This is a genomic window from Mycolicibacterium doricum, assembly GCF_010728155.1.
Taxonomy (GTDB): domain Bacteria; phylum Actinomycetota; class Actinomycetes; order Mycobacteriales; family Mycobacteriaceae; genus Mycobacterium; species Mycobacterium doricum.
In genome coordinates this window covers 343,289-454,506 of the sequence record NZ_AP022605.1, presented here as the reverse complement: position 1 = coordinate 454,506, position 111,218 = coordinate 343,289, and the positions used below count along the sequence as shown (strand labels likewise).

124 protein-coding genes, 1 tRNA gene and 2 pseudogenes (2 of these 127 running past the window's edge) are annotated in these 111,218 nt (G+C 67.8%); 48 read left to right on the top strand and 79 right to left on the bottom strand.

Annotation, left to right across the window (positions count from 1 at the left end; translation table 11 throughout):
* The 6 genes from G6N07_RS02265 to G6N07_RS02245 form a co-directional block, all read left to right on the top strand.
* Window positions 1–589, top strand: the 3' portion of a protein-coding gene (locus tag G6N07_RS02265; protein ID WP_179959938.1) for a WXG100-like domain-containing protein. 362 nt of this gene lie to the left of the window's left edge; 589 of the gene's 951 nt are visible here — the last part of the coding sequence; its start codon lies beyond the left edge, outside the window; the stop codon is at window positions 587–589.
* 48 nt (window positions 590–637) lie between these two features.
* Window positions 638–1,090, top strand: a complete 453-nt coding sequence (locus G6N07_RS20070; protein WP_244949035.1) for a transposase — start codon at window positions 638–640, stop codon at window positions 1,088–1,090.
* A gap of 370 nt (window positions 1,091–1,460) precedes the next feature.
* The gene (locus G6N07_RS20065; protein WP_244949034.1) at window positions 1,461–2,036 is read left to right on the top strand and encodes a transposase; all 576 of its coding nucleotides are present in this window, start codon (window positions 1,461–1,463) and stop codon (window positions 2,034–2,036) included.
* Between the two features lie 562 nt (window positions 2,037–2,598).
* Window positions 2,599–2,997 carry a DUF6188 family protein gene (locus G6N07_RS02255; RefSeq protein WP_220096634.1) on the top strand — a complete coding sequence of 133 codons (399 nt, stop codon included), beginning with the start codon at window positions 2,599–2,601 and terminating at the stop codon, window positions 2,995–2,997.
* Window positions 2,998–3,407: 410 nt separating this feature from the next.
* Window positions 3,408–3,668: an HU family DNA-binding protein gene (locus G6N07_RS02250; protein WP_085192552.1), complete on the top strand. Its 261-nt coding sequence runs from the start codon at window positions 3,408–3,410 to the stop codon at window positions 3,666–3,668.
* Window positions 3,669–3,881: 213 nt separating this feature from the next.
* Window positions 3,882–4,727: a hypothetical protein gene (locus G6N07_RS02245; protein WP_163784050.1), complete on the top strand. Its 846-nt coding sequence runs from the start codon at window positions 3,882–3,884 to the stop codon at window positions 4,725–4,727.
* 2 nt (window positions 4,728–4,729) lie between these two features.
* Here the strand turns inward: G6N07_RS02245 and G6N07_RS02240 are convergent, their stop codons facing one another.
* From G6N07_RS02240 to G6N07_RS02225, 4 genes are all read right to left on the bottom strand, one after another.
* Window positions 4,730–5,053 carry a hypothetical protein gene (locus tag G6N07_RS02240; RefSeq protein WP_133055576.1) on the bottom strand — a complete coding sequence of 108 codons (324 nt, stop codon included), beginning with the start codon at window positions 5,051–5,053 and terminating at the stop codon, window positions 4,730–4,732.
* 13 nt (window positions 5,054–5,066) lie between these two features.
* On the bottom strand, window positions 5,067–6,527 hold the full coding sequence (locus tag G6N07_RS02235; protein ID WP_163784048.1) for an EspA/EspE family type VII secretion system effector: 1,461 nt from the start codon (window positions 6,525–6,527) through the stop codon (window positions 5,067–5,069).
* A 72-nt stretch (window positions 6,528–6,599) separates the two neighbouring features.
* A complete protein-coding gene (locus tag G6N07_RS02230; protein WP_133055563.1) occupies window positions 6,600–6,839 on the bottom strand; it encodes a hypothetical protein in 240 nt (79 codons plus the stop codon).
* Window positions 6,840–6,995: 156 nt separating this feature from the next.
* A complete protein-coding gene (locus tag G6N07_RS02225) occupies window positions 6,996–8,090 on the bottom strand; it encodes a GlxA family transcriptional regulator (RefSeq protein WP_085192117.1) in 1,095 nt (364 codons plus the stop codon).
* Window positions 8,091–8,302: 212 nt separating this feature from the next.
* On the opposite strand from G6N07_RS02225, the gene G6N07_RS02220 reads away from it, so the two are divergent.
* Genes G6N07_RS02220 through G6N07_RS02195 form a run of 6 tightly spaced genes read left to right on the top strand, consistent with a single transcriptional unit; the run spans window position 8,303 to window position 11,545 of the window.
* Window positions 8,303–8,833 (top strand): DUF1097 domain-containing protein, encoded by a 531-nt coding sequence (locus tag G6N07_RS02220; RefSeq protein WP_085192118.1) that lies wholly within the window; start codon window positions 8,303–8,305, stop codon window positions 8,831–8,833.
* Entirely contained in the window at window positions 8,833–9,570 is a 738-nt protein-coding gene (gene nthB / locus G6N07_RS02215) for a nitrile hydratase subunit beta (protein ID WP_085192119.1), read from the top strand. The genes G6N07_RS02220 and nthB overlap by 1 nt, the downstream gene beginning before the upstream one ends.
* Complete coding sequence (gene nthA / locus G6N07_RS02210) at window positions 9,567–10,187, top strand: nitrile hydratase subunit alpha (RefSeq protein ID WP_085192120.1); 621 nt, start codon at window positions 9,567–9,569, stop codon at window positions 10,185–10,187. Before nthB ends, nthA begins: the two co-directional genes overlap by 4 nt.
* Entirely contained in the window at window positions 10,184–10,525 is a 342-nt protein-coding gene (locus tag G6N07_RS02205; RefSeq protein WP_085192121.1) for a nitrile hydratase accessory protein, read from the top strand. The genes nthA and G6N07_RS02205 overlap by 4 nt, the downstream gene beginning before the upstream one ends.
* 10 nt (window positions 10,526–10,535) lie before the next feature.
* The gene (locus G6N07_RS02200) at window positions 10,536–10,760 is read left to right on the top strand and encodes a CbtB domain-containing protein (protein ID WP_085192208.1); all 225 of its coding nucleotides are present in this window, start codon (window positions 10,536–10,538) and stop codon (window positions 10,758–10,760) included.
* Complete coding sequence (locus G6N07_RS02195) at window positions 10,751–11,545, top strand: CbtA family protein (protein WP_085192122.1); 795 nt, start codon at window positions 10,751–10,753, stop codon at window positions 11,543–11,545. Before G6N07_RS02200 ends, G6N07_RS02195 begins: the two co-directional genes overlap by 10 nt.
* 507 nt (window positions 11,546–12,052) lie before the next feature.
* On the opposite strand, the gene G6N07_RS02190 is transcribed toward G6N07_RS02195, so the two are convergent.
* Together G6N07_RS02190 and G6N07_RS02185 are read right to left on the bottom strand one after the other, a co-directional pair.
* Window positions 12,053–12,841, bottom strand: coding sequence for a maleylpyruvate isomerase family mycothiol-dependent enzyme (locus G6N07_RS02190; protein WP_085192124.1), 789 nt, complete (start codon window positions 12,839–12,841; stop codon window positions 12,053–12,055).
* Window positions 12,842–12,850: 9 nt separating this feature from the next.
* A complete protein-coding gene (locus G6N07_RS02185) occupies window positions 12,851–13,165 on the bottom strand; it encodes a hypothetical protein (protein WP_235849865.1) in 315 nt (104 codons plus the stop codon).
* A 199-nt stretch (window positions 13,166–13,364) separates the two neighbouring features.
* Between G6N07_RS02185 and G6N07_RS02180 the strand changes: the two genes are divergently transcribed.
* The 3 genes from G6N07_RS02180 to G6N07_RS02170 all read left to right on the top strand — a co-directional run bounded on the left by G6N07_RS02180 (window position 13,365) and on the right by G6N07_RS02170 (window position 15,720).
* Window positions 13,365–13,571, top strand: a complete 207-nt coding sequence (locus G6N07_RS02180) for a hypothetical protein (RefSeq protein ID WP_235849867.1) — start codon at window positions 13,365–13,367, stop codon at window positions 13,569–13,571.
* 338 nt (window positions 13,572–13,909) lie between these two features.
* On the top strand, window positions 13,910–14,794 hold the full coding sequence (gene ppk2 / locus G6N07_RS02175) for a polyphosphate kinase 2 (RefSeq protein WP_085192209.1): 885 nt from the start codon (window positions 13,910–13,912) through the stop codon (window positions 14,792–14,794).
* A gap of 107 nt (window positions 14,795–14,901) precedes the next feature.
* Window positions 14,902–15,720, top strand: coding sequence for a hypothetical protein (locus G6N07_RS02170; RefSeq protein ID WP_085192125.1), 819 nt, complete (start codon window positions 14,902–14,904; stop codon window positions 15,718–15,720).
* A gap of 1 nt (window position 15,721) precedes the next feature.
* Here G6N07_RS02170 and G6N07_RS02165 read toward each other — a convergent pair whose 3' ends face one another.
* On the bottom strand, window positions 15,722–16,741 hold the full coding sequence (locus G6N07_RS02165; protein WP_235849869.1) for a PQQ-dependent sugar dehydrogenase: 1,020 nt from the start codon (window positions 16,739–16,741) through the stop codon (window positions 15,722–15,724).
* Between the two features lie 166 nt (window positions 16,742–16,907).
* Complete coding sequence (locus G6N07_RS02160) at window positions 16,908–18,059, bottom strand: glycosyltransferase (protein ID WP_085192126.1); 1,152 nt, start codon at window positions 18,057–18,059, stop codon at window positions 16,908–16,910.
* A 346-nt stretch (window positions 18,060–18,405) separates the two neighbouring features.
* Between G6N07_RS02160 and G6N07_RS02155 the strand changes: the two genes are divergently transcribed.
* The 3 genes from G6N07_RS02155 to G6N07_RS02145 all read left to right on the top strand — a co-directional run bounded on the left by G6N07_RS02155 (window position 18,406) and on the right by G6N07_RS02145 (window position 21,736).
* Window positions 18,406–19,578 (top strand): N(5)-(carboxyethyl)ornithine synthase, encoded by a 1,173-nt coding sequence (locus G6N07_RS02155; protein WP_085192127.1) that lies wholly within the window; start codon window positions 18,406–18,408, stop codon window positions 19,576–19,578.
* 233 nt (window positions 19,579–19,811) lie between these two features.
* Window positions 19,812–20,774, top strand: coding sequence for a cyclopropane mycolic acid synthase family methyltransferase (locus tag G6N07_RS02150; protein WP_085192128.1), 963 nt, complete (start codon window positions 19,812–19,814; stop codon window positions 20,772–20,774).
* Between the two features lie 62 nt (window positions 20,775–20,836).
* Window positions 20,837–21,736 (top strand): cyclopropane mycolic acid synthase family methyltransferase, encoded by a 900-nt coding sequence (locus G6N07_RS02145; RefSeq protein ID WP_085192129.1) that lies wholly within the window; start codon window positions 20,837–20,839, stop codon window positions 21,734–21,736.
* A gap of 127 nt (window positions 21,737–21,863) precedes the next feature.
* On the opposite strand, the gene G6N07_RS02140 is transcribed toward G6N07_RS02145, so the two are convergent.
* On the bottom strand, window positions 21,864–23,114 hold the full coding sequence (locus G6N07_RS02140) for a KasA/KasB family beta-ketoacyl-ACP synthase (RefSeq protein WP_085192130.1): 1,251 nt from the start codon (window positions 23,112–23,114) through the stop codon (window positions 21,864–21,866).
* Between the two features lie 314 nt (window positions 23,115–23,428).
* Here G6N07_RS02140 and G6N07_RS02135 point away from each other — a divergent pair, with 314 nt between their 5' ends.
* Window positions 23,429–24,013 (top strand): MarR family winged helix-turn-helix transcriptional regulator, encoded by a 585-nt coding sequence (locus tag G6N07_RS02135; protein WP_085192131.1) that lies wholly within the window; start codon window positions 23,429–23,431, stop codon window positions 24,011–24,013.
* Window positions 24,014–24,173: 160 nt separating this feature from the next.
* Window positions 24,174–26,942, top strand: coding sequence for a helix-turn-helix transcriptional regulator (locus tag G6N07_RS02130; protein WP_085192132.1), 2,769 nt, complete (start codon window positions 24,174–24,176; stop codon window positions 26,940–26,942).
* A gap of 1,169 nt (window positions 26,943–28,111) precedes the next feature.
* On the opposite strand, the gene G6N07_RS02125 is transcribed toward G6N07_RS02130, so the two are convergent.
* Together G6N07_RS02125 and G6N07_RS02120 are read right to left on the bottom strand one after the other, a co-directional pair.
* Window positions 28,112–29,362: an RNA polymerase sigma factor gene (locus G6N07_RS02125; RefSeq protein ID WP_099050267.1), complete on the bottom strand. Its 1,251-nt coding sequence runs from the start codon at window positions 29,360–29,362 to the stop codon at window positions 28,112–28,114.
* 120 nt (window positions 29,363–29,482) lie between these two features.
* Window positions 29,483–29,947 (bottom strand): YciI family protein, encoded by a 465-nt coding sequence (locus tag G6N07_RS02120; protein WP_085192133.1) that lies wholly within the window; start codon window positions 29,945–29,947, stop codon window positions 29,483–29,485.
* 768 nt (window positions 29,948–30,715) lie between these two features.
* On the opposite strand from G6N07_RS02120, the gene arr reads away from it, so the two are divergent.
* Window positions 30,716–31,138 (top strand): NAD(+)--rifampin ADP-ribosyltransferase, encoded by a 423-nt coding sequence (gene arr / locus G6N07_RS02110; protein ID WP_085192134.1) that lies wholly within the window; start codon window positions 30,716–30,718, stop codon window positions 31,136–31,138.
* Window positions 31,139–31,316: 178 nt separating this feature from the next.
* Here arr and G6N07_RS02105 read toward each other — a convergent pair whose 3' ends face one another.
* Window positions 31,317–31,919 carry a TetR/AcrR family transcriptional regulator gene (locus G6N07_RS02105; RefSeq protein ID WP_235849871.1) on the bottom strand — a complete coding sequence of 201 codons (603 nt, stop codon included), beginning with the start codon at window positions 31,917–31,919 and terminating at the stop codon, window positions 31,317–31,319.
* An 81-nt stretch (window positions 31,920–32,000) separates the two neighbouring features.
* Here G6N07_RS02105 and G6N07_RS02100 point away from each other — a divergent pair, with 81 nt between their 5' ends.
* Window positions 32,001–32,519, top strand: coding sequence for a DUF4188 domain-containing protein (locus tag G6N07_RS02100; protein ID WP_197913003.1), 519 nt, complete (start codon window positions 32,001–32,003; stop codon window positions 32,517–32,519).
* A 1-nt stretch (window position 32,520) separates the two neighbouring features.
* Here G6N07_RS02100 and G6N07_RS02095 read toward each other — a convergent pair whose 3' ends face one another.
* From G6N07_RS02095 to G6N07_RS02085, 3 genes are all read right to left on the bottom strand, one after another.
* The gene (locus tag G6N07_RS02095) at window positions 32,521–32,736 is read right to left on the bottom strand and encodes a hypothetical protein (RefSeq protein ID WP_085192136.1); all 216 of its coding nucleotides are present in this window, start codon (window positions 32,734–32,736) and stop codon (window positions 32,521–32,523) included.
* Between the two features lie 365 nt (window positions 32,737–33,101).
* On the bottom strand, window positions 33,102–33,494 hold the full coding sequence (locus G6N07_RS02090; RefSeq protein WP_085192137.1) for a hypothetical protein: 393 nt from the start codon (window positions 33,492–33,494) through the stop codon (window positions 33,102–33,104).
* 43 nt (window positions 33,495–33,537) lie between these two features.
* Window positions 33,538–34,092 carry a dihydrofolate reductase family protein gene (locus tag G6N07_RS02085; RefSeq protein WP_085192138.1) on the bottom strand — a complete coding sequence of 185 codons (555 nt, stop codon included), beginning with the start codon at window positions 34,090–34,092 and terminating at the stop codon, window positions 33,538–33,540.
* 91 nt (window positions 34,093–34,183) lie between these two features.
* Between G6N07_RS02085 and G6N07_RS02080 the strand changes: the two genes are divergently transcribed.
* Window positions 34,184–34,768, top strand: a complete 585-nt coding sequence (locus G6N07_RS02080; RefSeq protein WP_085192139.1) for a TetR/AcrR family transcriptional regulator — start codon at window positions 34,184–34,186, stop codon at window positions 34,766–34,768.
* Between the two features lie 366 nt (window positions 34,769–35,134).
* Here G6N07_RS02080 and G6N07_RS02075 read toward each other — a convergent pair whose 3' ends face one another.
* The gene (locus tag G6N07_RS02075; RefSeq protein WP_109749321.1) at window positions 35,135–35,389 is read right to left on the bottom strand and encodes a hypothetical protein; all 255 of its coding nucleotides are present in this window, start codon (window positions 35,387–35,389) and stop codon (window positions 35,135–35,137) included.
* A 140-nt stretch (window positions 35,390–35,529) separates the two neighbouring features.
* Window positions 35,530–35,925: a hypothetical protein gene (locus tag G6N07_RS20060; RefSeq protein ID WP_235849873.1), complete on the bottom strand. Its 396-nt coding sequence runs from the start codon at window positions 35,923–35,925 to the stop codon at window positions 35,530–35,532.
* A gap of 259 nt (window positions 35,926–36,184) precedes the next feature.
* Between G6N07_RS20060 and G6N07_RS20055 the strand changes: the two genes are divergently transcribed.
* Window positions 36,185–36,448 carry a hypothetical protein gene (locus G6N07_RS20055; protein WP_235849875.1) on the top strand — a complete coding sequence of 88 codons (264 nt, stop codon included), beginning with the start codon at window positions 36,185–36,187 and terminating at the stop codon, window positions 36,446–36,448.
* A gap of 156 nt (window positions 36,449–36,604) precedes the next feature.
* Here G6N07_RS20055 and G6N07_RS20050 read toward each other — a convergent pair whose 3' ends face one another.
* Both G6N07_RS20050 and G6N07_RS02065 read right to left on the bottom strand, forming a co-directional pair.
* Window positions 36,605–36,781: a hypothetical protein gene (locus G6N07_RS20050; RefSeq protein ID WP_235849877.1), complete on the bottom strand. Its 177-nt coding sequence runs from the start codon at window positions 36,779–36,781 to the stop codon at window positions 36,605–36,607.
* Window positions 36,778–37,170, bottom strand: coding sequence for a Fis family transcriptional regulator (locus tag G6N07_RS02065; protein WP_085192141.1), 393 nt, complete (start codon window positions 37,168–37,170; stop codon window positions 36,778–36,780). Before G6N07_RS02065 ends, G6N07_RS20050 begins: the two co-directional genes overlap by 4 nt.
* 424 nt (window positions 37,171–37,594) lie before the next feature.
* Here G6N07_RS02065 and G6N07_RS20045 point away from each other — a divergent pair, with 424 nt between their 5' ends.
* Together G6N07_RS20045 and G6N07_RS02055 are read left to right on the top strand one after the other, a co-directional pair.
* The gene (locus G6N07_RS20045; RefSeq protein WP_235849879.1) at window positions 37,595–37,759 is read left to right on the top strand and encodes a hypothetical protein; all 165 of its coding nucleotides are present in this window, start codon (window positions 37,595–37,597) and stop codon (window positions 37,757–37,759) included.
* Between the two features lie 240 nt (window positions 37,760–37,999).
* Window positions 38,000–38,683: a GAF and ANTAR domain-containing protein gene (locus tag G6N07_RS02055; protein WP_163784047.1), complete on the top strand. Its 684-nt coding sequence runs from the start codon at window positions 38,000–38,002 to the stop codon at window positions 38,681–38,683.
* Window positions 38,684–38,728: 45 nt separating this feature from the next.
* Here G6N07_RS02055 and G6N07_RS02050 read toward each other — a convergent pair.
* Window positions 38,729–38,811: transfer RNA gene (locus tag G6N07_RS02050), tRNA-Tyr, on the bottom strand.
* A 101-nt stretch (window positions 38,812–38,912) separates the two neighbouring features.
* Here G6N07_RS02050 and G6N07_RS02045 point away from each other — a divergent pair.
* Both G6N07_RS02045 and G6N07_RS02040 read left to right on the top strand, forming a co-directional pair.
* A complete protein-coding gene (locus G6N07_RS02045; protein ID WP_085192143.1) occupies window positions 38,913–39,404 on the top strand; it encodes a YajQ family cyclic di-GMP-binding protein in 492 nt (163 codons plus the stop codon).
* Between the two features lie 201 nt (window positions 39,405–39,605).
* Window positions 39,606–40,631, top strand: a complete 1,026-nt coding sequence (locus G6N07_RS02040) for an NAD(P)H-dependent glycerol-3-phosphate dehydrogenase (protein WP_085192144.1) — start codon at window positions 39,606–39,608, stop codon at window positions 40,629–40,631.
* A gap of 3 nt (window positions 40,632–40,634) precedes the next feature.
* Here the strand turns inward: G6N07_RS02040 and G6N07_RS02035 are convergent, their stop codons facing one another.
* From G6N07_RS02035 to grcC1, 3 genes are all read right to left on the bottom strand, one after another.
* Complete coding sequence (locus G6N07_RS02035; protein WP_085192145.1) at window positions 40,635–41,222, bottom strand: hypothetical protein; 588 nt, start codon at window positions 41,220–41,222, stop codon at window positions 40,635–40,637.
* Between the two features lie 103 nt (window positions 41,223–41,325).
* Window positions 41,326–42,201: a zinc metalloprotease HtpX gene (gene htpX / locus G6N07_RS02030; RefSeq protein ID WP_085192146.1), complete on the bottom strand. Its 876-nt coding sequence runs from the start codon at window positions 42,199–42,201 to the stop codon at window positions 41,326–41,328.
* Between the two features lie 80 nt (window positions 42,202–42,281).
* A complete protein-coding gene (gene grcC1 / locus G6N07_RS02025) occupies window positions 42,282–43,289 on the bottom strand; it encodes a nonaprenyl/(2E,6E)-farnesyl/geranylgeranyl diphosphat synthase (protein WP_179959937.1) in 1,008 nt (335 codons plus the stop codon).
* A 20-nt stretch (window positions 43,290–43,309) separates the two neighbouring features.
* Here grcC1 and menJ point away from each other — a divergent pair, with 20 nt between their 5' ends.
* Together menJ and G6N07_RS02015 are read left to right on the top strand one after the other, a co-directional pair.
* Window positions 43,310–44,530: a menaquinone reductase MenJ gene (menJ, locus tag G6N07_RS02020; RefSeq protein WP_085192148.1), complete on the top strand. Its 1,221-nt coding sequence runs from the start codon at window positions 43,310–43,312 to the stop codon at window positions 44,528–44,530.
* A gap of 180 nt (window positions 44,531–44,710) precedes the next feature.
* Window positions 44,711–46,903, top strand: a complete 2,193-nt coding sequence (locus tag G6N07_RS02015; protein ID WP_179959936.1) for a phosphatase domain-containing protein — start codon at window positions 44,711–44,713, stop codon at window positions 46,901–46,903.
* 94 nt (window positions 46,904–46,997) lie between these two features.
* Here the strand turns inward: G6N07_RS02015 and G6N07_RS02010 are convergent, their stop codons facing one another.
* The 10 genes from G6N07_RS02010 to G6N07_RS01965 form a co-directional block, all read right to left on the bottom strand.
* A complete protein-coding gene (locus G6N07_RS02010) occupies window positions 46,998–47,705 on the bottom strand; it encodes a demethylmenaquinone methyltransferase (RefSeq protein ID WP_085192214.1) in 708 nt (235 codons plus the stop codon).
* A 67-nt stretch (window positions 47,706–47,772) separates the two neighbouring features.
* Window positions 47,773–48,900: a glycosyltransferase family 4 protein gene (locus tag G6N07_RS02005; protein ID WP_085192215.1), complete on the bottom strand. Its 1,128-nt coding sequence runs from the start codon at window positions 48,898–48,900 to the stop codon at window positions 47,773–47,775.
* A gap of 143 nt (window positions 48,901–49,043) precedes the next feature.
* Window positions 49,044–50,210, bottom strand: coding sequence for a zinc-dependent alcohol dehydrogenase (locus tag G6N07_RS02000; RefSeq protein WP_085192149.1), 1,167 nt, complete (start codon window positions 50,208–50,210; stop codon window positions 49,044–49,046).
* Window positions 50,211–50,222: 12 nt separating this feature from the next.
* Window positions 50,223–50,732 carry an SRPBCC family protein gene (locus G6N07_RS01995; protein ID WP_085192150.1) on the bottom strand — a complete coding sequence of 170 codons (510 nt, stop codon included), beginning with the start codon at window positions 50,730–50,732 and terminating at the stop codon, window positions 50,223–50,225.
* Window positions 50,733–50,787: 55 nt separating this feature from the next.
* Window positions 50,788–51,264: a DUF3592 domain-containing protein gene (locus G6N07_RS01990; protein ID WP_099050271.1), complete on the bottom strand. Its 477-nt coding sequence runs from the start codon at window positions 51,262–51,264 to the stop codon at window positions 50,788–50,790.
* Between the two features lie 32 nt (window positions 51,265–51,296).
* Window positions 51,297–52,940, bottom strand: coding sequence for a 2-succinyl-5-enolpyruvyl-6-hydroxy-3-cyclohexene-1-carboxylic-acid synthase (gene menD / locus G6N07_RS01985; RefSeq protein ID WP_085192152.1), 1,644 nt, complete (start codon window positions 52,938–52,940; stop codon window positions 51,297–51,299).
* Between the two features lie 2 nt (window positions 52,941–52,942).
* Window positions 52,943–53,725, bottom strand: coding sequence for an alpha/beta fold hydrolase (locus tag G6N07_RS01980; protein WP_085192153.1), 783 nt, complete (start codon window positions 53,723–53,725; stop codon window positions 52,943–52,945).
* A gap of 10 nt (window positions 53,726–53,735) precedes the next feature.
* The gene (locus G6N07_RS01975; RefSeq protein ID WP_235849880.1) at window positions 53,736–54,125 is read right to left on the bottom strand and encodes a nitroreductase/quinone reductase family protein; all 390 of its coding nucleotides are present in this window, start codon (window positions 54,123–54,125) and stop codon (window positions 53,736–53,738) included.
* A gap of 14 nt (window positions 54,126–54,139) precedes the next feature.
* Window positions 54,140–55,102 carry an o-succinylbenzoate synthase gene (locus tag G6N07_RS01970; protein WP_085192216.1) on the bottom strand — a complete coding sequence of 321 codons (963 nt, stop codon included), beginning with the start codon at window positions 55,100–55,102 and terminating at the stop codon, window positions 54,140–54,142.
* 39 nt (window positions 55,103–55,141) lie between these two features.
* On the bottom strand, window positions 55,142–56,752 hold the full coding sequence (locus G6N07_RS01965) for an amidohydrolase (protein WP_085192154.1): 1,611 nt from the start codon (window positions 56,750–56,752) through the stop codon (window positions 55,142–55,144).
* 118 nt (window positions 56,753–56,870) lie between these two features.
* Here G6N07_RS01965 and G6N07_RS01960 point away from each other — a divergent pair, with 118 nt between their 5' ends.
* Both G6N07_RS01960 and G6N07_RS01955 read left to right on the top strand, forming a co-directional pair.
* The gene (locus tag G6N07_RS01960; RefSeq protein WP_085192155.1) at window positions 56,871–57,782 is read left to right on the top strand and encodes a 1,4-dihydroxy-2-naphthoyl-CoA synthase; all 912 of its coding nucleotides are present in this window, start codon (window positions 56,871–56,873) and stop codon (window positions 57,780–57,782) included.
* A 218-nt stretch (window positions 57,783–58,000) separates the two neighbouring features.
* On the top strand, window positions 58,001–58,375 hold the full coding sequence (locus tag G6N07_RS01955; RefSeq protein ID WP_235849882.1) for a hypothetical protein: 375 nt from the start codon (window positions 58,001–58,003) through the stop codon (window positions 58,373–58,375).
* 29 nt (window positions 58,376–58,404) lie between these two features.
* Here G6N07_RS01955 and G6N07_RS01950 read toward each other — a convergent pair whose 3' ends face one another.
* On the bottom strand, window positions 58,405–58,617 hold the full coding sequence (locus G6N07_RS01950; RefSeq protein ID WP_133055564.1) for a hypothetical protein: 213 nt from the start codon (window positions 58,615–58,617) through the stop codon (window positions 58,405–58,407).
* 161 nt (window positions 58,618–58,778) lie between these two features.
* Complete coding sequence (locus G6N07_RS01945) at window positions 58,779–59,225, bottom strand: hemophore-related protein (protein WP_235849884.1); 447 nt, start codon at window positions 59,223–59,225, stop codon at window positions 58,779–58,781.
* Between the two features lie 754 nt (window positions 59,226–59,979).
* Here G6N07_RS01945 and G6N07_RS01940 point away from each other — a divergent pair.
* The 6 genes from G6N07_RS01940 (at window position 59,980) to menE (ending at window position 64,721) form a co-directional block, all read left to right on the top strand.
* The gene (locus G6N07_RS01940) at window positions 59,980–60,636 is read left to right on the top strand and encodes a response regulator transcription factor (RefSeq protein ID WP_085192160.1); all 657 of its coding nucleotides are present in this window, start codon (window positions 59,980–59,982) and stop codon (window positions 60,634–60,636) included.
* 137 nt (window positions 60,637–60,773) lie between these two features.
* A complete protein-coding gene (locus G6N07_RS01935; RefSeq protein WP_244949033.1) occupies window positions 60,774–61,820 on the top strand; it encodes a sensor histidine kinase in 1,047 nt (348 codons plus the stop codon).
* 184 nt (window positions 61,821–62,004) lie between these two features.
* Window positions 62,005–62,880 (top strand): SDR family oxidoreductase, encoded by an 876-nt coding sequence (locus tag G6N07_RS01930; RefSeq protein ID WP_085192162.1) that lies wholly within the window; start codon window positions 62,005–62,007, stop codon window positions 62,878–62,880.
* A gap of 35 nt (window positions 62,881–62,915) precedes the next feature.
* A complete protein-coding gene (locus G6N07_RS01925) occupies window positions 62,916–63,287 on the top strand; it encodes a VOC family protein (protein ID WP_085192163.1) in 372 nt (123 codons plus the stop codon).
* Window positions 63,288–63,426: 139 nt separating this feature from the next.
* Window positions 63,427–63,585: a hypothetical protein gene (locus G6N07_RS01920; RefSeq protein ID WP_163784045.1), complete on the top strand. Its 159-nt coding sequence runs from the start codon at window positions 63,427–63,429 to the stop codon at window positions 63,583–63,585.
* Window positions 63,586–63,632: 47 nt separating this feature from the next.
* A complete protein-coding gene (menE, locus tag G6N07_RS01915) occupies window positions 63,633–64,721 on the top strand; it encodes an o-succinylbenzoate--CoA ligase (protein WP_235849892.1) in 1,089 nt (362 codons plus the stop codon).
* A gap of 37 nt (window positions 64,722–64,758) precedes the next feature.
* Here menE and G6N07_RS01910 read toward each other — a convergent pair whose 3' ends face one another.
* From G6N07_RS01910 to G6N07_RS01900, 3 genes are all read right to left on the bottom strand, one after another.
* Entirely contained in the window at window positions 64,759–65,643 is an 885-nt protein-coding gene (locus G6N07_RS01910) for a universal stress protein (RefSeq protein WP_085192165.1), read from the bottom strand.
* A 112-nt stretch (window positions 65,644–65,755) separates the two neighbouring features.
* The gene (gene cynS / locus G6N07_RS01905) at window positions 65,756–66,211 is read right to left on the bottom strand and encodes a cyanase (RefSeq protein ID WP_085192166.1); all 456 of its coding nucleotides are present in this window, start codon (window positions 66,209–66,211) and stop codon (window positions 65,756–65,758) included.
* A complete protein-coding gene (locus G6N07_RS01900; RefSeq protein WP_085192167.1) occupies window positions 66,208–67,062 on the bottom strand; it encodes a formate/nitrite transporter family protein in 855 nt (284 codons plus the stop codon). Before G6N07_RS01900 ends, cynS begins: the two co-directional genes overlap by 4 nt.
* Before the next feature lie 209 nt (window positions 67,063–67,271).
* Here G6N07_RS01900 and G6N07_RS01895 point away from each other — a divergent pair, with 209 nt between their 5' ends.
* On the top strand, window positions 67,272–68,627 hold the full coding sequence (locus G6N07_RS01895; RefSeq protein WP_085192168.1) for a hypothetical protein: 1,356 nt from the start codon (window positions 67,272–67,274) through the stop codon (window positions 68,625–68,627).
* A gap of 94 nt (window positions 68,628–68,721) precedes the next feature.
* Here the strand turns inward: G6N07_RS01895 and G6N07_RS01890 are convergent, their stop codons facing one another.
* The 3 genes from G6N07_RS01890 to G6N07_RS01880 are packed head-to-tail and all read right to left on the bottom strand — an operon-like array spanning window position 68,722 to window position 70,682.
* The gene (locus G6N07_RS01890) at window positions 68,722–69,351 is read right to left on the bottom strand and encodes a methyltransferase domain-containing protein (RefSeq protein ID WP_085192169.1); all 630 of its coding nucleotides are present in this window, start codon (window positions 69,349–69,351) and stop codon (window positions 68,722–68,724) included.
* A gap of 3 nt (window positions 69,352–69,354) precedes the next feature.
* Window positions 69,355–70,029, bottom strand: coding sequence for a TIGR04282 family arsenosugar biosynthesis glycosyltransferase (locus G6N07_RS01885; RefSeq protein WP_085192170.1), 675 nt, complete (start codon window positions 70,027–70,029; stop codon window positions 69,355–69,357).
* On the bottom strand, window positions 70,026–70,682 hold the full coding sequence (locus G6N07_RS01880) for a glycosyltransferase family 2 protein (protein ID WP_170301068.1): 657 nt from the start codon (window positions 70,680–70,682) through the stop codon (window positions 70,026–70,028). The genes G6N07_RS01885 and G6N07_RS01880 overlap by 4 nt, the downstream gene beginning before the upstream one ends.
* Before the next feature lie 101 nt (window positions 70,683–70,783).
* Between G6N07_RS01880 and G6N07_RS01875 the strand changes: the two genes are divergently transcribed.
* Together G6N07_RS01875 and G6N07_RS01870 are read left to right on the top strand one after the other, a co-directional pair.
* Entirely contained in the window at window positions 70,784–71,497 is a 714-nt protein-coding gene (locus G6N07_RS01875) for a response regulator transcription factor (RefSeq protein WP_085192172.1), read from the top strand.
* The gene (locus G6N07_RS01870; protein WP_085192173.1) at window positions 71,484–72,518 is read left to right on the top strand and encodes a sensor histidine kinase; all 1,035 of its coding nucleotides are present in this window, start codon (window positions 71,484–71,486) and stop codon (window positions 72,516–72,518) included. The genes G6N07_RS01875 and G6N07_RS01870 overlap by 14 nt, the downstream gene beginning before the upstream one ends.
* Before the next feature lie 9 nt (window positions 72,519–72,527).
* On the opposite strand, the gene G6N07_RS01865 is transcribed toward G6N07_RS01870, so the two are convergent.
* The 3 genes from G6N07_RS01865 to G6N07_RS01855 all read right to left on the bottom strand — a co-directional run bounded on the left by G6N07_RS01865 (window position 72,528) and on the right by G6N07_RS01855 (window position 75,578).
* Entirely contained in the window at window positions 72,528–73,652 is a 1,125-nt protein-coding gene (locus G6N07_RS01865) for an NAD(P)H-dependent flavin oxidoreductase (protein ID WP_085192174.1), read from the bottom strand.
* 121 nt (window positions 73,653–73,773) lie between these two features.
* Entirely contained in the window at window positions 73,774–74,805 is a 1,032-nt protein-coding gene (locus G6N07_RS01860) for an NAD-dependent epimerase/dehydratase family protein (protein ID WP_085192175.1), read from the bottom strand.
* On the bottom strand, window positions 74,802–75,578 hold the full coding sequence (locus G6N07_RS01855) for an S-methyl-5'-thioadenosine phosphorylase (protein WP_085192217.1): 777 nt from the start codon (window positions 75,576–75,578) through the stop codon (window positions 74,802–74,804). Before G6N07_RS01855 ends, G6N07_RS01860 begins: the two co-directional genes overlap by 4 nt.
* A gap of 78 nt (window positions 75,579–75,656) precedes the next feature.
* On the opposite strand from G6N07_RS01855, the gene G6N07_RS01850 reads away from it, so the two are divergent.
* Entirely contained in the window at window positions 75,657–76,526 is an 870-nt protein-coding gene (locus G6N07_RS01850) for a 1,4-dihydroxy-2-naphthoate polyprenyltransferase (RefSeq protein WP_085192176.1), read from the top strand.
* A gap of 66 nt (window positions 76,527–76,592) precedes the next feature.
* Here the strand turns inward: G6N07_RS01850 and G6N07_RS20040 are convergent.
* From G6N07_RS20040 to G6N07_RS01835, 3 genes and pseudogenes are all read right to left on the bottom strand, one after another.
* A pseudogene (locus G6N07_RS20040) lies at window positions 76,593–76,802 on the bottom strand (nuclear transport factor 2 family protein); the annotation flags it as partial.
* Window positions 76,803–76,928: 126 nt separating this feature from the next.
* Window positions 76,929–77,108 (bottom strand): hypothetical protein, encoded by a 180-nt coding sequence (locus G6N07_RS01840; protein ID WP_085192177.1) that lies wholly within the window; start codon window positions 77,106–77,108, stop codon window positions 76,929–76,931.
* Window positions 77,105–77,422, bottom strand: coding sequence for a DUF4229 domain-containing protein (locus tag G6N07_RS01835; protein ID WP_085192178.1), 318 nt, complete (start codon window positions 77,420–77,422; stop codon window positions 77,105–77,107). Before G6N07_RS01835 ends, G6N07_RS01840 begins: the two co-directional genes overlap by 4 nt.
* Window positions 77,423–77,469: 47 nt before the next feature.
* Between G6N07_RS01835 and G6N07_RS19670 the strand changes: the two genes are divergently transcribed.
* Entirely contained in the window at window positions 77,470–77,634 is a 165-nt protein-coding gene (locus tag G6N07_RS19670; protein WP_099050269.1) for a hypothetical protein, read from the top strand.
* Between the two features lie 17 nt (window positions 77,635–77,651).
* Here G6N07_RS19670 and G6N07_RS01830 read toward each other — a convergent pair whose 3' ends face one another.
* The 16 genes from G6N07_RS01830 to G6N07_RS01755 all read right to left on the bottom strand — a co-directional run bounded on the left by G6N07_RS01830 (window position 77,652) and on the right by G6N07_RS01755 (window position 92,103).
* On the bottom strand, window positions 77,652–78,809 hold the full coding sequence (locus tag G6N07_RS01830; protein ID WP_085192179.1) for a MinD/ParA family ATP-binding protein: 1,158 nt from the start codon (window positions 78,807–78,809) through the stop codon (window positions 77,652–77,654).
* Window positions 78,809–79,840, bottom strand: coding sequence for a c-type cytochrome biogenesis protein CcsB (ccsB, locus tag G6N07_RS01825; RefSeq protein ID WP_085192180.1), 1,032 nt, complete (start codon window positions 79,838–79,840; stop codon window positions 78,809–78,811). The genes G6N07_RS01830 and ccsB overlap by 1 nt, the downstream gene beginning before the upstream one ends.
* On the bottom strand, window positions 79,837–81,453 hold the full coding sequence (gene resB, locus G6N07_RS01820) for a cytochrome c biogenesis protein ResB (RefSeq protein WP_085192181.1): 1,617 nt from the start codon (window positions 81,451–81,453) through the stop codon (window positions 79,837–79,839). The genes ccsB and resB overlap by 4 nt, the downstream gene beginning before the upstream one ends.
* Window positions 81,453–82,274, bottom strand: a complete 822-nt coding sequence (locus tag G6N07_RS01815; RefSeq protein ID WP_085192182.1) for a cytochrome c biogenesis CcdA family protein — start codon at window positions 82,272–82,274, stop codon at window positions 81,453–81,455. Before G6N07_RS01815 ends, resB begins: the two co-directional genes overlap by 1 nt.
* Window positions 82,271–82,882: a TlpA disulfide reductase family protein gene (locus G6N07_RS01810; RefSeq protein ID WP_085192183.1), complete on the bottom strand. Its 612-nt coding sequence runs from the start codon at window positions 82,880–82,882 to the stop codon at window positions 82,271–82,273. Before G6N07_RS01810 ends, G6N07_RS01815 begins: the two co-directional genes overlap by 4 nt.
* The gene (locus G6N07_RS01805) at window positions 82,879–83,517 is read right to left on the bottom strand and encodes a histidine phosphatase family protein (protein WP_085192184.1); all 639 of its coding nucleotides are present in this window, start codon (window positions 83,515–83,517) and stop codon (window positions 82,879–82,881) included. Before G6N07_RS01805 ends, G6N07_RS01810 begins: the two co-directional genes overlap by 4 nt.
* Window positions 83,514–84,830 (bottom strand): glutamate-1-semialdehyde 2,1-aminomutase, encoded by a 1,317-nt coding sequence (gene hemL, locus G6N07_RS01800; RefSeq protein ID WP_085192218.1) that lies wholly within the window; start codon window positions 84,828–84,830, stop codon window positions 83,514–83,516. Before hemL ends, G6N07_RS01805 begins: the two co-directional genes overlap by 4 nt.
* 301 nt (window positions 84,831–85,131) lie before the next feature.
* Window positions 85,132–85,383: a hypothetical protein gene (locus G6N07_RS01795; protein WP_085192185.1), complete on the bottom strand. Its 252-nt coding sequence runs from the start codon at window positions 85,381–85,383 to the stop codon at window positions 85,132–85,134.
* Window positions 85,380–85,850 (bottom strand): transport-regulating membrane protein Mce1N, encoded by a 471-nt coding sequence (locus G6N07_RS01790; RefSeq protein WP_085192186.1) that lies wholly within the window; start codon window positions 85,848–85,850, stop codon window positions 85,380–85,382. Before G6N07_RS01790 ends, G6N07_RS01795 begins: the two co-directional genes overlap by 4 nt.
* On the bottom strand, window positions 85,847–86,293 hold the full coding sequence (locus G6N07_RS01785) for a hypothetical protein (RefSeq protein WP_085192187.1): 447 nt from the start codon (window positions 86,291–86,293) through the stop codon (window positions 85,847–85,849). The genes G6N07_RS01790 and G6N07_RS01785 overlap by 4 nt, the downstream gene beginning before the upstream one ends.
* 21 nt (window positions 86,294–86,314) lie before the next feature.
* Entirely contained in the window at window positions 86,315–86,749 is a 435-nt protein-coding gene (locus tag G6N07_RS01780; RefSeq protein ID WP_085192188.1) for a hypothetical protein, read from the bottom strand.
* Entirely contained in the window at window positions 86,746–87,726 is a 981-nt protein-coding gene (gene hemB, locus G6N07_RS01775) for a porphobilinogen synthase (protein WP_085192189.1), read from the bottom strand. Before hemB ends, G6N07_RS01780 begins: the two co-directional genes overlap by 4 nt.
* 18 nt (window positions 87,727–87,744) lie before the next feature.
* Complete coding sequence (locus G6N07_RS01770; protein WP_085192190.1) at window positions 87,745–89,406, bottom strand: bifunctional uroporphyrinogen-III C-methyltransferase/uroporphyrinogen-III synthase; 1,662 nt, start codon at window positions 89,404–89,406, stop codon at window positions 87,745–87,747.
* Between the two features lie 25 nt (window positions 89,407–89,431).
* On the bottom strand, window positions 89,432–90,376 hold the full coding sequence (hemC, locus tag G6N07_RS01765; RefSeq protein ID WP_085192191.1) for a hydroxymethylbilane synthase: 945 nt from the start codon (window positions 90,374–90,376) through the stop codon (window positions 89,432–89,434).
* Window positions 90,377–90,379: 3 nt separating this feature from the next.
* A complete protein-coding gene (locus tag G6N07_RS01760; protein WP_085192192.1) occupies window positions 90,380–91,723 on the bottom strand; it encodes a glutamyl-tRNA reductase in 1,344 nt (447 codons plus the stop codon).
* Between the two features lie 98 nt (window positions 91,724–91,821).
* The gene (locus G6N07_RS01755) at window positions 91,822–92,103 is read right to left on the bottom strand and encodes a glutaredoxin family protein (RefSeq protein WP_085192219.1); all 282 of its coding nucleotides are present in this window, start codon (window positions 92,101–92,103) and stop codon (window positions 91,822–91,824) included.
* A gap of 38 nt (window positions 92,104–92,141) precedes the next feature.
* On the opposite strand from G6N07_RS01755, the gene G6N07_RS01750 reads away from it, so the two are divergent.
* Both G6N07_RS01750 and G6N07_RS01745 read left to right on the top strand, forming a co-directional pair.
* Entirely contained in the window at window positions 92,142–93,044 is a 903-nt protein-coding gene (locus tag G6N07_RS01750; protein ID WP_085192193.1) for an HAD family hydrolase, read from the top strand.
* Between the two features lie 45 nt (window positions 93,045–93,089).
* A complete protein-coding gene (locus G6N07_RS01745) occupies window positions 93,090–93,623 on the top strand; it encodes an FAS1-like dehydratase domain-containing protein (RefSeq protein ID WP_085192194.1) in 534 nt (177 codons plus the stop codon).
* 13 nt (window positions 93,624–93,636) lie between these two features.
* Here the strand turns inward: G6N07_RS01745 and G6N07_RS01740 are convergent, their stop codons facing one another.
* The 9 genes and pseudogenes from G6N07_RS01740 to G6N07_RS01700 all read right to left on the bottom strand — a co-directional run bounded on the left by G6N07_RS01740 (window position 93,637) and on the right by G6N07_RS01700 (window position 101,139).
* Window positions 93,637–94,701 carry a lysophospholipid acyltransferase family protein gene (locus G6N07_RS01740; RefSeq protein WP_085192195.1) on the bottom strand — a complete coding sequence of 355 codons (1,065 nt, stop codon included), beginning with the start codon at window positions 94,699–94,701 and terminating at the stop codon, window positions 93,637–93,639.
* Window positions 94,702–94,733: 32 nt separating this feature from the next.
* Window positions 94,734–95,807 (bottom strand): SDR family oxidoreductase, encoded by a 1,074-nt coding sequence (locus tag G6N07_RS01735; RefSeq protein ID WP_099050270.1) that lies wholly within the window; start codon window positions 95,805–95,807, stop codon window positions 94,734–94,736.
* Window positions 95,808–95,856: 49 nt separating this feature from the next.
* Window positions 95,857–95,958, bottom strand: coding sequence for a 30S ribosomal protein bS22 (locus G6N07_RS01730; RefSeq protein WP_003402602.1), 102 nt, complete (start codon window positions 95,956–95,958; stop codon window positions 95,857–95,859).
* A 149-nt stretch (window positions 95,959–96,107) separates the two neighbouring features.
* Window positions 96,108–96,362 (bottom strand): helix-turn-helix domain-containing protein, encoded by a 255-nt coding sequence (locus G6N07_RS01725; RefSeq protein ID WP_059158250.1) that lies wholly within the window; start codon window positions 96,360–96,362, stop codon window positions 96,108–96,110.
* A gap of 143 nt (window positions 96,363–96,505) precedes the next feature.
* Window positions 96,506–97,387, bottom strand: a pseudogene (proC, locus tag G6N07_RS01720) (pyrroline-5-carboxylate reductase); the annotation flags it as partial.
* A gap of 30 nt (window positions 97,388–97,417) precedes the next feature.
* Entirely contained in the window at window positions 97,418–98,224 is an 807-nt protein-coding gene (locus tag G6N07_RS01715; RefSeq protein ID WP_085192197.1) for a thioesterase family protein, read from the bottom strand.
* Window positions 98,225–98,253: 29 nt separating this feature from the next.
* On the bottom strand, window positions 98,254–99,099 hold the full coding sequence (locus G6N07_RS01710) for a sugar phosphate isomerase/epimerase family protein (RefSeq protein ID WP_085192198.1): 846 nt from the start codon (window positions 99,097–99,099) through the stop codon (window positions 98,254–98,256).
* A 7-nt stretch (window positions 99,100–99,106) separates the two neighbouring features.
* Window positions 99,107–100,093 (bottom strand): Rv0497 family membrane protein, encoded by a 987-nt coding sequence (locus tag G6N07_RS01705; protein WP_085192199.1) that lies wholly within the window; start codon window positions 100,091–100,093, stop codon window positions 99,107–99,109.
* On the bottom strand, window positions 100,090–101,139 hold the full coding sequence (locus G6N07_RS01700) for a Ppx/GppA family phosphatase (RefSeq protein WP_085192200.1): 1,050 nt from the start codon (window positions 101,137–101,139) through the stop codon (window positions 100,090–100,092). The genes G6N07_RS01705 and G6N07_RS01700 overlap by 4 nt, the downstream gene beginning before the upstream one ends.
* Window positions 101,140–101,234: 95 nt before the next feature.
* Here G6N07_RS01700 and G6N07_RS01695 point away from each other — a divergent pair, with 95 nt between their 5' ends.
* Window positions 101,235–102,056 carry a DUF3109 family protein gene (locus G6N07_RS01695; RefSeq protein WP_085192201.1) on the top strand — a complete coding sequence of 274 codons (822 nt, stop codon included), beginning with the start codon at window positions 101,235–101,237 and terminating at the stop codon, window positions 102,054–102,056.
* A gap of 118 nt (window positions 102,057–102,174) precedes the next feature.
* Here G6N07_RS01695 and G6N07_RS01690 read toward each other — a convergent pair whose 3' ends face one another.
* The 5 genes from G6N07_RS01690 to mshA all read right to left on the bottom strand — a co-directional run bounded on the left by G6N07_RS01690 (window position 102,175) and on the right by mshA (window position 106,880).
* Window positions 102,175–102,861: a winged helix-turn-helix domain-containing protein gene (locus tag G6N07_RS01690; protein WP_085192202.1), complete on the bottom strand. Its 687-nt coding sequence runs from the start codon at window positions 102,859–102,861 to the stop codon at window positions 102,175–102,177.
* A gap of 15 nt (window positions 102,862–102,876) precedes the next feature.
* Window positions 102,877–104,055 carry a sensor histidine kinase gene (locus tag G6N07_RS01685; protein ID WP_085192203.1) on the bottom strand — a complete coding sequence of 393 codons (1,179 nt, stop codon included), beginning with the start codon at window positions 104,053–104,055 and terminating at the stop codon, window positions 102,877–102,879.
* 132 nt (window positions 104,056–104,187) lie between these two features.
* Complete coding sequence (locus G6N07_RS01680; RefSeq protein ID WP_085192204.1) at window positions 104,188–104,934, bottom strand: phosphoglyceromutase; 747 nt, start codon at window positions 104,932–104,934, stop codon at window positions 104,188–104,190.
* Between the two features lie 42 nt (window positions 104,935–104,976).
* Window positions 104,977–105,468 carry a type III secretion system chaperone family protein gene (locus G6N07_RS01675; RefSeq protein ID WP_372507555.1) on the bottom strand — a complete coding sequence of 164 codons (492 nt, stop codon included), beginning with the start codon at window positions 105,466–105,468 and terminating at the stop codon, window positions 104,977–104,979.
* 65 nt (window positions 105,469–105,533) lie between these two features.
* On the bottom strand, window positions 105,534–106,880 hold the full coding sequence (gene mshA, locus G6N07_RS01670; RefSeq protein ID WP_085192205.1) for a D-inositol-3-phosphate glycosyltransferase: 1,347 nt from the start codon (window positions 106,878–106,880) through the stop codon (window positions 105,534–105,536).
* Between the two features lie 194 nt (window positions 106,881–107,074).
* Between mshA and G6N07_RS01665 the strand changes: the two genes are divergently transcribed.
* Window positions 107,075–107,830 carry an SDR family oxidoreductase gene (locus G6N07_RS01665; RefSeq protein ID WP_085192206.1) on the top strand — a complete coding sequence of 252 codons (756 nt, stop codon included), beginning with the start codon at window positions 107,075–107,077 and terminating at the stop codon, window positions 107,828–107,830.
* Between the two features lie 88 nt (window positions 107,831–107,918).
* Here G6N07_RS01665 and G6N07_RS01660 read toward each other — a convergent pair whose 3' ends face one another.
* Window positions 107,919–109,208, bottom strand: coding sequence for a L,D-transpeptidase (locus tag G6N07_RS01660; RefSeq protein ID WP_085192207.1), 1,290 nt, complete (start codon window positions 109,206–109,208; stop codon window positions 107,919–107,921).
* Between the two features lie 235 nt (window positions 109,209–109,443).
* On the opposite strand from G6N07_RS01660, the gene G6N07_RS01655 reads away from it, so the two are divergent.
* Window positions 109,444–111,009: a winged helix DNA-binding protein gene (locus G6N07_RS01655; protein WP_244949032.1), complete on the top strand. Its 1,566-nt coding sequence runs from the start codon at window positions 109,444–109,446 to the stop codon at window positions 111,007–111,009.
* Between the two features lie 62 nt (window positions 111,010–111,071).
* Here G6N07_RS01655 and G6N07_RS01650 read toward each other — a convergent pair whose 3' ends face one another.
* Window positions 111,072–111,218: the end of a hypothetical protein gene (locus G6N07_RS01650; protein ID WP_163784041.1), read on the bottom strand. 198 nt of this gene lie beyond the right edge of the window; the window shows 147 of its 345 coding nt (coding positions 199–345); the start codon falls outside the window, past its right edge; it ends in the stop codon at window positions 111,072–111,074.

Genomic DNA, 111,218 nt, shown 5'->3' with positions numbered 1-111,218 from the left:
TGCGGGCGGGCCAGGCGAAGGACTCCTGGACGACTCCATCGGGTTGGTGTCGCAGGTCGGCGTACCCGTTCCGGATGGAGATACCGACAAGGTCGCGAAGGCGGCGGATGCGTGGGATCGCCTGGCGACGGTGCATCAAACCGAGATGATCGTCGAAGGTTTGGACGTCGACTCCCGCACCTTCGACGATACGCATTCTCCTGAAGTCGAGTACATCGTGCGAGACCTTGAGGAGCTGCGCGAAGCCGCATCAGCGATCCTCAACGGATGTGCCGAACTGGCTGAGTCATGCCGCCAGTACAAGTCAGCCCTCGAGAACCTACGGACTCAACTCGAAGACATCCTCGACGAGCTGGCGAAGGAATTGGCGGTTACAGCGGCCATCGCGGTTGCCGCGTCGTTCGTCTCCTTCGGTGTCGGAGCGGTCGCAGGTACGGCCAAGGCTGCACACTCGATCACCAAGTACGCACAGATGATCACCGGAGCGATTGCCTCGTGGAAGATCTCAAAGAACATCAGCCTCAATAGTTCACGTAATTCGGTGCTGAGGTGTGGCGTGAACGTGAAAGGTGCACTGCCTCAACGATAATCGACGTTTGCTGGCGTTGATCATCGATTCGAGGAGTGCACCTATCAGATGCAGGCTACTACGGATTGGTCGAAAACTGTTCGAGTCGAGGTCCGCGGCGACGACGTGGTCGGGCACGCGGGCAACGTGATCCCCCGGATGCTGGCCGACAACCTGGGCCTGACCAGCGGGTTGTCCGCGGCGTTGTCGCGGCCGGAGGTGACCCACGACCGGGGCGCGGTGTTGCGGGACGTGGCGGTGTCGATCGCGGGCGGCGCGCAGAACCTGGCCGGTACCGCGGTGCTGCGGAATCAGCAACGGCTGTTCGGGGCTGTGGCGTCGGTCCCGACGATGTGGCGGTCGCTGAACGAGATCGACCGCCAGGGCATGGCCGGGGGTTGCGCTGGTGCGCAACACCGTCCGGGAGCGGGTGTGGGAGTTGATCGAGGCTCGCCATGGCGCGATCCCGCCGTCGCGGACCTGTTATGGGGACCTGGGTGGCGTGGTCGTGATCCGCATTGATGCCTCGCTGGTTGAATCGCATTCCGACAAGCAGCACGCCGCGGGAAATTTCAAGGTTGGCTACGGGTTTCACCCACTGTTGGCGTGGTGCGACAACACCGGCGAACTGCTGGCGGCGATCGCCCGCCCGGCAACGCCGGGTCGAACACCGCCGCGGATCACATCGCGATCATCGACGCGGCGATCGCCGCGATCCCGGCCAAGGGGCGGCGCAACCTGTTGATCACCATCGACGGGGCGGGCTCCAGCCACGCCGTGGTCAAGCACCTGCGCAAACGCAACGCGCGGGCGGGCTGGTCGGTGGCCTACTCGGTGGGGTTCGACCTCGACGAGCGGGCCCGGGTCGCGATCGGGCAGATGCCCGCCGCCGGTGGGAGCCGGCGCTGGATGCGGCCGGGCGGGCCGCGACGACGCGGCCGTGGCCGAGCTGACCGGGCTGCTGCGCGAGGGCGCCGACGGCGACCGGCTGGCCGGCTGGCCGCCCGACATGCGCATCCTGGTGCGGCGCGAGAAGATCGAAGAAGGCCGCCAGTTGTCGCTGTTCGAGCAGATCAACGGCTACCGCTACCAGCTCATCGCGACCAACACCCGCGGCGGGCAACTCCAGCGGTTGGAGGCCCGCCACCGGGTGCACGCCCGGGTGGAGGGGTTCATCCGCTGCGGCAAGGACACCGGCCTGGCCCGCTGGCCATCGCACTCATTCGCGATCAACACCGCCTGGGTCACCGCGGTCGCCCTGGCCATCGACCTGCTGTGCTGGACCCGGCTGCTGCTCTTGGACGGCCCGCTCGCCAAGGCCGAACCGGCGACCCTGCGCTACCGGCTGCTGCACGCTGCGGCCCGCCTGGTCAAACGATCCCGCAACCTGATCCTTCGGATCCCCGAAACCTGGCCCTGGGCGCAGGAATTCGCCGCCGCCGTCAACCGCGTCCGCGCCATCCCCTGACCCGCAGACCCCGTGTCCGTTCGACCCCAAGAAAGGAGCAGCCACCCCGGGACCGAGGAACCCGGCGTCAGCGCACGACACGCGGCGGTGCCGCCTACCGACAACCCGGAAATCACGATCAACCCGTGATCTCAGCCGCCACCAGGGGAGAACTCGGGCGACCGTGAAACTTTGAGGTCAGTAAGGGTGTCAAGAAAGTTCACGACATCGCCGGGGTCCGCCAGAAAATGCAGCGCATCAAGAACCTGGGGCGCAAGGGCAAGCAGGAGCAGAAGCCGCCTGCGACGCCGCCCCCACCGCCGCCTGGTGTTCCACCCGGTGGGGTGGCGAGGCCGGCAGACAACGGCATGGGGACCGTCTACCAACAGCCGGGGTCGATAGGCAGCAGCAATTCTGTGCGGGTAATGGAACCGGGAGCTGACCCTCGATACCCGAATGGCTATGTGAAGTTCACAAACGAACACAATCAGCCAATTAACCTCGATGGCAAGCCAGGCACACGGGCGGAAACGCACATACCACGGAACCCCGATGGCTCGTATTCAATACCGAAAGGCTGGCCGTGAAAAACCTTGAGCTAGAAGGAAAAGAACTCCAATCGGTGTTGGTGAACTACACGGTCAGGATGCAACTGGCAGACGTCCACTTCATCGTCATCGAGTCACCGTTCACGGTCGTCGTCGGAGACGACGTCATCTCCCTTTCACCTGAAGAAGACGCCCAAGATGCGTTTCAGCCTATTCATCAGCTAGTGGGACAAACAGTCGAAGAAGCCTTCGCCGACGAGGCAGGTGCCCTCAGTGTCAGGTTCAGCGGCGGGGCTCATCTATCGGTGAAGCCCGATGCAGCCTATGAAGCATGGAGCGTGTCCGGGCCGGACGGCGCGCTCGTTGTCAGCACACCGGGCGGCAAATTGGCTGTGTGGAGTGCCAAAAAGCCGGCCGACGGAGCGTCGGAGTAGAGATTCGCCGGAGACGTCGGACGCTGCCATGAATGCTCACTTTCGCTCCTCGGCAAGGATTACAAGGCTGTTATCGACGCAATACTGGCGCGACGCAGCCCTGCCCTTCTCGAGCAAGTCCTGCAGTCCACGTCAGTGGCGCGTTCGGATGCCAGGCAGATCGTCTCAATTTTCAACGACGAGCCACCGACCACCTAGATGAGAACTGGGAGGCGCGGTACATCGTTGTCGGTGACTAGTCAGGTGTCGGTTTTCTTCAACGTAATGAGGAACGCGTGTCAGCTCCGGTCGGAAGTGAGCAGGTAGTTCCGGACCGGAGCAGGGCCGCTCAGGATTCGACCGGCGCTGACACGAGCGAGGCAAAGTAATCACCGGTTGGGCGAACAACAGCGCCGGGACAGGAGGAGCAGGTGGATAGCGACTTCGGGTTTCTGGGCACCGGTCAGGCTGAGATGCTCGGTGAAATCCTGACGCGGCGAAGCCCTGATCTTTTAGCACGTGTACGCCGGTCCGGTTCGGTGACTCGTTCCGAAGCCGAAGAAATCATGTCGGCGCTCAGCGACGAACTGACCGACAACCTCGACGATGACTGGGAGCCGACCGGCTATGGACGCGAGGTGAGCGCGGTCCTCGCGCAATTCAACGCCGCTCGAATCAGCAAGTGGCCATGAAGACGGACCGACAGAGCGAAAGGCACATCCGCCACGACGGTAGGTAGAAGCGATCGAACCGCGGCCGAGTGGGATCGGTGACTCGTGACGACTACAGCCAGTAACCTGCGCCTGCGTCTACCTCGACGACAGCATGTTATCGGCATCGTAGACGAACCAGGCACCGACCGGATGTACTGCTCTGAGCGCGGGTCGCCGTGTTCGCGTCAGGCGGTGCTGTTCGCGCAACTGTCCCTGAGAGACATTCCGCACGCGTGGTGGCTGGTGCACACCCTCGGCCTCAATGACGACCGCGTCTGGAGCTATCTCGCCAAGGCCTACGGAAAGCTCGACCTCATCGCCGCACTGCCCGCTTACGCCGGGCTGGTCGAGCGTGAACTGGCCGTGGCGGATGCGGGGAACTATCAAAGTACAGCAAGGCGTTCGAAAATGATGCGGCGACTGAGACTGCGACGCAGATTTGTCATCGCCGGAAAGGACCAGGTCGCAGGCCTCATGCAAGGGGGCCCATCGCTTGCGGTCGGGCGTACCCCGCAGTCGTCCAGGGCATCAAGGCTGACGACGAAGCCGGGCGCGACCGGCGCCAGGATTCCCGCGAGCTTTGCGATGTGCCTAGCCGAACTGTCCTGGAAACTCCCGAACACCCGCTTGCCCATCCACGCCTCGGCCTCGTTGATGCCCGCGACCGGATCGAGTTCGGGAACCCGAAGAGCCCCGGCGCATCGGACAACCGAGGCGTTCGGTGCGCGACGACGCCAATCAGACGAGGCCAGCGGCCTGGACAAGCAGGAAGCCCGGCAGGAACACTGCCAAAGCCACTGGCGCAGCGACCAATCCGATCAACATCCCTCGCCCTACTTGCCCGGCGACTCCAGGGCGCGACCGGAGGACTGCCGCGATTGCGAGATCGATCAGCACGAACGGCAGGACAAAGATGGCGAGGGCGAACCACGGCAGAAAATACCAAACGGCAGCAGTCTCGACGAAAAGGATGTTCACCAGTGCCGCCACGAACGTGACGGGTCCATAGGACGACGCGAGCGGTTGCGGCACCCGTGAAGTCACCACGCCAAGATCCATAACCCGTAGAGCAGTCCACCCACGAGGACAACCGCATACGACCCGACGACGCCGAGTGCGATGCCGCGTGCACGTGAAGAAGACGATCGGGCCAGCAGGAGAGTGATCCCTGCGCATAGGAGGAAGGCGGCGCCGGCACCGGCTACGAAGAGGACGACTGCTCCGGTACCAGGGAACCACTTCCCCAGCAGCCAGGTTGTCACGATGACGAGCGCCAGGACCAGCTGGGTCGTGAGCGGCGCCGACCATGTAGCCGTGGACCAGACCCGTGAGTCCTGGCCATTGAGTCGCGCGAGTGCTGTCATGTCGCCTACCTGATCACACTGGAGTCACGCCCGGCGGCAACGGGATCGACGGAAGCCGTGATGGGTCAGTCGTGGTCCCGAACTCCGTCCACGGCAAGGGGATTGGTACATCGTAGTCAGGATTCCACCCTCCGGAATCGAATGGTGCGAACGCGCTGCCACCGGCCCCGACCTCGTGGTGCTGTGGGAGATTCACCATCGGTCCGGTCGAGTTACCGGCAATCGCCGCATCGATGAGCACCGTCCGAGACGAACCATCGGGGAAGTCCTGATACACCTCCATGGAGGGGTAGTCGGTGCACGTCCCGTCGACACGGACGCCGTCGGCCGTGGGAGTGAAGACGAGATCACCGTTGACCCTCCACGGATTGTTCACCATTGGCCATGGTGGGTCCTTCGCAATGTGGGGAGCAAAAGGGTTGGCGGCATCGTATTTGATGCGGACCGCACCGTCGTCGGTCTGCTGCACCACAGCTTCTGGTATCCCCACTTTGACCTGGCCGGGTCCGCCGTCGGGAGTGAGCTCGACGGACGGATTCTGTCGCATCACGACCAGACCGTTCTCGTAGTCGATGTACGTCGTCACCTTCGTGTTCGCCGGATCGAAATTCGGGTCAGCAGGCCTGGTGTTCCCGAAGTCTCGCTTCCACGGTGCGCTGATGACGTCGCGCTGCTCGATCCACTGGCCCACGCGAACGACTCCTTGACCGGGTACCGGACGGATCCTCACGACCGTGATTTCCGGCGGTACGCGGTCGGTGTCCGGATCGTAGCTGTGTGGGTCGAGTGCTGCGGCGGTCTGCCAGTCAGTCGCCGATGATGGGCCGCGGCCGAAGACCTCGCCGAACGCATCGATCTGATTCTGGCGGCGGTTGGAGAGATCTTCTGTCTGTCCAGGCGGTGCCCGCTTGAAGTCGACGGTCTGGATAGCCCGATCTTCCTTGCCCTTCTCTTCCTCGGGCGCCTTCTTCCCGTCGCTCTCACCCACTCCGAGCCTGGCGTACTCGTTGCCGACCTGCCGAATTTTTGCGCCGACGGCGTTCAGCTCGTTATTCGAGCTTGACACCACCTCACCTACCCGATCCAAACCCCTCTGCACGATCGGCACCAACAGCTGCGCGCGTTTGGGGCCGGCCGGCACTGACTGCGCAACCGCCAGCACCCAAGATCTGATCGAGTCGAGATTCCGGCGGCCCGCTGACACGACCTGCGCCGACTCCGTGACGTGCGAGCCGAGCCGCTTGTCCAGGCCCGCCAGCTGCCCGATCACCTGAGCGTGCGCGGAGTTCTTACCGTCATAGGCACTGGCCGCCCCGCCCGACCAGTGCACGCCGGGAGCTGCGGTATGGGCTGTCGCTTCGAGATTCTGCAAGTAACCACTCTGGTCGAACGTCTCCCCCGTCTGAGGCGCCCCTGAACCGAACGTGTCGCGCGCCCGGGACCACGTCACCAAGAAGGCGTCGATCGCGCTCACGCAACCAGCGTATGTGCTGGGGGCTTCTTCCCCATGTACCAATCGCGCGTCGCGGCGGCCCCAAGTGGATGCTCAGGCGAACTCGAAGGCGGCCCAGAATTTCCGCACCTGTTTGCCTGCGGGACAGGACCGGCAGCTAAACACTGGACGCGCGACGACATAGGGGCAGATCGCGATCAAAACGTCGATTGGCGAGTCGAGGACGCCGTCCGACGCGTCGAGAGGACGGTCGAGGAAGTCCTTCGACTCGCGCCCACTCATTCCAGGTTTCGGAACGCAACCGGTGGTAACGCCAGAAGAAGGCGGCGTCATGACCGGAATCGTCGAACTTGGCAAGCTTGTATTTGGTCCTTGACCTATGGACGTAACGATAGAGCGCTGGGTACGTCGTGGTCGGCCGAACCGCACCACCTTGCCGCCTGGCAATTGGATGGGCAGTTCCAGCTGAGACGTCCGACGACTGGTCGGTCAGTGCGTCGAAGCTCGATGCAACGTTGCCGAGACGAGCGGGGTGGGCGTCGACCGTATGCCCGTCGTCCGGAACCGACTGCGGTACGTGCTGGGTGAGACGCCGAGCGCTCGGCGGAAGGTGCGGCGCATGGTGTCCGCGGAGCCGAATCCTGCTCGTCGCGCAACGGCTTCTTGACTGTGGTCTGCGGTGGCGAGCAGGACCTTGGCTGCCTCCAGTCGCGCCTGCTCGACAAACCGTGCCGGAGTCATGCCGACCTGGGTCCGGAACATCCGCACCAGATGCCGCTCGCTGACCGCCGCGCGATCGGCCATCGCAGCCAGGGAGTGATCACCGCCGGGATCGGCGACGACGGCGTCCAAAATCTCGCGAAGCCCGTTCGACACCGGCAACGCCGCCTCGGTCCAGACACTGAACTGCGCTTGACCGCCCGGCCGCTGCAGGAACACCACCATCCACCGTGCCACGCGCCTGGCCACGTCCGGGCCGTAGTCGCTCTCCACGAGCGCAAGGCCGAGGTCGATGCCGGCGCTGATCCCGGCACCGGTGATGAATGGTCCGTCCTGAACGAATAAAGAATCTGGGTCGACCGCGACGTGGGGATAGGCGCGAGCCAGCTCCTGACAATGCGCCCAGTGCGTGGTCGCGCGGCGCCCGTCGAGCAATCCCAGCTTGGCAAGCACGAAAGCGCCCGTGCAGACCGAGGACACCCGGCGCGCCCGCGGGGCCAGTTCGCGCACCATCTCCAACGCCGCTGGCACCACGTCGGGCGTCTGCTCTTCTGGGATGTCGTGTTCGCCGGGGGTGAAGATGAAATCGGGTGGCACACCGCCCGGGACGATCAGTGTGTCGATCCGGTCCGGTACCTCGTCCAAGGACCTATCGACGTTGAGGGTCACGTAGGACGTCGTCTCGACAGCTTTGCCGGTCAGCGAGGCCAGGATTACGTCGTAGCGCGCACCGAAGTCGTTGGCGCGCGCGAAGATTTCCAGCGGCGCGGCCACGTCCTGCAGCGTCACTTTGTCGTAGAGCGCGAAGACGACCGTCTTGCGCCCCTTTGCCGGCCGCTGGGACCTGTTGTCGTCGGACGCCATGTCGCTGCCCTTCCATCATCCCGCCCGAGGTGAAGCCAAGTTAGCGGCCGTCTGTTACGACGACGTTGCACGCCGGCGCAAAGTTGTAGGTCCGGATTTGCGCGAATCGTGTCCGGTCCTGACGGCCAGAGAAATTCGGGCGTAACGCTGCCGAAACTTACTGACACGACGCTGATTTCACACGATACAAGTTCCTTCAAGGAGGTGAGCCCATGGATTCCCGCACAGCGTTGACATTGAGTATTGGCGTCCTCGGTGGGCTGGCGGTCGCTTTAACCGCAGAAGTCGTCACGGTGCCCATTTGGGTGGTGTTCCTGGCCTGGGCGTCGTTCTTCTTCGTCGGCGGCGGGATCGCAGGCTGGATTCGATCGGTCTCGTCGAACCTCGTCGGTGTGGTGATCGCCTCGGCCAGCCTCTATGCCGCACACCTGATGGGCGGCAGCCTGCTGGTCACCGCCATCGCGGTGGGCGTGGGCAGTGCGGTGATGGTGCAGACCTCGTGGGTGCCGCTGCTGTCCACCACGCCCGCCGTCGTCGTCGGCTTCGCCTCCACCGTGTCGACGGTGGCCGGAACCGGCAACGACATCGTCAAAACCACCATCTCGCACCCCGGCCTCGTCGCAGCCGTCGCCTGCGTGCTCGGGGCGTCCTTCGGACTGCTCTCGGAGTATCTGGCCACCGTGATGACGACGAAGTCCGTAGCCGGCAAGCAGACCCCGTCGACGGAAGGAAGCCCGGCCTGATGAAGCTGCAGCACTATCTCGGCGGCCTGGAAGGCCTGCCCGAGCCGTTGACCCTGGAAAAGCGTGTCTTCGTCGAAGAGTGGGAGAAACGCATCTTCGGCATCCATGTGGCGATGATGGGGTTGTCTAACCACCTCGGCTCGGCATTGCCGGCCTATCCCATCGACCAGGTGCCGACGACCTTCAAGGACGAATGGACGTGGGCCGACCTGCGCACCGGCGCCGAGGCGATGAACCCCTTCGACTATTTCAAGTTCCGCTACTACGAGAAATGGTTGGGCGGCATCACCCAGTTCTTCATCGACAAGGGTTATGTGACAGAAGAGGAACTGGCCGACCGAATGGCCGAAATGCCTCCGGCGCCAGGCGGTCCGGGTGCGACGGCAGTCGACGATCAGGTGATCGCCTATCTGCGTGAAGGCGACAGCCCTCGCCGCGATGTTGCGCATCCCAAGTTCGCCGCCGGCTCGGCCGTACGCGTCACCAATGTGCCGGCTGACGCGCACAGCCGGTTGCCCGGTTACCTGCGTGGGCGTGTCGGCACCGTGCAACGCGTCTTCGAGGGTGACTACGCGTACTTCTGCCACACCGGCGACGGCATCGGTGACCCGATGCCCATCTACATCGTCGAATTCGAGCCGGCCGAAATCTGGGGCGCACGCGCAGAGGGCAGCCCGCTGACGCTGTACGCCGAGCTTTTCGAGGCCTACCTGGAACCGATCGAGGAGGATTTATGACCGCCCAGTTCGCCTACCCGCCGGATCGCGAGGAAGCCAGCGCCAAGAAGGTGGCCGCTCTGGAGTCCCTGCTGATCGAGAAGGGTGTGATCACACCGCAGACCGTCGACAAGGTGCTCGCCTACTTCGAGACCGAGATGACACCGCTCAACGGTAAGAAGATCGTCGTGAAAGCCTGGACCGACCCGGAGTTCGCCGAGAAGGTCGTCATCGACACGCCCGCGGCCATCGCCGAGCTCGATTTCCCCGACGGCATGGCGGGCGCCGAGGGTGAGCACCTGCAGGCCGTAGCCAACACCGCCGGCGTGCACAACCTGGTGATCTGCACGCTGTGCTCCTGCTTCCCGTGGCCGGTGCTGGGCCTGCCGCCCTACTGGTATAAGGACCCGACGTTCCGCGCTCGTGCCGCCCGTGAACCGCGCAAGGTGCTCGCCGAAGTCGGCCTCGATCTGCCCGCCGACACTGAGATCAGGGTGTGGGACTCCAGCGGTCACTCGCGGTGGTTCGTCATCCCCGAAAGGCCAGAGGGCACCGAGGATTTCACCGACGAGATGCTGATGGACCTGGTGACTACCGAGGCGATGATCGGTGTGGCGCTGGCCGGGCAGCCGTCATGAGGCTGCACGCGACCTGCACCACCGATGAGGCGGCACCGCAGTTCGATCACGAATGGCAGCGCAGGGCTTTTGGGTTGGCGCTCGCGTTGTCCGAGTTTCGTCACTACCCGTGGAGTGAATTCCAGGAAACGCTGATCGCGACGATCGGGGAATGGGAGAGCACCCCGGAATCCGGACGTGGGCAGTGGCAGTACTACGAGCACTGGGTCGCCACCCTCGAGAAGCTGGTCGACCGCCACCAACTGCTGACCGCGCCGGTGCTGACCGACGCGGGCGACCACGCGCTACCCGTCGCACATGACCATGACCATGACCACGACCACGACCACGACCACTGAGGAGTTCCCCATGAGCAATGCCAAAGCCGTCCGCGCCGTCCCCCACGTCGACCTTCGGGCGACGGCAGCGGTTCTGGCCACCCCCGCTCGACTGACCGCGATCACGATGCTCGCGCTGATCGCCTACTACTTCGTCGGATACGACCAGGGAGCAGTCTCGGTGTTCGGTGCCGACACCCACATCCACGAGTTCCTACACGATGCCCGCCATCTTCTGGGCTTCCCATGCCACTGAGCGCTGCAGTTCGATACCTCATTCCCGGCGCGGTCGCGGGGGTCGTGTCGTTCGCCTTCAGCCGTGTGATGATCGAGCCGTTGATCGGTGCCGCAGTGGATTACGAGCGTGCGCGCCAGCACGTCGAGGCGCAATCGCCCGGCGGCGAGCACGAACGGGAGCTGTTCACCCGGGCGGTCCAAGAGAACGTCGGCGCTACGGTGGGCGTCGTCGTTTTCGGCATCGTCATGGGTGTCCTCTTCGCGGTCGGGTACACCACGCTTCGCACGGTGCTGGACCGCCGCGGCTTCGCGCCTCACCCGGCCGGTCTGGCGCTGCTGCTCTCCGCGGGTATGTTCGTGGCCATAGCGTTGATGCCGACTCTGAAGTATCCGGCGAACCCGCCCGCTGTCGGGTTGGACGATACCGTCGCAGAACGGAGTTCGTCGTTGCTGACGATCGCGGTGACCTCCGTCGTGGCAGCGTGCCTTGCAGTGGCCGCTGCGCTGACGTGGTCGCGCCGATGGGGCATATGGCCCGCTGGCGCTCTTGCGGTCGGCGGCTATGCCGCAGTGATGCTGTGCACGATGGCCGTGATGCCCGGGTATGACGAAGTCCCCGGACCGCTGGTCGGACCTGACGACCTGGCGATCGACGGCTTTCCCGCTGACGTGCTCGCCGACTTCCGGCTCTATTCGCTGGTCAATCAGGCCCTGATGTGGTTGGTTATCGGCGTAACGTCGGCGTGGCTCGCGGTGCTGTCACGCGCATCGGCACCAGATGCCGTTGCGGTTGGGAGGCGCTGACCCGCGGGTCGACCGGCAGAGCTCACGGCGATCGCCAATGCTGATCGACGTCGAAGCCCCAATTGACGGTGTAGCCCTCGTTCAGGACTAGCGCGGTCAGCACGTCGACCCGCTCGCCGACGCGCCACGACTCGACGTCACCCGTCGTCGCCGAAGAACGCGTAGTGCCAGCGCAAACCAGACGCACGAGGTGGTGACCGCGGTGGTCGGCGGGAATGACGAGCCCGTCGATCGGTATCGCTCTCGGAAGCGCCGACGGGTGTAGCCCGCAGGGCGGAATCGGAAAGTTGTACCGGCGCAGCGGGTACGGAATGCGCCCGATCGCGGATCGAAGTGGTTGCGTGGTTCGGTAGAACCGGTTGGTCCCAGGAGGTGGCGCGGCTGGTGCGCGGTTGCTGCTGCAGACCGCGATCGAGGCCAAGGTGACCGCTTTGGGCCGAGATTGCTACCAGCGGGTCGCCGCCAGTGAGGACGCGGGGGGAGATGCACAACCCGCGGGGCGATTCGTCACATCGTGAACCTCAGATTGCGGGCGGCGCTGTCGCCGAGTGTGTCGTCGCCGGTCCAGCTGACCGCGCCGGAGTCGATCTGGGCCTGCGGGTCGATGCGTCCGCATGCCAGCTGGATGAACGTGGTGGAGTCGGTCGTCACGGTGACGTCGGGGTTGTCGAGGTGGTCGACCTGCGCCGCTCGGCCGTCGACGGCGACGTGGATTTTCCGGGTGAGCGGGCCGGTGAGGTCGAAGGTGAGGCTCTTGCCGTCGGGCAGGCCGACCTTCTTGCCGACGATGTAGCCGATCGAGTTCTCGACCTCGGCCAGCGCGATCTGCGCGGCAACACCGGTGTCGTCGCTCGCCCGGCCGAGCGGGGTGGTGATGTCGCGTTCGTGCACCCACAGGTCGAACACCCGGATCGCGAGGAACCGGCCGTAGGTGCCGGGGCCGACGGGCGTCCACGACGGGCGGGCGAGGTCCGCGTCGGTCAGCGCCGCCAGATCGCGGCGCCGAAGCTCGTAGACACCGCGGACCTTCTCGACGTACGGCGTCTCGTCGGCGAGGAATCCGCCGACCCGCTCGAACGGCGGCAGCGCCGCGGCATCGTCGGGCAACCACCCCGCCATGACCGCCTCGATGCCGCTGACATGATCGACAACGCCGCGGACCGTCCAGTCCGGGCACAGCGACTGCGTCTGCCACTCGTGATCGCCCAAGTCGGCGCACAGCGCTTCGAAGGCGGCGTAGCAGTGCTCGAGTGCGCCGCGGAGCTCATCAAGGCTCCACGTGTTCGGTTTTCCCACCCGTCATGTCTAGCGCCGGAACCGCCCGCACGCCAGGGAATGAGCCGAAACGCGTGTGGCTGCAGAACTGGCCGGCCAGGGCGTCGTCGCCACTTCGAACGGGTCACTCGCGCCGCGCACTGGTGTCGCCGTCTTCGTCACGTTCTGCGACAGCGTCGTCGCCATCTGACTGAAGTGCTCCCGCACCGCTGCCTGCATCGTCGACCCGGGCAGCACATCGCCGGCGGAAAACGTTCTTCCGCCCACCTCCGTCGCGCCGACATCCGCCGCCACGATATCCACCTGACCGGCAAACGCGCGCAGAATTCCTGGGTCGACCAGCATCGCTAGCTCCAGCAGCCGCTTCCATAGTGTTCCGATTCTCCAACACCACCAACACCCCCGACTCCGGTGATTTTCGCGGCGTAATGCGGAGACGTCGCGGCGGTGTGACACATCGCGCTCAGTCCTACACTTTTGACCATGCCGACAGGTCACCGGCGCCACGCGATCACCGAGACCGAGGACATCAGCCGCGCGCTCGATGTGGCGCCGTGCCTGGCCCGAGCTGTCGGGCAGGCCCGGAGCACTGCTGCGCCGACTGATCCTGGCCGGACGAAATACGCTGGTGCACAAGGATATTGAAATGTCACGTGCCCGTCGAGAAGCGATTGCGGAGACCGGAGGCGCGCTGACCGGGGTGTTCGGTTCCGACCATCTCCGCGGTCTGCGCGAGGACTGGCCCGAGTGATCATCATCGACGCGAGCGTCTTGATCGCCCACTTCGAATCCACCGATGCCCATCACGTTGCAAGCCGCTCACCTCGGGAAACGCCCGTCCGAGGGCCAGCCGTCCTACCGTGGAAAGATGACGCGCTCAAACAGTTCATGGTCGTCGAATTCACCGGCCGCGAGACCGCCTGTCGCTTCTTATCCCCGGTCACCGCACAGCACCTCGACGGCGACCCGCCGAAGTACTCCACAACGGCCGCACCACGCACATGCGCCACGCGCCGATCACACCACGGGCATGAAGTTCCGCGCTGCCGCAACCCTCGGCATCGCCGCCACTCGACTAACCCCGGCGCCGTGACCGACACCGGAATCGACCTCGAGGTTCTGTCCACACCCGATCACGGCTACACCGTTCGCGACGATGACGACGACGACCCCGTCCTGCTCGACCGCGACGGCAACGCGATCCAGACCTGGCGCGAGCGCTACCCCTACGACGAACGGATGCCGCGCGCCGAGTATGAGTATCTGAAGCGCAAACTGCAGATCGAGCTGCTCAAGCTGCAGCGGTGGAGCAAGCGCACCGGCGCCCGTCACGTCATCCTTTTCGAGGGCCGTGACGCCGCGGGCAAGGGCGGCACGATTCAGCGCTTCATGGAGCACCTCAATCCGCGCTACGCCCGCACCGTCGCCCTCGAGAAGCCGACCGACCAGGAGAAGTCTCAGTGGTATTTCCAGCGCTACGTGCGGCGCCTGCCGACCGGCGGTGAGATTGTGCTGTTCGACCGGTCCTGGTACAACCGTGCCGGTGTCGAGAAGGTGATGGGCTTCGCCACCGAAGAGCAGCAGGCGGTGTTCATGCGCCAGGCCCCCGTGTTCGAGAAGATGCTCGTCGACGACGGCCTGCATCTCACCAAGTTCTGGTTCTCGGTGTCACCGGCCGAGCAGCGCACTCGCTTCGCGATCCGGCTCGTCGACCCGCTGCGGCACTGGAAGTTCTCCGACATGGACATCGAAGCGGCCCGGCGATGGGATGACTACACCCGCGCCAAGGAGGAGATGTTCGTGGCCACCGACACCGACCATGCACCATGGATCGTCGTCAACACCAACGACAAGAAGCGTGGGCGCATCAACGCCATGAGGTTCTTCCTGTCGAAGTTCGACTACGACGACAAAGACCACGACGTCGTCGGTGAACCGGACCCCCTGATCGTCGGCCGCGCGCTCGAAGACTGACGTCGACGGAATCGATGATCCACCGGCCGTCGCTAAGATGGACTCATCGACTTCTCGAACCACCGACCCAGTGACCGTCGACCCTTTCCCCGCGGCGGAAGATCAGCATGATCCGCGCCCTCCTGTTTGCCGCCGTGCTGGCGGTCCTGGTCACCGCGGCCGTGGTGCTGGTGACCGCCGGCCGGCCCCACGTCCGGCGCATCTCCACGGAGGCGACCCGCGGGCTGGCCGGGCTCGCGGTCTTCGCCATCTCGCTGGCCGTCGTCTTGGCGTTCACCGCCGGGGATCTGTGGCCACTCACTCCGTTGGCGCTGTGGGTCACGGCGTTCGTCGCCGTCCGAGAGCGTGCGATACGGCGGGTTGAACAGGAGCGCAGCCGGCGGCGACAACGTGTCGACTCGTTCGGCGCGCACGGTGTCGAGCTGATGGACCGGGCCGACGCCGCCGTCGGGCGCATCACGACATCCGAAGCCGCCACCGAGGGCTGGCTCGGCGACCTGGACTTCTCCCCCGACATCGCCATGATCGCCGACACCCTCGACAAGATCACCGCACTGCGCGCCACCGCATCGGAGCTGGCCGCCATCACGACGTCGACCCCCGGGGACATGCGACAGCTGCACGAATCACGCAGCGCCCTAGCCAGATTGGAACAGTCGGTGGCCGCACGTGTGCAGGCCCTCGAAGACTGCGCGGCGCAGACCAAACAGATCGACCAGATGCTGCAGCGGCAACGCGACGAGCTCCGCATAGCCCAGCACCGCGACGATGTCCGCGGCCGGCTGGAAGCCCTACTCCGGGACGATGACGCCACCGCGCTGCCGTCGGAAGCCACCGACGCGGTCACCGCGCGCGTCAGCGCCTTCCACGAGCTCAAGGGTGTCGTCGACGCGCAACGGCGCCGCGGGCCCGACGGCGAGGCGTGATTCAGGGCCGGAACTGCAGAATCCGGTCGTCCCCGTCGCGCGGATCCCCGCGCCCGTCGCGGTTGCTCGTGGTGAACCACAGCGTCCCGTTGGGCGCGGCGACGACCGTGCGCAACCGCCCGAACTGGCCGACGAACCGCGACGTCGATTGGCCTGGTACGCCCTCGGCGCCCACCGGGATCTGGAACAGCCGCTCCCCGCGCAGCGCCGCCATCCACAGCGACCCGCCGTAGTACGCCAGCCCCGACGGCGACGCCTCGCCGGTCGACCACTGCATCACCGGGTCGATCAGGCCCTCGCGCCCGGCACGGCCTTCGACCGTCGGCCACCCGTAGTTGCCGCCTGGCTCGATCAGGTTCAACTCGTCCCAGGTGTTCGCCCCGTACTCCGAAGCCCACAGCCGACCCGCCGTATCCCAGGCCAGGCCCTGGATGTTGCGGTGTCCGTAGGACCACACCGGTGAGGCCGGGTCGGGATTGTCCGGCGGGACCGATCCGTCGGGATTGACCCGCAGGATCTTGCCGCCGAGCGAGGACCGGTCCTGGGCGAGCTGCGGTCGGCCGGCCTCACCGGTCGCCACGTAGAGCTTGCCGTCCGGCCCGAAGGCGATGCGCCCGCCGTCGTGAATGGACCCTGCCGGTATGCCCGTGAGGACCGGTGTCTCACCGGTGAGCGCCGACCCGTCGAAACCCATCCGCACCACCCGGTTGTCCTGGCCGGTGGTGAGGTAGGCGAAGACGGTCTGTCCCGATGTGGCCAGCCCGAGCAATCCCCCTTCACCGCGGGCTGCCACGTCGGCCACCCGACCGACCTCGTTGACGACGCCCGGCTGCAGAAGGTGCTGGACCGCACCGGTATTGCGTTCGGCGATCAACGCGCTGCCGTCGGGCAGGAACGCGATGCCCCAGGGTACGGCGAGCCCGCCGGCGATCTCCTCGACGCCCGCGGCAGGGGGCTGACCCTGCGATTCGGAGTCATCGGCGCAGGCGACCACCAGGGACAGTGTCGCCGCAAGCACCATCGCGGCTCTTCGCGCACATACGACCATGCCGGCACATATCACCATGCCGGGGAGTACCCCGACGCACGGAGCAGTCAATCAGGCTTTGCCCGCCGCCTCGTCGCAGCCGAGCTGCCGGTACGCGCCACGTTACGCCCTGTCGGAGTCTGCGGTCGCCGCATCCTGATTAGTAGACCAGCGCCGGATGCCCGGTGATCACCTTCTGCGCGAGCCGCAGGTACGTCGCGCTGACCACAGACCACGCCATTGTCGGCGCCAGGCGGCGGCCCTCGCCGGCCAACGCGCCGGCGAGCCGAGGCTGGGTGAGCACCCGGCGCAGCGCCGTCGTCAGAGCGGCCGGATCCTCATGGTCGACGACGATTCCCGCGCCGGTGCCCAGCAGTTCGACGGCATGCGGGAAAGCGGTCGCCACGACCGGCCGGCCACTGGCGACCGCCTGGGCCAGCACACCTGAGGCCGCCTGGTCGGTCGAGTCGTAGGGCAGCACCACCGCGGCCGCCGACCGGGCCATCGCCGTCAACGCCGTCTGGCTGCGGTAGCAGTCGTCGAAGCGCACCGAGTCCGCCACCCCGAGCCGCTGCGCGCGCTCGATGCAGGACCGCCGGTAGGCCTCGCCCTCCTCGGCGGAGATGCGCGGATCCGTCTGTCCGACAACGAGATACTGTGGCCGCCCCGGGACATCGCTGAGCGAGGGCATCACATCGATGACCCGCTCGACGCCCTTACCCGGGCCGATCAGCCCCCACGTCAGCAGAGTGGGCCGTCCCGCGCGTTTGGGCCCGGCGCCGCGCGGCAGCGTGACTCCGTGCGGGATCGAGCTGATCTTCATCGAATCCACCCGGTACCCCGTGCGCAGCCGGCTGTGCGCGGCGTCGGAGATCACGACGACATGGTTGGCCTTCGCGACGATCGCCTCCAGCACCCGCTGCTGCTCGGCGGTCGGATCTTTCGGGATCGTGTGTGCCAAGACGATCGACGGCACGCGCAGCTCGTCGAGGACGTCGAGCACCTCGCCGCCGGCCGGGCCGCCGTACAAGCCGTACTGGTACTGCACGAACGCCACGTCGTACCGGTTCATCAGCTCCGCACACCGCTGCACCTGCCCGCCGGAGACCTCGCCGACCACCCGAGGATCCGTCGACGGCTCCCCGTCGGCGATCCGCACCACGCCGACGTCCGCGCCGAGTTCACTCAGCCCCTCACAGAACGGTCCGCTGAACGCCGCGACCCCACACGGAGTCGGCGCGTACGTACTGAGCACACCGAAACTCGGGACACGTGAAACACGTTGCGACGAAACGTCAGATGAAAAAGCCAAAGGTGGTCCCGACTCACGGTTGATTCCGGCACAGCCGACGTGAGCGGTTGCTCGGTGCGATCAGCAGCGGACGGCTGACCCGGTCCGGACTGGCTGGGCTCCCAACTCCTTCGACGCTACACCCTGCACCACATCCGGGTCGACAGTCGTCTTCCCGCTGATCGTCGAAGCCGGGTATGGTTCGGTACATCGGGACCACTCAGGCCCCCAGTTCAAAGGCCGGCAATGTCTGACAAATCACCCAGATCGAGCATGAGCAAGAAGTCCGGCAAGAGCCTCAAGGAGAAGCGCGCCGACAAGCACGCCAAGGTCTCCGACAAGCGCTCGTCCGCCGACGCCCTCTTCAATGACAAGAAGCACTGACACACAACATCTTTCGCTTGGCGTCCTGGCGCACTCACGAAAGCCTGATGAACGCCGCCTGCCGGTCCACCCGGCACATCTGAGCAGAATCGCTCCCCACCTCCGCCACCGGATCTTCCTCGAGACCGGTTACGGAACCGACTTCGGTGCCACCGACCACGCGCTGGCCGAATGGGTCGGCGGTATCCGTACGCGCGCGCAACTGATCGACGAGTGCGGAGTCATCCTGCTGCCCAAGGTGCAGGCCGAGGATCTCGCGGAGATGCCCGAAGGGCAGATCGTCTGGGGTTGGCCGCACTGCGTCCAGGACACGGCGCTGACCCAGGTCGCCATCGACCGCCGCCTCACGCTGATCGCGTTCGAGGCGATGAATCACTGGCAGGCCGACGGCGGCTTCGGCCTTCACGTCTTCCACAAGAACAACGAACTCGCCGGCTACTGCTCCGTCCTGCACGCCATGCAGCTCGCCGGCATCACCGGCAGCTACGGGCGACGGCTGCGGGCCGCGGTCATCGGCTTCGGCGCCACCGCCCGGGGTGCGGTCACCGCACTCAACGCCCACGGCGTCGACGACGTGCGGGTGCTGACCACCCGCGAGGTCGCCGCCGTCGGCTCCCCCATCCCCGGCACGCAGATCGTCCAGATGGGGCAGGACGACAACGGCCGCACGTGGGCCGACACCCCGGAGAACGGCGACGTTCCCATCGCCGAGTTCCTCGCCGGCCACGACATCGTCGCCAACTGCGTCCTGCAGAACCCGGCCGCGCCGCTGATCTTCCTCACCGCCGACGACCTGCCCGCGTTCACACCCGGCAGCCTGCTCATCGACGTCTCCTGCGACGTCGGCATGGGCTTCAGCTGGTCAGAGCCCACCACATTCCGCGAACCCACCGTCGAGATGGGCAACGGGCTGCTGTACTACGCTGTCGACCACAGCCCCTCCTATCTGTGGAACTCGGCGACCTGGGAGATCAGCGAGGCCCTGCTGCCGCACCTCGACACCGTCCTCGCCGGGCCGGACGCGTGGGGTGACAGCGCCACGATCTCTCGCGCGATCGAGATCCGCGGCGGCACCGTGCTCAACCCCGCCATCCTCGACTTCCAGAATCGCGGCCCGGATTACCCGCACCCCTTGCTGAGGTCGCCCTCGCAGTGAGAACCCCGCAGTGAGTGATTGCCCTGCAAGGGCACGCCGGCAGCTCACCGAGAGCTCCCCACATTGGGCGAACCTGCCGGTTCTCCTCACGATTGGCGTTCCCAACACGCGACCGCCATAGTGACGACATACCGCGTCCGCGCCAGGACGGCAGGCGTAGTCTCGGCACCGTGTCGAGCAGCAGGCACCGGAGTGTTTGAGCCCCGAACAGAGCAACTTCACCAGGACGGACAGTGGCAGATTCATCGAGCGCAGCACCCAAGGCAGAGTCACCCAAGGCAGAGTCACCCAAGGCAGAGTCCAAGTGGCTGTCGAAGTCGGCTTCGCAGACCCGCGGCTCCGACAAGGGCGAGGTCCAGTTTCACTACGACATCTCCAACGAATTCTTCAAGCTGTGGCAGGACCCCAATCAGGTCTACAGCTGCGCCTACTTCGAGAAGGACGACTACACGCTCGAACAGGCCCAGCTGGCCAAGATCGACCTGTCACTGGGCAAACTCCGCCTCGAGCCGGGCATGACGCTGCTGGACATCGGCTGCGGCTGGGGCGCCACGATCATGCGGGCGGTGGAGAAGTACGACGTCAACGTCGTCGGCCTCACGCTCTCCGAGAATCAGAAGCGCCACATCGAGGAGCACTGGTTCGCCAACTCGAAGAGCCACCGCAAGATGGAGGTCCGGCTGCAGCCGTGGGAGGACTTCGACGGCCGGGTCGACCGGATCGTGTCCATCGGCGCGTTCGAGCACTTCGGCTTCAACAAGTACGACGACTACTTCAAGAAAACCTTCGACTGGCTCCCCGAGGACGGTGTGCAGATGCTGCACACCATCATCATTCCCGAGGATGAAGAGATCAAAGCCAAGAACCTGCCGCTCACGATGTCGCGCGTGCGGTTCATCAAGTTCATCATGGACGAGATCTACCCCGGCGGCCGTCTACCGCTGGCATCGATGGTCAAGGAGCACGCCGTCAAGGCCGGCTACACCGTGACCCGCGCGCAGCACCTGCAGCCCCACTATGTCAAGACCCTGGACACCTGGGCGCGCAACCTCGAGGCGCACAAGGACGAGGCCATCGAGATCACCGACGAGGTGATCTACGAGCGCTTCCTCAAGTACCTCGACGGCTGCGCCGACCTGTTCCGCCAGGGCTACACCGACGTCGCGCAGTTCACCCTCGAGAAGGCGCCCGCTTAACGCCAGGGCAATCTGCGCAAACAGTGCAAGATCCATTTTCGGGAAAGCGGAGGACGACGCAAATGACGGACAGCGGGTCGGTGGGCTCAGCAGGCACTTCGACAAAGACGATGAAGGTGGCCTACGAAGACGTTCAGGCCCACTACGACATCTCCAACGACTTCTTCGGACTCTGGCAAGATCGGACGCGGACGTACAGCTCCGCCTACTTCGAGCGCGACGACATGACGCTCGAAGAGGCGCAGCTGGCCAAGATCGACCTGGCCCTCGACAAGCTCGACCTGCACCCCGGGATGACGCTGCTCGACGTCGGCTGCGGCTGGGGCGCGATGATGAAGCGCGCGGTCGAGCGCCACGACGTCAACGTCATCGGCCTCACCCTGAGCAAGAACCAGCAGTCACTGGGTCAGCAGGTCCTCGACGGAATCGACACCTCCCGGTCGCGCCAGGTCATGCTGCGCGGCTGGGAGGAGTTCGAACAGCCCGTCGACCGCATCGTCAGCATCGAGGCGTTCGAGGCGTTCCCGAAGGAGCGCTACAAGGCGTTCTTCGACCTGTGCCACCGCATCATGCCCGACGACGGGCGCATGGTGCTGCAGACGATCATGGGCCACCCGCTCAAGCGCTGGCCCGATCTCGGCGTGCCGATCACCATGAGCGATCTGCGGTTCATGCGATTCATCGCCAAGGAGATCTTCCCCGGCGGCTCGGTCCCGTGCGACGAGGACGTCGTCGAATTTTCGACCGCCGCCGGGTTTTCCGTCGCCGACCGGGACGACCTGACAGCCAGCTACGTCCGGACGCTGACCACCTGGGCCGACAGCCTCGAGCAGCACCGCGAAGAGGCGATCGCGGCGACCAGCGAAGAGGTCTACGAGCGGTACATGAAGTACCTGCTCGGCTGCGCGGACTTCTTCAACCGCAACGTCAGCTACGTCGAGCAGTTCACGCTGGTCAAGTAGCGGCCGTCAGCGTGAGCTGACATCGCCCCGGATCGACTTCGTCGCCCAGTTCCCATGTCATCTCCGTGAACACACCGGGCGTCGGGTCGAAGTCCGGGATCACGCCGGTTCGGAGGCCGGTTCGGAGTCAGTAGGCGCCGAACACCAGCGCGACGTTGTGTCCACCGAGGCCAAACGAGTCGCTGACCGCATACCGGTAGTCACCGCGACGCGGCTCGCCGGTGACGACGTCCAGGTCGATGTCGGCGTCGAGGTGCTGCACGTTGAGCGTCGGCGGCACGACCCCGTCACGCAACGACTGGACGGTGAGCACCGCCTCGACGGCCCCGGTGGCGCCCAGTGAGTGACCCAGCGCCGCCTTGGGCGCGTACACCGCCGGCCGGTGCTCGCCCAGCGCATGCCGGATGGCGCGCTCCTCTGCCACGTCGCCGAACGCCGTGCCGGCGGCGTGGGCGTTGACGAATCCGATGTCGGAGGGCTCCAGACCGGCCAGATCGACCGCATGCCTGATCGCGTCACCGGCGGGCACGCCACTCGGGTCCGGTTCGACGACGTCGTAGCCGTCCGACGTCATGGCCGCGCCCAGGATACGGGCGAGGATGGTGGCGCCGCGGGCCTTGGCGTGCTCCTCGGTCTCAATGAGCAACAGTGCCCCGCCTTCACCGAACACCATGCCGTCGCGGTCCTTGTCGAACGGTCGGCAGGCGCCGGCGGGGTTGTCGTTGTTGACCGACAGCATGCCCAAGGCGGTGAACGCACCGACCGGGACCGCCTCGATCCGCGTCTCCACGCCGCCGCAGATGGCCATCTCCACCTCACCGAGGACGATCTGGCGCCATGCCTGCGCGATGGCGGCCGCCCCCGACGCGTCGGCCATCACCGGAGAAATGATGCCGCCCTTGGCCTGCCGTTCCAGCCCGACGGCGGCGGCCGGGGCATTGGGCATATACATCTGCACGGCCAGCGGCGACACCGCGCGCATACCCTTCTGCCGCCAGGTGTCGTACTGCGCCGGGATCTCCTCGGTCGAGCCCAGCGCGAGCCCGATCGACACCATCAACCGCCGTTCGTCGATGTCCGGCGTACCCGCGGCCTCCCACAGCCGGCGGCCCAGCACCGTGGACATCTGCTGCATGTAGGACAACCGGCGTAGTTCGACGCGGTTGAGGTGGGCGTCGAAATCCTCCCGCAGCTGACCGCCGATGCGCACCGGCGAGTCCAGTTCGTCGACGAACCAAGAATCCAGCGGGCGGATACCACTGTGTCCGGCCAGCAGCTGCTGCCAGGTGTCCTCGGCGTCCGGCGCCAGCGCCGTGGTGGAGGCCACCGCGGTCACCACCACATCGGCAAATCCGCTCCCGGTTCTCAACTTGGCCATGCCCGAAGATTAGCTTGTGGCACCATGCATTTCGCGCGTCGGCACGCGGGCCAGCGCACAGCGCCCGCCGAGCCCTTCGCCATCGCGCCCCCGCCGACCAGCTTCCGCAGCTGGTAGCGCCCGAATGGTGTCGCGCCCCCTGTTGTCCAGTGCACACCGCCGTCGAGTCGCGAGAAGCTGCAGTTATGGCAAATTGGGTGAAGGGTAGGGAAACCCCCGATTCCTCGGCCCATCCCTGCACCCGACACTTGGCGGCAACGAACTGCCGAGGGGGGCGGGGCAGTCGGTCCGAGGGGCCACGGAGGGGAGAAGACGTGTTACAGCAGGTCGCGGACCGACAAACCAGTATCGATCACCGCGCGGACGGGGGAGACCGTCGCGCCGGCACCGGGGGAAGCTTGCAAGTGACAGGGACGGGACGAACCCCGAGTGACATGCCAGGTCTCGACATCGCCGAGCTGAAGTCGTGGCAGAACTACTTGGACGCTGCGCTGCGGCTGCAGGCGAAGCTGAACCAGGAGCTCAACGAGGCCTGTCGGCTCACCCTCGAAGACGTCCGGCTGCTGCATGAACTCGCGAAGTCGGCCACCGGGTCGGTGCGCATGGGCACGCTGGCGCAGACCCTGGTGTCCACGCCAAGCCGGGTGAGCCGCCGCGTCGACCGGCTCGAGGCGCGAAACCTGGCGCACCGCGCGTCCAGCGACCGCGACGGCCGTTACGTCCTGGCCGCCATCACCGACGAAGGCCGCTGCCTGCTGGACAAGGCGATGACCGTCTACGGCAGCACTGTCCGCACGCATTACCTGGAACCGCTGAGCCAGCCCCAGATCGCTGCCATGGCGGAGAACTGCCGTCGCATAAACGCTGGGCTCTCCGACGAACTGCGGCCTGCGAACTGAATCGCCCCACGGCGGGTTACTGACGCAACCGCTAGTTTGCGCGTGGTGCTGTTGCGGTTGCAAGGACAACATCGCTGATATCCCTCTGACCGTACAGACTGCGACGTTCTCTACCGAGGGTCGGTTTCGTATTTGCTTTGCTGTTTGCGATCATGATGCGATGGACCCGGCGCGGAACACGCCGGCCGGTCGGTCGGCCGTCGCCGAGTTCCTGGCTGCGGTCACCGATGGCCCATCCGGACTGCTCCTACAGGGCGAGGCCGGGATCGGCAAGACCCGGCTGTGGCTGAGCGCCCTCGAGGAAGCCCACCGGCTTGGATACCAGGTCTTGTCTGCCCGCGCGGGTCAGGCCGAGACGTCACTGGCCTACGCCGTGGTCGCCGAGCTTCTCGAGGACGTCGACACCGAGGTCACCAAGGACCTTCCCGAGGTGCAGCGGCTGGCGCTGGACCGGCTGATGCTGCGCGGCGACGTGGACGGGCCCGGCACCGACCACCGGGTGGCCGCCGCAGCCGTCCTGAACACTCTCGAGATCCTCTGCAGCGATACACCGCTGATCCTGGCCGTCGACGACGTGCAGTGGCTCGACGTGTGCAGCCGGGATGTGCTCGGCTTCGTAGCACGGCGCCTCACCTGCCCGCTCGGGCTGCTGTTCACCGAACGCACCGAGGAGCCGGGGCACCACCACACTGAGTGGCTGCGACTCGGCAATCCGGATCGGCTGCGACGCCACCGGGTGGCGCCGCTCACCCTCGGCGGCCTGCACGCGATGCTCACAGAGCGGCTCGGCCGCTCGTTCCCGCGCCCCACCCTCGTCCGAATCGCGGAGACGTCAGGCGGAAACCCGCTCTACGCGCTCGAACTGGCCCGCGCCATCACTGAGCAGACCGCCGCGGGCGAGCCTGCCCTGCCTGCGTCACTGGCCGACGTCGTGCGCCGACGCATCCGAGGCGTCGACGAGGTGGTGCGTGACGTCCTGCTCGCCGCCGCCTGCGTCGCCACTCCGACCGTGGACCTCGTGGCGAGCGCCACCGAGAAGGACCGCGAGGAGGTGCTCGAGCTCCTCGAAACCGCCGAGAACGAGGGTCTGATCGAGATCGACGGCGTGACGATCCGTTTCACGCACCCTCTGCTGGCGCGCGGTGTCTACTCCGAGGCAGGGCCAGCCCGTCGCCGACACATGCACAGGCGACTGGCGGGCGTGATCTCCCAACCGGAACAGAAGGCCCGTCACCTCGCGCTCGCAGCGACCAGCCAGGACGACGACACGCTTGCCGCACTGGACGCGGCCGCCAACGCGGCGCGGGCCCGCGGCGCCCCGGCAGCGGCGGCCGAACTCCTCGACTTCGCCATGCGTCTCGGCGGGGACACCGATCTGCGCCGCCTGCAGGCCGCCGCCCACTACTTCACCGCGGGTGACAGCGCGCGCGCCGAGGAACTACTGACCGCCACGCTGCCCCGCATGCCGCACGGTCCGTTGCGGGCGATTGCCTCGATGCACCTCGCCGGAATCGTCATCGACCACAACGAGTACCAACGTGGTATCGAGATGCTCGACGAAGCGCTCGCCGACAGCGAGTCCGACCCCACCCTGCAGGTGCACTGCCTCCTCACGCTCGGCATGGCGCAGACGAATGACAACGATCACGAAGCGGCACTGCGCAATACCGACCGCGCGGTCGAGATCGCCGAACAGACCGGTCAGCATCAGCTGATCGGCCACTCCCTTACCGTTCGGTTGTTCACCCGCTTCATCTTCGGATTGGGGCTCGACGAGCAGGACCTGCAGCGCGCTCTCGACTACGAGGAACCCGAAGCCGATGTGCCGCTGCCTTTTCGGGCCCGCGCCGTGGCCGCCCTGATCAACTCGTGGACTGGTCAGCTCGACGAGGCGTCCGACACGCTCGAGGGTCTGCGGCGCCGGAGCCTGGACCGCGGCGCCGACCGCGACCTGCTCGCGCTGTCAGTGAGCGGCACGCTGGTCGAGTTGTGGCGCGGACGTCTCGACGAGGCCGAAACCTACGCCGACGACGCCGTCGAACGCGCCGAACAGGTCGGTGGCGACAACTCGCGGCTGGTGGCGCTGGGCGTGCGTGGGATCGTCAGCGCCTACGCGGGCCGGGTGCGCGCCGCCCGCGCGGATTCCGAGACGGCGCTGGAGATGGCGCACCGCAGCGGGATGAGGCGGACGACGTGGTGGCCCCGCGGTGTGCTGATCTTCCTCGAGGTGTCTCTGGGCAATTACCCACAGGCACTTACCGTGCTGGAGCCGCTGATCGATGAGTACCTCGCCACCCCCGGCAACGAGATCGTCGGATCCTTCTTCGTCCCGGATGCCATCGAGGCGTTGGTGGCGGTGGGCCGAAACGACGATGCACGCCCGCTCATCGAGAGACTCGCGCACGAAGGACGACGCCTGCACCGCCCGTGGATGTCGGCCGTCGCGGGGCGTGGCCGCGGTATGGAGCTGGCCGCGCGCGGCGACGTCGACGGTGCGATCGCCGCGGTAACCGAGGCGATGGCGCACCATGATCGGGTGCCGATGCCGTTCGAACGGGCCCGCACCGCACTGCTTCTCGGGCAGCTGCAGCGCAGACAGCGACGCAAGGAAGCGGCGTCGGCGACACTGCGCGAAGCGCTGCAGACTTTCGAGGACATCGGCACCGCGCTGTGGGCCCAGCGCGCACGCGACGAACTGGCGCGCGTCAATGTGCGTCCCCGCCGGGATCAGAGCCTCACACCGTCAGAGCGGCGGGTCGCCGAACTGGCCGCGTCGGGGATGAGCAATCGCGACATCGCCGCGACGCTGTTCATCAGCATCAAGACCGTCGAGGCCAATCTGGGCCGCGTCTACCGCAAGCTCGGCGTTCGGGGGCGCGTCGCGCTGGCTCGCCGGCGAGAAGCATGGAGTTCCGACGACGAGCCCTGACCCCTCGGTCTCCTCCCGGCACACCACCTGCACCAGGTTCGCCCCCGGAATCGGCGGTGTAGTCCGCCGCAAATCGCTGATCTTGGGCGGACGTAGCGCTCACCAATCGGACGTTCCCCGGAAGGGGTAGGGAGTACCCCAATTCATCCAGGCCCGACGCGCTTTACCATGTGGGCATGCTCGCTGTCGACGCTCATTCGTCGAGATGTCTGGCCGAGTGGTACCTCCCAGACCTCTCCGACCCGTCTGTCTTTGCCGGCCGGCTGCGCCGGCCCCCATGATCGAGCGGGCAAGCCCGCCCACGAGCCGCCTGTGCGCCAACCGCTTACTCGGTTGCCTCCGAGTCGCGTTGTTGCGGTTCGTATTTCGCTACTTGCACCGCTGACGCGGTGCCGTGCCGAGCAACTTCTCCCCTACCATGCGGCGTTCAGTATTGCGCTGCAACTGATTTCGCGGTTGACGCTACCGCTTGCGCGGTAGGTATGGATTGCGTTGTCAATCACCGTCATACTATACCTCCGGCAATCACTTGCGCTGTCACACTCTGTCTTTCATATGCCGCATTTCAGCGCTCCGCGCCGTGGCGGCCGGTGCCCACTGCCGGACACCGCCACCGCTGTGCAGCTCGCCCGGCCTCACCGGCGCCTGGTCGGACTCGACCTGCCGCCAGGTGCCAGGCGCGTCCGCTACTGGGTAGAGCCGGGCGGTGTGCTGGCGGTCGGCGGTTTCAACGATGACAGCTTCCGGCAGGTGGCGGGTGTAGGTCACCTCCGCTGTATCCGTCGGGGGTGACCTCACCCTCACGCTCGGTATCAGGGCTTGACGAGGTAGAAGTCCATCTCTACTCCCCCGCTGGAGAAACACGAGCTCCATGTCGACGACCACGCCGAAGTGATCGGTGTGCTCACACCCCCCGTCGATCGGCCGATCGGAAGTCAAAACAGCCGACCGTCGTAATTGGGAGAACGCGTCCGGACAACCTACCATGGAGGATGGAAAGTATTCGGACACAGGCTAATCGCTAAGAGGCGCGCCTGGCGGCAGCTCACAGATCGTTTGTCGCCGCTGAGGACGCCGCGCCCGTCCACCGTCTTCCTACTCGAGTCGGAAAATCGCTCCGAGACGTCGAAAAGCGCCGCTCCCAAACTCATCCCGACCATCGGGCCACGTCATGCCTGACGCATGCGACATGCTTTGTGCATCAGCACGTCTCGTTCGCGCTCGTTGTCGGCGAGTGCGGCGGCCCGCTCGAACTGCGCCGCGGCCTCCTCGATACGGCCCAGGCGGGCCAGCAGTTCGCCGCGCACGCTGGGCACCAGATAGGAGTCGGCGAGCCCGGTGATCCCGTCGACGACTTCAAGTCCGGTGGCGGGGCCGTCAGCCATCGCGACGGCCACGGCGCGGTTGAGTTCGACGACCGGCGACGGTGCGATCTGCCGCAGCCCGTCGTAGATGGTCACGATGCGCCGCCAGTCGGTCTCGGTGGTCGACGGGGCGGTCGCATGGCATTCGGCGAGCGCGGCCTGCAGCGCATACGGGCCCCACCCTGCACCGCGCCGGTCGATGGCCGTCACCGCCCTGCGCAGCGCCGCGACGCCGCGCCCGATTTGGGCGCGGTCCCACTTCGTGCGGTCCTGGTCTTCGAGCAGGATCGGCCGGCCTGCGTCGTCGGTGCGTGCCGCGAACCGCGACGTCTGCATTTCCATCAGCGCCACGAGGCCGTGTGCCTCGGGTTCGTCGGGCACTAGCGCGGCGAGGATGCGGCCAAGGCGCAACGCCTCCCGGCACAGTTCGTCGCGGATCCAACGCTGCCCCGACGACGCCGAGTACCCCTCGTTGTAGATGAGGTAGATGACGCTCAACACCGCCGACAGGCGCTGCGGGTACTGCTCGCGGGGCGGCACCTCGAAAGGGACGCGGGCCTCGGCGAGGGTCTTCTTGGCCCGGACGATCCGTTGTGCCACGGAGGCGCGCGAGGCGAAGAAGGCTCGGGCGATCTCCTCGGTGGTCAACCCGCCGACGGTACGCAGCGTCAGCGCGATCTGGTTCTCCCGCGCCAGCACCGGGTGCGCGGCGATGAAGATGAGCCGCAACACGTCGTCGTCGATGCGGTCGGGGTCCCACGCGGGTTCGTCGAGGTGGGTTTCGAGGTCGCGCGCCAGTTCGATGTACTTGGCGCTGAGGTTGTCCTGGCGCCGCCAATGGTCGATCGCCTTGCGTTTAGCGACGGTGGTCAGCCAGGCGCCGGGGTTGTTCGGCACACCGGACGACGGCCACTGCATGAGCGCGTCGACGAGGGCGTCGGCGGCGAACTCCTCGGCCGTCCCGACGTCGCCGACGATGCGGGTCAGTGTGGCGACGATCCTGGCGGCCTCCATCCGCCACACCGCGTCGACGGTCTGCTGGATGCCGGGGGCCACGGGTTCATTGTGACCAACTACGTCGGCCACCACCACCGGCCGTCACCGCCTCGCCCCACTCCTCGTCGGGCGTGCCGATCACAATCACACAAGTGCGCAATTGCAGGTCGGTGACGACTCCTAGCCCAGCCGGTCGGCGTCGGCCCTTGCCTGCGCGGCGATCTTCTCGGCGAGTTCGGCCTTCCACCGGATCTCCTTCTGGACCCACGGATTCTCCTGGGGGAACTCCTCGGTCTCCGAGACCCGCCGCACCTCGAGCTTCACGCCGGGGCCCAGCGGCACCTTTTTCGCCCACTGCTTCGCCTCCTCCTTCGAGGCGACGTCGAGGATCCAGAAGCCGTTGAACAGCTCCTTCGCCTCGGTGTACGGGCCATCGGTCACCACCGGCGGATCGGAGTCGAAGTCGACGACGAAGCCGTCCTCCGGACCGGTGAGGCCCTCACCGGCCAGCAGCACACCCGCCTTGATCAGTTCTTCGTTGAAGCGCCCCATCGATTCGATAATCTGATCGAAGTCGATCTCCTGCTCGGTCATGGCCTTCTCGGCCTCCGGCCCGACCCGCATGATCAGCATGTAACGCGCCATTGCTTCTCTCCTTCTCGAAGTGGGTGAAGGGCTTCTCATCGTGCCCTCGTACTGACGTCGAACGGCGGCGCACCTAATCGACACCGGCGACAGAAAAAAAGTATCCGGAATTCTCATGCGCTCGGAACCGCAGGTCACAGGTCAGCAGGGTCGCTAATATGCCGCTATGGCGACCGCCGACCTCGTCCTTACCGCGACCATGCTCACTGTCAACGACGCCCACCCCACCGCCGAAGGGCTCGCCGTTGCCGACGGGCGCATCGTCGCCGTGGGGCCTCGCTGCGACGTCGAGATCCTGGATCGGCCCCGACACCGAGGTCGTCGACGTCGGTGCGGCGGGCGTGGTGCCCGGGCTTGGTTGAGGCGCACGGGTCGACGGTTGTCCCCCTAGTTGGTGGTTCGCTGGGTGCGCACCTGCGCAGACTGGCTCCTGCTGCTCACCTGCTGCTCGCCGCCGTGGTCACCGCTGTGGACTTCCAGGTGAAGTGTCCTGATCCGGTTTTCCTGGATCTGCGCGGGGTGAGCATTCTGATCCTGGGCCCACGCGAGATGCTGTGCAGGGCCCCCGCAATATCGGTAACGACCGTGACACGTCGTCTGCAGCCTCAGTGACCGGCGACACACGTAATGCGGTATGACGTCGCTACGCAAGATCCGAAGCTGTACTCCCCATCCTTCTCCATAATATGCCGAGGTTGGGGGCTTGTGGCAAGGCCCCGGTTGTGCTGCACACTTGCCCGTTCCACCATTACGGCAGAAGGGATTTTGGTGTCCAAATCGCTTGATGAAGGCCCGTTCTTCCATGGCACGATCGCGGACCTGGGTGTCGGTGACTTCCTCATCGCGGGCCGCCCGTCGAACTATCACCCCGAGATAGTGATGAACCATATTTACTTCACCGCTCTTGTCGACGGAGCCGGACTCGCCGCGGAGATCGCTGCAGAACTCGCAGGAGGTGGCGCCGTTCCGAGGGTGTATCAGGTGGAGCCCACCGGTGCCTTCGAGAATGACCCCAATGTGACCGACAAAAAGTTCCCCGGTAACCCCACTCGGTCCTACCGCAGTAACGCGCCTTTGCGGATCGTCGGCGAGATCACCGAGTGGACGAGACTGAGCCCCGAGCAGCTGCAGACCTGGCGGAAACGTCTGTCGGCGCTGCTCTCAAGCCATCGCGGTGTCATCATCAATTGAAAGTTCACGCCAGCTCCAGCACCCGTTCCGACTCTGACACGAAAATGCCGGTGACACAAGCTGGTTGGGGTGTACTTCCTGCACTTGCCCGACATAGGGACATCCGTCCCGCGGGACCAGCAGTCCACCAGTCAGGCGTCCACCGTCATGGGTCAGCCCAAGGTCAACCCCAAGCCATTTATAGCGCCTCGATCGAGCGCCTCACACCGTCGAGGACAACATCGATCGCGTGATCCGTGATAACTGTGTCCATTAGCAACCCGCGTCGCAAGATCGACGCGATTCCGTGCACGCTTGACCAGGCGATTAGTACCGCGTCCGGGGCGGCAGCCGATCCGAGGGCGCCGGCGTCAACAAGTTCCTGCACCCCATCGACCACCACCTGCCATGCTGACGGGCCATCCGGCTTCGGAAGTGTCAGCGTTGTCGGTGTGAATGCCGTGTCGAAAAGATGCGGATCGCTCAGCGCAAACTCGACATAGGCTTGGCCCACGGCCCGAAACCGCGCGAATGCTCGATCTAGTGGAGTGCCGTGCTTGGGCACGTTCTCGCGCCGCTCGATCATTCGTGCCGCGAGGTGCTGTCGAGCCACTTGGGAAACTTCGGCAAGTAGGGCGTCGATGCTCGGCACGTGCCGGTAGATCGCCGAGGGGGACACGCCCACGGCCTTGGCCAACGCACGCACACCGATTGCCTGCGATCCGCTCTTGGTGGCCTCGGTCACTGCTGCATCGAGAATCGCTTCGTGCAAGGCGCCGTGGTGGTAGCCGTCGGACTTCACGGCGAAGAGCTTGCCAGGGATGTTGACAATATTCGCATGCACACGCAGGATATGTGAACGGTGTTCACATAAGGGAGGCGGATGATGGCGAAGATTGTGCCGGGCCGCCGGACGGCGGACCTGCGTGACCGCGACGGTGTCGTGGTGTTCCTGATCGGTATACGGATCAACCGGCTGTGGCGGGTCCGGGCATGGCTTCCGGTATTTATCGCGATGCCGCGGATGATTGTGGAGTTGGCCAGGGATCCGTCAAGGGGGCTGTTGGCCCGGCCACGTGCCTACATTTCGGGCCGGACGATTCTGCTGGTGCAGTACTGGAACTCCTTTGAGGACCTCGAGCGCTATGCCCGGGATCCGGAGGCAAACCACCTTCCGGCCTGGCGTGCGTTCAATCGGCGTGTCCGCGACAACGGGTCGGTCGGTATCTTCCACGAGACCTACCGGCTGGCGGTGGGCGACATCGAGACCTTCTACGGCAATATGCCGGTCTTCGGACTGGCCGCGACAACAGCGTTAGCCCCGATTACCCCGGAACAACAGACGGCCGCCTCCCGCATCGGTGCCCGCCGCGATGATCAAGCCCCAGTCGATCCGTACTAGACTACAGCCTCAGGACGCGCTTGGACGCGATGGGAGACTTGGCAGCACAACATATTACGACTTCTGAACAGTTCCATGACGAATCGAGCTCCGCCGAGCCAAGGAACGCAAACACCGGCCGGTCGATTCCGTCGTCGGTGCCGTGGCGGCGGGACTCTTCACGCATGTTCATCGCCATCGGCAGCTGCGACTTGAGCAGAATCGGTTCCAAGGCCATGTCGAGTTAGCGGTTTCGGGCCAACGCCACGACGGCCGCATGGATCATGCGGTGCGCATCGTCGCGATCCAATTCACTTTCCGCGTCGCGCATCTTCTCCAGCGCGGCACGCACGGGTGTGACGTTGGGTTCGGATCGTTGGCTTCGTAACCCCGAACCCAAGCCCAGAGGTCACACCGCAACAGCAGACAGCCGGCCACAGATCAATACCAAGGTCACAGCCCTACACATCGACCTTTCCGGCCCCTGGGTGTCGAGCGGACCCCGCGTCAGGGGTACATGCCGATCCAGTGCCGCGCAAAGATTCAGAGGCGTCCGGCCCGAAGGTCCGGACGAATCAAGCTTGTTGGGTCGGCCGATACATCTCAGCCTTGTCTCCGTCGGGACGATCGGACCCATGCGAACTCGACGATGAAAGCGACGGTGAACGCCAGATGCACGATGAGGAACACCTTAGCGAGGTCGCGTGCGTCACCGCTGATAACCCCCCATACGTCATTTGCGGCAACTGTGCCGAAACCGATGACATTGGCGAGCACCACGATATTTCGCATGCCGGAGGGTTCGGCGTTGCGGGACAACCAGTCCAAGACGGCGACCCCAAGAAACGGGCCCCCCATCAGTCGAAGCAATGCGAGTAACTCCGGTGTGGCGTCATCGGGCACGGCACCGACGCCGAACTGTGCCGGCACGAGCAATAATGCCAAGCCGATGGCTGCGAGATATATTGCGGCCGCGATAAAGAGCGGTGTCCCCATCCTCGAGCCTCGGTGCACATCAGGCGATCTCATTACCGTTGCCCTAATGAGTGATTTGATAGACGATTCGCGCGAACTGACCGTAAGCCGCTGCAGACACGAGATGCAGCCGGTCGGACTCGATGCGGCGGGGCAGCAGCGGTGCTCCCCCATCGAGTGCGACAGGCGCTATCGAGAGGGCGAGCTCGTCGAGGGCTCCGGCATCGATGAACTGCGCGGCGAGCTCTCCACCTCCAACTACCCAGACGTCACCGTTGCCCGCCGCGTCGCGGATCGCCGGCATTGCGTCGGCGATGAGGCCACGGACGAAACGCACATCCGCACCCTCGGGTTTTGGGAGATCTCGTGTGGTGAAGACAAAAGTGGGACGGTCGCCGTGGAAGTCGCGCCAATTCTCGGGCTTTGCGAGGATGTCGAACTGCTTCAGCATCCATTCATACGTCGTCGATCCCTCGACAAGGACGGCAGCGGGCTGCGGCTGTAGCTCGGGTGGAAGGTTGCCCGCGCCAGGAACAGCGAACAGCCAGTCCAGCGAGTTGTGGCCGTCGGCAATCCAGCCATTGAGGGTCGTCGATGTGTCGAAGAAGAACCTCGTCACGATGCTCCTTAGTTGGAGTTCGGTGTCGTGACCAAGACAACGACTACGGTTACCTGGGCTTTATAAACGATCATTCGGTTATGATAGCGGAATGGCCCGATTCAAGACACAGACGGATGAGCAGGTGCTCGAGGCTGCGCTCGCAATCGTGCAACAGTCGGGTGTCGGTGGCCTGACGTTCGCAGCGCTGGCCGATCGCAGCGGCTTGGCCTCGGCGACCCTCGTGCAGCGCTTTACGAACAAGGACACGTTGACGCAACGCACGTTATTGCATGCGTGGTGCCGACTGCATGCAATGACCAAGGAACTCGCCTCGAGCACGCCTTGCACGCCAAGTGGTGCGATCGCTATGTTGGTCGGTCTCTCCCGGCAGTACGAGGACATCGATGCGTACGGACACGGGCTTTTGCTTCTTCGTGAGGACGTCCGCGATCCCACTCTGCGCCGGCACGGCGTCGAGTGGGAATCTGAGTTGACGGCGGCTTTGGACGAGCGCTTCGCTTCCATCCCACAGGCGCCTGCCGGGATCGGATTCGCGCTTGCCGCCTACTGGCAAGGAGCCATTACGTGGTGGGCGTTTCGTGCTGACCAGCCCCTGATGGACTATCTCACGGCGAAACTGACGGAGTTTCTCGAAATGCTGTTGATCTCCGTCCACCCGCCGGCCGCGCCTTGATGCGCCCTACATCCTGCGAACGCGATCAGGAGATGGAAGGAAGACCCGGCCAGTGGACGAAGAGCGTGCATGGACCCCCCACTACGTCGGCGACAGCCTGCGCACGACTACCTCAACAAACTACCGATGAAGTACCCCAGGTTTCGTTCTGATCTCTATAGGAGGATTGGACGCTATGCCCCGTCAGTAATCAGAAGAGTTCCGATGAAGATCCTGTACATATCGTGTTCTGGGAAGCCGACGTTAAACCTCAGCACCCACCACTGATCAGCCTGTCGCGCTGCGTAGGGAAAGAACTTGTACCCGGTTCTCGCCCACAGCGGCCGGACGCTCGTATCGACACTCACAGCCAAGCATCCCCTCGACCTACACCAATCCACCGTCTGCGGCCACGCAACCCATCATGCTGCCCGTCACCGACAAACACCACCGATTCAGCGCCGCCTGAGGTTGACCCCGGATGGTGGACACGGGGCAGGCGGCTTGTGCCGTCTGATTGTGGCGGTCTTCGAACTCAACTGGGCTGATCATGCCGATCTCCGACTGCCGTCGTCGGCCCTGCAGCGCCTCCGAGACCGAACGCGACACCACACCCACCGAACCCTCAACCACAGCAGTCACGACATTCCCCTTCGGCTTCTGTGTATTCGGGGTGAGCTGGTATCCGATGTGGTGGGTGTAGGCCAGTTCGGCGACTTGTCCGACGTGCCGGGGTGTAGATCATGGCGGCGTCGTGCGCCCAGACCGGCCAGCTGCGGTATTTACGGGACAGCCGCATCGCTGCCCGCCGGCCGCGGAACCGGATGTGGGCGGCGATCGCCGCGGCCACGCGGGCTGGAAGTGGTGCGCCAGGCGTCCTCCCGCCAGGTGTCCGGGGCGGCCAGCGCAGTGAGGTAGTCGGCGGCGATGTCGACCAGAGACTGCAGTACCGAATCGTCACGGAAAGTCTCTCGGGCCTCCCTCAGCCGCGTCGCCCACGCTTCTAGGACCCGGCCCTGCTGCGGCCAGACGGTCGCCTCGTCAATGGCGAGCTGCCCGGCGCTCAGGCCGGCGCCGCCGTCACGGGTGTCTTTAGCCAGACCGTCGAGGTCCTCGGTGGTCAGCCACGCCTGGGCGGGCTGGTCGGGCCGCATCTGGGGGTGCGGCAGCGGCAGCATCGCGGGAAGGTTGGACTCTTCGGCGGCAGGCAGAGTCGCACCCCACAGGCCGAATGGCCGCTTGGATTCGGCCGCGGCCTAGCCGTCAAGCACCTGTGGCTGGCCGTAGCCGAGGGTCAGCATTCCAGCTGAGGCCAGTTGCGGGCACAGCTGTGTTAGACACACCAGTTCGTCTGAGCGCTCGAACTCACGCTCCGCCTCGTCCGCGGAGGCACACCAGGTTGGTTGGATCCGCATGTCGGGCTGCACCCAGGCTGGCATGACGCCGGGGGTCGACACGACAGCGCCGCGACGGCCTGTCCGGGCACGCATGATGTGGTCGTGGAGGACTGCTGCCGAGGCTGCGCCGCTGCGGGCCGGCAGGGTTCCCACTGCGGCATACCACGCGCGTAACCCGGCGGCCGAGTTCTGCCGGATTCCCGACCACCGCCGCATGTCCGGCGGCGAGCCAGGGTTGGCGCTCGGCGAGGACTTCCACGCGGATCCGCTGCGCGCACTGGCCACGGGTGAGCAGGAGCGCTGAGGTCGGTCTGCCGCGCAGTTCCCACCCGCGCGTGACCAGCGGGGCGAGCACTTGCCCGATGCGTTCGGCTTCGTTGTCGTCGGCAGCCTGGGCGACAGGCGTTCCCGCCAGTAGGTCGCATGCGGCCCCAACCACCCATACGCGGGCCGGCTCAGGCTATCCTTCACCAGGTACGGGCTGGAGCCCTCCTCGCTGATGCACCCACTCGATGAGCTTCTCGAGTTTGTCGGCGGTATCGACAGCGCCGGTGAGCCGGTCTCCCGCCGCGGTGAACGAACCATCCGCGGCGACGATGACGATATGGCGATCAATGCTCGGCGCCGGCCCGGTCACGTTTGGACCTCGCGGTCGTCGCGCACTAGGTAGGGGCGGATTCGGGCGCTGGCTCCCTGCTGAGTCATTCCCAGGACGGCACCGACCTCGGTGTAGGTCGCGCCGGCGGCAATTGCCGCGGCGGCGGCTGGCCGCTCGTCTAGGCCCGCTTTGCGCAGCAGCGCGGCGCGGGTCAGTTGAACGTCCTTGGTTTCGGTCGCGTCGCCGCGCTCAACGGCGCGGACCAGTCGATTGCGTACGGTGGGGCTGACCTTGCGGCGGGCTACGCGGCGAAGCCAAATGTCTATAGCCGCCTCTAGCGACGAGTCGGCCATCCTTGCCGCGAAGGTGTCGGCATCACGTTGCGCCGCAGCTTGTATCAGCGCCACGGTGGGATCGCCCGCGGTCATGTGGCGTCCCACTCGCGGCGCATTATCAACACATGGGGGACGCTATCCACCACCCCGGGGACACCTACAAGCATTGCTTGTGTCTCATCACAAGTGATCGTTGTGCGCACAGCGTCGGTCCGCCATCCCATTCGCGCCGTCGCATCGAACATACGTTCCGATGCGACGGTACGATGAGCCGGTGGGAGCGAGTTGGGAACCATCGCGCACGCGGCTACGCAAGACCGCCCGGGGGTGGGCCGAGACCAGCCCTTCCCAGTGTTCGTCATGCAGTGGCGCTCCGCCCCCACAAGGTGGTTGTGGGCGTGGCGCAGTGCCGCTGTGGGCGAGGAGCTGATCGACGCCTTCGTCGCCCGCATAGAGTCGGTCACGGCGCAGATGCGCGCCGAGGGGACCGACATCCACCTGGGCCCTGACGGTCGCCGTGCCGGCAGACGAGGTGCTCTACGGCGTGTTCGACGGATGTGAACCCGGTCTCGTGTCGCGCACGTGTGCGCAGGCCGGACTGGAGCCACAACGGTTGAGCGGCAAGGTCGGCACCCGAATCCTGCACTCGGACGGGCAACGTAGGGGAAACCCCGATTCCTGAGCGGTCGGGAACTTGGTTTATTGGACAAGGACTCGGCGACGATCTGCGGCGCCGGCGAGCGGAATCGAGTCCAGGTGCGTCGGCCGGGGGATGCGACGTCACGATTGCTTGTCTACCTGCCGGCGGGCGGCAAGTAGACAAGCTTTTGTCCTCTCGGCGATGGCGGCGGAGCTGACTGTCGGGCATAGGATGGCTCCAAGGGCGTTGCACCGCGGTCGATCGCGTCCGGGAAGAGGCCCTATGGCCACCGAAAGCGGGCATCAACCGGCGCTCATCGCGTCGATGCGAGAGCTGACGGAGAACTTCGTCGACGAAGCGGACCTCGACCAGACCCTGGGCAGGGTGACCGCTGCCGCGGTCGAGCTGATCGACGGCGTCGACTACGCCGACGTGTTGCTGATCGACGGCGGCCGGTTCCGGTCTGTGGCACCCACCGATGCAATCGTGAGTGACCTCGACGAACTCCAGATGCGAACCGAACAGGGGCCGTGCCTGGAGGCCGCAGAGGACCACACGGCGATCCGGAGCCCCGACCTGGAGCAGGATCCGAGGTGGCCGGCCTTCAGCTCAGCCGCGGTCGCGGCGGGTGTTCGTAGCCTGGTGTCATTCCAACTGTTCGTCCAGCGAGGTCCCTCGGGCGCTCTGAACCTCCTCAGCCGCTCACCGCACGCCATCGACAGCGAGGGCGAGGCGCTCGGTGCGCTGCTCGCCACCCACGCCGCCATTGCGATCATGGCCGCCAACAAGCACCGGCAATACCGATCTGCCATAGCCAGTCGCGATGAGATCGGACAGGCCAAAGGCATTCTGATGAAGGAATTCTCGATCGACGCGGTGCGCGCTTTCGAGTTGATGGTCCGGCTCTCACAGGACAGCAACACGCCCGTGAGGGTGATCGCCCGGAGGGTGATCGACTCCCTGTAGCGGCCACACGCAATCAGGCCCCCTCGAAAGGGGGCCTGACCAGTGTGGCAGGTGCAGGATTCGAACCTGCGTAGGCGTAAGCCGACGGATTTACAGTCCGCTCCCATTGGCCGCTCGGGCAACCTGCCGGGTGGTCGCACCGTCCTCTCGGATTTGGTGCGACTAGCAGGGTACAACGAGGATGGGCCGAAGACGAAAACGTCCGAACAAGCCAGGAGGGAGCGAGTCCATGGCGGATTCCAGCTTCGACGTCGTGAGCAAGGTCGATCGCCAGGAGGTCGACAACGCGTTGAACCAGGCAGCCAAGGAGTTGAGCACCCGCTTCGACTTCCGGGGCACCGACACCACGATCGCCTGGAAGGGCGACGAGGCCATCGAGATCGTCAGCTCCACCGAGGAACGCGTGAAGGCCGCCGTCGACGTCTTCAAGGAGAAACTCATCCGCAGGGACATCTCGATGAAGGCCTTCGACGCCGGTGACCCGCAGCCCAGCGGCAAGACCTACAAGGTGTCCGGCACCATCAAAGAGGGCATCACCAGCGAGCAGGCCAAGAAGATCACCAAGATCATCCGGGACGAGGGCCCCAAGGGCGTCAAGGCCCAGATCCAGGGCGACGAGATCCGGGTGAGCAGCAAGAAGCGTGACGACCTGCAGACCGTCATCGCACTGCTCAAGCAGGCCGACCTCGACGTGGCACTGCAGTTCGTCAACTACCGCTGAGCAACTCCGCGATGGTGTCGGGGCCGACGGTCTTGCCGTCGTCGCGGTGATTCGGTGGTGTTGCGGCACACCACGACGGCGAAACCGTCACCACACCCCCAGGGGGGCCGACCGGACCTCATCATCGCCCGGTGCGCGACGCGGTTGCTGCACCACTCGAATCACCCCCCTGAGCGGGGCACCGGTCCTACGCTGATCGCCATGGCGCACGAGAAACGACAGCCCAAGGTCGTCGTCCTCGGAGGTGGAGCCTGGGGCACCACCGTCGCATCGATCTGCTCACGGCGCGCACCCACGATCCAGTGGGTGCGCTCGGAAGACACCGCCAAGGACATCAACGCCAACCACCGAAACCCCCGCTACCTCGGCGACGACTGCCTCCTCAGCGAGACGTTGCGCGCGACGACCGACTTCGCCGAGGCGGCCAACAGCGCCGACGTCGTCGTCATGGGGGTGCCGTCGCACGGGTTCCGCGGCGTGCTCGGGGAACTCGCCGCCGAACTGCGGCCGTGGGTTCCGGTGGTGTCGTTGGTCAAGGGGCTCGAGCAGGGCACCAACATGCGGATGAGCCAGATAATCGACGAGGTGCTGCCCGGCCACCCGGCGGGAATCCTGGCCGGCCCCAACATCGCCCGCGAGGTCGCCGATGGATACGCCGCGGCGGCGGTGCTGGCGATGCCCGATCCGCACCTTTGCGCACACCTGGCGGGGTTGTTTCGCACCAAGCGTTTTCGCACCTACACCACCGACGATGTGGTGGGTGTCGAGATGGCCGGCGCCCTCAAGAACGTCTACGCGATCGCGGTCGGCATGGGTTATTCACTTGGCATCGGCGAGAACACCCGCGCCATGGTGATCGCCCGTGCGGTCCGCGAGATGTCGAAACTCGGCGAGGCCATGGGCGGGCATCGCGACACCTTCGCGGGTCTGGCCGGGATGGGCGACTTGATCGTCACGTGCACCAGCCAGCGCAGCCGCAACCGTCACGTCGGTGAGCAGCTCGGCGCGGGTAAGTCGATCGAGGAGATCATCGCGGCGATGAACCAGGTCGCCGAGGGGGTGAAGGCCTCCAAGGTGATCATGGAGTTCGCCGACGAGTACGGACTGAACATGCCGATCGCCCGAGAGGTCGACGGCGTGATCAACCACGGGTCGACGGTGGAGCAGGCCTACCGCGGCCTGATCGCCGAGAAGCCCGGCCATGAGGTGCACGGCTCGGGCTTCTAGACGTCAGTTGAAGTAAGGGTTGTCACCTTCGCGGGGCAGCAGCAGCGGGTTGCTCGGCTGCAGGACGAAGCTGGCCGCGGGGCTGATGACGAAGCCGGCGCCGTTGTGGGCGTCCACGCACGTGGTCATCGTGCCGTCGGTGCCGCAGCTGACGGTCTGGAAGCTGATGCGCGTGTTGGGCGGCAACGGCTTGACCGTCTCGACGGCGTCGGAGAACGGCGCCGCCGCGTTGGCGAACGTCGGGACGCCGCCGATGCCGCCGCTCACCAGGTTCGCACCGCCGGGTGCAGCGGGGATCGCGCCGCTGCAGCCGTAGGCGCCGCCGCGCTGGATGACGCAGGTCAGCCCACCCGGCGCGCCGAACGTGTACCAGGTGCCGTTCATCGCGGTAAACTCCGCGGGGCTCACGGGCGGCCACGCGTTGACGTTGGGCGCCGGTGGCGGGCCGGGCGCGGGGGGCTGGGCGGCGGCGAGGCCTGCGGTCATCACCGCGGCGCCGACGACCGTCGCGGTTCCTGCCAGGATTCTGCTGAGCACGCCCACACCATATGTGTCGGTGCGACCGCGCGCATGGGCTGACTGCTGGTGCATGAACTGATCATCGCGTCGGGGGTGGGATTCGTTTCGTGCTTTCGCGGCTGCCTGTGTGCCGCAGCCGTTCGCCCATTACGGCTCCCACTCGGCGCCGGAGGGGTCAGTAGAGGCCCGGACCTCGCCCCGCCATCCCCTCGAGCCGGCGGATCCGGTCGGCGATCGGCGGGTGCGTCGAGAAGAGCTTGCCGATCTTCTCCCCCGACCGGAACGGGCTCGCGATCATCAGGTGCGCCTGGTCGGCCAACTGCGGATGCGGTGGCAGCGGCGCCGCTTCCACCCCGCCCGAGATCTTGCGGAGCGCCGACGCCAGCGCCAGCGGGTCGCCGGTCAGCTCGGCGCCGGACTGGTCGGCCTGGTACTCCCGCGACCGCGAGACCGCCAGCCGCACCACCGTCGCCGCGATCGGGCCGAGGAACGAAACCAAAAGCAAGGCAAATGGGTTCGTTCCCTCGCGGTTGCCGCCGAACATCCCGGCGAACAATGCGATGTTGGCCAGCGCGGTGATCACCGACGCCATCGCCCCGGCCACGCACGAGATCAGGATGTCGCGGTTGTACACATGCGACAGCTCGTGGCCGAGCACCGCGCGCAGTTCGCGTTCGTTGAGGATTTGAAGAATGCCCGTCGTGCAGCACACCGCGGAGTTGCGCGGGTTACGTCCGGTAGCGAACGCATTCGGGTTCGCGGTGTCGGAGATGTACAGCCGAGGCATCGGCTGGTGTGCGGCGTTGGCCAACTCTCGCACGATGCGGTACATCACCGGCGCCTGCAATTCGCTGACCGGCTGGGCATGCATCGCCTTGAGGGCCAGCTTGTCGCTGTTGAAGTACACGTAGATGTTCATGCCGACGGCGAACAGCACCGCCAGCGCCATGATCGACCGGCCGAACAGCGAACCGACGAAAACGATCAGCGCAGACATCCCCACCAACAACAGGAACGTCTTGAACCTGTTCGCGTGCGGATTCCACGTCATCAGCTACCTCCTCGCGAAGTCTCCTGGTGAAGTCTTCGCTGATCCAACGCTGCATACCGCCGTCTGGGTTCCGACGACTTTTAGCCGTGCCGGGTGACCGTGTAGTCGACCAACGAGGCCAGCGCCTGGCGTCCCGGCACGTCCGGCAGCGCCGCCAATTCGTCGCGGGCCTGCTGCGCGTAGCGTGTCACGGTCGCCTTGGCCAGCTCCATGCCTGGTGAGCGGCGCAGCAGCCGCAGGGCTTCGGCCAGATCGTCGTCGTTGTCGACGGGCCGGGCGAGCAGTTCGTGCAGCCGGTCGGCCTCGGGGCCGGACTCCCGCAACGCGTAGAGAACCGGCAGAGTGTGAACACCCTCACGTAGGTCGGTGCCCGGAACCTTGCCCGACTCGTCCGGATCGCTGTCGATGTCGATGATGTCGTCGGAGATCTGGAACACGGTGCCGACGATGCCGCCGAGGCGCGCCAACCGCTCGATCTGGGACTCGCCGGCACCGGAGAACGTGGCGCCGAACCGGCCGGACGCGGCGATCAGGCACGCCGTCTTCTCGTAGACCACCTTGAGGTAGTGCTCGATGTCGTCGACGCCCTCGACCGCGCCACGCGTCTCACGCATCTGGCCGGTGACCAGCTGGGCGAACGTGTCGGCGATGATGCGCACCGCCTCCGGTCCGAGCCGCGAAACCAGCCTCGACGCCGTGGCGAACAGATAGTCACCGGCGAGGATCGCGATGTTGTTGCTCCAGCGGGCGTTGACGCTCGGCGCCCCGCGCCGCACCTCCGCCTCGTCCATGACGTCGTCGTGGTACAGCGTCGCCAGATGCACCAGCTCGATCACCGCACCAGCCACCGTCACCTGCCAGGCGTTGGGATCGGGTCCGAGCTGAGCCGAGAGCACCGTGAACAGCGGACGGAACCGCTTGCCACCGGCCTGGAAGAGATGCTGGACCGCCTCGGCCATCAGCTCGTCCGCCTTGCCCAGCTCCGTCGACATCAGATCCTCGATGCGGGTGACTCCGGCGCGGACTTCAGCCGCGAAGGCCGCGTCGCCGAAATCCACGCCCGCCACCACAGTCGCCGGTGTCCTCACCCTGCCAACATACTGTGACAATGAAGACCCAGGCGGATGTGGTGGTGGTCGGCGCCGGACCGGCGGGTTCGTCGGCCGCGGCGTGGGCGGCCCGCGCCGGCCGCGACGTGCTCGTGATCGACTCCGCCCGCTTCCCGCGCGACAAGGCCTGCGGTGACGGGCTCACTCCGCGAGCGGTCGCCGAGCTCGAACGCCTCGGCCTCGGCCCCTGGCTGGACACCCGCATCCGCCACCGAGGGCTGCGCATGTCGGGATTCGGCGCCGCCGTGGAAGTCGCCTGGCCGGGGCCGTCGTTCCCGTCCACGGGCAGTGCGGTGCCCCGAACCGAACTTGACGACCGCATCCGCTGCGTCGCCGCCGACGACGGCGCAAGGATGATGCTGGGCACCAAAGCTGTTGACGTCAGCCATGATTCGTCCGGACACGTCGACACGCTGACACTCGACTCGGGCGACGAGGTCGGCGTGGGAACGTTGATCGTCGCCGACGGCGCGCGTTCGACGCTCGGCCGCGCGCTCGGCCGTCGCTGGCATCAGCAGACCGTCTACGGCGTCGCCGTGCGCGGATACCTCCCCAGCCCCCGGAGCCACGAACAGTGGATCACCTCGCACCTCGAGTTGCGCTCACCCGAGGGCAAGGTGCTGCCCGGCTACGGCTGGGTCTTCCCGCTGGGCAACGGCGAAGTGAACATCGGCGTCGGTGCCCTGGCGACCGCAAAACGGCCCGCCGATGCGGCCTTGCGCCCGCTGATGTCGTATTACACGGCGTTGCGGCGGGAGGAATGGGGTTTCGAGGGGGAACCACGCGCCCCGCTGTCCGCACTGCTGCCCATGGGTGGCGCGGTCTCGGGTGTCGCCGGCCCGAACTGGATGCTGATCGGCGACGCGGCCGCGTGTGTGAATCCGCTCAACGGTGAGGGCATCGACTATGGGCTCGAGACCGGCCGGCTGGCCGCCGACCTGCTCGGCTCCGGTGACTTGTCGCAGGCGTGGCCCACCGTGCTGGGCGCGCACTACGCCCGCGGCTTCTCCGTCGCGCGCAGGTTGGCGTTGCTGCTCACCCTGCCGAGGTTCCTGCCGGTGACCGGCCCGGTGGCGATGCGGTCGACGACGCTGATGCGCATCGCGGTCCGCGTCATGGGCAACCTGGTCACCGACGAGGACGCCGACTGGATTGCCCACGTGTGGCGTGCGGGCGGTCTGGCCTCGCGCGGACTGGATGCGCGCAAACCGTTCAGCTGATCACGCGTCGGTACGGTGGCCGGTCGAGCCGGCCCGCCGACTGGCAGTGCGCGGATGTACAGCGCTCCGACTACGGGCGGCACGGTCCTGAATCCGTTGCCGCGCATGGTGTCCGAACCGATGACCGATCGATTCTGCGCTTTGGCACGTCATACCTGGGCAGTCGGGCACAATTCAGGGATGCCGAGCCCACCCGTCGAGCCCGAGTTCGGCGTGGTGTGCGACGTGGACGGGGTGCTGCCGATCACGCATGTGCGCCGACAGCTGGGCAGAGTGGGCGCGCTGTTCAACCGCAGCCCTGGCGATCGCCGGTCAGTGCTGGGCATGCCGCATCTCCTGCGGCACCTCGCGCACTCAGACCTCGAACCCCAGGTGTTTTACCTGACCGCCGCGCCGGACGTCTCCGCACCCTTGGTCACCGAGGCGCTGAACCGCAACGGCTACCCGGGCGGCACGGCGTTGCCCGCGGGAGGCGACCTCGCCCCCGGCTGGCTCGTCGGCCACAGCCTGGCACCCAAGCGCGCCGCCCTCGATCGTCTGGCCGAGCGGCAACCGCAGCTGCGCTGGATCCTCATCGGCGACGACGCCGGACCGGATCCGGACCTGTTCGCCGATTTCGCCCGCCGCCATCCGGGGCGGGTGGCGGTGATCGCGCTGCGCCAGGACCGCCTGCAATCGCGGCGGCTTCTCGACGGCGACGACCTGCCCGGCGTCGAGGTGGTGGCGGCTCCGAACGCCGAGGAGATGCTGCCGAAACTGGACGCGAGCCTGGGCCTGGAGCCACAGCAGCGTACCGCCGTCGACGCGTGGTTCCTCACCGCGGGTGAACGGGGCAACGATGTCACCCGGCTGCGTCCCTGGACGGCGAACAACGCCGTCCGCCCGCTGGTGCACGGGCGCACCTATTTCGCCGCACTCGCCGAGGCGGTCGCCGCCGCCGGGCCGGGCGACGTGATCCTGTTCGCCGGGTGGCGTGCCGACTCCGAGGAGTTGCTCGCCGACGGCGGGCCGACGATCGGCGAGGCGCTCGCCGCCGCATCTGGGCGCGGTGCGCTGGTCCGCGGCCTGTTGTGGCGTGCGCATCGGGGCACCTTCGGCTACCACCTCGAGCAGAACCGGAACTTCGCCGCGGAGATGGCTGCCGCAGGCGTCGAAGTGCTTCTCGACCAACGGGTCCGGGCCCTGGGCAGCCACCATCAGAAGGCTGTCGCGATCCGCTACGCCGGTCGCCCCGGCGACGACCTGGCGTTCGTCGGCGGGATCGACTTCGACCGCGGCAGCCGCGACGACGCCGGCCATCAAGGTGACCCGCAGGCCGCTTCGTCCGACGAGTTGTACGGCGCCACCCCCGCCCGCCACGACATCCAGGTCGAGTTGCGCGGACCAGCTGTGCGGGAGGTCGAGGATGCGATCCGAGAACGGTGGGACGATCCCGCGCCGACGACCCGGTTGCCGTGGCACGTCCTCGGCGACCGGATCAACGGCTCACCGCGCACCGCATCACCGCTTCCGGAACCCGCGCCGGACCCACCGGATGCCGGTCACTGTGCAGTGCAGTTCCTGCGGACCTATCCGCGCCGCCGGCCGCCGCATCCGTTCGCCCCGCTCGGTGAACGCAGCGTCGCCCGTGGCTACGCCAAGGCGTTGCGGCGAGCCCGCCGACTGATCTATCTCGAGGACCAGTACCTGTGGTCGGCCGACGTGGCGCGCCTCTTCGCCGCGGCGCTGCGACGTTCACCGGATCTGCATCTGATCGCCGTGGTGCCGCGCCGCGTCGACCAGAAGGTGGCCACGCGGGCGGCCGGGCTGGGTCAGCTGGAAGCCATGGCGATGGTGCGGGCCGCGGGAGGTTCGCGCGTCCAGATCTTCGACATCGAGAACGACGAAGGCAGGCCGATCTACGTCCACGCCAAGGTGTGCATCGTCGACGACGTCTGGGCAGTGGTGGGCAGCAACAACCTCAACAACCGCTCCTGGACGCATGACTCGGAACTGGCGGCCGCGATCATCGACGACGAGCGCGACCCCCGCGCGCCGGACGACCCCGGCGGGTTGGGCGACGGAGCCCGAAAGTTCGCGCGCGGGCTGCGAGTCGACCTGATGCGCGAACACCTCGCCCTCGCGGCGGACGACGACTTACTCGACCCGGCGCGGGCGGCCGCCACCGTGCGCGCGCGGGCGACGGCCCTCGACACATGGCATGCCAGCGGATGTCGGGGGCCACGACCACCCGGGAGGCTGCGCCCGCACGTGTTCGGACACGATCGAACGCGACCGCCGGCACCCCACCGGTGGTTGACCATACCCGCGTACCGGATCGTGCTCGATCCGGACGGACGGCCGCTGGGAATGCGGCTGCGCCGCGCCTACTGACCCCCGTGACAGGCAGGACGCGTGAACACCCAACCGCCGCTGCTGTTCGCGCTCGACGTGTTCGCCGTGATCGGCACCGCGGCGGTCTGTTTCGTCATCCGGATGTTCGGGGGCGCGGCGGTTTGACCGCGGCGTGCAGTGCCACGATGCCGCCGGTCAGGTTGCGCCAGCGCACCTGCGACCACCCCGCATCCTCGATGCGCTTCGCGAGACCCACCTGGTCCGGCCAGGCGCGGATCGACTCGGCCAGATAGACGTAGGCATCGGGATTGGAGGCCACCGCACGCGCCATCCGCGGCAGCGCCTTCATCAGGTACTCCTTGTAGAGCGTGGAGAAGACGCCGTTGGTCGGGGTGGAGAACTCGCACACCACGAGCCGTCCACCCGGCCGCGTCACCCGCGCCATCTCTTTGAGCCCCGCGACGTGGTCGACCACGTTACGCAGACCGAAGCTGATGGTCACCGCGTCGAACGACTCGTCCGCGAACGGCAGCCTGGTCGCATCGGCGGCGACCTTCGGGACGTCGCGCCGGCGGCCCGCCGACAGCATGCCCACCGAGAAGTCGGCGGCCACACACCAAGCGCCGGAGGCGGCGAGTTCGACCGTCGACACGGCCGTGCCGGCCGCGACGTCGAGCACCTTGTCGCCCGGGCCGATGCCCAAAGCCGAACAGGTCTCGCGACGCCAGAACCGGTCCTGCCCGAATGAGAGCACCGTGTTCGTCAGGTCGTAGCGGCGCGCCACCGCGTCGAACATCGACGCGACTTCGTGGGGGTTCTTGTCCAACGTCGCCCGGCTCACCACGCCGACGCTACCTGTGAATCTGCTGCCATCGGGAAGGAGGGTGCGCCGCTGCCCTTGTTAGGCGTCAAGCCGCGCGCAGCCGGCGTTGCCCCACCACGTCCTCGTAATGGGCGAGCAATTCATCGCAGATCGCCGGCCAGGTGCGGTGGAGCACGCTGCGCCGCGCTGCCGGCGAGTACCGCCGGCGCTCGGCGATCAGGTGATCGACGGACTCACTGAGCCTGTCCTCGAAGTCGGTGACGTCGAGCAGCAGGCCGGTGCGGTACGGCGCGACCAGATCGCGCGGTCCTCCGGCGTTCGGGGCGATCACCGGCAGACCGGAGGCCATCGCCTCCTGCACCGCCTGACAGAACGTCTCGTGCTCACCGGGATGGACGAAGACGTCCATGCTGGCGTACGCCGAGGCCAGCTCGTCACCGTAGAGCGCCCCGGTGAACACAGCGGTGGGCAGGGACGACTCGAGCTTCGGCCGGTCGACACCGTCGCCGACGACGACCACTTGCAGGTCGTCGCGCGCGCTCAGTGCCGCCAACCGTTCGACATGCTTCTCCGGTGCCAAGCGCCCGACGAACCCGACGATCGGCTTGCCCGGTGGCGACCAACGTCGGCGCAACCCCTCGTCCCGCGCCGACGGTGCGAAACCGGTGATGTCGACACCGCGCGCCCAGCGGTACACCCGGGGGACGCCGTGCGCCTCGAGGTTCTCCATCGCCGAGGTCGACGGCGCCAGCGTGCGATCGGCGCGGCTGTGCAGATGCCGGGTCCACGCCCACGCGGCGCGCGACATCGCACCGATGCCGTAGCTCTGTGCGAAACCGGCGACGTCGGTCTGGAACACTGCGACCGTCGGGATACCGAGATGGCGGGCGGCATGGAGACCGCCATAGCCGAGCAGCGCCGGGGATGCCAGGTGCACGACGTCGGGGTCGAATCCGCGCAGGACCCCTACCATGCGGGGCCGCGGCACACCCAGCGGCAGGGAGGTCACCTTCGGGAACATCCGCGACGGCACCCGGTGCACCCTGACCCCGTCGTGCACCCGCTCGGCCGGAGGTTCACCGTGCGGGGCGTCCGGGGCGATGACGATCACCTCGTGTCCGGTGCGGCGCAGATGCTCCAGCACCCGCAGCACCGAGTTGGTGACGCCGTTGACGTTGGGCAGGAAGGACTCGGCGACGATCGCAACGCGCACCACCTGAGAGTCGCAGCGAAAACTGTCGCGGAGGTTGCGTCCCGGAATACGCGACACGAAGAGCAGGCGCGCTACCGTCTGTCTTGTGCGGGTGTGCTGTCTTGTGCGGTGTGCTGTCTTGTGCGGGTGTGGGCTAGGCCGGCCTAGGGACGCAGCGCCACCCGGATGCAGTTGTCCTGCTTGTTCTTGAACATGTCGTAGGCGCGCACCCCCTCTTCGAGCGGGAGGTCGTGGGTGATCAGCTTCGCCGGGTCGAGGTCGCCCTGCCCGACGTAGTCGAACAGTCGCGGCATGTACCGCTGACCGTGTTGCTGAGCGGATTTGATCGTAAGCGCCTTGTTGGTCACCACGCCCATCGGGAACTTGTCGGTCACACCGTAGACACCCAGCACCGACACCACGCCGCCCTTGCGGCAGGCCAGGACCGCCTGCCGCAGAGCGCTCGCGCGGTCGGTCTCCAGACGCAGCAGCTGCTTGGCCCGGTCGTAGGCCTGTTGCAGGCCGGTGCTGTGTCCCTCCATGCCGACCGCGTCGATACACGCGTCGGGTCCGCGGCCGCCGGTCATCTCGCGCAGCGACTCCTGCACGCTGTCCGCCGCGCTGTAATCGATCGTCTCCAGCCCGAACTCACGGGCCAGCGCCAGCCGTTCAGGAATGCGGTCGATGACGATGGCGCGCTCGGCCCCCAGGAGCAAAGCACTCTTGGCCGCCATCAAGCCCACTCCCCCGGCGCCCCAGACCGCGACGGTGTCGCCGCCGCTGATGTCGCAGAAATCGGCACCCATGAACCCGGTCGGGGCGGCGTCGGACAGGAACAGGGCCTGTTCGTCGGTGACGTCGCCGGGGATGGGGAAACAGTTCGTGTCGCCGAACGGCACCCGAACGAACTGGGCGTGCGAGCCGGCGTAGCCGCCGAAGGGGTGGGTGTAACCGTAGATCCCGCCGGACGGGTAACCCAGAAGCGGTTGCTGCAGTTCGGCATTGGGATTGGTGGTGTCGCAACACGAGTACAGGTCGTGCTCGCAGTACCAGCACCGGTCGCAGCCGATGAACGACGGGACGACGACACGGTCGCCGATCTTGACGTCGCCGACCTCGCGGCCGACTTCGACGATCCTGCCCATGAACTCGTGACCGAACACGTCACCCTCCCGCATCCCGGGCAGGTAACCGTCGATGAAGTGCAGATCCGATCCGCACGTCGTGGTCAGCGTGACCTCGAGGATGACGTCGTGGGGGTTGAGGATCTCCGGGTCGTCGACGGTCTCGACGGACAGGTTGTTGACACCGTTCCAGCACAGTGCGCGCATGAGTGACCTTCCTTACCGCGCGGACGGCCGCGCACTGGGGTTTTTGCCGATGGTGGGCACCTCGCCGGTCTGCAGTAGCGCCCGGCAGCGGTAGAGCAGCTTGAACGCCAGCGCCCCGGAGAGCAGGTCGGGCGCCGGGGTCTTGGTCTTCAAGGTCACCTCGGAGCCGAGGTGCTTCGGCGCGGGCCGGAAGCTGACCAGGATCTCGTTGCCGTCGTCACCGGTGAACCGCAATCCGCCGTCCGTGCTGTGGATCCGGGATTCCCACGTGGTCTCCACCGGCCCTGCGTGCAGTTTCCATCGGTACCGGTCGGGTTCGGTGTACTCGACGTCGCCGAGTTCGCCGAGGACGATCGACAGGCGTCGCGCGTCACGCCACAACTCCTCGACCTCGACGACGTCGGCGTTGATCGTCACCGACTGGCCGTTGCTCGCGTCGGCCGGCGTCTTGTCGCCGACCAAGCTGACCACGCCTGCGGCCAAGTTGGTGGCCCGGTCCTTGGCGGCCTCCAGAATCGACATGTCCCGCTCCCTCCGTCGCGCGGGGCGATACCCGGCGGGGGAACGGCCAAACGCCTCAGACCGGCTGCGGCTCCCGGGCCAGTCGTTTCTGCAGTACCGCCAGACCGATCAGCGCGCCTCCGGCGACGAGCCAGCCGACCACCGCGATGGAACCGGCCGGGATGATCGCCAGCGACGCGTCGCGGTCGCGGACCCGCACCAGGTCCGGGTTGTTGCGGTCGTATTCGACATAGATGCGCATTCCCGTCTCCAACTCCGACGGGTAAAGCACGCCGAGCTCGGGACGATAGGTGACGCGGTCCGGCGTGACGAACTCGATGGTGGACCGGCGGGGGCCCGCGCTGAGCACCGTCGCCTCGGCGACACCCAGGTGCCGTTCGATCTGACGGTCGTTACGCCAGGCGCCGACGACCATCAGCACCGACTGCAGCGTGACCAGGCCCGCGGCCAGTACGACCCCGATGCGGACCCGCCGGATGACGCGTTCGGCCCGCGTCTGGTCCTCGTCCCCGTAGAGGTGCGGGACGACCATGCGCTGGACGGTCGCCAACGCTTCGGGCAGCTTCACAACGCGGCCTTGATCGAGGCGTGCAGCGCGCGCAGCGACGACCTGTCGGCTTTCACCTCCAGCACCCGCAGCCCCTCGTGCGGTTCGTCGAGCGCGTCGGCGAGCTGGTCGGCCTCGATCTGGCGATTGTCGACGTGGTAAGCGCGGCACAGCGCGCCGACGTCGACGTCGTGCGGGGTGCCGAACACCCGCGACGACACGTCGCTGAACCGCGGGTCGCCCTGTTCGAGCAACTCGAAGATGCCGCCACCGTTGTCGTTGGACACCACGATCGTCAGGTCGCGGGGGGTCGGCTCGGTCGGCCCGATCAGCAGACCGGAACTGTCGTGCACGAAGGTCAGATCGCCCATCAGCGCGATCGTGCGGCCACCGGTGCGGTCGTGGGCCAGCGCGGCGCCGATGGCCGTCGACACGGTGCCGTCGATGCCGGCGACCCCGCGGTTGGAGCGCACCCGCACACCACTGGGGGTGAACCCGACCAGCGCGGCGTCACGCACCGGGTTGCTCGCGCCCAGCACCAGTTGATCGCCCGGCCGGACCGCGGCGGCCACCGCGGCGGCGACATGCAGGCCGGTGGTCAGCGGGTGGGCGGCGAGTTGTTCGCGCACCGCGGTGACGGCGTGCCGGTTGACCTCCGCGCAGCGCCGCAACCAGGCCGGATCCGGGGTCCCGCTGGTGACCGCGCGGGTGCCCGTGGCCTGCGAGTTACCGCTGACGTCGGGCCAGCGCGGACCCGTGGTCAGCGCGTACACCGGCACCGAGGGGTCGGCGAGCAGCGCGGAGACCGGCCGGTGCAGCGTCGGGCGGCCGAGCATGATGACCTGCTTGGGCCGCAGCAGCCGCAACGCCATCGGATGCAGCGGGTTGGCCGCCGTTGGCGCGGTCGGCTCGGCAACGGTGGGCAGCTCGGCGAGATTCGGATGCACACCCGCGCCGTGCCCGGCGATCACCACGGTGTCGGACGTGACGTCGATGTCGAGCGGCTGGTCGAACGTCACGGGTGGGGTGTGGGTCCACGGCTTCCCGTCGGGGCGGCCGGGCGGGCAGCAGCCGTCGTCGTCGAACGTCGGCACCAGCGGTTCGCGCAACGGGATGTCGAACTGCACCGGACCGGCGTTGGCGCTGCGCGAGCCCGTGGCCGCCACGACGACCCGGCACGTCGCCGAACGCCACTGCGCGTTGAGGGAAGTCATATCGCCCGGACCGCCCGAGCTGAATTCTGGGGCGAGGCCGAGACTGATGTTCGCGCGGACCTGGTTGCCGAAGTAGCCGAGCTGCTCGAAAGTCTGGTTGGCGCCGGTGCCCAGCAGTTCGTAGGGCCGGTTGGCGCTCAGCACGATCAGCGGGACCCGGGCGTAGTTTGCCTCGACGACGGCGGGGCCCAGGTTCGCGACCGCGGTGCCCGACGTCATCGCCACGCACACCGGCGCCTGGTCGGCGACCGCCAGCCCGATCGCCAGGAAGCCGGCGGTGCGTTCGTCGATGCGGACGTGCAGACGCAGCCGTCCCGCGCGGTCGGCATCGGCCAGGGCGAAGGCCAGCGGCGCGTTACGCGACCCCGGGCACAGCACGACGTCGTGCACGCCGCCGCGAACGAGTTCGTCGACGACGACCCGGGCCTGTGCCGTCGAGGGGTTCATCGCTACAGGATATCGGCGAAGAATTTCAGCGCCGCGGCGTTGACTTCCTGCGGCCTCTCGAGGAAGCCGAGGTGGCCGGCGTCGGGGATCTCCAGGTAGCGGCCGTGCGGCATCGCGTCGGCGACCTCTTTGCCCAGATGCGGGGGCAGCAGCACGTCGTCGGCGAAACCGATCACCAGCGTGGGGATCCGGATGCTGCGATAGGCCGGCAGGCGGTTGTCCTTCGGCCCCACCGACCCCTGTGTCCGCAGCCCCGGCGTGTACTTGGTCGGCCACATGGTGAACATCTCGATCCAGTCGCCGATCATGCGGTCGTCGTTGATCGTCTTCGATGAAAAGTTCTCCAGTACACGAACTTTGGCGTCGTATCGCGGCGGCAGGGTGACGCCGGCGTCGACCAGTTCACGCTCGGCTTCGAAAAAGAAGTTGCGGGCGCGGTCGTGGCGGCCGCGGGTGGCCATCAACACCGCGGACCGGACCAGCTCCGGGCGTGCCAGCATGAGTTCCTGGGCGATGAAGGACCCCATGGACACCGCCACGATCCGGACCGGTGCCGCATCGAGCTTCTCGATCAGCGCGGCGGTATCGGCAATCATCTGCTCGACGCCGAAGCCCTCGGCGTTCTCGGTGGCGCCGACCCCGCGGTTGTCGAAGGTGATGGCCCGGTAGCCATTGCGCACGAACTCCGGCGCCTGGTGCAGATGCCAGGTGCGTCCGGCGCCGCCGCGACCGGCGATGAACAGCACCGGGATGCCGGTGCCGCGATCGTCGTATGCGAGATTCACGCGACCGACGCTACTGGAGGGCGATCTCGGTGAACGCGAGGATCGGGATGGTGCGTCCCTGGGTCGACTTCTCGTAGTCGGTGTAGCTGGGGATCCAGTTCTTCGCCAGCTCCCACAGCCGGTCACGCTCGGCGCCGGTGACCTCCTCGCCGACGAACGTGCCCTCGTAGCGACCACCCGGCCGCCGGACAGGCGCAGCAGCGGCGGGTCGATGCGCGGCACGAGGTGACGAACCAGGTAGCGCACCGGCCGGGGCGCAGCAGTCGTGCGCCGAGTTCCAGCATCGGCGAGCCGGCGGTCGGTTCCACCTCTGGTATGCCCAGGCGGCGATCCTATGCAGACATCGTCCGGCGGCCGTTACCCGTGCGGACGGCCTGCAGCGCCGGGTCCCACACCCCACGGAATAACATGTTGTCAAGGTTCGAGTACCTGCAGGCATTCGGCGACGCGGTCGATCCACCACTGCCGGCGCTCGGGTCCTGCGGCCAACGCCGTCAGGCGGTCCGGGTCCGGTACCACCACCGCCACCGGGAGGTGACCGTCCACGGGAATCAACGGCGCGGCGACGTCCTCGACGAACAGCCCGCCGGTCCCCAGTCCGCAGGCGTACTGGAGCCGGGGCAGCGCGGCCGCCGCACGTAAACCGTGTGAGATACCGACCGCCGAGTCCAGTGCGCTCGACACCACGATCGGGATCTCGATCTGCGCGGCGATGTCGAGCAGTGGGCGCACCCCGCCCAGCGGTGCCACCTTGAGCACCGCGACGTCGGCCGCCTGCGCCCTGACCACATGCAAGGGATCGTTGGCTTTACGGATGCTCTCGTCCGCCGCGACGGGAACGTCGATGCGCGAGCGTAATTCGGCGAGTTCCGGCACTGTCCGGCACGGCTGTTCGAGGTACTCGAGCGGTCCGTCGGCGGTCAACGCCGCCGCCGCGGCCACCGCCTCTTCGACGGTCCAGCCGCCGTTGGCGTCCACGCGCACCGTCGGCACCGTGGCCCGCACGGCGTTGACCCGGTCGACGTCGTCGGCCAGCGTCTGCCCCGGTTCGGCGACCTTGACCTTGGCCGTCCGCGCGCCCGCGAAGCGCGCCAGCACCTCGGGCACGTGCGCGGCGCTCACCGCGGGCACCGTCGCGTTGATCGGGATCCGGTCGCGCCGAACCGCGGGCGGCGCCGCGTAAGCCGCCTCCATCGCGGCCGCCAGCCACGTCGACGCCTCCGGCGGTGCGTATTCGATGAACGGCCCGAACTCCCCCCACCCGGCCGGCCCCTCGATCAACGCCAGTTCACGGACCATGATGCCCCGGAAACGCACCCGCATGGGCAGGGCGACGACGTGCAGGCGGTCCAAGAGGTCGTCGAGGGTGGGGTGCACGCCGCCAGTCTCGCCGGTTTCATACGACACTGGCAGTTGTCAGAGTTGTTCGGCGTAGACACGGCGGCCCGCCAGATAGGTGGCCAGGACGTCGAGTTCGGCGATGTCCTCCGGCGGCACACTGCGCGGATCGGCCGACAGCACCACCAGATCGCCGTACTTGCCCAGCTCGATCGAACCGATCACGTCGTCGGCGAACAACTGCCACGCGGCGTCGAGGGTCTGGGCGCGGATCGCCTGGTCGACGGTCAACCGTTGCTCAGGCCCGAGGACCCGTCCGCTCGGCGCCCTGCGGGTCACCGCGACGCTGATGTTGCGCAGCGGCTCCTCCGGGGTGACCGGTGGATCGTTGTGCAGCGAGATCCGCATGCCGGTCGCGACGGCCGATCCGCACGGCATCCACCGGTTCCCGCGTTCCGGGCCGAAAAGCCCGTCCACGATGACGTCGCCCCAGTAGTGGATCTGGTCGACGAAGATGCTGCAAGTCACACCGAGGGCGTGCGCTCGCTTCAACTGTTCGTCGGTGATCGCGCCGACGTGTTCTAGGCGCAGGCGGTGATCGGTTCGGGGATGAGCCTCGAGCACCTCCTCGTAGACGTCGAGGATCGTGTCGACCCCCGCGTCGCCTTGAACATGGCAAGCCATCTGCCAGCCCAGCGGGAAGTAGGCGCCGACGATCTCGCGCAGTTGCTCGCGGGTGTAGTTGGCGTGCCCGCACGAGCCCGGCACCACCCCGATCGTTCGGGTGGCCGCGGTGTCGAGGTAGGGGAAGGTCAGGTCGATGTTGCCGATCCAGGGTGACCCGTCGACCCAGATCTTGATGCCGACCTGGCGCACCATGTCGTCGCCGTCGCCCGGATGCGCGTCAGTGGTCATCTGCGGGTTGGAGACCTCGTACGCGCGCAACCGGATAGTCAGTTCATCGCGCAGCTGGTCGAGGATGGGGCGGAACACCGGATCGAACGCCATGTCCGAACACGTGGTGAGGCCCGCGCGGTTCAACCGCGCGCATTCGGCCACCAGCTTCGACGGGTAGTCACTCGGCGCGATCACCCCGGCGAGTAGCGGGAACACCGCGGCGGTCTCCTCGGCGGTGCCGTCGAGTTCGCCGTTGGGGTCGCGGCCGAAGCGCGCACCCTTCGGATCCGGGATGTCGCGGTGCAGACCGGCCCGTTCGGCCGCGACGCTGTTGAAGAACGCCTTGTGGCCTGAGTTGTGGACGATCACGAGCGGACTGTCCGGTGCGAGACCGTCCAGCCAGGTCAGCGTCGGGTCCGGAAGGCCCTTCTGGAGCAACGGGTCCCAGCCGTTGAGGTAAGAACCCTGCCGTCCGCGCCCGGCCACTTCGGTGCGCACCGCGGCGACGACCTCGTCGGCGGAAGTCATCGTCACCGGACGGATGTCGACCATTCGACCAGAGAGGGCGACGGCCTCCATCAGCGGATGCCCGTGCGCCTCCACCAGGCCGGGCAGCACGCAGCCCGCACCGACGTCGACGACCTCGGTGTCCGGGCCGATCCACCGCTCGATCCCGGAGCGGTCTCCCACCGCGACGATGCGCCCGCCGGCGACGGCGAGCGCTTCGGCGGCGGGTTGTGCGTCGTTGACGGTGAGCACGGTCCCCGTCAGAACGAGGTCGGCGGTCGCCATTGCCGCATCGTAGCCAAGCGACCCGGGAATTCGCGCAAGGCGACAGAAATCGAGAAATCGAGCGCCCACTACGTTCACACACCATCACGGTTCGAAGACCATCACGTAGGTTCCTGACATGAGCGACAACCCGTTCGACCCGTCGGTCTGGCAGCCGGTGCCCGGGTTCGACCTGACCGACATCACCTATCACCGCCACGTCGTCGACGGTGCCCCGCAGCCGACGGTTCGGGTCGCCTTCAACCGGCCCGAGGTGCGCAACGCCTTCCGTCCGCATACCGTCGACGAACTGTACGGGGTGCTCGACCATGCTCGGATGTCGTCGGACGTGGGGGTGGTGCTGCTCACCGGCAACGGCCCGTCCGCCAAGGACGGCGGCTGGGCGTTCTGCTCCGGGGGCGACCAGCGCATCCGCGGGCGCACCGGCTATCAGTACGCCGCTGGGGAAACCGCCGAGTCGGTCGACCCGGCACGGGCGGGCCGGTTGCACATCCTCGAGGTGCAGCGGCTGATCCGGTTCATGCCGAAGGTGGTGATCTGCCTGGTGAACGGGTGGGCGGCCGGCGGTGGGCACAGCCTGCATGTCACCTGCGACCTCACGCTCGCCAGCCGTCAACACGCCCGGTTCAAGCAGACCGACGCCGACGTCGGCAGCTTCGACGGTGGATTCGGCAGCGCGTACCTCGCCCGCCAGACAGGCCAGAAATTCGCCAGGGAGATCTTCTTCCTCGGCCGCGCCTACGACGCCGAGCAGATGCTCGCCATGGGCGCGGTCAATGCCGTCGTCGACCACGCCGACCTGGAATCCGAGGCGCTGCAGTGGGCGGCCGAGATCAACGGCAAGTCCCCGCAGGCGGTGCGGATGCTGAAGTTCTCGTTCAACCTCGTCGACGACGGGTTGGTCGGTCAGCAGGTGTTCGCCGGCGAGGCGACGAGGCTGGCGTACATGACCGACGAGGCTGTCGAGGGCCGCGACGCGTTCCTGGAGAAGCGCGACCCGGACTGGTCGGCGTTCCCGCGCTACTTCTGACGGCACGCGGTGCGGCGATTGGATTCGGCGGTCCAAACGCCCTGTGGCAGGCCGATTTTGGCTGATCCACCGCCGAACGTCAGGCCGTTTCCGTATGCGCTGTAACGCTTCCCCTGTCTGGTGCGACAGCCCTGCACGACGACCATTCGCTGATATGGTTCGCAAGACGGCATTCGAGGTCAGGGATGAGGATCCCGCGGAAAAAAGGGGAAGCCGAAGTGCGACGTGACGATGCTTTCGCAGGTCGGCCCAAGAGATCGGCGGTCGCCGTGGCGGGTGCGCTCGCGCTGGCAGGGGCGGTCCTCGTGTTCGGCGCGGGCACCGCCCATGCCGACGTGATCGACATCGGCGGTAAGCCGAATCCGGTGTTCGACGCCAACCCGGCGCCCGAAGGCGGCGTCCGCACCAGCAACAGAGGTGTCGCTAACGCTGGGTCCTCCGACGTGCGCCGCTCGGCCGAGGGTTCGCCGATGGCACCCCCTGGTGGTGAGGTGAAGGACAGCCTGCGGGCGGTGCCGTCGATCACGGGCGGTATTGGGACCGGTATCTCCATGGGCCCTGCGCGTAACAGCCCAGGCATGGCTAGTTGGTGATGTGATCAAACTGACCACCTGAATTGGTCTCAGTGCTGCCGTAGCCGATCGAGGTCGTCAGCAGCATCCAGTAGCGCCCGGGCGATGGTTCGTGCCGTCTGGCTGTCGATCTCGTCGTCCCAGTGAGGCCCGGACATGCGGATGGATCGGCCTTCGATGGTGCCGTCCGGAAGTTGGGTGCTGGTGATCGTGACCAGTACGGGTGAACTGTCCCGGTAGGTAAGACCCGGGAGTTGCCGCATGGATCCTTCGAAGCAGCGGAACCCGTCGAGCTCGGCCGCCGCAGCGAGTGGTGCCGTAGCCAGTTCGCGAGCCTGGCCGGTGTTCAACGGTTGGTTCTCGTCGAGGCCATACACCGAACTGTGAGGCGGCCCGATGCAATCACCGGAGCACGACACGTCACTCACGCGTAGTTGTGGCAGGTATCGGCGATCCGCAGGAGCATTTGTTCTTTCTCCTGCCCCTGAGGTGTGGCGCGTTTCTGTTCCAGGGTGGTGCGCCACTCCGGATGGGCATTGAGGCGCTGGTCGACACGTGCTCGACGTTGCTCCGGCGAGAGTGCAACGAACTCACGCAGTTTGGTTTGGGCCTCGGGATGGGCATCCAAGGCGCTTGCCAGATCTGGTGCCTCGATGCGGAGGGCCGCGACGATCTGGTCATAGGTGCACGTGGTGTTGATGACCGGATCGAGAGGTTTGGCGCCGGCTACACCGCTAGTCGGCCCCATGAGGGCGACGCCAAAAGTCGCGACGAGCGTCATGGCGGGTTTGAGAACTGACGAACGTTCCACGGTGCTGTCCCCTTCGTGGGTATCGGTACCGCCGGTTGGGCGGGCGATTCCCCAGTCCACACCCTCAGCCGTTTGGTTGGCGCTAGGGGGTTGCCGGCCGCATGCGCCGGGCCCGGCGACGGCGCGGAACACCCGTGGAGTAAGCCCGGTGACCGCAGGTGTCGGTGGTGTCGGTGTCGCCTGGAGTGACTTCGCGCCGTCGCGCTTGGTTGACGTCGTTTCCCCGGTAGGAATCCGGCGTTCTTTGACCTCACACCGCCCAAACGCCCTCGTCGCTACCATCGCCTGAGTAGGAGTGATTGTGCTCCTACGGGAATTGAGGAGGCAACGAAGTGACAAAGGTACGTGTTATGGCACGCCGCGCAATCGGAGTCGCGATCGGTGCCGCTGCGCTGTCGATGCTGCCTTTCGCAGCCACCGCCGGTGTGGCGGGGGCTGATCCTGGGCCGGATTGGGGTGCACCCGGGCCGGGAATCCTGCCTGGCCCCGGCCTGGGCGGCTTCGGCGGACCCGCGTCGGGTCTGGGACTGCTTCCCGGTGCGGGGTTCGGTGCGCCTGGCCCAGGTATTCTGCCAGGGCCCGGTGTCGGCGCCCCCGGGATTGGGGTACTTCCCGGGCCCGGGTTGGGCGGCTTCGGTGGTCCGGCTTCTGGCCTGGGCTTGCTCCCCGGGGCAGGCTTCGGTCTTCCCGGGCCGGGTCTCATCTAAACCGTCGGTGAAATGGGAGCGCGTCGAGCTAATCCAAGCTCGGCGCGCCTCTCACTGCGGCGGCGCTCTCACACTGCGCCAACGCGTCGAACAGGCAGTATGTCGTCATGCGCGTTCTGGTGGTGGAAGACGAAACGTTGTTGGCCGATGCGATCGCCTCGGGGCTGCGCCGCCACGCTATGGCCGTGGATGTGGTTTATGACGGCGCGTCGGCGCTGGAGCGTGCCACTGTCAACGATTACGACGTGATCGTGTTGGATCGCGACTTACCGGTGGTCTCTGGGGACTCGGTGTGCACATCGCTGGTCGAAAGCGGCGCGGCGACACGGATTTTGATGCTCACCGCTGCCACCGCCATCGCTGATCGAGTCAACGGGTTGGGCCTCGGTGCCGACGACTACCTCACCAAGCCCTTTGCCTTCGCGGAACTGACCGCCCGGGTGCAGGCATTGGCGCGGCGTTCCCGGCCGGCGGTGCCCCCGGTACTGGAGCGGAGCGGGATTCGGCTGGACCCTCATCGCCGGACTGTGGAACGCGACCATCGCCCCGTGCCGCTGTCACCCAAGGAGTTCGCTGTGCTGGCCGAACTCCTGCGCGCCGAGGGAGGGATCGTGTCTGCAGAGCAACTCCTGGAGAAAGCGTGGGACGAGCACATCGATCCATTCACCGGAGTGGTCCGCTACACGATCATGATGCTGCGGCGGAAGTTGGGAGAACCTCCGGTGATCGAAACCGAACCGGGTGTGGGCTACCGCATCCCATGAACAGCAGACCAAGATCAACAATTCGACTGCGTCTGACGGTGCTCTACGCGGGCGCGTTCTTCCTCTGCGGCGTGATCCTGGTCGCGCTCATGTACTTCAACGTGCAGCAGTCACTGCAAGATCCGCCCGGTGCGGGAGTGCAGGAGGCGGTCAGCCGGTTCCTTGACGATCGGGGGCAAGGCAGCCATCCGATCGCCGACCGGATCTTTGCCGCGGTGACCGAGCAGGCTGCCCAGGAACGCACCGAAACCCTGCGAAATTTGCTGGTGCGTTCCGTGGTCACCCTCGTCGCCGTGGGCATCGCGGCCGCCGGCCTGGGCTGGCTGCTGGCAGGAAGGGCGCTGCGTCCCCTGCAACAGATCACCGCAACCGCTCGCCGCGTGGCAGACCGCAGCCTGCATGAGCGCATCGCACTGGACGGTCCCTTCGACGAGATCAAGGATCTCGCCGACACGTTCGACGCGATGCTGGAGCGACTCGATCGTGCCTTCGACGGTCAACGGCGGTTCGTCGCCAACGCCTCCCATGAGTTGCGTACACCGCTGGCGATCAACCGCACCCTGATCGAAGTCGCGCTCGACGATCCGGACACACCTGAATCCACTCGGCAACTCGGGGCGACCCTGTTGGGAGTCAATGCTCGCAACGAGCGACTCATCGATGGGTTGCTGGTGCTGGCCAGCAGCCAGCACCAGCTGGACTTGAGGCCAGGCGTTGACCTCGCTGACATCGTTCGGCGGGCCATCGACACCGCATCACCGCTCGCCGAGCGTTTCGGCGTCAAGATCACCTCACAGCTTGATCCGGTAAGCGTGACCGGCGATCCGACGCTGCTCGAACGTATCGCTCACAACCTCATCGACAACGCGGTGCGCTACAACCTCCCCGAGCACGGCTGGTTGCAAGTCACCGTCGGCGCAAGCGGGTCGTCGGCGCGCCTGATCGTCGAGAACACCGGACCGGTCATTGCACCCGAGGACGTCGATGGTCTTTTCGAGCCGTTTCGCCGTCTCGCCACCTCCGAACGTCTCACCGACCCCAAGCATGGAGCGGCGGGCCGAGGCGCCGGACTTGGCCTGTCGATCACACGTTCAGTCGTCCAGAGCCATCACGGCGACGTGGAAGCGATTGCCCATGGGACGGGCGGGCTGACCGTCACCGTCACAATCCCCCTCTCCCGCTAGGACACACCACTACCTCACCGACTACCTCACCGACCTCGATAGCCGCTTTCTGTGTCTGTCTCGACACGCGGGGTCTGTCTCGACACGCGGGGTCTGTCTCGACACGCGCGGTCTGTCTCGACACGCGCGCCGGCATGGCCGCATGCACCCCGAGGTGGTCGTGCCGGCCGCCTAGACTTCTCCGGTGAGCAAGAACCCGTTGCGCCGCTTGTCCGACAGCCTGCTGTTGGCCGGTATGCGGCCCTCGCGGGCCGAGCAGTTCCTGCAACCGCGCGCCTCTGTCGAACTCGCCGGCAAGCGCATCGTGCTGACGGGTGCCTCCTCGGGGATCGGTGAGGCCGCGGCCGAGAAGTTCGCCCGATGCGGTGCCAGGGTGGTGGTGGTCGCGCGCCGGCAGGATCTGCTCGACGCGCTCGTCGAACGGATCACCACTGCCGGCGGCGATGCCACAGCGCGGGCGTGCGATCTGTCCGACTTGGATGCCGTCGACGCGCTGGTGACCGACGTGGAGGCACAACTCGGCGGCGTCGACATCCTGGTCAACAACGCCGGCAAGTCGATTCGCCGCCCGCTGGCGGAATCGCTGGACCGCTGGCACGACGTGGAACGCACGATGACGCTGAACTACTACTCACCGCTGCGCTTGATCCGCGGACTCGCGCCGGGCATGATCGAGCGCGGCGACGGCCACATCGTGAATGTGGCGACCTGGGGCGTGTTCAGTGAGGCCTCCCCGCTGTTCGCCGTCTACAACGCCTCCAAAGCGGCGCTGTCGGCGGTGAGCCGCGTCATCGAGACCGAGTGGTCCACCAAAGGTGTGCACTCCACCACGCTGTACTACCCACTGGTCAAGACACCGATGATCGCGCCGACTCGGGCCTATGACGGTGTGCCGGGGCTGACCGCAACCGAAGCGGCCGATTGGATGATCGACGCGGCGCGTAACCGCCCGGTGCGCATCACGCCACGGATGGCGGTCACCGCTCGGGCGCTCGACTCGCTGGCGCCGACGTGGTTCAACGCCGTCGTCAAACGCCAGGGGCTGCAGCCGGAGGCCTGACCGGCCGGTGACCGTCGCAGTGATAGACAGGGCCTATGGAGATCCTGGCCAGCCGGATGCTGTTCCGGCCGGCGGACTATGAACGGTCGCTGCGCTTCTACCGTGACGGACTCGGGCTCGCCATCGCCCGCGAGTACGGCGCAGGCACCGTGTTCTACGCCGGTCAATCACTGATCGAACTTGCCGCTCATGGCGGCCCCGACGCCGGCGGCACCCTGTGGCTGCAGGTACGCGACCTCCACGCCGTGCAGGACGAGTTGCGCGGCCGCGGCGTCGAGATCGCCAGGCAGGCCCGCCAGGAGCCGTGGGGACTGCACGAGATGCACGTGACCGATCCCGACGGCGTCACGCTGATCTTCGTGCAGGTGCCCGACGACCATCCGCTGCGCCGCGACACCCGCGGCTGACGGTGTCAGCGCACCGGTGCGGCCGACGGCCGGCTTGGCGTCGCGGCCAGGCCGGAACCAGGGTCCAAATCACCGCCCGCCGTCGCCAACCCCGTCGGCCGGAGTTACCATCGACTGCCTGCGGGCGAAGCTCTTCGGCATGCCCGGGAAAGTGACGCACGTGCCCAACTTCCTCGCCAGCATCCTCGCCTGGATCACCGCAGACATGCCCGCCCCGGCGGAGACCGACCGGGTGCGCGAGCGGCTCGCCGCAGGCAGCTGGCCGCTCGACGACCGAGAATCCGGGGAGGGCGCATAGCCGTCCTGCGGGCCCTCGCCGTTCCGTCCGGCGCTGCGGCGCTCGAGGTGCTCCCGGTCATCGAGGACGTGCTGAACGGCCGGGGCCCGGCGTTGCTGCCCATCCCGGCCGACGAGACCGGCCACCGCGCGCTGCTGAGCGAGGCGCTGCTGGCCGGTGCGCCGATCGACGACGACGTCGCCGTGGTGGTGCCGACCTCGGGCACCACCGGCACCCCGAAGGGCGCAATGCTGTCCGCCGCGGCGTTGACCGCTAGCGCGCACGCCACCCATGCCCGGCTGGGTGGGCCGGGTCGGTGGCTGCTCGCCCTTCCCGCCCATCACATCGCCGGGCTGCAGGTCCTGGTGCGCAGTGTCGTTGCCGGTGAGCGGCCGGTAGCCATGCCGGCGAGTTTCGAGCCGTCGGATCTGGTGTCGGCGGCGGCGGGTATGGGTACGGGACGGCGATACGTGTCGCTGGTGAGCGTCCAGCTGGACAAGGCGCTGCGCGATCCGGCGGCCACCACAGCGCTCACCACGTTCGACGCGGTGCTGGTCGGCGGGGGGCCGATGCCCGCAGGCCTGGACGAGCAGGCCGCTGCGGCCGGGGTTTCGGTGGTCCGGACGTACGGTATGAGTGAAACCGCCGGCGGATGCGTCTACGACGGGGTGCCGCTGGACGGGGTGCAGGTGCGTCTCGAGGGGTCCCGGGTCCTGCTCGGCGGGGCGACGCTGGCCAAGGGTTACCGCAACCCCGTGTCGCCGGACCCCTTCGCCAAGCCGGGCTGGTTCCGCACCAACGACGTCGGTGCGCTGGAGCGCGGGGTGCTGCGGGTGTTGGGCCGTGTCGACGACGCGATCAGCACCGGGGGACTTACCGTGATGCCCCCTCTCGTCGAGGCGGTGCTGTCGCGCCACCCGGCGGTCGTCGACTGCGCGGTCTTCGGGGTGGCCGACGAGCGGTTGGGGCAGCGGGTGGTGGCCGCGATCGTCCTCGCACCGGGTGCGTCGGCGCCGACGGCGGATGAGTTACGGGTGCACGTCGCGGCCGACTTGGACGCCACCGCGGCACCGCGTGAGGTGCACGTGGTGGAGGAGGTGCCGCGCAGGGGGATCGGCAAGGTGGACCGCCGCGCGCTGAGCGCGCAATTCAGCTAACGCGCGCTGAGCGCGCAATTCAGCAAGCGCGCGCTGATCAACCGCCGCGGGCGACGATCACCGGCATGCGGGCGGATTGCACCACCTCGGAGCTGACCGAGCCGAGTAGCATGCCCTCGAAACCGCCCCGGCCGCGGCTCCCGACGACGAGCAACTGCGCCGCTTCTGCCTGCTGTAGCAGCTGGTGCGCCGGGCGGTCACGCACGAGCACCTTGTGCACCGAGACGTCGGGATAGGTCTCGCAGTAGCCGGCAAGACACTCGCCGATGATGCGCTCGCCGCGTTCGGTGTAGTCAACCCACTTGATGTCCGGGAACTCGTAGTCGACATCGTTCCAGGCGTGCACGGCGACCAGATCGACACCGCGTCGGGATGCCTCGTCGAAGGCGATCGCGATCGCATTGTCGGAGGCGGCGGAGCCGTCGACGCCGACCACGACCGGCGCCTGGTCCGGGTGGTCCATCAGCGGATCCTCATCGTGGATCACCGCGACCGGACAGTGGGCATGGTGCACCACGGCAGTGCTCACCGAACCGAGTAGCCGCCTGCCCAGGGCGCCGAGGCGGCGGCTACCGACCACGACCAGGCCGGCGTCCTTCGACATGTCGATCAGCGTGGCCTTCGCGTCGCCTGGGATGACCTGTTTGACCACGGTGAGCTTCCGGTTGCCGGCGGCCCGCTCGGCGATCGCCATGGCCTCGTCCATCACCCGCGTACTGCGTTCGGCCTGCCAGCGCAGGTACTCCTGCGGAGCCGGCACCTCGATCCACATCCGGACGTCCTTGGGCGCGATGACGTGGACGAGTGTGAGCGGCACCCCCCGACGGACGGCGCTGCGCGCCGCCCAGTCCACGGCGACGTTGCCGGCCGCCGACCCGTCGGCACCCACGACGATTCCATGAGGTCTTTCCGACGAGGACATCTCGACACCTCCCTGTGCGGTTCCGGCACAGGTTAGCCGAGGTGGCCGCCCCGCGGAGCGAGGCGCTGGTCCGCGAGTCGAAGGACCAAGGTCCCGAACGCTCGAAGCTCGATCAGCCTTCGGCGGCCGTCCAGTCGTAGGGCAGGAACTTGCCGTCGAGTGTGACGACCACGCGGTCACCGGCGGAATGCGGTTTGCGCTGCACGTCGATGCTGAAGTTGATCGCGCTCATGATGCCGTCGCCGAACTCCTCGTGGATGAGTTCCTTGATGGCACCGCCGTACACCTGGAGCACTTCGTAGAAACGGTAGATGGTCGGATCAGTCGGCACCGCGGTCGCGAGGCCACCGCGCACGGGGGACGCCGCCAGCACCGGAACGGCGGCCTGGTCCAGACCGAGCACGTCGACGAGCACCGTGCCGCTGTCGGCCGGAATCGGATGCTGGCCGAGCAGGGCGGCGATGGTCCACATCACCGGCCGGTCGATGGCGTCGGCGAGTTGTTGCCAGGTCAACTGTTTCGCCAGCCGTGCCGCCACGATGTCGGCGGTGATCTCGTCCCGCGTCATGTCCGAGCCTCCACCGGGAGCGTGAACTGCTCGGGTTCGGCCGGCCGGTTCCATTCTGAGCCGGTGCGAGCGTGGGTGGCGTAGAGCGTCAACCCGACGAAGGCCAGGCCGCCGACGAGATTGCCGATGACCGTGGGGATCTCGTTCCACAGCAGGTAGTCCATGACCGAGAAGTCACCGCCGAGCATCAGACCGGACGGGAACAGGAACATGTTGACCACCGAGTGCTCGAACCCCATGTAGAAGAACACGATGATCGGCATCCACATCCCGATCACCTTGCCCGACACCGAGGTCGACATCATCGCCGCCACCACACCGGTGGACACCATCCAGTTGCACAGCACACCCCGGATGAACAACGTGAGCATGCCTGCGGCTCCGTACTGGGCGTACCCGACGGTGCGGCTTTGGCCGATCTCGCCCAGCCTCTGACCGACCTCGTTCGGATCGACCGAGAATCCGTAGGTGAAGATGATCGCCATCATGAAGGCGACGGTGAGCGCGCCGGCGAAGTTGCCGACGAACACCAGTCCCCAGTTGCGCAGCAGCCCCCGCATGGTCACACCTCGCCGCTTGTCGAGAAGGGCGAGCGGGACGAGCGTGAAAACACCGGTCAGCAAATCGAACCCGAGCAGGTACAGCAGGCAGAACCCGACCGGGAACAGCAGGGCGCCGACGAGCGCGTTACCTGTCTGCACGGTGACGGTGACCGCGAACGCCGCGGCCAGCGCGAGGATCGCCCCGGCCATGTAGGCGCGGATCACGGTGTCGCGCGTCGACATGAAGGCCTTGGCCTCCCCGGCGTCGATCATCTTCGTGACGAACTGCGCTGGATCCACATAGGACATGAGTCGTCGCTCCTCTTGGGACGGTGAGTGGCAGTGGCGGACGACGGCACTGAAGGTGCCCCTCAGCTTGGCGACCGGATGTGTCGTAGACGTAACGCGTCTTTGACAGCGCGTCACGCTTAGTTCACCGACGGCCATGACCTGCTGTGAGGCGCTGCGGCGGTGACGCGGCTTACAAAGCCGTTCATTCCACGCCCTAGGCTGGCCGGGTGCGTGCCCACCGCAGGGAGACGATCGCTGCAGCCATCGGCCTGGTGCTCGTGGTGGCGGCCTTCGTGGTGCCCCACCTCGGCCTCGGTGTCGTCACGCCGTTGATCAACGCGAGCCCCGAACGACTCCGCGACTTCGCCGGAGTCGCGCCCATCTTCGGCTGGTGGAACGCCCATGTCGGATGGGGCACCGTGCCCGCCGTCTTCCTGGGCGTCGCCGCAGTGGTCTGGGGGCAGTCGCTGGCGCAGCGGCTGAACTGGCGAACGCTCGTGACGGGGACATGGGCGACGTCTGCGGCGTGGGCGCTTTCGCTTGCGCTGGTCGACGGGTGGCAACGCGGGTTCGCCGGTCGGCTGACCGCACGCCATGAGTACCTGCGGCAGGTGCCCACCGTCACCGACATCCCCGAGGCCGTCCGCACCTTCGCCGATCGGATCCTCGACTACCAACCCGATTCGTGGATCACCCACGTGTCCGGCCACCCACCGGGCGCCCTGCTGACGTTCGTGTGGATGGACCGCATCGGCCTCGGGGGCGGCGTCTGGGCTGGACTGCTGTGCCTGATCGCCGGTTCCAGCGTGGCGGCGGCGATCCTCGTGGCGGTGCGCGCACTGGCCGACGAGCACACCGCGCGCCTCGCCGCGCCGTTCCTCGCCGTCGCGCCGACCGCGATCTGGGTGGCGGTGTCGGCCGACGGGTACTTCGCCGGTGTCGCTGCCTGGGGTATCGCGCTGCTGGCGTTGGCGGTGCGCGGCGTCGGCCGCCGCCCCGAACTCTTCGCCGTCGGTGCGGGCGTGCTGCTGGGATGGGCGATCTTCCTCAACTACGGCTTGGTGCTGATGGCGCTGCCCGCGGTCGCGGTACTGATCTGTTCGCCCGACTGGCGCGCGGCCCGACGCGCGCTGCTGCCCGCGGTCGGCGCGGCCCTGGTGATCGTCGTGCTGTTCGTCATCGCCGGGTTCTGGTGGTTCGACGGATACCAGCTGGTGCAGGAACGCTACTGGCAGGGCATCGCCGCCGACCGGCCGTTCCAGTACTGGGGCTGGGCGAACTTCGCCTCCGTCGTCTGCGCGATCGGATTGGGCAGCGTCGCGGGGCTGGGCCGGGTCTTCGACGTCGCGGCCATCCGTGCCCGCTCCGGTCTGCACCTGTTGATGCTGGGAGCCCTGGCGTCGATCCTCCTCGCCGATCTGAGCATGCTCAGCAAGGCCGAGACCGAACGGATCTGGCTGCCCTTCACGATGTGGCTGGTCGCGGCCGGGGCACTGCTCCCGGTGCGCGCGCAGCGGTGGTGGCTTTCGCTCAACGTGCTCGGCGCGCTGCTGATCAACCACCTCATCCTGACCAACTGGTGACCGTTCCTCGGCCGCTGGCTGCTGCTGGTCGCCGCGACGTTCGCGCTCAGCGCCGCGGTGTACGCAGTCCGGTCGGGAAGGTCCCGACGGTCCGTCACGACGTCGCCAACGTCGCGAGCACCCGACGGCCGGCGGGATACAGACCCGTCATCGCCAACCCCGCTTCTTCGGCGAGCGCGGCCGCGCAATCCACCCCCACCGAAGCCCACCTGAACCACGGGCCCACCGTGTTGGAGGACTCCAGACGCACGAGACGGTCCTGCAGCCCGTGGGTTTCGGCGTCGAACTCCACGACGCATCGGCCGCCGGGCCGCAGCAGTTCGGCCGCGCGCCGCAGCACCCGCCCCGGGTCTCCGCCGAGGCCGATGTTGCCGTCGGCCAACAGTGCGGTCTGCCATCTCCCGATACCTGGTAACGCCCCGAACACGTCGCGGCGCAACGCCGGCGCTCCGTTGCGCCGCGCCAACTCGACGGCGGTGGCGGACTGGTCGACGCCCAGCGCGGGGATGCCGCGACGAACCAGATCGGCGACCAGACGCCCGGGGCCGCAGCCCAAATCGATCGTCGGACCCTCGCACAACAGCACGACTGCCCGGTCGAAGAGCCGGTCGGCGTGACGTCCGCCGAGCCAACTTCGCACCGGAAGTGTCTTCACCTCTCCGTCACCGCCGCGGATCCAGCACCGTTCACCGTCGAGCGCGCGGTCGTAGAGGTTACCGAGCATCGGTCACAGCCCTGCCGCTGCCGTCGCGAACGGAAACCGCCCACCGGGCGGGCAGCACCGCCGGACCGGTCCGACGTCCGCGGCGGTGTCCACATCGGCGACCTCGTCGACCATCACCACATCGATCCCCCTGTCCTGCAACCGCTTCCGCGTCAACGCGCCGGTGTCCCCCCGCGACATCGGCACCTCGCGCAGACAGTCGGCCATCCCCGCGGTCCGAACCCCTAGCAGCCACCAGCCGCCGTCGCGCGCCGGCCCCAGCACCGCGTCGGCACCGAGCAGCGTCTGTGCGCACCGGCCCAGCAGGTCGGCGGTGACCTGGGGGGTGTCCATGCCGATCTGCAGGATCGGGCGGTCCCCCACCGCCGCCGCCGCATCGGCGTGTGCGTGCACCAGCCGTTCGGCGAACGAGTCACCGCGTTGGTCGACGACGGTGAACCCGGAGAGTTTTGCGCGCAGCACCCCGCTGTTGTGCTGCGCCGCGTCGATGTCGCCGGTCAGCGCGACCACCCGCGCCTGCACCGGCGCGGCCAAAACCGCGTCGAGGGTGTCGAGCAGCGCCGCCGCAGCGATCACCGCGGCCATCTCCAACCCGACGGTGACCGCCAGCCGCGTCTTCGCCAACCCAGGCACCGGGGCCTTGGCGACCACGAGAACCGTCACCGGCAACTGCGTCACTCGATCACCCGCCAGAAGTCGAGCGCGGCCACCGCACTGCCGCGCAACGAGCCGCTGACCTTCGACCTTCCGCCGGTGCGCGGACCGTAGGTTACGTCAACTTCGACGACGCGCCAGCCCGCGGCGGCGGCGCGGACCAGGAGTTCCAGTGGATACCCGGAACGGCGATCCTGCACACCGAGCGCGAGCAGATCGTCGCGGCGGGCCACCCGCATCGGTGCGATGTCATGGACCGGCAGACCGTGGCGCTGCCGCAACCGCCAGCACACCGCAGCCGTCCCCAGGCGGGCATGCCACGGCCAGCGCAAGCCCGGCGCCGCCCGGCGCCGGCCGACCACCAGGTGCGTGCCGCGGTCGAGCTCGGCCACCAGAGCGGGCAATTCGCGCGGGTCGAGCGATCCGTCGGCGTCGAGCACAGCAACCACGGGGGTGGGCGCCGCGACCACACCGGCATGGACCGCGGAGCCGTATCCGGGGCGTGCCTCGTGCACCACCTCGGCGCCGTGCTGCCGCGCCACCTCCCCGGTCCCGTCCGTGCTGTTGTTGTCCACCACCAGAGCGCGGTAGCCGTCGGGAAGCGCGGCCAGCACCGCCGGCAGCGACGCCGCTTCGTCCAGGCACGGCAGCACCACCGTCACAGGACACTCGGGCATAGGCACGAGGCTAACCATCCCCGCCGGCACCCCAGCTGGACAACAGTGACAATTCTCTGACATCAGCGCAGGTAGCGGCCACCGACGGCTACCCTCGGGGGGTGACACGCGTCCTGATCGCCGACGACGACTCCGTCGTGCGGGACGTCGTGCGCCGGTATCTCGAACACGACGGCCTGGAAGTGGCCATCGCCAGCGACGGCAGCGAGGCGCTGCGCTTGCTGGGCACCGAGCGGTTCGACGTCGCCGTGCTCGACGTGATGATGCCCGGACCCGACGGGCTGACGCTCTGCCGCACCCTGCGCCAGCGTGGGGACAACACCGTCCCGGTGATCCTCCTGACCGCGCTCGGCGAAGAGGACGACCGCATCGCCGGCCTGGAAGCCGGTGCCGACGACTACTTGACCAAACCGTTCAGCCCTCGGGAACTGGCGCTGCGGGTGCGTTCGGTGCTGCGCCGTTCACCGGCGCCGGTCGGGTTGACACCGGTCGAGCTGAAAGTCGGCGCCCTGACGATCTCGGCGGCCGCCCGGTCGGTCACCGTCGACGGTCAGCCGGTCAGCCTCACCAACCGCGAATTCGACTTGCTGCTGTTCTTCATCAGCCACACCGACACCGTTTTCACCCGTGAAGAGCTGCTCAAGCAGGTGTGGCGTTGGGATTTCGGCGATCTGTCCACGGTCACCGTGCACGTCAAGCGGTTGCGTTCGAAGCTCGCCGACCACCACCGGGTGCAGACGGTATGGGGCCGCGGATACATGTGGAGCGGCGCGGCACGCCCACGCGAAGGCCTGGACACCGGTGCCGTCGACTGACGTCTGGGAGATCGGCGCCTGGGCGCTGGCCTGCTCGATTCCCGTGGTGCTGGCCGGCGCGCTGATCATCCGGCTGGCTCGTACGTGGTCGCTGGCGGTCAGCATGGTCGTGCTCGTGCTGATCCCCGTCCTCGCGACCTTCACCGGGGTGCTGGGCGCCAGCGGCTTCATGGTCACCGAGACCTTCGAGCCGATCGCCGTCGTGCTCGTGGTGGTCGCTGTGGTGACCATCCCCGGTGCGGTGATGCTCGGCCGCTACCAGGCCCGCCGCACGGTGTGGGAACAGGAGATCCGCGATTCCGAGCGGGCCGCCGAGATGTCGCGGCGGCAGCTGGTCGCGTTCGTCAGCCACGACCTGCGCACGCCGTTGGCCGGGATTCGCGCGGTGTCCGAAGCCATCGCCGACGGTCTGGTCGGCGGCGACGAGGTGCGCGCGCACGCCAAGCACATCGAACAGGAGTCCATCCGGCTTTCGGAGATGGTCGACGACCTCTTCGAGGTGAGCAAGATCAACGCCGGGGCGGTGCAGCCGGCCTTCGACCGCGTCGCTCTCGACGAGGTGGTCGACGACGTGCTGGCGGCCCACCGGATCGCCGCCGAACGCGCGGGGGTCCAGCTGCGCGCCGAACTGCCCGACGAACCCGTGCGGGTGCTGGGCAGCGACCGCGCACTGGTGCGGGTGCTGTCGAACCTGGTCGCCAACGCGATCGCGCACACGCCGGAGGGCGGCCGCGTGCAGTTGGCGCTCGGCTCCGACGAGAACGTGGCATGGGCGCGTGTCGACGACACCGGGGTCGGGATCGACGAGGCCGACCTGCCTCGGGTGTTCGACGTCGCCTACCGGGGCTCGAATCACCGTGTGCCGCGCGAGGACTCGTCGCTGCCCAGCGGTTCGGGCCTCGGGTTGGCCATCGCCGCGGGCCTGGTGCAGGCACATCGCGGGACGCTGTCGGCGCACAACCTCGACACCGGCGCCCGCTTCGAGGTGCGGCTACCGCTGGCGTTGGACACCTCGGGCTGACCGAAGGCGTCAGTCCGGCAGCGAATTGCCCAGCCGTTCCGCGGCGGCCAGATAGTCCTCGATGAACTCGCGGACCACCTCGCGCGCCGGTTTGACCTTGTTCATCAACCCGACGCCCTGTCCCACGAAGTAGGTCGCCAACTGCTGGGCGCCCGGGTGCCCCTGCGCGGCCAGCACGTCGATGCGGCGCAGCAGCGGTTCGGCGAGCATGTTCTGCAGCGGCAGCGGGAGCGGCCGGCGCTCACCGCGCGGCGCCCAGGCCTGCGTCCAGTCCGACACCAGCTGCCGGGCGGGTTTACCGGTCCGGCCCGCCGACCGTACCGTGTCCCGCGAGGTCGCGGCCAGCATCTTCTCCACCGTGTGCGGTGCGGTCTCGGCCTCTTCGGTGGTCAGCCACACCGAGCCGGTCCACGCCCCGTCGGCGCCCATCGCCACCGCCGCGGCCATCTGCCGTCCGGTCACGATGCCGCCGGCGGCGAGCACCGGCACCTTGGTCCCGGCGGACTCGATGGCTTCTATCACTTCGGGGATCAGCACGAGCGTCGTCACCTCACCGCAGTGCCCCCCGGCCTCGGTGCCCTGCGCGACGATCAGGTCGACACCGGCGGCGACCTGTTTGACGGCGTGCTCACGGGCGCCGACGAGGGCGGCGATCGGCACACCGCGTTCGCGGCCCGCCTCGATCATGTAGTCCGGCGGCACCCCGAGGGCGTTGGCGATCAGCTTGATCGGATGGCTCATCGCGACGTCGAGCAGTTCCCGACCGGTGTCCCCGGACAGTCCCGACCCGCCGAGGCGCGGCGCCCCGTCGAGTTCGATGTCGTGGTCGGCGAGCAGTCGGGTGACGAACTCGCGGTACTCGGCCGGGATTCGTCCGCCGAGGTCGTCGCGCGAGAGGTGCTCACCCTTGCCCTCGAACGTGGCCGGCACGATGATGTCGGCGCCGTACGGCTTCGCGCCCACCTGCTCGTCGATCCAGCTGAGTTCCCGGTCCAACTGTTCCGGCGTGTACGCCGTCGCGCCGAGCACCCCGAAGCCGCCGGCGTTGGTCACGGCGGCGACGACATCGCGACAGTGGCTGAACGCGAAAAGCGGAAAGTCGATGCCGAACTGTTCACATATCGCGGGTTTCACCCTGCCAGTATCACCGTTGCAAGTTGGTGATCATCAGTGTTCGCCCATTTGCACGCCGTCCCAGGGTTGTTCGGCAGCCGCGGGGCGGTCACTGGCCGAAGTACACGCCCAGCGGCGCATGTCACGCCCGCAACGGTGCGAACGCAAACTCTCGCAGACCGTCCCGCGGATCCACCGCAGCCCGGAAGCCCAGCCGTTCGGCCGCCCGCTGCGGTGAGGCGACGATGTGGCGCACGTCGCCGCTGCGGTACTGCCCGGTGACCAACGGCGGTGCCGACCCGCGGATCCCGCAGAGTTCGGTGGCGACCTCGATGATCGAGATCGGCCGGCCGGAGCAGACGTTGAACGCCTCGAATGCCGGCAGACACGACTCGACCGCGGCGAGGTTCGCCGCCGCGACGTCGTCGACGTGCACGAAGTCGCGCATCTGACCGCCGTCCTCGAAGACCCTCGGCACATCCCCGTTCTGCAGCGCGGAGCGGAAGATCGCCGCCACCCCGCTGTACGGGGTATCCCGGGGCATGTGGGGGCCGTAGACGTTGTGGTACCGCAGGGCCACCACCGATCCACCGGTCGCTTCCGCCCATGCCAGCGCATAGTGCTCCTGCGCGACTTTGCTTGCCGCATACAGACTCCGGGGACGCAGCGGCTCCTCTTCGCCGACCAGTCGCCACTGCAGTTCCTCCCCGCAGAGACCGCAGCGGTGCTCGAACACACCGGCGTCCAGATCGGCACGGGTACGCGGCGACGGGTCGACGGAGCCGTGTGCGGCGCACTCGAAACGGCCCTGCCCGTACACCACCATCGATGACGCCAGCACCAGTTTCTGAACGCCGGCGGCGAACATCTCGGCGAGCAGGACGCTGGTCCCATAGTCGTTATGGCTGCCGTAAGACGGTGCGTCGGCCGCGTTGACCCCGGCGCCCACCACGGCCGCCTGGTGACAGACGACGTCGATGCCGTCGAGTAGCGGGGTAAGAGCAGCGGAGTCACGGACGTCGACCCGGTGGGTGTCGTCGGGCAGTCGCGCCGATCCTCCGTGTGCGGCGGGCAGCATCACGTCGACGGCGACGACGTCGTGACCTGCCGATTCCAGCGCGACGCGCACGCGTGAACCGACGAATCCGGCGGCACCGGTGAGTAACACCCTCACGGCAACTCGATCGGCAGTGTCGCGCCTTCGTGCGGCAGGCAGTGCTCACAGGTCCGTTCGACGGCCACCTGATCGATCGCCTCGTGCACGACCTTCTTGAACGGTACGAGGTTGCGCTGGAACTCGGCGAACACGTCGACCGCCTTCACCCCTTCCCCGCTGCCGATACCCGCGTCCAGATCGGTCACCAACGCGATTGCGGCATAACACATCTCAAGTTCCCTGGCGAGCACCGCCTCGGGATAGCCGGTCATGTTGACCAAGGTGAAACCCTGGCTTGCAAACCACTTGCTCTCCGCGCGGGTGGAGAACCGCGGCCCCTGGATCACCACCATGGTGCCGCCGTCGACGACGCCGGGCAGCCCGGCGGCCGCCGCACGCAGCGTGGGGCAGTACGGATCGGCGAAACCGACGTGGATGCCGCCGGAGTCGAAGTAGGTGTCGTCCCGCCCGCTTGTGCGGTCCACGAGCTGATCGGGCACCACCATCGAGCCCGGGCCGAGATCCGGGGTGAGGCTGCCCACCGCGCACGGGCCGAAGATCCGCCGCACGCCCAACGCCCGCAGCGCCCACATGTTGGCCCGGTACGGCACGGTGTGCGGGCTGAACTGGTGATCGACGCCGTGCCGGGGCAGGAACGCGACCTCGTGCTCGCCCACCGTGCCGACCGTGATCGCTGCGCTGGGGGCACCGTAGGGGGTGTCGAGCATGACGCTGCGCGCGTCCGGGCCGAAGAACGAGTAGAAGCCGCTACCACCGATCACTCCCAGCATCGGTCCATTGTCGTCCATGCCCATCTCCCACGGGGTGACGACGGGGCCGTCGCCACCAGACGTGCGACGATTGCGCTCGTGGCAGGGTTCGCCGAATGGGTCGAGGGCGCTCGCCCCCGCACGTTGCCCAACGCAATCGCACCGGTGATCGCAGGCACCGGGGGCGCCGCGTGGTTGGACGGCGCGGTGTGGTGGAAGGCGCTGCTGGCGTTCGTCGTTGCCGTCGCGCTGATCGTGGGGGTCAACTACGCCAACGACTACTCCGACGGCATCCGCGGCACCGACGACGTACGGGCCGGTCCGCTGCGCCTCGTCGGATCCAAGCTGGCGTCGCCGCGTGCGGTGCTCACCGCGGCGATCGCCAGCCTGGCCGTCGGCGCGGTGGCCGGACTGGTCCTCGCGGTGGCCAGCGCACCGTGGCTGATCGCCGTCGGCGCCGTGTGCATCGCGGGCGCGTGGCTCTACACCGGCGGCTCGAAGCCCTACGGCTACATCGGGCTCGGTGAGATTGCGGTGTTCGTCTTCTTCGGGCTGGTCGCCGTGCTGGGCACCCAGTACACCCAGGCGCTGCGCGCCGACTGGGTCGGGCTCGCGCTCGCCGTCGCGATGGGTGCACTGTCGTCGGCGGTGCTGGTCGCCAACAACCTCCGGGACATCCCGACCGACCGAGAATCGGGCAAGATCACCCTGGCCGTGCGTCTCGGCGACGCCCGCACCCGGCTGCTGTATCAGGCGCTGCTGAGCACCGCGCTGGTGCTCACGCTTGTGCTTATGCTCGCCACGCCCTGGTGTGCGGTCGGGCTGGTGGCACTGCCGCTGGCGGTGCGGGCCGCCCGTCCGGTGCGCGGTGGGCTCGGCGGCAACGAGCTGATCCCGGTGCTCCGCGACACCGGGCTCGCCATGCTGGTCTGGGCGGTGGCCGTCGCGCTCGCGCTCGCCTTCGGTTGAGGCGTCACGACGCTTGCAGGATTCCCGATAGCCGGGTTTGGCAGCCGATGACGTTGTCCCCGCAGGTCAACTCGCCGACGTGCCGGTCCAGTATCCGGCGAACTTACCGTCGGCGATGCGGAGGATGTCGTTGCCGGTGAACCGCACAGGGACCTGCTCGCTGGCGCCGCTGCCCAGCCAGCGCCCGGCCACCATGTCGCCTTCGACGAACGGCCCCAGCTCGATCTCGAACGTCAGGTCCGAGAGCATCTCGTGGGTCTGGTCGATGATCGCTTGGAGCTCGGCGGGCCGTGCACCTCCCGGTCAGGCGACGGGCTCTGCGGCCCACAACCGGGTGATCCACTGCTCGTAAAGGCCCTTGGCATTGGTCATGATCAGACAGCTACCCAGCTGCTCACCCGGTTATGCCGGCGACGGCTCAGCGAGGTCGTCGAGCAACCGGTCGAGGCCGTCGGCGGTGTCATAGGTGTTGGAGATGTCGTAGGTGTTGGAGATGTCGTAGGTGTTGGAGATGTCGTAGGTGTTGGAGATATGGAACCCGAGCCGGACCGCCCCGGCCTGCGCCCGAGCGTGTGGCGTCATGCCTCGGCGTCACCGGGCGGGTCTTCGCCGCGCAGACGAGCCTGCAGCTGTTCTCGGTCCTTGCGCCGCTGCGCGTCGAACGCGGCGATGCTCGCGGTCGCCCGCTGCCGCAGCGGCGCGAACAGCCAGATACCCAGGGGCAGCGCGATCACGAGGGCGAACAGGACCGCGATGACCAACGGGAACTCCCGCAAACCGAGCAGATGGCCGACACCCAAGATCGCCGCCGCGAGCGCCGCCACCAGTAACAAGCGGGCTGCGACGTAGACGAGCACATCGGCAACGAGACGTGGACCCTGCCGACCTTCTGACACGCACCCGAGCGTACCGACGCGCGTATATTCGATGGCAGGAGGTTTGAGTGGCGTATTTGCTCCTGATACTGGTTCTGGCCGGCTCGGTCTACATCGGCTGGCGTCTCATGCGGGTCAGCGCGACCCGGCCGCAGCGGCGTGTGATCGGGCCCGACGACGACCCGGATTTTCTCCGGCGCCTCGGCCAGGACGACAACAACCCGCGGCAGTAGCCCCGCGTCGGGCGGCGCTACCCGCGGTCGTCGTCGCGGCGGACGGCGCCGGCGAATCCGTCGGCCACCACACCCGCCAGTTCCAGCAGCGCCTGCCGCGTCGCGGGCTTGAGGCGGTCCAGGCTGATCTCCGCGCCCTCTTCCAGATGCGGATCGAACGGCACCACCTGCACCGCGCGGCACCGCCGCGAGAAGTGGTCGGAGACCTTCTGCAGATCGACCTTGCCCGACCGCGGCCGCACCGCGTTGATGACGGCGATCGCGTTGGCCACCAACGCCTGGTGGCCATGCGCGTCGAGCCAGTCCAGGGTGGCTGAGGCGCTGCGCGCCCCGTCGACCGAGCCGGAACTGATCACCACCAGCACGTCGGCGTGCGCAAGCACCGACGTCATCGCCGAGTGCATCAGACCGGTCCCGCAGTCGGTGAGGACCAGGCTGTAGAACCGTTCGAGCACCTCGAGTGTGCGGGTGTAGTCGTCGGAGCTGAAAGCCTCCGACACCGCCGGGTCGGTCTCCGAGGCGAGCACCTCGAGCCGGCTCGACCCCTGTGAGGTGTAGGCGCGAACGTCGCTGTAGCGCTCGATACCCTCGGCGTCGCGGAGCAGGTGACGCACCGTCGCCGTCGTCTCCAACGGCACCTTCTGGCTCAACGTCCCCCGGTCGGGGTTGGCGTCGACGGCCACCACGCGGTCCCCGCGGATCGAGGCGAAAGTGGCGCCCAGGGTGGCGGTGATCGTGGTCTTCCCGACGCCGCCCTTCAGCGAGAGCACTGCGATGCGATAGCAGCCGGCCAGCGGTTGCTTCACCCGTGCGACGAGGCTGTCCTGCTGTGCGGCCTCCCGGCTCTCACCGATGTTGACCAGTTGGAACGTCGCCAGGTACAGCCACTTGCGCCACCCGTGCGAGGGCGCCTGTTTGGGCCGGCCCAGCAGCGCCACCGTCGACAGATCCAGGTACGGCGTCGGCGGTACGGGCAGCGGTTGCGACACCGGATGCGAGACCGGTCGCGGGGGTTCGGCGACCGGCCGGGTGGGGGCCACGGCGGCCGGGTCGACGACGGGGATGCCATCCGGCGGGGTGGGGGCCGACCACTCCGGCGGCACCTGCGGCTCGACGGCCGCCGGGTCGCGGAACCGCTGCTGAGCCCGGAACCCACCCGCCGAGTGGTCACCCATCAGCCGACCCCGGCGTAGGAGTGCAGGCCGACGGTGACGAGGTTGATGAAGAACAGGTTGAACACCATCGCGGTGAACCCGGCCACATTGATCCACGCGGCCTTGCGGTCGCGCCATCCCGCGGTCGAGCGGGCGTGCAGGTAGGCGGCGTAGACCACCCAGGCGATGAACGACACCGTCTCCTTGGGGTCCCAGCCCCAGTAGCGGCCCCACGCCTCCTCGGCCCAGATGGCACCGAAGATCACGCCGAACCCGAAGACGGGGAACGCGAAGATCGTCGTGCGGTATGCGATCCGGTCGAGGGTCTGCGCGTCGGGCAGCCGCTGCACCACCCGCGACACCATCCCGTCGTTCTCGGGCTGGCCGAACCGCGACATCTTGACCAGGAACAGAATGCTGGCGACGCCGCCCACGAGGAACACCCCGGAGCCGAGACTGACCACCGACACGTGGATAGGCAGCCAGTACGACTGCAACGCCGGCATGACCGGCGCGGCGTGCGAGTAGAGCCACCGACCCGACACCGTCAGCAGGATCAGGACCGGCACCAGGACGAACACCCACAGCGCGCGGTACTGGGGCCGGCGCAGCACCACCGCGGCGGCGACCAGCCCGCAGAACGACGTCAGGTTGATGAACTCGTACATGTTGCCCCACGGGACCCGTGAGGTGGACAGGCCGCGCAGCACGATGCAGGCCAGCAGCAACCCGGTGCCCACGTAGACCAGCGCCACGCCCGACGAACCGATCCGCTCGCCGAGCGGACGCTTGGGGACGTCGGCGACGACGCCCGGGCCCGCGCTGTCGGCGCCGATGGTGCGACCCGATGTCGCCGCCGGGGCGGCTAGACCCGATGTCGCCGCCGGGGCGGCTCCGGCGCCGATCAGCTCACGGTTGGCGACCCCGCGGCTGCGGCTGTAGGCCAGTTCGACGGCGAGCAGCAGCATCGCCCCCACCAGGACCAGGACCGATGAGGTGAACGCCCAATCGGAAAACCGGGCCAGACCGAGGTCGATGTCGGGACTGTTCATGTGACTCTCTCTCCTGACACGGCTTCGGCTCCTGACACGGCGTCGGCTTGCGTGTCGGTGTGACCAGCGTCGGGGTGGCCGGCCAACAGCCGCACCGTCAACCGCTCGAACTCCTCGCCCCACCCGGAGTTGTCGGTACGGGCCAACCCGCCGAATTCGACGCCAACGGTACCCGGATGCGCCGGCGTGATCCGAACCCAGACCCGGCGGCGACGCACGATCAACGACACCAGTAGACCCGCCATCATGCTCATCGCGAACACCAGCACCCACATTTGCGCCGGGTCGTGCGAGACCTGCACGTTCACGAACGGCGCAGCGCCGTCGAAACGGACGACGGTGCCGTCGTCGAGGCGGGTTTCGCCGCCGACGCTGAGGTTCACCCTGGCTTCGCGGGTGAGCCGGCCCTGACCGACCAGCCGCTCGTCGAGGGAGAAGATGTTCTGCGGCCGGCCGGAGTCGAGCCCGGTGTCACCGCGGTAGACGTCGATCGCGACGCCGGGATCGCGCATCGCGGGAAAACTCGACGACAGCAGGCTCCCGTGCAGCAGTTGCGTCGGCGCGAACAAGCCCTGGATCGCGATCTGGTTCTTGCGGCGTTCGTCGGCGTCGGGGTAGGTGCCCGCTGGCGGGTCGAACCGCATCACCCCCGAGGACAGGAAGGTGATCTGGTCGTCGGGCCGCCACTGCAGCGTCTGGGTCCGGGTCTGCCCGTCGGGGAACGTGACGGTGAAGGTCGGTGCGTAACCGTGGCCCTGCAGGTACACCCGGTCACCGCCGACGCGCAGCGGCTCGTTGACCTTCAGCTCGTAGGGCCGCCATGTGCCCGTCGTCAGATCATCGCCGGCCTGGTATTCGATGTCCGCCGAGAACGACGTGGCCTGACCGCTGTCGAGGTAGTCGGCCTGGAACTCGTTGACCTTCAGGCAGATCGGGTACAGCGAGGTGCCGTCGACGGTGTTGCCCGCGCGGAACGAGTCGAACGCAGCGGGTGAGGCCGAACAGAAGCCGGGGCCGCCGTCGGCGATGACGATGACGTTGCCCTCGTAGCCGAACAGCTTGCCCGCGGCGATCGCGACGAGCAGGCCCAGCAGCGAGAAGTGGAAGACGATGTTGCCGAACTCCCGCAGATAGCCCTTCTCCGCCGATATCCCGGCCGCCTCCCCCTCGGTGCGGATGACCTTCCGCCAGCCCCTGAGCTCCTCGCTCATCGAGGCCGCCACCTGCTGCGGCTCGCCGGTGACCTCGGCGGTGTGGTGTTTGGGTAGCCGGCCCAGGTTTCGCGGCGCCGGCACCGGAACCGCGCGCAGGCTCTTCGCGTGTTCGACGAGGCGCGGTGTCAGGCAGCCGACGAGTGAGATGAACAGCAGCACGTAGATCGCCGTGAACCAGAAACTCGAGAACACGTCGAAAGCCTGGAGGCGGTCCAGCCACGGACCAAGGGCGGGGCGATCGGCGATGTACTCGGCGACCTTCGCCTCGTTGAGGCTGCGCTGCGGCAGCAGGGCGCCCGGGATGGCGGCCAGCGCGAGCAGGAACAGCAGCACCAGCGCGGTACCCATGGAGGTGAGGGTCCGCCAGGTGTTGCGCGCGTAGGCGAGCATTCGCCGCATCAGATCGGCAACCTGACATCGCTGACGAACGCATCGCGCACCCAGGCGACGAAGTCGTTCCAGAGTCCGGTGACCAGCGCAGTGCCCACGATCAGCAACAACACGCCCCCGAACACCTGGATCGTGCGGGTGTGCCGGCGCAGCCAGCCCAGCCCCTGCACCGCGCGCGCCGACCCGAACGCCAAAAGCACGAACGGGATGCCGAGGCCCAGGCAGTAGGCGATGACCAGCGCGACACCGCGGGCGACGCTCGCGCCGTCGGTCGCCGACGCGACGGTGATGACCCCGGTCAGCGTCGGGCCGAGGCACGGCGTCCAACCCAGCGCGAATACCGCGCCCAGCAGCGGCGCACCCGCGACGGTGGACAACTGCCGCGGGGTGAAGCGCGCTTGACGTTGCAGAGTGGGGATCAGCCCGACGAACACCAGCCCCATGATGATCGTGACGACGCCGCCGATGCGTTGCAGCAGGAGTTGATTGGTGATCAGCGTGGTCGTCATGCCCAGCACCGCCACGGTGCCCAGCAGGAACACCGCGGTGAAGCCGGCGACGAACAGCGCGGCGGCGCCAGCGACCTTGAGCCGTCGCGTCCGCACCGCCGAGATCGACGAAATGGCGGCCCCGTCTCGCACTTTTGCGCCCGTTTGTTCGTTTGGGCGAACGTGGTCGTCGACGCCCACCACCGCGGCGAGATACGACAGGTAGCCGGGCACCAGCGGCACCACGCACGGCGACGCGAACGACACCAGACCGGCCAGCACGCAGACCGCCAGCGCCAGCGCCACCGGCCCGGCCGCGGCGATCTCGGCGAACCCGGTCACGGCTGCTGCTCCTGTTCGGGTGCCGGTTCGGACGCGAGGCGTTCGACCACCGGCTGCAGGTCCTCGGCGAGCAGCTCACGCAGGAACACCGCGGCGACCCGGTGCTCGCGGTCCAACACGACGGTCGACGGGATGACCGTGGTCGGGTACTTGCCGCCGAACGCGATCATCGTGCGCATCGCCGGGTCGTAGATGGAGGGAAACGTGATTCCGCGGTCGCGGACGAAGTCGACGGCGGCGTCGCGATTGTTGTCACGCACGTCGATGCCCAGGAATGCGACGCCCATGGCGCGGGTGGCGTCGTAGACCTGCTGCAGCTCGCCGATCTCGGTCCGGCACGGGGCGCACCACTGACCCCACACGTTGATGACGACGACCTTGCCCGCGAAGTCGTCGAGCGACAGCGTATCGGCCGGGTCGAGCAGATTCGGACCCGACAGCGGGCCGGGCCCACCGCGGTCGGCGGGCGGGTCGTAGAAGATGTCGGTCCTGCCACCGGGCGCCACGAACTCGAAGGTGCCGCCCTGGGCGACGGCGTCGTCACCGGTGGAGCAGCCGGCCAGCGCGACCACCGCCACGCTCGCCAGCACGATCCACCATCGCCTCACTGTCCGGACAGCTCCGCGTAACCCCACCCGACGTAGGCGTCGCCGTGGAAGTAGAACGAGGTGACCGAGGCGAGGTTGCACAGGCGCCGGGTGGGGAAGTGGTGCAGCGGTGCGCCGGTCATCGCGCGGCGCAGCGTCTCCACCGGCAACTGGTGGCTGACACACACCGCCTCGTGGCCGGTGGCCTTCGCGCGTGCCCGGTTCATCGCGGCTGTCATCCTCGCGGCGATGTCGCTGTACGGCTCACCCCACGACGGGGTACGCGGGTTGCGCAGATGCCGCCAGTTCACCGGGTTGCGCAGCGCGCCGTCACCGGGCGAGACCCGCTTTCCCTGGAAGACGTTGAGCGACTCGATCAGCTCGTCGTCGGTGTCGATCGACAGCCCGTGCGCCGCCGCGATCGGGCCTGCGGTCTCCTGGGCGCGTTCCAGCGGCGAGGCGACCACGTAGACGATGTCGCGGTCGGCGAGCCAGGTGGCGACGGCTTCGGCCTGGGCGCGGCCACGGTCGGACAGGTGGTAGTCCGGCAGCCGGCCGTAGAGGATGCCGTCCGGGTTGTGCACCTCGCCGTGCCGCATCACGTGGACGACGGTCTTCGATGCGGCCTCGCCGGCCGAAGGCGGTATCCCGGTCATGCCGGCTTCGTCGCTTCCGCAGCGGCGCGGGCCGCACCGGTCAGGGCGGCGGCGATGCGGTCGAACGCCTCGTCGTCGAGCGCCGCCGAGACGAACCAGGCCTCGAATGCGCTGGGCGGCGGGTAGACGCCGGCCTCGAGCAGGGAGTGGAAGAACGGAGGGAACCGCCAGGTCTCGGTGGCGCGAGCGGTGGTGAAGTCGGTGACCTGCTCGGCGGTGAAGAACACCGACAGCATGTTGCCGCCCCGCTGCACGCGGTGGGTGACTCCGGCATCGGTCAGCGCTCGGGTGAGCAGGCTGGCCAACCGGTCGGCGTTGGCGTCGAGTGCGGCGTACACCGCGTCGTCGGCGGTGCGCAGCGTCGCCAGGCCGGCGGCCATCGCGACCGGGTTCCCCGACAGGGTGCCGGCCTGGTAGACCGGGCCCAGCGGCGCCAGCCGTTCCATCACCTCGGCACGGCCGCCGAACGCCGCGGCGGGCAGGCCGCCGCCCATGACCTTGCCGAAGGTGAACAGGTCGCCGTCGACCGGATCGACGCCGTACCACCCCGACCGGCTGACCCGGAACCCGGTCATGACCTCGTCCAGGATCAGCAGGGCGCCGTGGTCGGCGGTGATGCGGCGCAGGGCCGCGTTGAACCCGGGCTCCGGCGGGACCGCGCCCATGTTCCCCGGGCTGGCCTCGGTGATGACCGCGGCGATCTGATCCCCGGCCTCCGCGAAGACCTCCCCGACGGCGTCGACGCTGTTGTACGGCAGCACGATGGTGTCCGCGGTCGCCGCGCCGGTCACACCGGGCGACGACGGCAGCCCCAGCGTGGCGACCCCGGATCCGGCGTCGGCGAGCAGCGCGTCGCTGTGGCCGTGGTAGCAGCCGGAGAACTTGACGATCTTGGGGCGGCCGGTGAAACCGCGGGCCAACCGGATCGCGCTCATCGTGGCCTCGGTGCCGGAGTTGACCATCCGCAGGCGATCGACGGGCGCGACGCGGGAGACGATCTCGGCGGCCAGTTCGGTTTCCGACGGGGTTGGGGCACCGAAGGACAGGCCGTCGGCGGCGACGCGCTGCACGGCCTCGACGACCGCGGGGTGGGCGTGGCCGAGGATCATCGGACCCCAGGAGCAGACGAGGTCGACGTAGCGGTTGTCGTCTGCGTCGGTCAGCCAGTAGCCGTCGGCGGAGGTGATGAAGCGCGGTGTTCCCCCCACGGCGTTGAACGCCCGGACCGGGGAGTTGACCCCACCGGGGATGACGGCGCACGCGTCGGCGAACAGCCGCGCCGAATGCTCGGTGGCGGTGTGGTGAGCACCCATGACCACCAGTGTCCCAGCCGGGTCCACCGCGTCAACTACAGGGTGTAGTGGTCGGGTCGACGCCCGCCGGTGGTCCTCGTCGCAGGTACGGATGAGCGAGAGGTACGGATCAGCGAGCGCGTCACCCGGGCTGGGAACCCGCCCGGGCTTGTCGGTGACGTCCGGTTTCTCGGTAATCTTGGCGTCGGGGTCGTCAGCCACCTTCTGAGACGCCTTCTTCTCCGCGCCGGTCTGGCGTTCCTTGTCGCTACTCATGGGCTTACGACTGCCCGAATGTGTGATCTGCGAAAAAGAAGCGTCTCTACCGAGGCGCAGTACCGTCGCGCCGCAGCCGCGCCACCCCGACGACGATCAGCACACCCGCGACCGTCGCAAGGAGCAGGGCGAGCACGAGCAGCGGCGCCGAGTACACCGTCACCGCGGTCTCGGGTTCTCCCGGCGTGATCGGCGCGGCCATCGCCGGCCTGCGCGCCGCCACCCAGCTCGCCACGCATCCGACCGCCGCGGCAACGGCCAACACCATTTCCAGCAACGCTCGGCGTCGCGCGTTCACGGCACCCGTTCCTCGACGAGCCCGGCCAGCTCCTCCCGCAGGGTCGCATGCCGGCGCGCCCAGGCCTGCGCCGTACGGTTGCCGGACAGCTTGAGCCCGATGCCCGTGCGCCCACGGGGAACGCCCGTCAGCTCGCCGAGCGCCCTCGCCGACTGCCAATTCTGCATCTCGGACCCGCTCGTCGGCGGATACACCGTGACGATTTCGGAGACCTTGGTGATTTCGGCGCCCTGCCGCAGGGCCTCCGGTGTCAGCTCGACCGAGGTGTGAATCCGCGCTGCCTTCACCTGGACGGTCAGGAAGCCAGAAACCAGCACCAGCAACAGTGCCGGCAGCAACGGCTGCCACCCGTATCCGGCGGAAATCTGGATTGCGAGCATCCCCCCGCCCGCGGCGGGCCCGGCGAGCAACCACGCCCAGCTGGCGCCGGGCTCGTAGAACAACCGCTCGTTCGACGCGCCGGTCATCGGCGGCCGGCTTGCTCGAACCAGCCGGCAGCACTGCGGCGCGTCAGCAGTACGGTGCCGACCGTGATCGGCACCAGCGCCAGCAGCGTCACGAGGTTCGCCACCCCGGCACCCGCGGCGAGCATGATGAGCACGACGGCGATCGCGAGCGCGAGCGCGACCGTCGCGCGGCGGAACCGTGGATCGCCGCGCCGGGCCCGGCCGGCGACGAACGCCAGCACCGCACCGGCCAACACCGAACCGACGCCGACACCGCGCTGCACGGCCAGGTAGCTAAGCAACGACTCGTCGCTGACCTCGGGGTCGATCGCCGAGCGCGCGGTCTCGAAGCTGACGGTGGCGGCGAGCATCCCGCCGACGATGAGCAGGACGGCTCCGCCGACCAGTGTCCAGAACGCGATGTCGACGACGCGCGGCCGCGCCGGTGTTGGCGAAGCGGTCATGGTCGGGTCAGCCTAGCGCGGTCAACGCATGAAGAAGGCGTTGGAGTCTTTGCGGTGCAGCAGGAAGATGCCGCCGGCGATGAGCACCGAACCGATGATCGCGGTGACCGCGTAGCCGAACGCCGCGACCGGTGACTCCCGCTCGACGGTGAACAGGTTCGTGACGGTGTAGGCCATGGATCCGAAACCGCCCGCGGTCAGCAGCGTGCGGGTCCAGCGGTAGCCCTGCCGCAGCAGGATGAGGAACGTCAGCACGACCGCGGCGACCGCGACGACGATCATCACCGCGATGCCTTTGAGAAACAGCGGCGCACCCGCCACCGGCGCCATCAGGTTGTCGATCAGGTACCCGATCACCAGCAGCGGCAGCGCGGCCGCCCAGAGCCAGAAGCCGGTGTCCACATCGGCCGGGCGAGCCGGCTTCGGCCCGGCCGGGCGGGTCGATTCTCCCGTCATGTCAGCCAGCCCGCCACGTCGGCCGCCCAGTAGGTCAACACGATGTTCGCACCTGCGCGGCGGATGCCGGTCAGCGTCTCCAGCGCGACGGTAGGACCGTCGATCCAGCCATTGGCGGCGGCGGCGCTGATCATCGAGTACTCACCGGAGACCTGGTAGGCGGCCACCGGGACGGGCGAGATGTCGGCGGCGGCGCGCAGCACGTCGAGGTAAGCCATGGCGGGTTTCACCATCACCATGTCGGCGCCCTCGTCGAGGTCGAGTCGCACTTCGTGCAGCGCCTCGCGGGCATTGCCCGGCTCCTGCTGGTAGGTGCGGCGGTCACCCTGCAGGCTGGAGTCGACGGCGTCGCGGAACGGCCCGTAGAATCCCGACGCGAACTTCGCCGCATACGCCAGGATCGCGGTGTCAGTGTGGCCCGCGGCGTCGAGGCCGTCGCGGATGGCGGCCACCTGACCGTCCATCATGCCGCTCGGCCCCACCACGTGCGCCCCCGAATCCGCCTGGCTCACAGCAAGCTCGACGTAACGGCGATTGGTCGTGTCGTTGTCGACCCGGCCACGCTCGTCCACCACCCCGCAGTGGCCGTGATCGGTGAACTCGTCGAGGCAGGTGTCAGCCATCAGCACCGTCGCGTCGCCGAGGTCGGCGTCCAGGTCGCGCAGCGCGACGTTGAGGATGCCGTCGGGATCGGTGCCGGCGCTGCCGTAGGCGTCCTTGTCCTCGTTCTTCGGCACCCCGAACAGCATCAACCCGCCGACCCCGGCCGACACCGCGTCGGCGGCGGCCCGCCGCAGCGAGTCACGGGTGTGCTGGCACACGCCGGGCATCGAGGCGATCTCGCGGGGTTCGTCGATGCCGTCGGCGACGAACATCGGCAGTACGAGATGCCTTGGCTCCAGGGTGGTCTGCGCCACCAGGCGGCGCATCGCGGGCGTCGAGCGCAGCCGTCGCGGACGGTGTCTTGGGAAGGCCATTGCAAAGCCAGCCTACCCTTAGCGGCGGCGGCTCTTCTTGCGCGGCGGCGGCAGCGCCCCCTCGGCGCGCAGCCGGGCCGCGTGCTCGGCGAGCGCCTCCACGAGCGGACCCACAGCGGCCACTTCGGGCTGCACGTCGACGCGCAGACCGAACTCGGCGGCGGTCTCCGCGGTCTTCGGCCCGATGCAGGCAACGATCGTGCGGGCGTGCGGCTTACCGGCGATGCCGACGAGGTTGCGCACCGTCGAACTCGACGTGAAGCACACCGCGTCGAAGCCACCCGTCTTGATCATCTCGCGGGTCGAGGCCGGCGGCGGCGCGGCGCGCACCGTCCGGTACGCGGTGACGTCCTCGATCTCCCACCCGCGTTCGCGCAGCCCCTCGGCCAGCGTCTCGGTGGCGATGTCGGCCCGCGGCAGCAGTACCCGGTTCACCGGATCGAAGATGTCGTCGTAGGGCGGGAACTCGTCGAGCAGACCCAGCGACGACTGCTCGCCCGTCGGGACCAGCTCGGGGTTGATGCCGAATGCGCGGACCCGCTCTGCCGTCGCCTGACCGACGCAGGCGATCTTCACCCCGGAGAATGCGCGGGCGTCGAGCCCGAACTCGCTGAACTTCTCCCAGACCGCGCGCACCGCGTTGGTGGAGGTGAACACCACCCACTGGAAGCGACCGTCGACCAGACCCTTGACCGCCCGCTCCATCTGCGCGGGGCTGCGGGGCGGTTCGACGGCGATGGTCGGCACCTCGACCGGCAGCGCACCGTGGCCGACGAGCTGCTCGCTCATCTCGCCCGCCTGGTCCTTGGTCCGCGGCACCAGCACGGTCCAGCCGTACAGCGCGCGGCTCTCCCACCAGTTGAGCCGGGCCCGGTTGGCGACAGTGCGGCCGAGCGTCACGATCAGCGGTCCGGCCAGCGGCGCCGCGGGCCCGCCGGTGGCGTCCGGTCCGGTCAGCACGGCCTTGTCGATCAAGCCGGACAGCGTCGACTCGACAGAACGCTGCTGGCAGGTGGTGCCGTTGGCGGTCACCACCACGGGGGTGGTCTCGGCCAGGCCGTACTCGATCAGCGTGCGCGCCGCATCGGGCAGGTGCGAGGCGGTCCCGTGCAGGATCAGCGGACCGGGGGCCGCGGCGATCGCCGCCCAGTCCACGTCGCCGCGCACGTCGGCAACGGTGTGGGTAGAGCCCAGCGGCAGACCTGCGTACGTCGGCACCGTGGTGGTGTCGGGCAGGCCGGGCACGATCTCGAAGTTGGCGTGGCTCTTCGCCAGCGCGTTCACCTCGGCGATGACGGCGTCGACCGACAGCGGGTCACCCGCCACCAGCCGGACCACGTCCACGCCGTTCTTGGCCTCGCCGGCCAGGGTCTTGGCCACCTCGGCCGGGTCGCCCAGCGCGGGCCGGATGTCCGGACCACCGGGGATGGTCCAACCCGCCTGCTCGTCGGCGCCGTCGGCTGGTCCGGCCGGTTCCGGGCCCGACGGTGGCGGCAGGTGCGCACCCACCAGGGACAGCACCGCTTCGGGCACGTCGGGGTCGGTGAAGACCAGCGCGGCGTTGACGAGCACACTGTGCGCCCGTGTGGTCAGCAGGCCGGGGTCGCCTGGGCCCGAGCCCACGAAGGTGATGCGGCCCGGCTTCATCTTGCGCCCGCGCCCGCTCTCCTGCCGAGTCATCTGTCTGCTCACTCCGCTCTACAGCTCAGTGGTGATCCGCAATGAGCTCTCGCGCACCCAGTTCGAACAGTTCCGCGGCGACCGAGACCCCGAGGTCTGCGGCCCGGCCGGGAGTTCCGATGCCAGACGCACGGATCACGTCGGATCCGTCCAGCGCCGCCACGCATGCGCGAAGCGACACCTCTTCGAAGACGCGGCCGTCCTCATCGATAGACTCGACCACCTCGGCGATCGCGCCCACCGGTGCGGAGCAACCCGCCTCCAGTTCGGCGAGCAGGACCCGTTCAGCGGTGACTGCCGCGCGCGTGTCGGCGTCGTCCAACTCCGCCAGTAGCGCGATCAGTCCGGTGTCGCCTGCGCGGCACTCGACCGCGAGGGCACCCTGAGCCGGCGCTGGCAACATCTGCACCGGCTCGAGAGTCTCGGTGACATCACCCAGCCGTCCGATGCGGGCCAGACCCGCCCGGGCGACCACGATGCCGTCGAGCTCACCGTTGCCGACCCTGTTCAACCTGGTATCTAGGTTGCCTCTTAGGGGGCGGATTTCCAAACCGAGGCCCAGTGCTCTAAGCTGCGCGGCCCGCCGCGGGCTCGAGGTGCCGACGGTGGACCCGGCCGGCAACTCCCCGAGCACCAGTCGGTCACGGGCCACCAGGGCGTCGCGCGGGTCCTCACGGCGGGGGATCGCGGGGATGGTGAACCGTTCGTCGACGGCTGTCGGCAAATCCTTGTACGAGTGCACGGCGGCGTCGACCCGGCCGTCGGCGATCGCCTCGCGCAAAGCTGCGGTGAACACCCCGACGCCGATGTCGGCGATCGGCCCTTGGTTGCGGTCACCCTCGGTGGAGATGAAGACGAGTTCGGCGGGGTGGCCCTTGGCGATCAACGCGTCCCGGATGGTGCCCGCCTGCGTCCTCGCCAGCAGGCTGGCCCGGGTGCCGATCCGGATGGGCGTGTCGGCGTCGCTCAAGCGTCACTCGGACTTGTCGAGGTCGATCGGGAGCAAGGGCAACTCGCCGGCGGCGACCGCATCGACCGCCTGCTGGTCGAGCTCGAAGAGCTCACGCAGCGCTTCGGCGTAGCTGTCGCCACCGGGGGCGCTGGCCAGCTGTTTGACGCGCACGGTCGGTGCGTGGAGGAGTTTGTCGACGACCCGGCGGACCGTCTTGGCAACCTCGTCGCGGTGGGCGGCGTCGAGTCCCGGCAACCGATTGTCCAGGCGCAGCAACTCTGCCTCCACCACGTCGGCGGCGCGCTGCCGCAACGCGGTGACGGTCGGGGTGACCTCCGCCATACGCTGGCCGGCGAGGTAGTTCGCGACCTCGGCGGCGACGATCGAGCGGGCGGCGTGGGCGTCGGCCGCCGCGGCGCGGGCCGAGGGCTCGCGCTGGATGCGCTCCATGTCGATGACGTTGACGCCGGGCAAGCCGGCGATCGCCGGTTCGACGTCGCGCGGCATCCCCAGGTCACAGATCACCAGCTGACGGTGCTCCGGACGGCCGGTGAGCCCACGATGGGCGTCGGCCAGCGACACCACCGGTCGCACCGCACCGGTCGAGGAGACCACCACGTCGGCGTCGGCCAGCGCGTGGGCGATGTCGTCGAGGGTGAGCGCGTCGGCGGTGACACCCTGATCGAGCAGGTTCTGCGCGAGGCGGCGGGCCCGCGGCAGCGACCGGTTGACCACGTGCACCCGTTCGACGCCGGCGCGGACCAGGTGCTTGGCCGACAGCGCGCCCATGGATCCGGCGCCGACGACGACGGCGGTACGGCCGGCCAGGGATCCGAGTTTGGTTTCGGCGATGTCGAGGGCCACCGAGACCACCGAGGCGCCCGCGGCGTCGATCCCCGTCTCGGAATGCACACGCTTGCCGACCGACAGCGCGCGTTGCGACAGTTCGTGTAGCGTGCGCCCGACCGTGTGGTTCGCCTCGGCGGAGGTGTACGCCCGGCGGACCTGCCCGAGCACCTGCTGCTCACCGATCACCGCGGAGTCCAGGCCGCTGGCGACGGCGAACAGGTGCTCGACGGCGGCCTCGGCGTAGCGCACGTAGGCGTACTTGGTCAGAGCGTTGAGCGACATGCCGCAGTGTTCGGCGAGCACTTGCCCGATCACCGACAGCCCGCCGTGGAAGGCGTCGACGACGGCGTAGACCTCGACGCGGTTGCAGGTGGACAGCACCATCGCCTCTGTCACCAGCGACGACTGCAACACCTGGTCGACGATCTTGGCCTGGTCGGACTCGTCGGTGCTCAGCTGCTCGAGGACCGACACCGGGGCACTGCGGTGCGAAACCCCGAACAGCAGCACGCTCATGGCTTCATCACCACGTCATCCACGGTAATCGTTCACGAGCGTGCCGACCAAATTTCACCTAGTCAGATTGGTCACCCGAGTGTCGCCGCGGGGATCGGTCAGGACCCCAGATCGGCGATCAGCCGCGGTTCGTCGACCTCCCAGTAGCTGTGTTCGGCGCCGTCGAGCAGCACCACCGGCAACCGGTCGCCGTACTCGCCCCGCAAAGCGGTGTTCCCGCCGGCGGCTGCGGCGTCGACGTCGGTGACGGTCAACCCGAACCCGAATTCGCCGGCCAGTTCGGCGAGCCGGCCGGCCGCCTGTTCACACACACCACAGCCGGCCCGCGTCAGCAACTCGACCAAATGCCCCGCCGCACCGCCCGCGCTGTCGTACTCCACCACCCCAGTATCCGGGGCCGGTGTCCTAGGGTTGGGGCGTGTCCGAAACCGGGGGTACGCACGCCGCGCGGCAACAGATCGCCGGGGACGCCAGCGCGGCTGCCGCAGTGACCGACCTGGCGACCGATCCCGTCCCCGCGCCGCCAGCACCGCCACCTGATCTGACCGCCGCGGCGTTCTTCGACGTGGACAACACGCTCGTGCACGGTTCCTCGCTCGTGCACTTCGCCCGCGGCCTGGCCGCGCGCAAGTACTTCACCTACGGCGACGTGCTCGGCTTCGTCTACGCGCAGGCGAAGTTCCAGCTGACCGGCCGGGAGAACAGCGATGACGTGGCGGCCGGGCGGAGCAGGGCGCTGTCGTTCATCGAAGGCCGGTCGACGGCGGAACTGATGGAGGTCGGCGAGGAGATCTACGACGAAATCATCGCGTCCAAGATCTGGCCCGGCACCCGTGCGCTGACGCAGATGCACCTCGACGCCGGCCAGCAGGTCTGGCTGGTCACCGCGACGCCCTACGAACTCGCCGCGACCATCGCCCGCAGGCTCGGCCTGACCGGCGCGCTCGGCACGGTGGCCGAGTCCGTGGACGGCGTGTTCACCGGACGGCTGGTCGGCGACATCCTGCACGGCACCGGCAAGGCGCACGCGGTGCGCTCGCTCGCCATCCGCGAGGGCCTCAACCTGCGTCGCTGCACCGCGTATTCCGACAGCTACAACGACGTGCCGATGCTGAGTCTTGTCGGTACGGCCGTGGCGATCAATCCGGACGCCGCGCTGCGCAGTCTCGCCCGCGAGCGGGGCTGGGAGATCCGCGACTTCCGCACCGCCCGCAAAGCGGCGCGGATCGGCGTGCCGTCGGCGGTGGCGCTCGGCGCGCTGGGCGGTGCGCTGGCGGCTGTGGTGTCGCGGCGCCAGGACGGCCCCACCCGGTGGCGCTGATAGGCTCGCGCCGCCAAGCACGTCGACGCGGGGAGTGAGCCAAGCATGGCCATCGCTGAAGGGATCATCGGCACCCACTACCGGTATCCGGACTACTTCCAGGTGGACCGGGAGAAGATCCGCGAGTTCGCCCGCGCCGTGAAAGACGACCACCCGGCCCACCACGACGAAGAGGTCGCCAAGCAGTCCGGCTACGATGGGCTGATTGCCTCGCTGACGTTCCTCGCCGTGGCCGGGCGCAAGGTGCAGGCCGAAATCTTCAACCAGTTCGACGTGCCGATCAACATGGAGCGGATGCTGCACCGCGACCAGAAGATCACGTTCCACCGGCCGATCGTCGCCGGCGACAAACTGTTCTTCGACTCCTACCTGGAGTCGGTGATCGAGGCGCACGGCACCGTCGTCACCGAGGTCCGCGGCGAGGTCAGCGACGAGGCGGGCGAACCGGTGCTGACCAGCGTCGTCACCGTCATCGGCGAGGCCGCCCACGACAGCGAGGTCGACGAGATAAGCGCGACCGTCAAGGCCCGCCGCGACGCGGCGATCGCGAAGATGGTCTCCGGGCAGAACGCCACGTAGCCAGCCGAAAGGCTCAGCCGAAGAACGTGTTCCTTCGACCGGCGAGCAACTGGTAGAGCGTTTGCTGAATTGTCTCGCGCACCTGGTCGGTGAGGTCGAAGGTGATCATCGGGTCGTCGGCGGCGGACTCGTCGTATCCCTCGGTCGAGATAGGCTCACCGAACTGGATGTGCCACTTCGACGGCAGCGGCACCAGCCCGAGCGGTCCGGCCGCCGGCAACAGTGGGGTCACCGGGAAGTACGGGAGGCCGAGCAGGCGCGCCAGCAGCTTGACGTCGGCGAGCATCGGGTAGATCTCCTCCGACCCGACGATCGAGCACGGGACGATCGGCGCCTTGGTGCGCAGCGCCGCCGAGACGAAGCCGCCCCGGCCGAACCGCTGCAGCTTGTAGCGGTCCTTGAAGTGTTTGCCCAACCCTTTGTAGCCCTCGGGAAACACCGCGGTCAGCTCCCCGGCTGCCAGCAGGCGGTGCGCATCCGCGGTGCACGCCATCGTGTGGCCGGCCTTGCGGGCGGCCTGCCCGACCATCGGCAGGTCGAACACCAGGTCGGCAGCCAGCAGCCGAAGGTCACGATGGGCGGGGTGCTTGTCCTTCACCGCCACCGACGCCATCAACCCGTCGAACGGCAGGACGCCGGCATGGTTGGCCACGACCAGCGCGGCGCCCTCGGCGGGCAGGTTCTCGATACCGCTTACCTCGACCCGGAACCACGAGTTGAACAGCACCCGCAGAATCGGCAGGAAGACGTTGCTGTTGAGGTGGGAGTCGAATCCGAACTCGTCGACGGTGTAGTCACCGGACATCCGTTTGCGGACGAAGTCGGCGACCGCCGCGATGCGCTTGGCGAGTTCGGTGGGGGTCTCCTCCACCGGGGCACCGCCGACACCGCCCGGGCGGTGCTGGTCGATCTCGCGCACCACCGCGGCGATCTGCTCGGACGAGGCCGGGTTACCGGGATCGGTGAGAAGGGAAGGGTGTCGACGGGCGCTGTCGGCGCGCTGCGCCGCCCGCCTCGCCGCGTTCCGCCCGGACGTCCCATAAAGTGAAATCACTTTGGCTTTCGAATCGCCAGACACGTATTCTCCACCCCACGATCCGTCAATTTTCTCTAACGTCCCCACCGCTGCGCCACCGCCACGGCGCAGCCCTCCATCGACCGTACCCATCGTGGATCGACGATGGGCGTCAATCCACGACCCCGTACGTAGTCGTCGAAAGCCTCCACCGTCGTCCACTTCGGGTGATATCCGAGGACCTCACGCATGCGCGTGGTATCCATGACCCGGCCGTAGCTCAGATAGTTCAGCTGCTCCCGATCGAGCTCAGTGTATCGGGTCGCCCGCCGCAATGAGTCGACGAGCCAAAGAGCCGACCGCGGCACTGGCAGCGCGACTCGCCCGGAACGCCGAATCGCCTGGCTCATCATGATGATCCCGGCCGCGCCGATGTTGAACGTGCCGGGCTTTCCTGCGATCGTCGCCCGCTCCAACGCGCCCAGGGCGTCCTGCTCGTGCAGCAGCTGCAGGCGCGGGTCCTGCCCGAGCACTGTGGGGACCACCGGTCCGGCCAGATACCGGGACAGGGCGGTGTCCATCGCCGGCCCGATCATGTTGGCCAGCCGCAGGATGGTCACGCCGATGCCGGGCCGGCGCCTGCCGAGACCGCGCGCGTAGCCCTCGATGTCGATGCTGTCGCGGCCGAAGCCCTCACCCGGTGGCCGGCGCGCATCGGTGTTCTCGGTGAACATCACCGGATCACGCGGGCTCGAGCCGTACACCTCCGAGGTCGACTTGAGGATCACCCGGCGTACCGAGGGCGCTTTCTGGCAGGCCGCGAAGAGCTGGATCGCACCCATGACGTTGAGCTCTTTCAACGCGGCCCGACCGCCGGCGCGCGGGGCGTAGGACGCGGCCGCGGCATGTACCACCGTGTCGACGTCGCCGTTGCGGATAACCTTGGCGATGAAGGGATTTCGGATGTCTGCACGGACGAATTCGGCCCGGCCCATCCGCCGCAGGAGGTCCTTGCTCGGGGCCACCGCGTCGACGGCGATCACCTGGTTGATGAAGGGGTTCTGCGCCAACCGCGCTACCAGATAACCCCCGAGGAACCGGCACGCCCCGGTGACGAGCACCACCTTCGGGTACGAACCGACGTCGCCTGAGGTTCCCGAATCCACCACGTCAGCCTAGTCGCTGCGGCTGAGAGTCACCGGGGCGACGGCCGAGAGGCTACTTACCGAGTTTTCTGCGCTGCACCCGGGTCCGACGAAGCAGCTTGCGGTGCTTCTTCTTCGACATGCGCTTACGACGCTTCTTGATGACTGAACCCATGAACTCCGCTACCTACGTTTTCCTCGGTCCGACTCGGGCCCGACCCGACGATCGGCCCGACGTCGGTGATTGACGTCCAACCCCGACACCTTACCCAAGGGGCGCAGGTGAACGAAAACGTCGGTGCCGGTCGGTCCGCCCGGTGGCTGTCAGCCCGCGTCGAAGTACGAACTCTCCAACATGTCGTGGACGGCTTTGGCATGCACCCGGAACGACCGGCCCACCCGTACGGCGGGCAGCTCTCCGTTGTGCACCAGGCGATACACCGTCATCTTGCTGACCCTCATCAGACTCGCCACTTCGGCGACCGTGAGGAATTGAGCCCGTGGCTGTTGGCCGTCGGCACCGCTGTCCCGCTTACCGCCAGCCGAATCACGTGCCGATGGCCCGTTCATAGACGTCATCGCAACCCAATCCATCAGGCGCGGGCAGTCCCAGCGGCTTCCCCACCGTTGGCACCGACCCGTGCATACACCAGGAGAATAGCGTGGCGGATGGGGTTACTGCGACGGGTGTGGGCCAATCCGTCGGAGATCGGAAACTACTCTCAGGTAATTCCGAGCTGCTCGGAGCGGGTCTTCGCGGCCTCCACCGCATTGGCCACCGCCGACCGCAAACCACCGCGTTCAAGTTCTCGCAGCCCAGCGGCGGTGGTACCGGCCGGTGAGGTAACCGTAGCGCGAAGTTGCGCCGCCGTGGTGTCCATCGCCGTTCCCATGGCCGCATCGCCCACCGGCTGGGCCTCGTCGAGGCGCTCGAGCAGCATCGCGGCCGAACCTGCCATCGTCTGCACCACCAGATCGGTGGCCACCGTGCGCGAGAGCCCACTGGCCACCGCGGCGTCGACCAACGCCTCGACCATCAGGAAGAAGTACGCGGGTCCGGACCCCGACACCGCGGTGACCGCGTCGAGTTGCGACTCCGGCACGGTCAGCACCCCGCCGACGGAGTCGAAGATCGCCGTCACCTCTCTGAGGTGCTCGGGGGTCGCGAACCGCCCGGCCGCCAGTGCGCTGACTCCCCCACCGACGACAACCGGCGCATTGGGCATCGCGCGGATCACCGGGGCGCCCGCGGGCAGCTTGTTCTCGTAGTACGAGGTCGGCACGCCGGCTGCGACGGTCACGAAGACCTGTTCGGCGGTGTCGGTCTCGGCGTTGGCGGCGGCTTCGGCGATGTCGTCGATGACGTGCTCGACGTCGGCCGGCTTCACCGCGACGATGACGTATTTGGCGTTGTCGGCGGCCTCGACGATGGACGTCACCAGCACCGAGTGCTCGTCGGCGAGGAACTTCGCGCGGTCGGGATCCTTCTCGGCGACCACCAGATCCTTGACCTGCCTGCCCGCCCGGAGCAGCCCGGACAGCAGCGCCTCACCCATACTCCCGCCACCGATGATCGCGATTCTGGCCATGGCCAAAGCATCGCATGTCCGGCTCGCGCACCGTCATCCGCGGCTTCACTGCGCGGCGGGCACCATCGCCAACTGCCGGCTCTGCACGACGATGCGGCCCTCGCAGTCCACGACGACGTGGTCCTCGTCGAACCACTCCTGGCCAATCTGGGTGGTGGTGCAGATGACGCGCAGCCAGCCGTCGGCCGGGCGGGCCCTCAGATACGCCGTCAGCTGCACGGTGGGAGCCCACCCGAACCGGTTGACCGCGAACGTCACCGGAGCCGACACATCGCCGCACAGGAACGCGAACAGGACGTCCGGAGCGGTGTCACGCGGCCGCACCCAGTACTCGGTGACGGGTGGTCCCCCATCCGAGCGTGGACCCATCGTGGTGAGCGAGGGCCGGATGTCACAGCCGTGCGCGAGGTGCACGTCGGCCAGGTGTCCGGGTCGGATGTGCTGCAGGGAGGGCGGCGGCTCCGGCGTCATCAACGCAACGACCGGGTTCACCGACAGCAGCGGCGCGACGTCGCACTCTGGTTCGCCGAGAGTGATCGCCGCGCGCACGGCCGTGCGGTGCCCCTGGTTGAGTTCCACGTCGATCAGGCTGACCCGGCGCCCACGCTTGCGCACCGTGGTGACCAGCTGCAGCTGCCCTGGGTCCGGTGCCCACAGAAAATTGGCCGACACCGCGATCGGCTCCACCTCCCCGGCATGCTCGATGCGGGCGGCGTTCGCGCACAGCGCCAACATGGCGCCGCCGTGCACCTTCGGGCCGATCGTCCAGTGTTCGTTGAGCTCGCCGCTGTACACGCCGTCGCCGAGGGCGGCGAGCACCATCGCGTCGGTGAACAGGGTCGAACCGGACATGGGGATTCCTCCTCGGTCGGCGCCGCGGGTCAGCGCAGCAGGTGCGCCCGGGCAAACTGCAGTGATTCGCGCAGCAACGCTTCGCGCTCGTTGGCGGTACGCGCCCCGGACGTGGTTACCTCGAGAATCACATGCCCGCTGAAGTCGCCGTTGGCCAGCATCTGGCACACCTCGGCGGTCGGCTGAGTGCCCCGGCCGGGCACCAGGTGCTCGTCGGCCGAGGCGCCGCTGCCGTCGGCGAGATGCAGGTGCACCAGGCCGTTCCCCATCCGCCGTGCCATCTCGATGGCGTCGGTGCCCGCTGTCGCGGTGTGCGACAGGTCGAGCGTGTAGTGCGCGTGATCGCCGTCGAGCGGGTCGTAGGACGGCGCGAACGCCGAAATGCCGGGTCCCGGCCGGCCGCCGCGCTTACGCATCCGCTCGACGGACGTCTGCCCGGTGCCGAAGAAGCGGTCGGCGCGGAAGGGGAACATGTTCTCCACCGCGACCATCACGGCGCTACCGGCCTCCAGTTCGGCGACCTGTTCGCTGAAGCCCTCGGCGTAGCGGCGCTGCCAGCGGAACGGCGGATGCACGACGACGGTCTGGGCGCCCAACTGTTCGGCGGCGCGGACGCTGCGGTCCAGTTTGGGGATCGGGTTGGCGCCCCACACCCGTTGCGAGATCAGCAGACAGGGCGCGTGCACGGACAGCACGGGCACCCCGTAGCGCTCGGACAGCTTGGCGACGGCGTCGACGTCCTGGCTGACGGCTTCGGCCCACACCATCAGCTCGACGCCGTCATAACCCAGGCGGGATGCGTACTCGAAGGCGGCCTCGGTCCTCAGCGGATAGACCGAGGCCGTCGACAGACCGACTTTTATCGCGGGGCGCACAGGGCGACTAGCCGGACTGCAGCAACGCCAGCGGCCCCAAGGTGACCAGTGCGCCGACTGCCACGGCGATCAGTGTGCTGGCGATGTCCTCGGTCCTGCGGACCACGCGTACTCCGACCACCAGCCCGAGGATCACCAGCACCGACAGCACCAGCGCCACGATGTTGTTCCACTTCCAGAGCTGGTCGAAGGCGATGAACAGGCCCGCGCCGAACGCGACGGCGATGATGCACTGGCCAACGATCCACGCACCGCGCAGGAACGCCGCCAGGCGACCGTCGGACTCGACGTCGTCACGCACATCGTCATGAGCCTCGTCACGAGCGTCGTCGGAGAGGTCTTCACGGAGGTCCCGCTCGTCGAGCCCGTCGATCGCGGCGGTGTCGGCGTCCTTGCCGCGGCGGGCGAGGTCGTCGGCGACGGTGCCGCCGCCGAACAGCAGGCCCGCCGACGAACGCAGATACGACGGCAACTCGTCGTCGTCGATGTCGGCGCGTTCGAGCGCCGGTTCGTCGAGGTCCGGATCGGGGCTCATGTCCTCGGCGCCGACGGGCGCATCGCGCTCGAGGGGGATGTCCTCGACAACGTCGGCGTCGTCGGGCTCCTCGGTTTCGAGCTCCTGGGTCTGCGGTTCGGGGGTCTGTGGTTCGGGGGTCTGCGGTTCGGGGGTCTCGACCAGTTCGTCGGCCGTCTCGGTGACGCCCTCGACGACCTCGGGCGCAGGCTCGGTGACCGTCTGGTGCCCGGCGCCGTTGACCGGGATCCGGGTGGTCTCCTCGGTGCGCTCGTCGCGCGCCGACTCCTCATGGGTGTCCGGGGACCGATCGGTGATGACCGGTATCTCACCGGTCAGCTCGGCGACCGTCACCGCGTCGGCGTTGCCGCGGCGGCGCCGGCGCCTGCCCCCGACCGGAGGCGCGCCGATGGTGCCGTTCTTCGCGAGCAACTCGGCGACCGAGATCGGCCGGGTGCTGCTGTTATCTGGTTCTGTCATCGTGTGTTGCCCTTGGTGGCGGTTGGGCTGAGCGCCGTCCGTCCAGCATCCCGCACGGGCGTCTTCGCCGCGGGGAGATCGTCGACACCGCCCACCCGGGTCAGACCGAACTGGCTCCCGTCGGCCTCGCTGTCGAGTCTCCGCAGAATCAAACCCTCCCGCAATGCCCACGGACAGATGTCCACGGACTCGATTCCCAGCGCCCGCATGCTCGCCTCAGCCACCAACGCTCCGGCCACGATCTGTGGCGCGCGCTCGGCACTCACCCCTTCCAATTCCGCTCGGTCGGCCGCGGTCATCCTAGAGATGAAACCTATGAGCTGCCGCAACCCGGTCGCCGTCAGGGTCCGTTTGACCCGTGGCCCGGCCCCCGAGGCCGCCGCCCCGGTAAGCCGCGCCAGGCTACGAAACGTCTTGGACGTCGCGACGGCCAGGTCGGGGCAGCCCGCCTCCAGCAGTTCGGCGCTCGCGTCCGAAAGCTCGTTGGCCAGCCAGTCGCGCAGCATCGCCACGCGGCGCCGGCCGGGCGGATCGTCCGGCAGCCATTCGCGGGTCAGCCGTCCCGCTCCCAGCGGCAGCGACAGCGCCACCTCGGGCTCCTCGTCGACGCCGTTGGACAGTTCCAGCGAGCCACCACCGATGTCGATGTTGATGATCCGTCCCGCACTCCAGCCGTACCAGCGCCGCACGGCCAGGAAGGTCAGCCGCGACTCGTAGACCCCGCTGAGCACCCGCAGCCGCACACCGGTCTCGGCCAGCACTCGCGCCAGCACGTCCTCGGAGTTGGTGGCGTCGCGCACCGCGGAGGTGGCGAACGCCATCAGCTCCGCACAGCCGGAACTGGTGGCGATCTTGGCGAATTCGTCGACGGTGTCGACGAGTCGGTCAGCCCCCTTGCGGGTCAACTTGCCGGAGTCGTCGATCGCCTCGGCCAGCCGCAGCGGCGCCTTGGTGGAGCTCATCGGGGTCGGGTGGCCGCCCCGTCGCGCATCCACCACAAGCAGATGGACGGTGTTGCTGCCCACGTCGAGCACGCCCAGTCGCACGCTTCCAACCTAGACCGTCGCCTCTGCACGACCGTGCGCCGACACCCCCTCTTCCATGCCGCGGCGCCCCGCGGGAGGCGGGTAGCGTTCGACCTGTGATACCAGCCCATCCCGGTGAGGTGGAGCTCGACTTCGCCCGCGAGTGGGTCGAGTTCTACGACCCCGACAATCCCGAGCACCTGATCGCCGCGGACATGACGTGGCTGCTGTCGCGGTGGACGTGTGTCTTCGGCACCCCCGCCTGCCGGGGAACCGTCGAGGGCCGGCCGGATGACGGGTGCTGTTCGCACGGGGCCTTCCTGTCCGACGACGACGACCGTGCCCGCCTCGACGCGGCCGTCGAGCAGCTGACCGCCGACGACTGGCAGTTCCGCGACAAGGGCCTGGGCAAGAAGGGCTACCTAGAGATGGACTCCTACGACGACAAGCCCAACCTGCGGACCCGGAAGTACAAGGGGGCGTGCATCTTCCTCAACCGGCCGGGCTTCCCGGCCGGGGTCGGCTGCGCACTGCACACCAAGGCGCTGAAGCTGGGCATCGAACCGCTGACGATGAAACCGGATGTCTGCTGGCAGTTGCCGATCCGACGGACGCAGGACTGGGTGACCCGGCCGGACGGTTCGGAGATCCTCAAGACCACGATCACCGAGTACGACCGGCGCGGCTGGGGTGAGGGCGGCGCCGACCTGCACTGGTACTGCACCGGCGACCCGGCGGCCCACGTGGGCGCCCGCCAGGTGTACCAGTCCTACGGCCCCGAGCTGACCGAATTGCTCGGCGAGAAGGCGTACGCGGAACTGGCGGCCACCTGCCGGCGGCGCAGCGGCCTGGGACTGATCGCGGTCCATCCGGCGACGCGAGCCGCGCCGGGGTGTTCGAGATCGGCCGGCGTGACCCCTCGGTCCTCGCCGGGGTGAACACCGTCGAGGTACTCGAGATCATGGGCGGCCTCACGGGGTGGCCTCGGGTTCGGCAGCCGCATGTTCTTCCCCCGCTGTGCCGCCGGACGGCCGTGGTCGGGCGGGACAGGTGCGTTCAGCCCTCGAGCTTGTATCCCAGGCCCCGCACCGTGACCAGGTGCACCGGGTTGGCCGGATCCGCCTCGATCTTGGAACGGAGGCGCTTGACATGGACGTCGAGGGTCTTGGTGTCGCCGACGTAGTCGGCACCCCACACCCGGTCGATGAGCTGACCTCGGGTCAGCACCCGCCCGCTGTTGCGCATCAGGTACTCGAGGAGCTCGAACTCCTTGAGCGGCAGTGTGACGGCCTGACCGTTGACGCTGACGACGTGACGCTCGACGTCCATTCGCACGGGTCCGGCCTCGATCACCCCGTCGGGGATGCCGGGGTCGTCGACGTCCGCGCCGCGGCGCAGTACCGCGCGGATCCGCGCGATCAGTTCGCGGGCCGAATAGGGTTTGGTGACATAGTCGTCGGCGCCGAGTTCCAGCCCGACGACCTTGTCGATCTCGCTGTCGCGGGCAGTCACCATGATCACCGGCACGCTCGAACGGGCCCGCAGTTGCTTGCAGACGTCGGTCCCGCTCATCCCGGGCAGCATCAAGTCCAGCAGCACGATGTCGGCGCCGGCACGGTCGAACTCGGCCAGCGCCGAGGGTCCGTCGGCTACGACGGTGGTCTCGAAGCCCTCTTTGCGCAGCAGGAAGGCCAGGGGATCAGCCAAGGACTCCTCGTCCTCCACGATCAACACACTGGTCATGGGTTTCGCGCCCTCCTATTGGCTCGGTTCATCGTCCGGTTCTACAGAACTTTGGTATGCCGGAATGGACAGGGTGAACGTCGATCCGGTGCCCGGCTGACTCCACAGCCGGATGGCTCCGTTGTGATTGGCGGCGACGTGTTTGACGATCGCCAGCCCCAGACCGGTGCCGCCGGTCGCGCGCGACCGGGCCTTGTCGACGCGGAAGAAGCGTTCGAAGACTCGCTCCTGGTCGTCTTTGTCGATGCCGATTCCGCGGTCGGTGACCGAGATCTCGATGTTGTCCCCGCGGCGCCGCCGGCTCACCGAGACCGGGGTTCCCCGGGGCGAATAGGCGATCGCGTTGGACAGCAGGTTCGCCAGCGCGGCCACGAGCAGTGGCTGGTCGCCCAGCACCTGGAAGCCGGTTGGCGCATCGGTGGTGATCGCGATGTCGGCGTTGTCGGCGGCCACTTTGTGGCGCGACAGCGCCTCGGACACCACGGCGTCGACGTCGACGACGCCGAGGTCGGGTAACCGCTCGCCGCCCTGCAACCGGGACAGCTCGATCAGCTCGCCGATCATGTCGGCGAGGCGATGCGCTTCGTCGACCATCTTCTCCGCGAAGTGCCGCACGGTCTCGGGGTCGTCGGCGGAGGCCAACAGCGCTTCGGCGAGCAGGCCCATGGCCCCGACCGGGGTCTTGAGTTCGTGGCTGACGTTGGCCACGAAGTCGCGCCTGGTGGCTTCCATCCGGGCGTATTCGGAGTGGTCGTCGACGTAGACCACTGCGAAACGGTGATCCGCCCTGGTCAGCAACCGCACCGCGCCGCGCACCGACAGACCCGACCGGCGGGGGTGCGCCACCTTGCGCGGGGACAGGTCGACCTGCACATCCTCACCGGTGCTCAGCGTGTGCTGCGCGGCTTCCCACGCCCGCTCGTCGAGCAGACGGTCCCGGATCAAGCCCAGCTCTTCGGCGCGCGTATTGCTGTAGACCACGTCACGGAACTTGTCGACGACGACGATGCCGACCGGCGACGACGAAACGATGTGGGCCAGCATCTGCGCCACGGTGATCCCCGCCGCCTCGGTAGCCCGCCGCTGACGGCGCTCCGCCACCCGAGGGGTGAGCGCGACGCCCACTCCGACACCCACCAGCAGCGTGAGTAACGCCACGACTGCCGTCATCAGCAGTGCGGATGCCACACTCACGCCGAAATCGTACGCACGCGGTGAACGTCATCCCAGCAGCGTGCGGCCAATTCGCGACAAGTCACACCGCGAATCGCAGGAGTTCGGCCGCAGTTCACCGGGTGTTCGCGCAGTGCGGTGCGTTCGGGGCCCTTACTTCGCCCCCTGCGAGGCGACCGCCGCCGCGCCGGCCGCCGCGGCCTCCGGGTCGAGGTACGTGCCGCCGACCACGGTCGGCTTCAGATCGGAGTCCAGGTCGTAACGCAGCGGAATGCCGGTCGGGATATTCAGCCCGACCACGTCCTGGTCGGACATGCCGTCGAGATACTTGACCAGCGCGCGCAGCGAGTTGCCGTGCGCCGCAATCAACACCGTCTTGCCCTCGCGCAGATCCGGCACGATCGTCTGCTCGAAGTACGGCACGAAGCGGGCCACCACGTCGGCCAGGCATTCGGTGAGCGGTCCGCCGTCGATGTCGGCGTAGCGGGGGTCGCGGTCCTGGCTGTACTGGCTGCCCGCCTCGATCGGGGGCGGCGGGGTGTCGTAGCTGCGCCGCCACGCCATGAACTGCTCTTCGCCGTACTTCTCTTTGGTCTCGGCCTTGTTCAGGCCCTGCAGCGCCCCGTAGTGCCGCTCGTTGAGACGCCAGTCGCGGTGCACGGGGATCCAGTGCCGGTCCGCCTCGTCGAGCGCGATGTTCGCCGTGGTGATGGCCCGGCGCAGCAGCGACGTGTAGAGCACATCGGGCAGCCGGTCCAGGTCGGCCATCAGCTCACCGGCGCGGGCGGCCTCGGCCCGTCCCTTGTCGGTCAGGTCGACGTCGACCCACCCGGTGAACAGGTTCTTCGCGTTCCATTCACTTTCGCCGTGACGAAGCAGGATCAGCGTGGAATCTCCCATGGGGTGAATCTTCTCACGGGAGCAGTGGTTACACCTGGGCGCTCAGTCGTCGTCGATCAGGTGCTCGAAGGCGCGCAGGTTCTTCAGCGACTCGCCGCGCGAGACCCGCCATTCCCATTCACGCTGGATCGACGATTTGAAGCCGAGCTCGAGCAGGGTGTTGAAGTCGGCGTCGACGGCTTCGAGCACCTGGCCGAGGATGCGGTCGACCTCGTCGGCGGTCACCGAGTGCAGCGCCATGCGCCCGACGAGGTAGATGTCGCCGACGTTGTCGAGGGTGTAGGCCACACCGTAGAGCCGCCGGTTGCGCTTGAGCAGGAACCGGTAGACGCCCTCGTGGTTCTCGTCGGGTTTGCGGCAGACGAACGCCTCGATCCGCACCGAGTGCTCGCCGATCGACAGGATCGTGTTGGTCTTGAGGCGTCGTTCGCCGGGCAGTTCGACGATGATCCCGGGCAGTCCCCCGTGGGCGCCCGCGTGGAAGGTGTAGGCGAGGCCGTGTTCGTCGAGGGTCTCCACGATCGTCTGCTGCACGGAGCTGTCTGTCCGCTGCCCCAGCGGACCGTCGTCTGTTGTTCTTCGCACGACCGGCTCGTCACTCACACCGGTACCCCCCGTCGTCTCGAGAATCGGCGCGCGGTGCGGCGTGACAGCGTTTCGTCGTCGCGGGGATGCCGGTCGCGGTAGTCGGCGATCGCCCGGCCGTAGCTGGCGAGCAGGTCGTCGACGGTGTGGGCCCAGGAGAACGTGGCCGCATGCGCTACCGCGGCCTGCCGCATGCCGGCCGGGCCGCGGGACAGTAGCGAGTCGATGGCGTGCGCCCAGTCGCCGACGTCGTGACCGTCGACCAGCGCACCGGTCACCCCGTCGCGCACCGCCACCGGCAGCCCGCCGACGGCGGCCGCCACCACCGGGGTCCCGCAGGCCTGCGCTTCGACGGCGACCAGCCCGAAGGACTCCGAGTAACTCGGCACGGCAATGAGATCGGCGGCGCGGTAGACCCGAACGAGATCCTCGCGCGACTGCGGGGGCAGAAACGTCACGCGCTGCGAGATACCCAGTTCGTCGGCGAGGGCAACCAGGGTGTCGGGAGCGGCCAGCTCGCCCGCGCCCTGGCGCGGAATCAGACCTGAGCCCGACGGTCCGCCCGCCACCAGCACCCGCACGTCGGGCAGCTTCGCCGCCGCGCGCAGCAGGATGTCCGGCGCCTTGAGTGGTTGGATCCGCCCGACGAACGCGACGACGGTCTCCCGCGGGTCCAGTCCGAGAGCGGCCCGGGCGGCGGTGCGGTCACCGGGTGTGAATGTCTCGAGGTCGACGCCGGGGTGCACGACGTCGATGCGTGAGCGGTCGGCGTTGTGCAGCGAAACCAGTTGTCGGCCTTCGAGTTCGGTGTTGACGATCAAGCGGTCGGCCTCGTCGACCACCTGCTGCTCACCCACCGCGCGCAGCGGTGGCTCGGGTGAGTCGCCCTCGGCGAGGGCGGCGTTCTTCACCGCCGCGAGAGTGTGGGCGGTGTGCACCAGCGGCACCGCCCAGCGGTCGCGCGCCAGCCAGCCGACCTGCCCGGACAGCCAGTAGTGCGAGTGCACGATGTCGTAGTAACCGGGTTCATGGGTGGCTTCGGCGCGCAACACCCCGGCGGTGAACGCGCACAGCTGGGTGGGCAGGTCGTATTTGTCGAGACCTTCGAACGGACCGGCCACGACGTTGCGCACGAGCACCCCGGGCGCCACCCGCACGACGGGTGGATCGGCCGATGTCGTGGCGCGAGTGAAGATCTCCACCTCGACGCCGCGGCGCGCCATGTGCAACGCGCTCTGCAGCACGTACACGTTCATCCCGCCGGCATCGCCGGTGCCGGGCTGCGCAAGCGGCGACGTGTGCACCGACAACACGGCCACACGCAGGGGCGGCCTACCGAGCTGGTCCGTTGCTAGGCGCACACACTCATGTCTACACCTCTGTCATCGGCGGGCCGTCGCGACGCCGCCTCCTTCCACCCGGTTGCCGAACGTGGTGAGCCGGATGTCTCGACCCGGCAGCGCCGAGCGTGCGGCGACAACAACACTGCCGCGCGTCGAAGACGCGACCACGGAACGCACGAAGCGCCCCTGCATTGCTGACTAGAGTTGGACAGATGACGACGTCTCGAGGCGGACAACGGGTCGCGGTGGTTACCGGCGCCAGCGCCGGGATCGGCGAAGCGACCTCGAGAACGCTTGCCCGGCAAGGGTTTCACGTGGTCTGCGTGGCGCGCAGGGAGGCGCCCATCAAGGCCCTCGCCGAGGAGATCGGCGGTTCTGCGATTGTGGCGGACGTCACTTCCGAGGAGGCGGTGGCGGCCCTCGCCGGTGCGTTGGACCGCGTCGACGTGCTGGTCAACAACGCCGGTGGCGCCCGCGGACTGGAACCCGTCGCCGATGCCGACATCGCCCACTGGCGCTGGATGTGGGAGTCCAACGTGCTCGGCACCCTGCTGGTGACGCGCGCGTTGCTGCCGAAACTGATCGACTCCGGCGACGGGCTCATCGTCACCGTCACCTCGATCGCCGCGGTGGAGATCTACGACAACGGCGGCGGATACACCTCGGCCAAACACGCACAGGGGGTCCTGCACCGCACGCTGCGTAGCGAGCTGCTCGGAAAGCCCGTGCGGCTCACCGAAGTGGCGCCTGGCATGGTGAAGACCGACTTCTCGCTCAACCGGTTCGAAGGCGACGAGCAACGTGCCGCGAAGGTGTACGACGGGGTAACTCCGCTCGTCGCCGAGGACATCGCCGACGTGATCGGGTTCGTGGCGTCGCGCCCGTCGCATGTCGACCTGGACCTGATCGTGGTGCGGCCGCGGGATCAGGTCAGCGGCGCCAGCGGCTCTCGCTTCAACCGCCGCTGATTTCTTGCGCCCAAACGAACAAACGGGCGACAAAGCGCGAGTGGGTCCCGCCATTTCGTCGATCTCGGCGAGAAGCGGTGTGGCGTAACTAGCCCCCGGGGCGGCCGTTCACCGGCTGCGGCGCGCCCGACGGGGTGGCCGGAACGGTGCTCGGCAGCTGCGGCCTGTTCTGCTCCGACAGCGCCGACATCGACTTCCACTCCTCCCACGGCATGGCCCAGTCCCAGATGTCGCCGTCGGCGTAGGACAACTGGATGCGCGTGCCGGTAACCTCCACCGGGTCGCCGTACATTGCGCTGTGGAAGTACTGCTCGGCATCCTCGAGCGACAGGTTGATGCAGCCGTTGGTGACGTTGCTGCTGCCCTGCGCGCCGAGGCTCGCCGGGTTGGCGTGGATGAACTCGCCGTTGTTGGAGATTCGCACCGACCACCGCTCGCGCAGGTTGTAGTAACCGGCGGCCGGGTTGCTCATGTAGAAGTCCTCGTACTTCTCGGTGACGACGTGAATGCCACTGCGCGTGACGTTGCGATCCAGGTCGCCCTCCCCGTAGCTGCACGGGATGTCCATCATCGTCGCGCCGGAAGCGTCCTCCACTCGAAGGCGGTGCGACGACGCCTCGGCCTTGACCACCTGCCTGCGGCCGATGGTGAAGTCGAGCGAGGAGTCGGCTGCGCCGTAGGCGTCGGCACCGAACTTCACCCCGTAGAACCTGGCGTCCACCCGCACGGTGGTCCCGGGCTCGAAGTACTCCCTGCTGCGCCAGTGCAGTCGTGATCCGGCGGCCTCGTCGGGCAGCCACGCCCAGCTGCCCTCGGTGGGCGGGTTGGTGGCCACCGACAGCGCCTTCTCGACCGTCGCCCGGTCCTCCTCGCCGATCGAGGCGTCGAACTGCAGGATGACGGGGGCCGCGACACCGACGGTCTGCCCGTCGGCCAGCTGGAAGCGGCCGTTGACCTGGATGGCCGGGTCGAGCGTGGTGAACTCACCCTTGACGGGAACGGCCCTACCGTCCTCCCCGACCGCCGAGCCGGACCAACTGTAGGTCACGCCGTAGCCGAGTGGCTCACTCACGGTGAAGACGTTGCGGTCCTGGTTCAGCGCACCGGCGACGACCTTGCCCTCGGCGTTCTTCAGCGCCACCCGCTGGAACCAGCCGCCGCTGACCTCCACCCGCACGGGATCAGTGGGCGAGACGTCGGTGGCGGAGGTGGCCGGTTCGAACGCCACGGACGCCGACGCCGGCGCCTGCGCCGGCTCGCCGGGGTTGCTGATCGACCGGCTACACGCGGCCAGCGCACCGGGCGCGACGAGTCCGACCGCCAGAGCGGTCAGGGCGCGCCGCCGATTCACGGGCGGCAGCTTGTCGGCGTCGGTCACGTGTACCCAACATACCTAGCCGGGCTTCGCCCCATCCCGACGGGCATGCTGCTGCTGGTGTCGCTGGGGGCTTCGGTCCGGACGGGATGAAGACCCTGGTCGAAACGTGTCGATCGGGTGTATGAACCGCATAGCGCGGTTGGTAGGCCTGCTGGCCGCCCGTCCGAACCGGAGCCCAATGATGACCGTAGCGCGCTGTGCCGGCGATGTCTTGTCCGATCACACGATCTTCGAGGTGGAGTCGATCGACCGCATGTATCTCAACGTGCGGGTGCCGCGGTTGGCCTATGGCGCCGGGGTGCAGGGCTTCTTCGTCGGCCACCGCGGCCACCACTACGCGTCGACGGCATTGATGGATCCGATGACCAAGGCGTTCGTCGCCGACATCCACGGCTTCATCGCCGCGCGCGGGCTGGAGTTGGTGTCCTTCGGCAAGGAACGCAAAGACGACGTCGCCCAGCAGTTCCTGGCCGCGTTCGCCGGCACCGAGGGGGTGTTGTTCGTGGGCCGGGCGCAGGAGAAGGCGCTGGTGTGGCGCACCCAGCGCCGCTACAACCCCGCCACCGGGGAACCCTATGCCTGGCTGGTGCGCTCCACAGCGTTCATCAACTACTTCTATTTCTATTGCGTCGATGAGGATTTCGGCCCGTTCTTCATCAAGTTCGGCACGTACTTCCCCTACACCGCCAAGCTGTGCATCAACGGCAACGAGTGGGCCAAACGCCAGGCCGCCAAGGCCGGGATCGGATTCGAGGCCCTGGATAACGGGTTCGCCGCCGTCGATGACGTAGACCGGCTGCAGGCGATCTGCGACAGCCTCGGACCCGAGCGGATCGACGCGCTGCTGCGCAAATGGCTGACGATCCTGCCCAACCCGTTCACCAGCGAGGACGAGGCGGCCGGCTACCGCTACGAGCTGTCCATCCTGCAGGCCGAGTTCTCGCTGACCCAGATGCTCGACCGCCCGGTGTCGGGGCGGATCTTCTTTGAGCAGGTTCTGCACGACAACCTCGACATCGGCCGCCCCGACCACGTCGGGCTGATCTTCGACCGCCGCGTCATCGCCAAGGGCCGCGCCAAGACCCCGGGACGGTTCCGCACCCGGGTGATCACCAACGGGGTAACCCCGTCGCTGCACGTGGACTACAAGAACACCAAGGTCAAGCAGTACTACAAACAAGGGAGGGCGCTGCGCACCGAGACCACGATCAACGACCCCCACGATTTCCGGGTCACCAAACGGCTGACCAGCCTGCCCGAACTGCGGCAGATCGGCTTTTCCGCCAACCGGCGCCTGCTCGGCGTCCAAACCATCAGCCACGACCCGATCCGGGGCGCCCAGGCGTTCACCGATCTCACCGCCCCCGTCGTCACCTGTCAGAACACCCGAATCCCCGGACTGCGCTTCGGCGACGCCAGGGTGCACGCCCTGCTGCAGGCCTTGCTCGTCCACCGGCTCCTGGTCCACGGGTTCACCAACCGTGACCTGCGCACCTTGATCGCGCCCCTGCTCGGCAAGACCGCCGAGGACATCACCGCCGGCCAGATGACCTACGACCTGCGGCGCCTACGCGCCCACGGACTCATCGAACGCGTCCCCCGCACCCGCCGCTACACCGTGACTGACACCGGCCTGCAGCACGCGCTGCTATTCACCCACGCCCACGACCACCTGCTACGCACCGGGCTCGCCCAGGTCACCGACCCCAGTCCACCACGAACGTCCAAGTTGCGCAACGCAACTCGTGCATACCAAACCGCTTTCGACGAACTCACCCAGCAGGCTCAGCTCGCCGCCTGAACTCTTCGCGACTCCAACCACGTACTTGACTCAAGATTCACGGCTGCGCCGCTTAAGCTTCGCTAAAGCGTGTCGAACAACTGGTTGCGGTTGAGTCTGCGGAGTTGTAGGGCGGTTTGGTTGGGGTGGAGGAATTGGTTGAGGTAGAGGAAGCCTTCGTGGGCGGTGATCGTGGTTTCTGAGCGTGGTTTCGTAGTGGCGGTCGAGGC

Coding starts and splice junctions, on each gene's coding strand:
- G6N07_RS20070 (WP_244949035.1), top strand. CDS start 638: ATGCAGGCTACTACGGATTGGTCGAAAACTGTTCGAGTCGAGGTCCGC.
- G6N07_RS02240 (WP_133055576.1), bottom strand. CDS start 5,053: ATGACAGCACTCGCGCGACTCAATGGCCAGGACTCACGGGTCTGGTCC.
- G6N07_RS02230 (WP_133055563.1), bottom strand. CDS start 6,839: ATGACGCCGCCTTCTTCTGGCGTTACCACCGGTTGCGTTCCGAAACCT.
- G6N07_RS02225 (WP_085192117.1), bottom strand. CDS start 8,090: ATGGCGTCCGACGACAACAGGTCCCAGCGGCCGGCAAAGGGGCGCAAG.
- G6N07_RS02220 (WP_085192118.1), top strand. CDS start 8,303: ATGGATTCCCGCACAGCGTTGACATTGAGTATTGGCGTCCTCGGTGGG.
- nthB (WP_085192119.1), top strand. CDS start 8,833: ATGAAGCTGCAGCACTATCTCGGCGGCCTGGAAGGCCTGCCCGAGCCG.
- nthA (WP_085192120.1), top strand. CDS start 9,567: ATGACCGCCCAGTTCGCCTACCCGCCGGATCGCGAGGAAGCCAGCGCC.
- G6N07_RS02205 (WP_085192121.1), top strand. CDS start 10,184: ATGAGGCTGCACGCGACCTGCACCACCGATGAGGCGGCACCGCAGTTC.
- G6N07_RS02200 (WP_085192208.1), top strand. CDS start 10,536: ATGAGCAATGCCAAAGCCGTCCGCGCCGTCCCCCACGTCGACCTTCGG.
- G6N07_RS02195 (WP_085192122.1), top strand. CDS start 10,751: ATGCCACTGAGCGCTGCAGTTCGATACCTCATTCCCGGCGCGGTCGCG.
- G6N07_RS02185 (WP_235849865.1), bottom strand. CDS start 13,165: ATGCTGGTCGACCCAGGAATTCTGCGCGCGTTTGCCGGTCAGGTGGAT.
- G6N07_RS02180 (WP_235849867.1), top strand. CDS start 13,365: ATGTGGCGCCGTGCCTGGCCCGAGCTGTCGGGCAGGCCCGGAGCACTG.
- G6N07_RS02170 (WP_085192125.1), top strand. CDS start 14,902: ATGATCCGCGCCCTCCTGTTTGCCGCCGTGCTGGCGGTCCTGGTCACC.
- G6N07_RS02165 (WP_235849869.1), bottom strand. CDS start 16,741: ATGGTGCTTGCGGCGACACTGTCCCTGGTGGTCGCCTGCGCCGATGAC.
- G6N07_RS02155 (WP_085192127.1), top strand. CDS start 18,406: ATGACAAGAAGCACTGACACACAACATCTTTCGCTTGGCGTCCTGGCG.
- G6N07_RS02145 (WP_085192129.1), top strand. CDS start 20,837: ATGACGGACAGCGGGTCGGTGGGCTCAGCAGGCACTTCGACAAAGACG.
- G6N07_RS02140 (WP_085192130.1), bottom strand. CDS start 23,114: ATGGCCAAGTTGAGAACCGGGAGCGGATTTGCCGATGTGGTGGTGACC.
- G6N07_RS02130 (WP_085192132.1), top strand. CDS start 24,174: ATGGACCCGGCGCGGAACACGCCGGCCGGTCGGTCGGCCGTCGCCGAG.
- G6N07_RS02120 (WP_085192133.1), bottom strand. CDS start 29,947: ATGGCGCGTTACATGCTGATCATGCGGGTCGGGCCGGAGGCCGAGAAG.
- G6N07_RS02100 (WP_197913003.1), top strand. CDS start 32,001: ATGATGGCGAAGATTGTGCCGGGCCGCCGGACGGCGGACCTGCGTGAC.
- G6N07_RS02095 (WP_085192136.1), bottom strand. CDS start 32,736: ATGGCCTTGGAACCGATTCTGCTCAAGTCGCAGCTGCCGATGGCGATG.
- G6N07_RS02090 (WP_085192137.1), bottom strand. CDS start 33,494: ATGGGGACACCGCTCTTTATCGCGGCCGCAATATATCTCGCAGCCATC.
- G6N07_RS02080 (WP_085192139.1), top strand. CDS start 34,184: ATGGCCCGATTCAAGACACAGACGGATGAGCAGGTGCTCGAGGCTGCG.
- G6N07_RS20060 (WP_235849873.1), bottom strand. CDS start 35,925: ATGCTGCCGCTGCCGCACCCCCAGATGCGGCCCGACCAGCCCGCCCAG.
- G6N07_RS20055 (WP_235849875.1), top strand. CDS start 36,185: ATGACGCCGGGGGTCGACACGACAGCGCCGCGACGGCCTGTCCGGGCA.
- G6N07_RS02065 (WP_085192141.1), bottom strand. CDS start 37,170: ATGACCGCGGGCGATCCCACCGTGGCGCTGATACAAGCTGCGGCGCAA.
- G6N07_RS02055 (WP_163784047.1), top strand. CDS start 38,000: ATGGCCACCGAAAGCGGGCATCAACCGGCGCTCATCGCGTCGATGCGA.
- G6N07_RS02045 (WP_085192143.1), top strand. CDS start 38,913: ATGGCGGATTCCAGCTTCGACGTCGTGAGCAAGGTCGATCGCCAGGAG.
- G6N07_RS02040 (WP_085192144.1), top strand. CDS start 39,606: ATGGCGCACGAGAAACGACAGCCCAAGGTCGTCGTCCTCGGAGGTGGA.
- G6N07_RS02035 (WP_085192145.1), bottom strand. CDS start 41,222: ATGCACCAGCAGTCAGCCCATGCGCGCGGTCGCACCGACACATATGGT.
- htpX (WP_085192146.1), bottom strand. CDS start 42,201: ATGACGTGGAATCCGCACGCGAACAGGTTCAAGACGTTCCTGTTGTTG.
- menJ (WP_085192148.1), top strand. CDS start 43,310: ATGAAGACCCAGGCGGATGTGGTGGTGGTCGGCGCCGGACCGGCGGGT.
- G6N07_RS02015 (WP_179959936.1), top strand. CDS start 44,711: ATGCCGAGCCCACCCGTCGAGCCCGAGTTCGGCGTGGTGTGCGACGTG.
- G6N07_RS02000 (WP_085192149.1), bottom strand. CDS start 50,210: ATGCGCGCACTGTGCTGGAACGGTGTCAACAACCTGTCCGTCGAGACC.
- G6N07_RS01995 (WP_085192150.1), bottom strand. CDS start 50,732: ATGTCGATTCTGGAGGCCGCCAAGGACCGGGCCACCAACTTGGCCGCA.
- G6N07_RS01990 (WP_099050271.1), bottom strand. CDS start 51,264: ATGGTCGTCCCGCACCTCTACGGGGACGAGGACCAGACGCGGGCCGAA.
- menD (WP_085192152.1), bottom strand. CDS start 52,940: ATGAACCCCTCGACGGCACAGGCCCGGGTCGTCGTCGACGAACTCGTT.
- G6N07_RS01965 (WP_085192154.1), bottom strand. CDS start 56,752: ATGGCGACCGCCGACCTCGTTCTGACGGGGACCGTGCTCACCGTCAAC.
- G6N07_RS01960 (WP_085192155.1), top strand. CDS start 56,871: ATGAGCGACAACCCGTTCGACCCGTCGGTCTGGCAGCCGGTGCCCGGG.
- G6N07_RS01950 (WP_133055564.1), bottom strand. CDS start 58,617: ATGCGGCAACTCCCGGGTCTTACCTACCGGGACAGTTCACCCGTACTG.
- G6N07_RS01940 (WP_085192160.1), top strand. CDS start 59,980: ATGCGCGTTCTGGTGGTGGAAGACGAAACGTTGTTGGCCGATGCGATC.
- G6N07_RS01925 (WP_085192163.1), top strand. CDS start 62,916: ATGGAGATCCTGGCCAGCCGGATGCTGTTCCGGCCGGCGGACTATGAA.
- G6N07_RS01920 (WP_163784045.1), top strand. CDS start 63,427: ATGCCCGGGAAAGTGACGCACGTGCCCAACTTCCTCGCCAGCATCCTC.
- G6N07_RS01910 (WP_085192165.1), bottom strand. CDS start 65,643: ATGTCCTCGTCGGAAAGACCTCATGGAATCGTCGTGGGTGCCGACGGG.
- cynS (WP_085192166.1), bottom strand. CDS start 66,211: ATGACGCGGGACGAGATCACCGCCGACATCGTGGCGGCACGGCTGGCG.
- G6N07_RS01900 (WP_085192167.1), bottom strand. CDS start 67,062: ATGTCCTATGTGGATCCAGCGCAGTTCGTCACGAAGATGATCGACGCC.
- G6N07_RS01890 (WP_085192169.1), bottom strand. CDS start 69,351: ATGCTCGGTAACCTCTACGACCGCGCGCTCGACGGTGAACGGTGCTGG.
- G6N07_RS01880 (WP_170301068.1), bottom strand. CDS start 70,682: ATGCCCGAGTGTCCTGTGACGGTGGTGCTGCCGTGCCTGGACGAAGCG.
- G6N07_RS01855 (WP_085192217.1), bottom strand. CDS start 75,578: ATGCTGGGAGTGATCGGTGGTAGCGGCTTCTACTCGTTCTTCGGCCCG.
- G6N07_RS01840 (WP_085192177.1), bottom strand. CDS start 77,108: ATGACGCCACACGCTCGGGCGCAGGCCGGGGCGGTCCGGCTCGGGTTC.
- G6N07_RS01830 (WP_085192179.1), bottom strand. CDS start 78,809: ATGGGTGACCACTCGGCGGGTGGGTTCCGGGCTCAGCAGCGGTTCCGC.
- ccsB (WP_085192180.1), bottom strand. CDS start 79,840: ATGAACAGTCCCGACATCGACCTCGGTCTGGCCCGGTTTTCCGATTGG.
- resB (WP_085192181.1), bottom strand. CDS start 81,453: ATGCGGCGAATGCTCGCCTACGCGCGCAACACCTGGCGGACCCTCACC.
- G6N07_RS01805 (WP_085192184.1), bottom strand. CDS start 83,517: ATGACCGGGATACCGCCTTCGGCCGGCGAGGCCGCATCGAAGACCGTC.
- hemL (WP_085192218.1), bottom strand. CDS start 84,830: ATGGGTGCTCACCACACCGCCACCGAGCATTCGGCGCGGCTGTTCGCC.
- G6N07_RS01790 (WP_085192186.1), bottom strand. CDS start 85,850: ATGACCGGCGCGTCGAACGAGCGGTTGTTCTACGAGCCCGGCGCCAGC.
- G6N07_RS01785 (WP_085192187.1), bottom strand. CDS start 86,293: ATGACCGCTTCGCCAACACCGGCGCGGCCGCGCGTCGTCGACATCGCG.
- G6N07_RS01780 (WP_085192188.1), bottom strand. CDS start 86,749: ATGACGGGAGAATCGACCCGCCCGGCCGGGCCGAAGCCGGCTCGCCCG.
- hemB (WP_085192189.1), bottom strand. CDS start 87,726: ATGGCCTTCCCAAGACACCGTCCGCGACGGCTGCGCTCGACGCCCGCG.
- G6N07_RS01770 (WP_085192190.1), bottom strand. CDS start 89,406: ATGACTCGGCAGGAGAGCGGGCGCGGGCGCAAGATGAAGCCGGGCCGC.
- G6N07_RS01760 (WP_085192192.1), bottom strand. CDS start 91,723: ATGAGCGTGCTGCTGTTCGGGGTTTCGCACCGCAGTGCCCCGGTGTCG.
- G6N07_RS01745 (WP_085192194.1), top strand. CDS start 93,090: ATGGCCATCGCTGAAGGGATCATCGGCACCCACTACCGGTATCCGGAC.
- G6N07_RS01730 (WP_003402602.1), bottom strand. CDS start 95,958: ATGGGTTCAGTCATCAAGAAGCGTCGTAAGCGCATGTCGAAGAAGAAG.
- G6N07_RS01725 (WP_059158250.1), bottom strand. CDS start 96,362: ATGACGTCTATGAACGGGCCATCGGCACGTGATTCGGCTGGCGGTAAG.
- G6N07_RS01715 (WP_085192197.1), bottom strand. CDS start 98,224: ATGTCCGGTTCGACCCTGTTCACCGACGCGATGGTGCTCGCCGCCCTC.
- G6N07_RS01705 (WP_085192199.1), bottom strand. CDS start 100,093: ATGACAGAACCAGATAACAGCAGCACCCGGCCGATCTCGGTCGCCGAG.
- G6N07_RS01690 (WP_085192202.1), bottom strand. CDS start 102,861: ATGACCAGTGTGTTGATCGTGGAGGACGAGGAGTCCTTGGCTGATCCC.
- G6N07_RS01680 (WP_085192204.1), bottom strand. CDS start 104,934: ATGGGAGATTCCACGCTGATCCTGCTTCGTCACGGCGAAAGTGAATGG.
- G6N07_RS01665 (WP_085192206.1), top strand. CDS start 107,075: ATGACGACGTCTCGAGGCGGACAACGGGTCGCGGTGGTTACCGGCGCC.